We start from the raw sequence: 115343 nt of genomic DNA on the forward strand, positions 1-115343 counted from the left end.
TGCCGGCTTGCTAGCTAATTGTTTTTTTAAATTGTCATTCTCAGTTTTAAGCTGCTCTAATGCTTTTTGTAATTCTGCTAATGCTTGGTCATCAGCTGCATAAGCAGGTAGTGACGACAAGTTAGTGAGGCTGGCAATCGCAATGGCTATGGCAGTACGGCGAAATGTTATTTGCTGTTTTTTCCCTTTATTAAGTATCTTTTCCCTGAAGTGTTTGCTCATTTATTTGCTTTCTAAATAATGTGAATGGTTGGTCTTGTTCACATCACTAAGTGCAATATGTATGCCACTGAAAAACTTAAAATATAAATGGGGTATTAATATTTAATTTGTTTGTAACTACATGTTTATAAATAACTATTGGTGTTTTTTTGATGATAATTCGTTAGATAAATCTATCTAATAAAAATGGTGATTGTTTTAATATAAACAACTTAACAGCAAGCTGTTGTAGTTAATACAGAGGGTGATAGGGGGGTATCCTATCAAGATGTAGATGATTAAACCGCAAATCTAAACAGTTAAAACTTACCCCCCAGTGCTGTCATTAAACCTACGCTGGCATTGAGTCTTCTGCCGATAATCGATAATGCATTACGTTCTGCATTCAACGCGGTCGATTGTACGATCACTACGCTTTGATATTCGCTGATACCAGCGCGATAACGATTTTCCGTTTGCTCTACAGCTTCGCGCGCAAATCGTACAGCAGTTTCTTGTTCTTTGGATTCTGCCTCTAAAATTCTTAGTAACGCTAAATTATCTTCAACTTCCTGAAAGCCGCTTAAAACAGTTTGCTTGTAATTTGCAACGTTTGCATCGTAATTAGCGATGGCAGCCTCTGTCTGTGATTGACGTAGCTGGTTATCAAAAATAGGGCCAGCCAGTGCCGGACCTAGCGACCAAATCCTATTTGGCAAGGATAATAAGTGAGCAATACTTGAGCTCTCAAACGCTAAGCTTGCGCCTAGGTTTAATGTGGGGAATAGGGCGGCTCTGGCAATACCAATCTGCGCATTGGCTTCTGCGATACGGCGTTCTGAAGCAGAAATATCCGGGCGTCTTTCCAGTAAGCTAGAAGGCAAGCTTGCTGGAATGGCCGGAAGCTTGATGCTCGTCATGTTGTCAAATGGGCTGGATGGTAATACGAAATCGGCAGGCGGGCGGCCAAGGAACACAGCGATAGCATGTTCTAACTGGCTTCTGGCTGCAGATATATCAATGGATTGCGCACGTGTTGTCCTCAGTTGCGCTTCTGCCTGTGCGATTTCTGTACGCGATGCCAAGCCGACGTTGTAACGATTAATGGTTAATTTTAGCGACCTATCAAAGCTTTCTGCGGTGTTATCCAGTAATTTTTTCTGTGAATCTAAAATGCGTAATTGAAAGTAGTTTTGCGCAACATTGGCTTGTACCAATAAACGCACTGCTTCTAAGTCTGCGGCGCTGGCATTAGCATTGGCCTCACCCGCTTCAATGCTTCTTTTAATGCGTCCCCACAGGTCTATTTCCCAATTGGCACTGATACCGATATTGTTGTCCGTGCGTGCACTTGCGCGACCATTTTGACTACGCGTGATGGCACCACCACCGTCCACCGCTGGCAAAAGTGGCGCACGCGCACCTTTTGCCAACGCTTGTGCTTGCCGGTAATTGGCCTCTGCAATCTGGATTGAATTGTTGGCTTGATTGGCTTCTGCAATTAAATTGTTCAGCGTGGTATCGCCATATAGCTGCCACCAATCTTGGGTGATATTGGGTTGGCCCGGTTCGGCCGTTTTCCAGCCTTCGTATTCTGCAGACTCTTTATAAGTGGCGGGTATGGCAACGCTAGGGCGCGTGTAATCTTGCCAAACACTGCAACCACTTAAAAAAATGGTAGCGATAATACAACTGATTTTTCGATGGTGCATAGTGGTTAACTACTTGATAAAAGATTGGATGCTAATGTTGGTTTTGATGAAGCAGGTTGTAGCCTTAAGCGTAAATGTTCTAAATAAATGTATACAACCGGCGTGGTAAAAAGCGTGAGAATCTGGCCAAGAATAAGCCCCCCAACGATAGATATGCCTAATGGTTGCCGAATTTCGGCACCATCGCCCACACCAAGCAACAATGGCAGCGCACCCAGTACAGCAGCAAAGGTGGTCATTAAGATAGGCCTGAATCGTTGACTGCAAGCCAGCTGAATCGCTTTCTCTGGAGTAAAACCATGTTCTTTTTCGATTAATTGAGCGGCATCAATCATCATAATGGCGTTTTTCATCACAATACCAATCAGCAGAATGATGCCAATCATGGCAATAATGGTTAACTCGCTTTTGAATAATAGTAAGGCCAGCAATGCCCCGATGCCTGCTGAAGGTAGTGTGGAAATAATGGTAATGGGATGAATCGTGCTTTCATACAATATGCCCAGCACAATGTAGATAGTAATCAGGGCTGTGAGAATCAACCACGGTTGACTATCTAATGAAGCTTTAAATGCTTTTGCTTTTCCTGCAAAAGCACCGTGAATGCTATCTGGCGGGTTTAGCTTGGTAAACGTTTCCTCAATCGCTTGTGTTGCAGTGTCCAGCGCGTAGCCAGGCGCGATATTGAATGAGATGGTTGCTGCGGCAAATTGCCCTTCATGATTGATAGAAAGCGGCGTATTTTGAAGTTCCCATCGGCTAATGGTAGACAGCGGAATTCGTGCATTATTGCTGGTTGTCAGGTAAATCTGGTCTAATGATTTTGGCCCTTGCGCAAACTCAGAGGCGAATGTCAGTACCACATAATACTGGTTGAGCGGCTCATAGATCGTAGAGGCTAGCCGCTGGCCAAACGCATTATTTAATGCTGTATCGATTTGCACCTGCGTGATGCCAAAACGAGAAGCGGCATCTCGATCGACAATGAGATTGGTTTGCAGGCCTTTGTCTTGTGCATCGCTTGTGACATCCACCAGCTGAGGTAATTTAGATAGTGCATCCGTTAACCGCGGGATGTAAATGCTTAAATCACTCACTTCATTAGAGAGCAAAGTGTATTGATATTCTGCAGAGCCCGGCCTTACACCAATACTAAATTCTTGTTGCGGGTTAAGGCGTAGTGTCGCGCCCGGGACTTTTTCAAGTTTTGGTCTAAGTCTGGCCACAATTTCTTGCGCGGAAGCATCGCGTTCCGAGCGCGGTTTTAAGCGAATGTTCATGCCTCCGGTATTTGATTGGCCGCCACCAAATCCACCCGTATTTTCAAAATAGGCATCCACATCAGGGTCTTCTGCAATGATGCGCATGAATTGATTCACTTTTTCACGCATGGCCCAGAATGAGATATTTTGATCGCCTTGAAAGTAGCCCTGAATGCGCCCTGTATCTTGCATAGGGAAAAATCCTTTAGGCACAATCGTGTAGAGGTATACATTGATCAGTACCACGACGGCCAACATGCAAACGGTGAATAAACGAAATCGGATAACCCAAACCAAGGCGCGTTGATAGGCTTTAAGTGGGATATCGAATAGATTTTTTAACCAAGTCGCCAGCCAGTTTTCTTGTGTGTGAGGCTTAAGTAGTTGTGAGCAAAGCATTGGCGTTAAAGTGAGGGATACCATCAGCGAAATCACGACAGCGCTGGCTAGTGTAATTGAGAACTCCCGGAACATACGCCCGACAACGCCACCCATAAACAGCAGAGGTATAAATACAGCGACCAAGGATGCACTCATGGCGATAACGGTGAACGATACCTCTCTCACTCCCTTAAACGCTGCCTGCAATGGCTGCATACCATTTTCAATATGCCTGATAGTGTTTTCTACCACTACAATGGCATCATCCACTACAAACCCAGTTGAGATGATCAAGGCCATTAGGGATAAGTTATTTAAGCTAAAGCCACAAAGATAAATGACGGCTAATGTGCCTAATAATGAAATAGGGATGGCAATGCTAGGGATCAGTGCGGCGCGTGCGTTGCGCAGAAAAATAAAGGTAATCAATATGACCAGTGCAATAGAAATCATCAGGGTGATTTCTACTTCATGCAATGAGCTACGCACGATCTGACTTCGGTCAATAATCACATCCATTTCAACGCCTGCTGGCAGCAGCGGCTTTAATCTTGGAATCAGTGCTTTAATCGCATCGGTTGTCTCAACTAGGTTAGCACCGGGTATGCCGTTAATCATCAATACCACACCAGGCCTGCCATTGACGCTACCTGAGCTTCTCAACTCTTGAACGGAATCTTTTATTTCGGCGACATCTTTCAGCCGAATCGGTGCCGCGTTTCGCCAAGCGATGATGAGATCTGAATAATCCGATGCACGTCTTGCTTGGTCATTGACGTCAATCTGCCAACGACGCTGTGCATTTTCTACAAACCCCTTAGGTAAGTTTGCATTGGCCGCTGCAATTGCAGTTCGTACTTGTTCTAACGTGACATTGTATTGATTGAGCACAGTAGGATTGATTTCGACACGTACAGAACGCAGTGCACTGCCATTCACATTGACCATACCCACGCCATCTACTTGAGAGATGCGCTGGCCAAGCAGGGTAAATGCAATGTCATATAGTTGCGGCTGACTGTAAATATCGGAAGTGAGCGCAATATACATAATCGACATTGGGCCGCTTTTGCGATAGCTCGGATTGCTCTGCAGGCCAGCGGGTAACAATGTTCTAGAGGCATTGATGGCTGCTTGTACATCACGTGCTGCGCCGTCTGCATCACGCTCTAAATCAAACTGTAAGCTAATACGCGTTTGGCCTTTGTTGCTGCTGGATGTCATCTCGTTAACGCCAGCAATATTGCCAAGTGCACGTTCTAATGGCGCAGCTACCGATGAGGCAACGGTCTCAGCGCTTGCGCCCGGTAAACGCGCATTCACGTCGATACTCAGCATTTCTACTTGCGGCAGTGATGCGATAGGTAAAGCAAAAAAGGCTGCTATCCCAGGCAATGCCAAAGCGGCAGCCAGTAGTGATGTGGCGACTGGCCGGCGAATAAAGACAGCAGACCAACTCATGCAACTGCCTTTGTTAAATCAATATCACTACTTTTTTTGGTAAAGCGTTTAGCAATACGGTCAAACGTGAGATAGATGACTGGCGTGGTGAATAGTGTCAGTAGCTGGCTCAACAATAGGCCACCGATCATGGCAATGCCAAGTGGCTGACGCAGCTCAGAGCCTGGGCCATCACCCAATACCAACGGCACAGCACTTAACAGTGCTGCCAGAGTCGTCATTAAAATAGGCCTAAAGCGCAGTAAACACGCCTGGTAGATGGCATCCAGTGGCGATAGCTTTTGCTCGCGTTCTGCCTCTAACGCAAAGTCAATAATCATGATGGCATTTTTTTGCACGATACCAATCAATAACACAATGCCGATGATGGCAATCACACTGAGCTCTTTGCCCATCACCATTAATCCCAATAGCGCACCCACACCTGCCGATGGCAGCGTGGATAAGATAGTCAGCGGGTGGATATAGCTTTCATACAATATGCCCAGCACGATATACATGGTGATGACCGCAGCAATGATTAAGAATAACTCATTGGATAATGCTGCTTTAAAGGCAGATGCTGCACCCTGAAAACGTGTGATCACCGTTGGCGGAATGCTGATTGTTTTCGTCGCGCGCTCAATCGCTTGTACGGCGTCACCCAAGGCATAGCCGGGCGCTAAGTTGAACGCGATTTCGGCAGAGGGTAATTGGTCCTCACGGTATTCAACCAAAGTGGCAGATTTTTGCGTAATTGTGGCAAAGCTGCTTAAGGGTACTTGGTTACCATTGCTTGAGCTGACATACACATGTTGCAATGCTTCTAACCCTGACAGCTCGGTTTTTTGTACTTCTAAAATCACACGATATTGGCTGGCGTGGGTAAATATAGTCGACACAATGCGCTGGCCAAAAGCGCTATACAGGGCATTGTCCACGTCAGCCATGCTAATGCCTAAGCGTCCTGCACTATCCCTGTCGACTTCAATTGCTGCACGCAAACCGTCGTTTTGTTGATTGCTGGCAACGTCGACCAGCTCTGACAATTGGCTTAGATTCTCCACTAACTTAGGCACTGTATCTGCCAGTGCGGCTGGGTCTGTGCTTGTGACTAGGTATTGATATTGCGTTCGGCTGATGCGGTCGCTTAAGGTCAGATCTTGCACTGGTTGCATGTGCAATTTGATATCAGAAATATCACTGACGGCTGCATTCAGTCTTTGAATGATCTCCGTCGCCGTTTCGGTGCGCAGTGGATAAGACTTTAAGTTAATCAGCAAGCGGCCGCTATTCAAAGTGGTATTCACGCCGTCAATGCCCACTACGGAAGAAATACTTTCTACTGCAGAGTCACTGAGTAATGTATCTACCAATACTTCTTGGCGTTTGCTCACAACAGTAAACGATGCCGAAGCTGGCGCTTCTGTCATCGCTTGAATCACGCCAGTATCTTGCACAGGGAAAAATCCTTTGGGGATTACCAACGTGAGTATGACGGTTAATACAAAAGTTGAAATCGCCAACAACAAGACCAGACTTTGGTGACCTAATCCCCATTGTAGCCACTTGGCATAATGCTTAATGACGCGCGCAAGCAGGCCGTTTTCTTGTTTATGCTCTTTAGCGGGAGAGGTTGATTTAAGTAGTCTGGCGCATAACATGGGCGTGAGTGTTAACGACACAACCGCAGAAATCAAAATGGCGACAGCAAGTGTGATTGCGAATTCACGGAATAAGCGGCCAACCACATCGCCCATAAACAGTAGGGGGATCAATACAGCAATTAGAGAAAAGGTAAGCGAAATAATGGTAAAGCCAATTTGCTTAGAGCCTTTTAACGCAGCATCAAAGGGTGTTTCGCCTTCTTCAATATGCCGCGCAATGTTTTCAATCATCACAATGGCGTCATCCACCACAAAGCCAGTGGCAATGGTCAGCGCCATCAGTGTAAGGTTGTTAATGCTAAAGCCAGCCAGATACATCACACCAAAAGTGCCGACCAGTGATAACGGCACGGCAAGACTGGGAATCAATGTGCCAGATGCCGTGCGTAAAAACAGAAAAATCACCATGACCACCAGCGCGATTGCCAGAAACAACTCAAACTGAACGTCTGCCACAGAGCTGCGAATAGTATTGGTGCGGTCCGTGAGTTGTATCACGTTAACATCTGCTGGCAAGCCCGCTTTAAGCGATGGCAGTAGGTTGCCAATACGGTCTACTACCTCAATCACATTGGCGCCCGGCTGGCGCTTGATGTTGATCAGTATGGCTTGCGATTGATTCGCCCATGCTGCGATATAAGCATCTTCCTGCGCCTCTTTAACTTCTGCGACATCGCTCAAGCGAATAGGGCGGTCAGCGATGTTCGCAACAATCAGCTGGCGGTATTCATCTGCGGTTTTAAGCTGGCTATTGGCTTCTAATTCATATGCCAATTTAGGGCCATCAATATTGCCTTTGGCTTGGTTGGAGTTGGCACCACCAATCACGGTTCGAATATCATCAAAACCAAGCCCATAAGCAGCTAATGCAGTTGGATTCACTTGAATACGAATAGCCGGGCGCTGGCCGCCATCAATACTCACTTGCCCTACGCCTGACACTTGCGCGATTTTCTGCGACATGCGTGTATCGATTAAGTCGCGTAATTTGGGCAAACTTAACGTTTTGGAGCTGACTGCCAGTGTCAAAATCGGTGCATCCGATGGGTTTACTTTATTGTAAATCGGCGGGGTTGGTAAATCGGTAGGTAAAAAACTAGTGGCGGCATTAATGGCTGCTTGTACAGATTGCACCGCGACATCCAGCGTATTTTTAAGAGTAAATTGCAAAGTAATCACGGATGCGCCGCCAGAGCTGGCGGATGACATATGTGCAAGGCCCGACATGGAGCCGAATTGTCGCTCCAGAGGCGCTGTCACTGTCATGGCCATGACTTCTGCACTGGCGCCTGGATATAAGGTCACTACCTGAATAACGGGATAATCCACTTGCGGTAAAGCTGCTTTGGGCAGCAAGTTGTAAGCCAACACGCCAGATAGAAAAATGGCAATCATCAGCAAAGCAGTAGCGACAGGCCGCAGGATAAAAATTCTGGAAGGATTCATTGCAGCGGGTTTGCTCTAAAGGGTAGTGATTGGACAGTGTTAATTATTTAAATGGCCGAAAGAGGCAGCCGATGGTGCCTTTCGGTTATTAAAAGTATTGGCTTGCGGGGATTGCGTCGCTTGTGAATGCAGGCGCTTCTTATATTTATTGCCATCGCCTTTGTTGCCACTATGTTCACGCGCTGCTGCGTTTCGCTCTCCGCTGGCAGAATAAATCACCACTTTGGCGTTGTCTTTTAGTTTGTCGATGCCACTGACAACCACTTGGTCGCCGACATTCAACCCCTCGAGAACAGCGACTTGATCGCCATCCACTTGACCTAATTTAACCGCTTGTACGGCGACGGTTTCCACACCATCCTGATCACCTTTGCCTAGTCGTCGAATACGGTAGACATAAGCGCCAGCGCTGCCTTGCTGGATTGCTGCACTAGGCAACACATTCACATTGCGTAAGGTGTTGCTTAGCAGTTTTACATTTACAAATTGGTTAGGGAATAAGGCATTATCCGTATTGGTAAATTGCGCTTTGATTTTCACGGTGCCCGATGTGGTGTCAATTTGGTTATCTAGACTTTCCAAATGGCCAGTCGTCAATAATTTGCTATTGGCTTTATCCCACACTTCTACAGGCAGTGTTTTGCCTGCCTGTTTGCCCGCTTGTATTTGTGTAATCAAATCAGCCACTCTGTCTTCTGGCAAAGTGAACACCACATGAATTGGGTGCACAGCGTTGATGACTGCAATCGGGTTAGTTGTAGTGATGTTGTTGCCACCATCTACTTGCCTTAAACCAATGCGGCCGCTGATGGGGGAGGTGATGCGCGTAAAGCTTAATTGCAGTTTTGCATTTTCTACCAAGCCTTGGTCTGCTTGCACAGTACCTTGGTATTGTTGTACTAAAGAAGCTTGTGCATCAACTTGCTGGGAAGCGATGGAGTCTTGCGATTGCAGGGTCTTAAATCGCTCTAAATCGATTTGGCTATTTTTCAGAAGCGCCTGATTACGCGTGGCTTGACCTTGTACTTGTGTCAGCGCAGTTAAAAAAGGTCTTGGGTCAATCTCAGCGAGAAATTCCCCTTTTTCTACTAATTGGCCTTCTTTAAATAACACGCGTGTCAGTTGACCATTGACTCTGCTAGACACGGTCACCACAGCAGATGGTGTTGCAGTACCAAGCGCGGTCTGGATGACCCGAATGTCACCTTTCATCACTTCCGCAACAACAACCGGGATAGGTTTTTCACCACGTTTACCACCAAACTCAGCACTTTTACCGCCACGTTTGTTCTGTGAGCTATCGGAACTGTTGTTTGCATACGAGTTTGCTTGCGCAGAAGCCTCTTGCTTCTGCCAATACCACCAGCCAATAGCACTTGAGATCGCTAGTGCAATGATGACTTTCGGTATAATTTTTTGTTTCTGCATACAAACTTCTCAATCGTAAACTTACTGACGTGGTGGTTAAACGTTATTTAAATCTAATTACTTAGGATCTTTTTCTCTGAAACTATCGTGGCACGCTTTGCATGACTGGGTCAGCTTTCCAAATTTCACTTTGATCTGTACAGGGTCACCTGTCTCTGCAACCTTGGCGAACTCATTGGCCTCCAAGTTGAATGTCGTGGCCAGTTTTTTAGCTTCGTCAGGTTTTTGAAAGAACTCAGATTTCAAACGTGTTTTTCTCCAGCCTTCACCTTGGTCTGTACCAGAGCCATACAGCGCACCTAATCCAGAGTTTGCAGCAGCAGCAATCGCGTTAGCGGCAGCAATCACTTCTTCTTTAGAGAATGTTTCTGGTTTATCTAGCTGTGCTTTAATTTTATTGGTATTCCAGCCAATGAATGAATAAGCCGATTGGCGATATTTAATCTGGTCTTCAATCGGCCCTGCATGAGATAGCCCTGCATTCAGTAGTACAACCGATGTTAATAAAAGGCTCAGTTTCGTCATTTAATATCCTTGATAATAGTGGGGGAAAGTTGTTTTAAAAAGAGTGTTAAGACAATGCCTTACCATTGACTTTGTGAACTCGGTGCTTGGGGAACAGGTTTTGTTGCAAGTAAATCGGTCAGCACATTTCCAAATGTCAGCCAGACAACCAATAAAGTCAGTGCAATGCTGATAAAGAAATAGACTGGTTTGGCTTCGGCTTTGGTTTGGTCAGTATGGTGATGTATCTCTAAATATTTTTTTCCCGTTAGCATTGGTTTTATTAGGTTGTTCTTTTTCACTAACCAGTAAAAAAATATAGCCAGTAAATGTAATCCAATGACCGTTAATAGGGCATTAAATGCAATGGCATGAACCCCTGTCATCCAGTCACTCAGCGATTGGTCAATTAACGGATAAAGCGGCCCGAATAAGGTAATGTCGTCGTTAGCGAATAACCCTGTAATCACAACGACGCCTGTTAATCCCAATAAGGCAAATACAGCAAGTGCGCCTAATGGGGAGTGCCCCAAGCCTTGCCACTGGCCTTTAAAGTATTGAATCAAGCGCGATGGTGTTGGAAAGAACTGACTGAATCTTGCCTGTTTATTACCAAAAAATCCCCACAACACACGAAAGACGATTAACCCAAGTGCCAGCGCGCCAAGACGCGCATGCCAATCAGCCCAGATACCGCCAATTTCGATGGTCAGATAACTTAATGCAATGGTGATAACCAATAACCAATGAAATAGTCGAATGGGTAAATCCCAAATTTGAATCTTTTGTTTCTGCATGTACTGACTAGTCCTTGAAGTTATTTCTGCTTGGAGTTTTTTAAGAATCTAGATTTTTGTTGAAACGTTTTTAACGTTATATCCAGTAATGCATTAGCAGAATGTGTGCCACTGATATCGGTTGTACTTTTGCAAGGTGATTTTTGGGAGTGTATTTTTAACCTATTGTTTTATTTGAATTTATATAAAAACACAAATAAACGTCAAATCATTTTATTGTTTTAACGAGGTGGATTCTGTTTGCCAAACAACACATTTAAAACAGCTTGTTTCTGACGCAACAGATAGTTATTTTGTGGTGAACATGTTTGTTTAAGAAATTTCAGTTTTGATTGTTGCTGTTGAAACACTTTGTTTATCTGGATGCTTCGTCTTAAGCAGATTTAAGTATGAAGGTAATGGAAACATGCTTTAGATTAACTAGGTGCCTAAGATGGTTAATTAATTTTATCAGTATGATTTTATTGGGATTTTTAATATTAACGAGCGGATTTATTCGTATGGAAGTTAAGTTGGCATGGCTTTTGCCAATCATGTGGCTGGATTGCATTTTGCATTTATTACCATCCACAAGGGGAAAATATTCATGCGTAGTTATTTTAAGAATGGTTCAAGTGCATTAGAGAAGGAACAAAATTCCGCCACTAATGGATTAAGGCCACAATTTAAACGTAAGTTATTGGCATCTGCTGTCAGTTTCGCAATTGGTGCAAGTATTTTGGCGCCGAATCTTGCTTTTGCTGAAACCAGCATAGCGGATTTGCAAGCAGAAAATGCGCGTTTGAAGCAGGAGTTAGAGGAGATTAAAAAAGGATTGCAGTCTAAAGCTGAACAACCTGCTGCAGAAACTGAAGAGGTTGCAGAAGAAGCGCCACCAGAAAGTAAAAAAGCTGAGTTTGCTGCATCAGACACCTTAGATGCTGTCATTGTAACGTCACGTAATCGTGCTGAATTAGCGCAAGAGATTCCATTGCCAGTGCGTGTGCTAGGTGGTGAGCGCTTGGATCGTGATGATATTAAATCGATTTGGGATCTTCAATCTGTCGCACCTAACTTGCAACTTAATAACCCTGGTGAGAATGCACGTAAAGTGAGTCCTGGTATTCGTGGTTTGGGCCGTGGTGGTGCTAATGACTCTATGGAGCAAAGTGTTGGTATTATTGTTGACGGTGTCACTCTGTATTATTCAGGGCAAGCATGGTCCGATTACGTCGATCTAGATCGTATTGAGGTGATGTATGGCCCACAAGGAACATTACAAGGTAAGAACTCTTCATTAGGGGCAATCAATATTGTCACTAAGGCACCAAGTTTTACGCCCAGTTCAAAATTTGAAATTACTACTGGCGAGTTGAATACCTTGCAGGGTAAATTCTCCGCCACTGGGCCATTGGTTGACGACAAATTGGCTTATCGCGGTACTTTTTTAGTGGACCGCCAAGATGGCTTGTATGAGAATACCTACCAATCACTTGGTCGCTCAAAAGAAACATGGCGTGAAGCAAATAAAATTGCCGGTCGTGTGCAATTGCTATGGACACCAACGGAGAATCTAACAGGTCGTTTTATTGCGGATAAATTACGTTCAGATGAACGTGTAAATACAGGTAATGTGCTGGATTCTAATGGGCCTGCCACCTATGCTAATGGCGTAGCTAGGCCGATTACAAATCCGCTGGGAGGATACACGCCAACTGGTAGCTATGTGAATTATGGATATTTAGGTAAATTTGCGCAGCGTTCAGCCTGGTTTCATAATGCGGATGGTTCTGTGTATCAGCCAGAAGTGGGGACTACTGATATTGCCAACTCTGAAGCACGCCCGCAGGTGAGTAACCAGTGGGGTGTTTCTGGACGGTTTGACTGGCAGGTAGCGGATCATACTCTAACCTCCATTTCTGCTTATCGTTATCAAGATTTTGATATTAAAAACGGTGGGCAGTTTGGCCAGTTCTACGTCAGTAATAGTGGTCAGCAATTATGGAATGACCAATTCTCACAAGAGCTACGTATCGCCTCAGATACTGGTAAAGGTAAGTTGATAGATTATCAGGCTGGTTTGTATTATCTCAATGCTGAGGTACTCAGTGATGACCCAACTTACTTTGGTCCTGATGCAGGCGCATGGAATGCTACAAATGGTCAATTCACGACTTTGATCGCTGATGCACCAGGGCGAGAGCTATTGCGTAAGTCGCTAGATGGGATGTATCAGTCATCAGTCACTGACGCTAGGGTGACCAGTAAGGCAGTCTATGGTTCAGCAGATTGGCATGTTACTGATAAAGCAACACTGAATGGCGGTATTAGGTTCACCAAAGAAACTAAGACGAATAAGCTTAGTCAAGAATTAGATCGTGCAGGCGAAGATTTAGCTGCAATAGGTGCGGCATCAGGGGCTTCCGCTGCACAAATAGCCGCGGCTGAAGCCATTCGCGCTAATCAGATTAACGATCCATTTGGTTGGGTGCAGGGGAATACAATCAACAAAAACTTAGTGGCCTGGAATTTAAGCCCTAGTTTCAAAATCAGTGACGATGCGATGGTCTACGGCTCAGTAGGTAAAGGGGTTAAGTCTGGGTTTATTTATTTCACTCAAGATTTGCAGCCAGGAGATGTTGGGCTTGAGACAACGATTAAACCAGAAAAGGTACTGGATTACGAGTTAGGTTTTAAGAGCTTGCTACTTGGCAAGAAATTACAACTGAATGCTAACTTGTTTCGCACAGAGGTGACTGATTATCAGGCTAGCTGGCGTAGAGATGATCCATCAGATCCCACCAAAACGATCACTGGCTGGGGTAATGCGCCTAAGGTACTAGCTCGTGGTATAGAGCTGGAGGCTAACTACCGAGCTACTAATCGCTTAGATATTAACTTAGCTGCTGGTTATAGCAAATCAACGTATGAAGACCAATGGTTGGTACAGGTGCCTGAAATAAACAATACCACAACATACTTTGATGCCAAAGGCCAGCAGATTGCGAATATTCCTAAATTCACAATCAACTATGGTGCTAATTATCAGTTCCCGGTGAGTAACTATTTAGGTCGAATTACTTTGCAAAATACCTACCGTTCCAGCTCATACTTTAACGATAACCACGCTGATTTTACCTATCAAAAAGGTTACAACGTGACCACGCTAGGCTTGGGTTTGGGTGCGTTAAATAAGAAATGGGAATTGTCTGTTATCGCACGCAATGTATTTGATACGGAGTATGCAATTTCTAAAAGCACTTACTCTAATACTGCTGGGCAAACATCTAATATTGGTATGCCAAGAAACTTGACCGCAACATTTAAGTACAACCTCTAGTTAGCTTGAGAATACTGAATGCTAGCGCTTAGCAAGTAATAAACGGCGGGGTCGTATTCTGGCTCCGCCATTTTAGTTTTTTACGAACTGATTTTACGCTACACCAATGGTCATCATCGTGATGGCTATTGGTGTTTTTAAGAAATAATTTAAGAAAGATGCCTGATGAACAATTTTAATATTTTATTAACAGTTGGATTGTGTGCTGTTGCGTTTAATACAACTGCGGCAGAAGGTGATGCGCCAGCAAGTTCTGTAGCCGCCTCAACTGCAAACACCACTAGAGTGCCTGTACCAGCAGCCAAAGGGCCATCACTTGAGCTGGCAATAGAAGCAGCACGTATTGCAATTGAAACTTGCACGGCAGATGGAAATCAAAAAATAGGAGCAAGCGTGGTGGACTCGGCTGGCGTGCTTAAAGTGCTTTTGTCGGCAGATGGTACTTCACCGCGTGGTGTATCTTCTAGCACCAATAAAGCGGTGACTGCATTGCACTTTAAAAAAAGCACCAGCACTTTAACTGAGGAAATTAAAACAGATAAAGCACTGGCTGACAGTATTGCTGCCACCCCTACTTTTAATGCCCGCCCTGGTGGTATTTTGATTCAAGTTGGTGGCGAAATTATCGGTGCTATTGGTGTGGGTGGCGGTAAAACGGATGAGCCTTGTGCTCTAGCTGGTTTAAATAAAATTCAAGCTAGACTTCAATAAACATGCAGAAAACGGCTTATCGAAATTTGCTGAGTACGCTATTTTTGGCGGTACTGTGCTACGTCCCAGTGGCTTGGTCGGCATCGCACCAAGCCAGCACGCCACAAGTGCAAGCGGAACTGGTTTCATCGACGAAACAAGTGGTAGCTGGTGAAATTGTTAACTTAGGCATTAGCCTGAAAATCATCCCACATTGGCACACCTATTGGCAGAATCCTGGTGACTCGGGTACTGTGACGACGATTGATTGGCAGTTCTCTCAACCGTCACAAGTCAGTGAGATTTTCTGGCCGATACCCAGTCGCTTCAGACTTGGGCCTATCGTCAATTACGGCTACGAAAATGTAGTCACTTTGCCAGTTAAGGTAAAAGTTTCACCCGATGCAAAAGTAGGTGAAAGTTTTAAAGCCACAGCAATTGTTGATTGGCTGGTATGCAAGGAAGAGTGCATACCACAGCAGGTCACTTTAACACTCGATTTGCCAGTGGTTTCCGCTGCAAATATTACTAAAGACGTGCATGGTAATACCTTAATAGAAGAGTCATTAGCAAAACAACCGCAAGAAATACCGTTTGAAGATAATCTTAAGCAAGTTAATCTTGAGAAGACAAATGATGGAATGGTTTTACATATTCCTGATTCAAGCCTGACTAGTGAACAGATTCAAGATGTTTGGTTTTATCCGTATGAGTGGGGAAAAATCGCACAGAGTATTGAGCAGACAAAAACGGTTAATGCCGATGGTATCACGCTCGCATTAAAACATGGTGATGCACCTTTAAGTCCTCATGAGTCGTTAGAGGGTGTGTTGGTTGTGAAGGAAAAACGCGGAGATGAGGTTACCGAACGTGGTTATTTAATTCATCCAAAATTAGTCATACCACAATCACTGAGTGGCAACGCAACATCTGATACTAAATCTGTTAATCAAGGCTCAGATTTAGGCTTTGCAACAGCTTTGCTGCTAGCATTAATTGGCGGTGTTATTCTTAATTTGATGCCATGTGTGTTCCCAGTGCTGTCAATTAAAGCCTTGTCATTGGTAAGTCATGCTCAGCATTCACAACGCGAAATATTATGGCAGGGCATCGTTTATACATTGGGTGTGTTGGCCAGTTTTGCCTTTTTGGCAGGCTTGCTCATCGCACTTAAAGCAGGCGGTGCACAAATTGGCTGGGGCTTTCAATTTCAATCGCCGTTATTTGTAGTTGCAGTCGCTTATTTGATGTTTGCCGTTGGTTTAAGTTTATCCGGTGTATTTACGATAGGCGGTTCGGTGACAGGGTTGGGTAGTAATTTAGCGGACAAACCTGGGTATGCAGGTAGCTTTTTTACTGGTGTATTAGCCACCATTGTTGCCACGCCATGCACCGCACCTTTTATGGCAGCCGCACTGGGTTACGCTCTCACTCAGCCAGCCTTAAAACTGATCTTTATTTTCCTTAGTTTAGGTTTTGGCTTGGCACTGCCGTATTTATTATTAACCGCATGGCCTGCCTTGCATCGCAAGTTACCGCGTCCCGGACTTTGGATGGAGCGCACTAAACAAGTATTCGCTTTCCCTATGTATTTAGCGGCAGTGTGGTTGGTTTGGGTACTTGCGCAGCAAAGCGGGGTAAATGGTGTAGCAATCGCACTGGGCGGCATGGTGCTGATTGCATTTGCTGCATGGATATATGACAGCACGCGCTATGTGAGTTTTAAAGCACAAATAGCCGCAAATGCAGGTGTAACGATATTGCTGCTTAGCACATTGTTGATCAGTTATACCTATCTGGATGATGTCGCAGTTGTAGATACAAAATCCACGGTTAAGTCTGATGTTAATAATCACTGGGAAGCATATTCATCACAACGACTAGAGCAATTACTGGCCGAAGGTAAGCCGGTTTTCCTTAACTTTACTGCAGCTTGGTGCATCAGTTGCTTGGTGAATGAGCGTGTGGCACTGAGTCAACCCGAGGTGGTTGCGGAATTTGAAAAAAATAACGTGACCTACTTAAAAGGAGACTGGACTAATAAGGATACGCAGATTACCAATGTACTCACAACATTTGGGCGAAGTGGTGTGCCGCTCTATGTGTTTTACCCGACGGGCAAAGGCGCTAAGCCCGTTGAATTACCGCAGATTCTTACACCGTCTATTGTGCTGGATGCTATTCAATCTTCACTTTAATTTTTTAAAACCAATTTTTTCAACCAAAGGAGTTTTTTATGCAATTTAAACAATTAATCGCGACTGGTTTAATCACTGCTACATTTGCATTTGTGAGCACTAGCGTGTTTGCAGACCCTGTTGTAGATCAACCGGCACCAGCTTTTACCGGTACGACAGCGGATGGCGGCAAGTTAAGTCTTGATTCATTACGTGGCAAAACAGTGGTGTTGGAATGGACTAACAACGAGTGTCCGTTTGTTAAAAAGCATTATGAGAGCGGTAATATTCCGCAATTACAAAAAGATGCTGCAGACAAGGACATCAGTTGGATACAAATCATTTCATCAGCACCAGGAAAACAAGGTCATGTGGATGGTGCAACAGCATTGAAACTAAACGATACGCGTGGCGCTAAACCAGCTTATGTTGTGTTGGACGAAGATGGAAAAATCGGCAAGTTATATGGCGCACAAACTACACCGCATATTTATGTGATCGATGCAAAAGGTGTTTTAGTTTACAAAGGTGGGATTGACAATATTCCTACTGCTAAAAAAGAAGACCTTGCAAAAGCGACTAATTATGTAAGAGAAACATGGATTGCCTTGGCAGATGGTAAAAAAGTACCGCACCCGAGCACCAAGCCATATGGTTGCTCAATCAAGTATCCTACTTAATTCAAATTGATGACAACCAGCCGTTAAGTATCCCGCACGTGGGGCTTACTGCCTCATTGTGCGGCTTGGCAAATTTACAGGTATTACATATGTCACACATCACAGCAAATAAGAAGAAGTTGTCCGCACGCATTAGTCGCATAAAAGGACAAGTGGAAGCAATTGAAAAATCATTACACGTGGGTGTTGAATGCACACATTTTTTACACCAGGTTGCATCAGTACGTGGCGCAATTGATGGCTTAATGTCAGAGGCGCTAGAGGGGCATATCCGTGAGCATTTAGGCCACCACCATTCATCACATCATGAGCATAATGAATTAACTCATCAGCATGACTTGGAAGAAGTCATCAATGTGTTAAAAACGTATCTCAAATAACGTCTATTAGTCCTTAGCGTTGTTGCCAATGCAACAGTTGTTGTTCATTTAGATGCATACGCAACATTTTTCCTGTTATTTATCTTTGTTTAAAAATTTAACTGACTGATTAATATCACTATTTTTGTTGGTATGGTTTCTGCTATGTATTAGCCGCATAGGGTACCCACCTATTCTTTTGCTCAAAAAGTCATATGGGTAGTCAATAACCAAATTTAGAGGAAACCACATGTTGTTTAAACAGTATCGGTGGCCAGTTCTGGCCGCCGCTTTTGGCATATTCATCCATCATTCAGTACAGGCTCAAGCTGAGGAGCAAAACGAACTCCCTGCGATTGAAGTGCGCTCAGAAGTACATGCTTTGATTGGGGTGGCTGATTCTGCGTCTGACGGAAAGGTCACGGCAAAACAAATCGAACATAGGCCTTTTTTGCGCCCAAGCGAAGTCATGGAAACTGTGCCAGGCTTAATCGTAACGCAACACTCAGGTGATGGGAAAGCCAATCAGTATTTTCTACGCGGATTTAACCTGGATCACGGCAGCGATTTTGCAACCTATGTTAATGGTATGCCAATCAATATGGTGAGCCATGCGCATGGTCAGGGTTATATGGATCTGAATTTTCTGATACCGGAATTGATTGGTGGTTTACGCTACCAAAAGGGTACTTATGCGGCTGAGGATGGCGACTTTAGTACGACTGGTTCAGCACATATTGATTATAAACGCTCTATTAGTGCCCCATTTGTGGATGTATCTGTTGGTGAATATCAATTTAAGCGCGCGTTAGTTGCAGGCAGTGAAGAGTGGAATGGATTGCAATGGTTGGGTGCATTAGAGTTGGCGGGTTATGACGGGCCGTGGGATCAGCCAGAGAATCTGAATAAAATTAACGGTTTGGTTAATGTGTCGTCTGGCACACCAAGCAACGGATTTTCAATTTCTGCGATGGCTTATCGCAGTCGTTGGGTAGCCAGCGAACATGTGCCTGAGCGTGCTATAGATGAAGGTGAGATTGGGCGTTACGGCACGTTGTTACCTAATGATGGCGGCGAAACGCATCGTGTCAGTTTATCTGGTGAGTGGACTCAAACCGATGATTTGTCCGCATGGCGGGCAAATGCATGGGTGATTGATTATGGCCTGAATTTATTTAGTAGCCCTTCAGGATTTATTAATGGGGCGGAAGGTGATCAGCATGAACAAGCAGACCATCGGACGACTTTAGGTGGCCAATTAGAAAAGCGTTGGTTTTTAGGTGAAAATTGGCTGAACAGTGAGATTAGCCTTGGTACACAACTTAGACATGATCGTATCAGCACGCTAGGTTTATATGACACGGTGGACAGAGACAGAACCAACACTGTGCGCCAAGACCATGTTGACCAAACTGCCAGTGCTTTATATACAGAAGTTAAGACACCTTGGTTGCCTTGGTTAAGAAGCACTATTGGCTTACGTTATGATTATATGGATGTAGATGTAAACGCAGAGAAAGGTGTATTCAATCAAAATAATGGTGGCAAAACTTCTGCTCAGCAGCTTAGCCCTAAACTTGGCTTAGCAATCGCCCCTTGGAAATCTTTAGAGTTTTATGCTAACTGGGGGCGTGGATTTCATAGTAATGATAGCCGAGGTGCAGTCATTTCTCAGAATGTGGTCGATGGCAGCCCAGCAGATCGCGTACCGTTGATTGCTAAATCAACAGGGAGCGAGCTTGGTCTGCGTGCTGCGCCGTTAACAGGCTGGCATACCAGTGTGGCTTTATGGAAAGTGGAGTCTTCTTCTGAACTGGTGTTCGTCGGTGATGAGGGGGTGACTGAGCCGCGCGGTAGTTCGCAACGCTACGGTATAGAATGGACCAATCACTTAACAGTTTCAGACTGGGTATTTTTAGATGCAGATATAGCGTTATCCAAAGCACGTTTTGATAAAACAGAAAATGGCGGAAAACGTGTGCCCAATGCAGTGCCGCTCACGGCATCCTTGGCTGCTAATTATGATGACGGTAATCAATGGTCGGGTGGCGTGCGTGTACGCTATATTGGTTCTTATGCATTAGAAGAAACAGGACAGGAAAAATCTTCTTCATTCACCACTGCAAATGCCAAAGTGGAATATAAAATCAACCCACAGTGGCAAGCTTCTTTAAGCGTACTCAATCTATTTAATCGTAAAGCGAATGATATTGAATATTACGGTGGTGCGTGTACAAAACTAGATGGGCCTGGTTGCGGTGGCGGTGAAGGCATTGACGGACGTTTGATCCATCCGCTTGAGCCACGCTCTCTCAGGGTCGGGCTACGTTATACCTTTAAGTAACTTCACATAAAGCCAACCTAGTTTAGATTGGCTTTCTACAAACAGAGGTGTTTTGAATCTGCTGGATTACCAGCAATTTAAAACACCTCTTTTTTTATGCCTTAATGATTATTTTAAGTGTAAAAAAATATTAACTTAAAAATCAATTGCTTATGACTAATTTTTCGCCGCAATAAAACAATTGTTCTATTGAAAATTGTTGGCATGCGCTTTGCGATGCTTTTAGCGAGTTCGATAGCTCCAGCTATCGACAAAACAACTTTAAAACGCATCATTAGGACATAAAATGAAAAAAATTAACGTATTAGTCGCCTTATTATTTATTGCTGCATCGCCGCTATCAATGGCAGGTGGCGCCGTGGCAACACCTGCTGGCGATGCCAAGCCTGCAGCACAAGAAGCTAAAAAACCGCCTATCTCTAAGAAATTAAGCCGTGCAGAAGTGGATGCATTATTGGCTAAACCAAATGAAGTGGTTTTGATTGATTTACGTCGTCCAGATGAATTGATTAAAATTGGCGGCTTCCCCGTATATTTGAATATTCAGGCTAAAGAGCTTGAAAAGTATGCGGATTTTATTCCTAAAGATAAAGCGGTTGCGACTATCTCTAACCATGCAGGTCGTGCACATGCTGGTGCTGATTTGTTGATCAACAAAGGCTTTAAAGTAGCTGGCGCAATCGGTGCGCAAGATTATGAAGCTGAAGGTGGTGTGTTGACTAAAATTGCTCCGCCAACACCAAAATACGAGGTAAATAAAGAGATTCCTGGCGTTATCGCCAAAGGCACAAAGTATGAGTTTTTATACGAAGGCTTTGAAGGCACAGAAGGCCCGATTGCCTTGCCAGACGGCACGGCGATTTTCACTGAAACGCGCGCCAATCGTATTACACAGCTAAAAGATGATCGTGGCATTAATATTTTCTTGCAAAATACTAATGGTTCAAATGGCTTGGCTTTTAATCCAAAAGGTGAGTTGATTTCTGTACAGAACTTGAAACCGCAAGTTGGCATTATTTATCCAGCGGGTAAAGAAAAAGTATTATCGAATGAATTTGAAGGTAAACCTTTCCAGCGCCCTAACGATTTAGTGTTGGATAAAAAAAGCGGTATTTACTTTACTGATATTGGCATAACACCAAAACCAGAAGATAAAGCGGCAGAGGCCGCAAGACCGGCTGTTTATTACATTACGCCAGATGGTAAAACCACTCGTGTGATTAATGATCTTAAACGTCCAAATGGTGTGCAATTGAGCACGGATGAAAAAACACTATATGTAGCCGATACGGCAAATGAATTCATCATTGCTTACGATATCAAAGGCGATGGCTCATTAGGCACAAAACGTAATTTTGCCAAGTTAGATGGTTATGCAAAGAACGCAGCAGGCGAATATTCTAGCGGTGCAGATGGTCTTGCAGTTGATTCAGAGAACAGGTTATATGTAGCTTCTAATGCCGGTGTTGAGGTATTTAGCGGAAAAGGTGAAACCTTAGGTGTGATTGCATTGCCAAACAAACCACAGAACTTAGCATTTGCCGGTAAAGACAAGAAAACCTTGTTTGTTGTTGGTAGAGGCGCAGCATATCGCATCCCTTTATTGGCGCAAGGTTATTTAGGCCGTGTTAAATAAGCCTGTTAAATAAACAGTAAGTTTAATCAAGAAATTGTTGGAGGTAACATGACACGCAAAACAGCAGAGGATTTTTCCCCAGAAGTGCTGGGCTTATTTGACCAGTTTGTCCATGGTCAGATTTCAAGAAGAGACTTTTTGAATCGCGCCGGAAAGCTTGCTGTTGCCGGTGCTTCTGCGGCTGTATTACTGCAATCTTTGAGCCCGAATTTTGCAGAGGCTAAACAGATCGATGAGAACGATGTGCGTATTAAAGCCAAATATGTAGAGTATCCATCGCCTAACGGTAACGGTAAGTTGCGCGGATATCTGGTATATCCAGCCAATGTAACGACAAAACTGGCCACTGTACTCGTAGTGCATGAAAACCGTGGCCTTAATCCGCATATTGAGGACATCGCAAGACGTTTCGCGATTGATGGCTTTATTGCCTTTGCACCCGATGCTTTATTTCCATTAGGTAGTTACCCTGGCGATGAGGATAAAGCGCGCGAGTTGTTCCAAAAGCTGGATCAAACTAAAACGCGCGAAGATTTTATCGCTGCCGCAGAAGTACTTAAAAATCTACCCGATGGCAATGGAAAAGTCGGTGTTGTTGGCTTTTGTTACGGTGGCGGCATTGCAAACTTTTTGGCAACGCGCTTGCCAGATTTGGGTGCGGCAGTGCCTTTTTATGGCGGACAGCCTAGTGAAGAAGATGCTGCGAAAATCAAAGCGCCATTACTGCTTCAATATGCAGGCAAGGATGAGCGTATTAATGCTGGTTGGCCTAAATACGAAGCGGCTTTAAAAGCGGCTAAAGTAGATTACCAAGTGTTTATTTATCCAGAAGTGCAGCATGGTTTTAATAACGACACGACCCCGCGCTATGACGCCGCGGCAGCTAAATTAGCATGGGATCGTACCGTCGGTTTTTTCCGTCAACATCTGGTTTGATTACATACAGTAATTTAATTTTTGTTTGACATGTCCAACCTGCAAGAGCCGGCAACGGCATTGCTTTAGTGCGCATGTAATTTAGATGTATAGAAAACCTCTGCATCTAAATTACATGCGCCATTTTTTTATGGTTTGCTTAGGCCATAACGATATAGGGTTTAAATTTAATATCGACAAATTCCTTTCAAAATAATAGTTGTTTAAACAACAACACTCATCCCAAAGATTGCTTCTGCAGCAACAACTCTCATCACAACCTTTAACTTATATCGAATATGATTAGACAGTATTTTTTTAATTTATTGATAAAAATCAATTGGTTAATATTTTTTTTTCTAACCAATTAAATGATTGATAAAGGTTGGCACAGCGGATGCTATAGCAATAGGGGTAGGGCCTATATCAAAGGTCAAATAACAGTTAAAAGTTTTAAGAATTCAAAAAGGGGAGTTGGATGTCAGTCGTTTCATTATTACAACAAATGCATGATTCAGAGTTTGGAACCGCGCTTAGAGAATCACTTTATATGTTTCCTCTGATTGAGGGCATACACCTGATTGGTCTGGCGCTATCGGTTGGCCTAATTATCGTGACCGATTTGCGCCTTATTGGTGGTTTTCTGAAAGAAGTGCCTGTGGCCGATGTGCTTAAGCAATTAAGGCCGTGGCTATTAGCGGGGTTCGTGATTACCTTTGTAACAGGCATTTTATTGCTTTGGGCAGAAGGCCCAAGAATGTGGGCGATTCCAGTGTTTCCAATCAAGTTGGTCTTAATTGTATTGGCTGGGTTAAACGCCATTTGGTTTGAATATAAATATGGCAGAACGGTACATGATTGGGGCGCGCATGTGCATTTTCCTAAAGGCGCTAAATTGGCGGGTTGGGTATCGCTGGTTTCCTGGTCGGCTGTGGTTGTTTGCGGACGTCTAATCCCTTACTTAGAAGCTACACAACATTAATTTTACTGACGAAAGCATTGATATGAGTACAGAGTCATTATTTAAAGAATTACAAAATAGCAGCTTAAGCCAATCTATCGGCCAGCTGGATTCAATTACCGGCGCTTTTGCACAATTATTTCATATTGCCGGTTTTTTACTGATTTTAACCGCTGTTTTACTGGTTAATTTAAGACTGATTGGTTTAGGCTTAAATAAACAAACCATTCCTAATCTGGCAAAGGCAACCAAGCCATTGGTGATTTACGGCTTAGTGTTATTGCTATTTTCCGGATTATTTACTTTCCTGCCTAGCGCCACGCTCTATTATCCCAACCCGGCTTTTTGGTTAAAGATTTACTTATTCGTTTTTGCATTGATTATTCAATTTACCTTGTACAGAAAGGTCACTAGCGTTGAAGCGCCCAATCGAATTCTGGCAGGTTTAACGGCAGTATTATCAATTACATTATGGTTTGGCGTAGCGTTTGCAGGGCGTGCCATTGGATTCTTGAATTAATGATTAAAAGGTTTGGTGTGATGAATAACAATAAAATAATGTTAGGTTTTATAGGGTTAAGTTTGGTCTTTCAGACGGCTTGCAGCAATTCCGTGGAACAAGATAAAACCGCTGCAACGATAAAACCTGTGGCTACGCTACAGGAAATTATGCTGTCAGTGATAGACCCCAATGTGGACCCCATTTGGAATTCGGTATCCACCGTGGCGACAAAAGATGGCGTGGTGGAGAAGGTGCCGTCGACTGATGAGGAATGGAATGTGTTAAAGAATCACGCAATCGTGTTGATTGAAGCTGCAAATCTTTTGCAAATCCCTGATCGCGCAGTCGCGCATGCTGGATCCAGCACATCGATCCATCCTGTAGAGTTGCAGCCTGAAGAAGTTGAAAAGTTGATACAAGCAAATCGGAAAGACTTTAATAATAAAGCCATTAACTTGCAGAATGCAGCAAAGTCAGCATTAGTGGCGATTAAAGAAAAAAATCCAGATGCGCTGTTGCAAGTTGGCTCTCAAATTGAACATGCTTGCGAGCAGTGCCATTCAACTTATTGGTATCCAAACGACAAGATACCAGCTGCAGCCAATGTTTTGGGATTCAAATCCATTAGTCCGACCTATGCGTTGTTACGTAATGGCCCTCAAGGTTAGTACGCTACTATTAAAAAAACTTTAAAGGACAATACTTATGGCAATAGGTTGATATGTATCAACTTGGTTGCCTGGCAATCCTCATATCATTCCATTGCTAATTTAGCTTTTAAATTTAAAAATGGAGTGTGAAAGTATGAAGTATTCGCTATTTGTTTTGGCATTAACTACGGCTTTTTCGCCTTTATTGGCCCAAGCGGAAGCTGGTGATTGGGTAGTTCGTGCACGCGTAGTAGATGTTAACCCTAATGAAGATAGTAAACTCGGCAAAACAGTGAATAAAAATGTAGCGCCTGTGATGTCAGCGGGCGCTGAATTATCAGTGGATAACAACGTGATTCCTGAATTGGATATCTCTTACTACATCACCAAGAATATTGCGGCTGAATTGATTCTTGCGCTAGGTACTCGACATGACGTTAGCGTCAAAGGGGATTCACTTGCTACTGTTGGCAATCAAAATTTAGGCAGTGTGAATGCATTGCCGCCAACCTTGACCGTGCAATGGCACTTTAATCCAGACCAGACTTTTGACCCTTATATTGGTGCAGGCATAAATTACACCAATATGCTGGATAGAAACTTAAAGTTCAGTAGCGGCGCGTTAACCGGTACTAAAATTAAAGTTGATAGTGACAGCTGGGGTTATGCGCTGCAAGCTGGCTTAGATGTTAATTTAAAAGATGGCTGGTTGATTAATGCGGATGTTAAATATGTCACTATCGACACTGATGTTAAAGCAAATATTGGCGGTAGCTGGACAAAGATTGATTCTCTTGATATCAACCCATGGGTGATTGGCGTTGGTATTGGTAAGAAGTTTTAGTCGCGATATTTTAAATAGCCATAGCAAGCCTCTGTCATTTTTGCCAGAGGCTTTTTTGTATCCAAGTCGTTAGTTATGAAAAATCAAGCCAATATTTCAAATGGTTGATTTTTATATGATTTTAGAGAACTGTGCACGGTTACGGTCTGTTTGCAGGTAACGGTCAAACAGCATGGCAATGGCGCGTACAAAAAACCAGCCACGCCCGGTCACTTGCAAGCCGTTATCATCCATGTCTAACAGGCCTAAGTCTTCAAGCTCTTTTAGAGAGTCCTGAATACTTGAGAAATACTCTTTAAAGTTAATGATGTAAGCGAGTTCAATCGATTCATAATCAACCTCACCCTGGCACATGATTGCCATAATGACTGCACGGCGTACCAAATCATCTCTAGACAATGCTAAACCACGCACTACTGGGAAGCGTCCTTGATCAAGATAACCATAATATTCTTCCAAGGTTTTAGCATTTTGGCTATAAGTGGCGCCAACTCGTCCGATGGCCGAAACGCCCAGACTGATTAAATCACATTCAGGTTGTGTGCTGTAACCTTGAAAATTTCGATGTAATCTACCCTGTCTTTTAGCGATGGCCAGATCGTCTTCTGGCAATGCAAAATGATCCATACCCACATACACATAACCGGCGCTAAGAAAAATAGTGATGGCATCAGATAGCATTTCGTGTTTTGTCTGTGCGTTGGGGAGTTCATATTCACTGATACGTCGCTGCGGTTTAAAACGTTCTGGCAAATGTGCGTATGCATACAGCGCGATTCTGTCTGGCTTTAATTCTACGATCTGATTCAGTGTATGAGTAAATGATTCAGATGTTTGCTTGGGTAAGCCGTAAATTAAATCAACATTTACCGAATCAAATTTCAAGCGTCGAGCAGTCTTAACCAAAGAAAATACTTGCTCGGCAGGCTGAATGCGATGTACTGCAATTTGCACATCCTCATCAAAATCCTGCACGCCGAAACTTAAACGATTAAAACCTAGCGCAGCGAGATGCTCAAGGCGAGCGTCATTCACGGTGCGTGGATCAACTTCAATTGAATATTCACCATCAGAAGCTAACGTAAAGTTTTTTCTCAGCAATTGCATCAGCTGCGTAAGTTCTGCATCACTAAAAAAGGTAGGTGACCCTCCGCCCAAATGCAATTGAGAAATAGTTTGACGATTCCCAAAATACTTCATATGCAAATCAATTTCTTTACTAAGATACTCTAAATACTCAGCACTGCGCTCATGATGTTTAGTCACGATTTTATTACAGGCGCAGAAAAAACATAGCGACTCGCAAAACGGAATATGTACGTAAACCGAGAGGGGAAGGGCATTGCCACCTATGTGCCGTTGCTCCAAAGCCAGTGTGTAAGCACCTTCTGTGAAGGCTTCCACAAAACGGTCTGCGGTAGGATACGATGTATAGCGTGGACCTGAAATATCAAAGCTACGTAGTATATCTGCTGTCACGATAGGCGTTTGTACAATGTTTTTAGTGCTCATCTTTCTACTCCTTAATATCTCAGGACTTTGCCAGTTTTAGTTTCAAAATTCTTTGATATAGGTCAAAGGATCCAGCAGTAAACTCAAGCATAATTGACCCAATAGAATATTTTCGGTCAGTAAAAATGTTAGAGGGAACACCTATCAACATAAATGTGAAAACGGTATGCTTAGAACATGAAGATGTCTCTGAGCAGAATATGAATATACAAACAATCAAAGTCGCTTGCTCTAATTGCAACCTTCGAGAGCTTTGCATGCCGATTGGTTTAGATACGGATGAAATGCAGAAATTAGATGCAGTTGTTGCAAAACGGCGCAGAGTCAAGCAAGGCGAGAATTTGTTCAGTAGTGGTGACCACTTTACGTCACTCTATGCGATTCGTACTGGATTTTTTAAAACCTGCGTATCGACTGAAGATGGTCGTGAGCAAGTGACAGGGTTTCAGATGGCTGGTGAAATTATCGGGCTGGATGGAATTGTGAGTGACTTTCATAGCTGTAATGCCGTTGCTCTGGAAGATGCTGATGTATGCGTGATGCCATTTGCCAGTGTGGAAGAGCTATCTCGTGAGTTCCCCGTATTACAACGCCATGTTCATAAAATCATGAGTCGTGAGATTGTGCGCGAAAATGGTGTGATGATGCTTTTGGGCAATATGCGTGCAGAAGAGCGACTGGCCGCTTTTCTGTTGAATTTAGTGCAACGCTTACATGCACGTGGATTTTCACAATCAGAACTGGTACTTAGAATGTCGCGTGAGGAGATTGGTAGTTACCTCGGCATGAAGCTGGAAACTGTCAGCCGAACATTCTCAAAATTCAGTGATGAAGGCATTATGGAGGTTAAACAACGCTATGTGCGTATTCTAGAGCCTGATGCACTAAAGAGAATATTTAATCCGCAAACCTGTTAAAAAGTCTTTTTTAAGCCTCCTGTGCTGAGTGGGAATAGTCCCAGTAACAACCATTGTATGACTTTACAAAGTTACCTCACTGCTTTTGACCATAACCGCGATGTAAGTGGCATGAAATACATTTATCCTGTTGTCTCACGCCGTGCTCGTGGTGTTTCAATCGGGGTTAATCTCAATATCAATAATGCTTGTAATTGGCGCTGTATTTATTGCCAAGTACCCAATTTGACCCGCGGCACACCGCCACCAATTGAATTGGAAATTTTGGAGCAGGAATTAAGCGTATTTTTGGGCAATGTTCTGCATGGTGATTTTATGGAACGTTATGTCGCTGAAGGCAATAGGCAGCTTAAAGATATTGCCTTCTCAGGGAATGGTGAACCCACCAGTGCCAAAGAGTTTCCTCAAGTTGTGTTACTGGTTGAAAAAGTATTGCGTAATTTCAACCTGCTGGATTCTAGTTTACACAGCCCTATTAAAATCCGTTTAATCACAAATGGCAGCTTGCTGGATAAGCCAGCAATACTAGAAAGCGTGCGCCATCTGGCAGGTTGCAACGGCGAAGTTTGGTTTAAACTGGATGCCGGAACCAGAGATGGCATCGCTCGTACTAATGATGTGAATCTCAACCCGCAAAGCCATATTCAACGGCTCAAAAAATGTGCTGAAGCCTGCCCAACTTTTATACAAACCTGTATGTTTGCGTTGGATGGGCAGCCACCTCAAGAGATTGAGATTTTAAGTTATTTAGCGCTTATCAATCAGGTTAAGCAGGTGATTCAAGGAGTGCATCTATATGGATTAGCACGACCATCCTTACAGACTGAAGCGGATAGATTAAGCCGCCTTCCAGCCGAGTGGCTAGAAGGCATCGCACAGCGCATACGCCATATGGGTTTGATTGTGCACGTCAGCGTCTGATTGATTTTGAGAAAATTAAGCGATTAATCCGGCAATTGCATGCCTAAACGGTGTGATGCGACTAGCCAACTGTATTGCACCGATGCGAAGTAAGCGAGCTGGCATACCATAGTTGTTGTAAAGCTTGGCAATAGCATGCGTGGCAAGAAATAACGGTTTTGTATGGCGTCGATGTGCTTTTTCATAGCGCAAAAGCAGGCTGTAATCAGCAATATCTTTACCTGCAACCTGGGCAGCTTTAATTTCAGCAGATAAAGTTGTTATACCTTTTAAACCAAAGTTAAAACCATGTGCCGTCACTGGATGCATGCCAACAGCAGCGTCACCTACCAATGCAAAGCGTTGGTTTATTAAGCGTTTTGCAAATACCGTTACTAATGGGTAGGCGTGGCGCGTAGAGGCTAGACGCATGGCGCCAAGACGATGTTTGAAACGTTCTGAAATCTCGTGGTTAAAGTCAGCCTCAGGCATGCAAATCAAGCTGGAAATTTCCCTTGGGGGCAGTGTAATGACTACAGAAGACTTCAAACCATTCATTGGCAGCAGAGCTAAAGTTTGCCCGTAATCAAACCATTCCCACGCGGTATGCTGGTGCGCTAAATCATGCTCTATCTCGCACACCATCATCGTTTTACCAAAATCGTGCATATCTGCGGCAATACCCATGGCGCGTCGCGTTTCTGAGAAACGGCTATCCGCACCGACCAGAAGTTTGGTTTGAATGACTTCACCACTGGTAAGTGTCACTTTTACGTCGTGTGTACCAGTAATAATGCTGGCTATTTGCGCTTCTGTTTTGAGCTGAATAGACTTTGATGCAGTAGCAACATCATAAGCTGCCTTGCGAATGAGATGATTTGCTACCAGATAACCCAATTCATTTTGGTTTATGAAACGATGATCAATATCTAAAGAGAGTAGGGATGATCCATTGAATACGCGTGCATTACGTAACTGAGATATGTCGTGCGGATTTATATGCTCCCACAGACTTAATTCTTGCATCAATCGTGCTGAATCATGACTTAATGCAATCTGGCGGCCATCAAAAGCGGGGTTGCTTAAACTTGCTTCCGATGCGCGCTCAATCAGCAAGATAGATAGACCAGAATCCGCCAAGGATTTTGCCAAACACAGGCCTGTTGGCCCAGCCCCAACGATAGCTATATCGACATTCAGAGACATAGGCTACGGTGTTGTCTTATCTTGAGTTGGCTTGATTCCGGTAGCCGCATTATTCCTTGCTTGCAATGCTGGCGCCATTGAGTCGCGCTGTGCATCCAGCGTTTTGTTGATCTCCATGCCTTTTCGATAGTAATCATTGATTACAGGGTCTGGAGTGCCAATTGCCAGGTAAACGGTAATGATTGATGCAATAACCACCACTAATGGCCCGGATATGACGAGCCATACATATCCGAAATTCCACCAAGATTTACTATCATTTATTTCCATTGGACACTCCTTTGGTTGCAGCTAATTGTTAATATTCAGGCTCTGGTTATCTTGGGACAAGAAATATAGATTTTTCTGTCACAGTTTCTTTGCTTTGCAGTGATTTGATCTCAAACTCAACAGGGTAAGAACCAGGTTCGACCGAACCATCCGGAATCTCCAAACGTAACGAAAGCCAACGAGACTCAGCAGGTTTTACAATGACGTCTTGATTGATTTCTGTACCGTCCACTTCAATGAGTAAACCCTTAATTCCCGTAGCGTTAAGTTGATAATGTTGAATAGACTCTGTCCCATTCATGATTTGCAGGCGATATACATTTTCCAGCATGCCTCCATCGGCCAGGCGTGCCATTACACCTCGATCTCGTATTACATCAACGCGGAAAGGCGTTCTTAACCATAAACTAGCCAGTAAGGCGGAAACTAAAAAAGCCAGTATTGATGTATAGATGATGACGCGTGGTCGCAAAATACGTTGCATCATTTGTTTGTGTGACCATTTATTGGTCATGGTATTTTGTGTGGAGTACTTGATCAGCCCTCGTGCATAGCCCATTTTATCCATGACTGTGTCGCATACATCTGCGCAAGCACCGCAGCCGATGCACTCATACTGCAAACCTTTGCGAATGTCGATGCCAGTAGGGCAAACCTGCACACACAAGCTGCAATCGATGCACGAACCTAGCGTTTTACTTGTTTCAAGTTTGCGCGACCGGCCTCCCCGTGGTTCTCCCCGCGCTTCATCGTATGTCACAACCAATGTGTCATCATCAAACATGGCACTTTGAAAACGTGCGTAAGGACACATATATTTGCACACTTGCTCACGCAAAAAACCAGCATTACCGTAGGTAGCAAAGCCATAAAAACATACCCAAAATGTTTCCCATGGGCTGATATTCAAATGGATAAGTTCGTTTGCTAACGCTCTGATCGGTGTGAAATAGCCAACAAAAGTAAATCCAGTCCACAATGCAAATGCAATCCAAGCAAAATGCTTACAACTTTTTTTGACCAATTTTTTTGTGGTCATTGCAGCTGTATCCAGTTTCATGCGGGCGGCTCGGTCGCCTTCAATCTTGCGTTCAATCCATAGAAAGATTTCAGTATAGACCGTTTGAGGGCAAGTATAGCCACACCATAACCGTCCGGCTATGGCAGTAAAAAGGAAAAGCGATAGGGCGGAAATGACGAGAATTGCTGTTAAATAAATCAAATCCTGTGGATACAGCACTAAGTTGAAAATATAGAAGCGTTTAGTTTCAAGATCAAACAGTAATGCTTGGCGGTGCCCCCAGTTTATCCAGGGTACACCATAAAAAAATAGCTGGGTCAGCCAAATCATGACCCAGCGCCATTTAGTAAAGAACCCCGAAGTGCTGCGCGGATAAATTTTTTCTTGTGCTTCGTAAAGAGAAATGACGACTTCAGTTAAGGGCGTCGTTTTCTCTAATGTTTTAGTCGCATTTTTACCCTGTATTTTAGGTGCAGCTTCTGTTGGGGAGACATCTTTCATTTCTCAGTTTTGCCAGCCTTATTAGACAAGCCCCAAACATAGGCAGTTAACACGTGTATTTGTGCCGGGGTAAACTTTTCCCCTTGTGCTGGCATCTGGTTGGTTTTACCTTCATTGATCATGCGAATAATTGCCGCTTCACCTGCGCCATGCAACCAAGCATTATCCGTTAAGTTTGGCGCGCCAATCTCCGGATTGCCTTTACCATCCGGGCCATGGCAAGCTGCACATATCGCAAACTTTGCTTTACCTAGCCCTGCACGTCCTGAGTGATACATGCTGCCTGATAGACTCAACACATAATTAGCTACATTTTTTACATCATCGGCATTGCCGACTGCAGCAGCCATAGGCGGCATCATTCCCGTACGGCCATTGGTAATCGTTTCCTGTATTTTTTCCGGACTTCCACCATGCAACCAATCATGATCAGTCAAATTTGGAAAACCGCGACTTCCACGCGCATCTGAGCCATGACATTGTGAGCAGTTATTCATAAATAAGCGTTCACCAATAGCTTTGGCCTCTTTATCAGTGGATAAAGCTTCCACTGGCATGGCAGCATATTTTGCATACAGTGGCGCCAATGCTTTGTTTGCCTCTGTCATTTCCTGTTGATATTGCTTTTCCTGAGTCCAGTCTAATCTACCTTTGTAAGTGCCCAGTCCTGGGTATGCAATTAGATAGATTATGCTGGCGACAATCGTCAGGATAAATAACCATACCCACCAACGAGGAAGTGGGTTGTTCATCTCTCGTAAGTCTTCATCCCATACGTGACCGCTGGTTCCATCATTAGAACTGGTTACTTTTACTTTGCTTGTCAGCCATAGCAATAGTGCACAGCCAAAAATACCAAGCAAGGTAATGGCTGTGATGAGAATAGGCCAAAAATTACTCGTAAAATCACTCATGTTATTTTTCCTTATGTTTTCTTTACATCAAGTTTTCTTAACCATTAAGTTTGCTTAATTTTGGTCGTCAGTAAACGGTAGATTTGCTGCATCTTTAAAGCCTGAGTTTTTTTGATTACGCCAAACCCAAATCATGATTCCAACAAATACGACAAAGCTGGCAACGGTAGTTAATATACGAAGTGTATTCATATCCATTTTTCGTCTCCCTATGTATCTCTACTTAAGATGAGTGCCTAATATTTGTAGATAAGCAATCATTGCATCCATCTCGGTTTTGTCTTTAACATCCTCGGCTGCACTGGCGATTTCCGCATCTGTGTATGGCACACCCACTCGACGAAGTGCGCGCATGGATGCAGGCATTGATTCAGCTTCAACCATGGTTTTCTCTAGCCAGGGATATGCTGGCATAAGTGACTCTGGCACGAGATCACGGGGATTTGCCAAGTGGATGCGTTGCCATTCATCGCTATATTTACCACCAACGCGATGCAGGTCTGGGCCTGTACGCTTACTACCCCATTGAAATGGGTGGTCGTAGACGAACTCACCTGCGACTGAATAATGTCCGTAGCGCAAAGTTTCTGCGCGGAAAGGGCGAATCATTTGCGAATGGCAGTTATAACAACCTTCTCGAACGTATATATTGCGCCCAGCCAATTGCAGTGAGGTATATGGCTTCAAACCTTTAATTGGCTCTGTAGTGGATTTTTGGAAGAATAGTGGCACTATTTCTACAATGCCACCGAATGCGACGACTACAAGAATCAGCACAATCATTAAAAAATTGTTGGTTTCAATCTTTTCGTGACTAAATCCGGTATTGCTGTTTTTATTAGACATAACTCCCCCTTAAGAATGAGCAGCAACTGGTGGTATGTAAGCCAGGGCAGGTTTGCCACTAGTTGCTGTCTTAAGCACATTCCACAACATAATAATCATGCCGCTTAGATATAACGCTCCTCCCAAAAGACGCGTCAAATAATATGGGTGCTTGGCTTTCACACTTTCAACAAAGGTATAAGTGAGTGTGCCGTCAGTATTGATAGCACGCCACATTAAGCCTTCCATCACACCTGATATCCAAAGGGCAGAGATGTAAAGCACAATGCCTATCGTTGCGAGCCAGAAATGCCACTCAATCGCTGCGATGCTGTGCATTTGTTTTTGTCCGAATAGGCGAGGCACCATGTAATAAAGAGCGCCCATAGAAACCAAACCTACCCATCCCAATGCGCCTGAGTGTACATGGCCAACGGTCCAGTCGGTGTAATGTGAAAGAGAGTTAACCGTTTTAATTGCCATCAATGGACCTTCAAAAGTACTCATGCCATAGAAAGACAATGAAACAATTAGAAAACGTAATATCGGATCTGTGCGCAGTTTGTGCCAAGCACCCGAGAGCGTCATAATACCGTTGATCATTCCACCCCAGCTAGGCGCTAACAGTATCAGTGAGAACGCCATACCTAGAGACTGCGTCCAGTCAGGTAAAGCGGTGTAGTGCAGATGGTGAGGTCCGGCCCACATATAGGTGAAAATCAACGCCCAAAAATGCACGATTGATAAGCTATACGAATACACAGGGCGACCTGCCTGCTTAGGAACGAAGTAATACATGATGCCCAGGAAGCCAGCAGTCAGGAAAAAACCGACAGCATTATGGCCATACCACCATTGCACCATCGCATCCTGTACGCCTGCATAGGCAGAATAAGATCGCCAGAAACTGACTGGCGTAGCTGCACTGTTTACAATATGCAGTAAAGCAACTGCTAGAATGAATCCGCCAAAGAACCAATTCGCAACGTAGATATGATTTACTTTACGCTTGCTAATCGTGCCAAAGAATACAACGGCATAAGCTATCCAAACTGCTGCAATCAAAAGATCGATAGGCCATTCCAGTTCGGCATATTCTTTTCCTTGCGTATAACCTAAAGGAAGGGAAATTGCCGCTGCCACGATGACAAGCTGCCATCCCCAGAAAGTAAACGCGGCTAGTTTTTTACAGAATAACTCTACTTGGCAGGTACGTTGCACTACATAATAAGAGGTTGCAAATAAGGTACAGCCACCAAAAGCAAAAATTACAGCATTGGTATGCAGAGGGCGTAGACGGCCAAAACTTGTCCAAGGCAAGCCTAAATTAAGCTCTGGCCAGACAAGTTGGGCAGCAATAATTACGCCTACCAACATGCCTACCACACCCCAAATTACGGCCATGATAGAAAATTGCCTTACAACCGAATCATTATAGGCGGTTGTTTTTACATTCTGGTCTTGCATTTATTACCCCCGTATTGCTTATTGATTAACTACGTTTCGATAATTATTTGTGAGTTTTACAGGTGACATTTTGTCGTAAGGGGCTGTAGGGCAATTTGATATAAATCAATCTTACGCAGAATACGCTTGCCTTCTGCTTCAATATCCTAAGGTAGCGTTGTGAGTTGCGGCGTCAATTAAGAAATGACTGATACTTAATGAGCTGTCAATGACTCAGTCAAGAGGTGTATTTGCTACGAAACTTTCATTAAGTAGATTCGTTTGGCAAATGCGGGGGTTGGGTTTTGAAAGCCATTGTAAATGGATAGCTAAATAAAAAGCCCTGCAATGAGGGCTTGATAGAACTGGTGATGCTAGGGTTGATGCTACTTTTGATTGACGTCAACGCCACCGTCTTTGGGTTGTTCAGTCGTATTTTTGCCTTTTGGTCTGTTTTTATTATCTTTTTTATGATGCTTATCGCCAGTTTGTTTAGCATCACTATTCTCAACAGGCTGAGGTTCAAGGTAATTGCCATGGTCAGTGGCCTCTGGCACTTTATCCTTTTGTGTCTGTGCTGGCGGGCCTTCATCCACAGGTGCCGCGATAACCTGTGCAGAAGTGAATGAAATAAATGTAACCGCGATTAATGTCTGCAATCTGTTCATTATGTTCTCCGTAATCTCCAAAAAAATGAAATAACCTAAAAATTAATTTAGGATAAATAGACCTTAACTGAAGTTTCTGAGAGTGAATGTAAGGGATTGGCTGAAAGTTTTGTCAGAATTCTTTGACATTGAAAGACATAAAGCCTACCAGTTTATTGGCAGGCTTTAATGGGTGTTGTTTGGTTTAATTGGCTGTTGCCAGATATTTGCTGAATATCTGTTTAGCTATCTAAAAACGCACAATTATTTTAATACTGCCTTATTCACCGTTTGGATTAAATTATCGTTATTTGCTTTTTTTGAGCCAAGTTTAGTTGCGCTGGCATTGGTGGCAGTAGCTGCTGCTGGCTTAACTGCTTCCACTTTATTCACAATTTGTGATTTCATGTGGCTGGATGTGTCATGCGTTGGTTCTTGAGTGCAGCCGCCCATAACGGTGGTCTGGCAGGCATTTGCGATTGTAGATGTTGCACATGCAACAGTGAAAACAATGGCAATTAGACTAAATTTCATGATTATTCCTATTAAAATTAAAAAAATGAATATACAGACAAGTTTATATAACCATTATTATAAATTTTAATTATTTCAGTTGCATTAAAAAATTGTAATCCAAATGTAATTAGCCTTAATTTGCTTGTAATAAAAACAATGTCTAATCGGTTATTATTAAAGTGATATGGAAATGCCATTGAATGACCAGCAAATTAAAGCCGAGCTTAATGATGGCGATATGCCCAATATGCCGACTTTAAAACAAGCATTCTGGTATTGGTTAAAGTTGGGCTTAATCAGTTTTGGCGGACCTGCTGGGCAAATCAGCATCATGCACCAAGATTTAGTTGAAAATAAACGCTGGATTTCTGAAAAACGTTTTCTACATGCGCTTAATTATTGCATGCTGTTGCCGGGCCCGGAAGCGCAACAGCTAGCCACATATATTGGCTGGTTAATGCATCGTATATGGGGTGGCTTAATTGCTGGTGGCCTATTTGTACTGCCATCGCTGTTTATCTTAATTGCCTTAAGTTACATTTACATGCGCTTTGGTAATCTGCCTGCTATCGCTAGTATTTTGTACGGAATTAAACCGGCAGTGGTTGCAATCGTGTTATTTGCAGCTCACAAAATGGGTTCGCGAGTACTTAAAAATAAAGCACTTTGGACAATTGCAGGGTCTTCATTTATTGCCATTACTTTCTTTCAGGTACCTTTCCCATTCATTGTAGGGGTCGCCATATTGCTGGGGTTAATCATTAATCATTTTCAGCCAGCATTACTGACTGCATCTGCAGACCATTTGGCGGCGCAAAAAAGTAATGGTAGTGCACTAATTGATGACAATACGCCCACGCCTGCCCACGCTCGATTCAGGCTCAAAAAATTTGTCAGAGTGTTAGCGGTTGGCATCGGTATTTGGCTATTGAGTATGTTGGTATTGGTGCTGCAATATGGTTGGGATGCCACATTGACGCAAATGGGATGGTTTTTTACTAAAGCCGCTTTATTTACTTTTGGTGGCGCTTATGCAGTTTTGCCTTATGTATTTCAAAATGCAGTTGAGCATTATCAATGGCTGACCGTCACACAAATGATGGATGGCTTAGCTTTAGGTGAAACCACGCCGGGACCGCTGATTATGGTGGTCACTTTTATTGGTTTTGTTGGCGCTTGGACACAACCTTTTTTTTGCGCTGATAATGCATTGTTTTCAGCGATTTTAGCGGCATGTGTAGTCACTTTCTTTACATTTTTACCTTCGTTTGTTTTTATATTTTTGGGCGCACCATTGATTGAATCGACGCAAGATAACGTAAAGCTGACTGCACCATTAATGGCCATTACGGCGGCAGTTGTTGGTGTCATTGTTAGTTTAGCCTTATTTTTTGCAGTACATATTTTCTGGCCAAAAGGTGATTTGTCATTCAATCATGTCTTGATTAACTTAGACTGGTTAGCATGTGGGCTAACGTTGGCAGCAGTAATGGCATTGTTTAAGTTTAAATTGAGCGTGATAAAGTTAATTGGCATTTTTGCTGTCATAGGCTGGTTTCTTCATACTTTATTTTGAGTTGAGTTCTAGCAAAAGCAACGAACGATTAAGCCCGTTTTCAGTCTGTCAGACATGCCGTTAAATTATTTTAGAAGACACAATAATGAACATCAATATGAGAATAAATTTAGCAACCAGTTTAATTGGGCTGTTTGTTTTGGGGGCTAGTGTGGCAGCGAATGCAGCAGTTTGCCCAGAGTTGTACAATCATCAATACACGACATTGCAAGGCGACAAAATTAACCTGTGTGATTATCAGGATAAGCCGATATTAGTCGTGAATACGGCGAGTAAATGTGGGTTTACACCACAGTTTGAAGCGCTGGAAGGGTTGTATAAAAAACATAAAGCACAAGGCTTGTTAGTGGTTGGTTTTCCTTCTAACGACTTCAAGCAAGAACCGGGTGACAATAAAGCCATTGGCGATTTTTGTAAATTGACTTATGCCGTAAATTTTCCAATGACAACTAAAAGTTCGGTGTCAGGCGCAAACGCCAATTCTTTTTATAAGCAATTGGCACAGAAAACTGGCCAAGTGCCTAAGTGGAATTTTTATAAATATGTGATTCTGCCGGGCGGTAAAGAGGTGTATGCATTTGAAAGCACTGTATTACCGGACTCTGCTGAAATTATCGGTAAAATAAAACCATTTTTAAAATAAATGGTTTTTAATATAGGTAATATGAAATAAAAAAGAGGCTTAAGGCCTCTTTTTTATGATTTTAATGACGTTAATTCAATCATTTTTAAAGTTAATCGCTCAGTCGTCTATTTTGCGGGTTGGCGTGTTTTTTGCAAAATGATTGCAGATAACTCTTCAATTGAGCGGCTGGTTGAATCCGCCCACGTAATGTTGTTGTTGCGCATGAGGTTTTCAGCGGTGGCGATTTCTTTGCGACAGTTCTCCAGTGATGCATAAAAACTATCTGGTCTGCGCTCAGAGCGCACAGAATGTAGGCGTTCCGGTTTAATGGTTAACCCAAAAATCTTATCAATATGTTTGTACAATACTTCAGGCAGTGTGCCACGCTCAAAGTCTTCAGGAATCAGTGGGTAGTTTGCCGCTTTAATGCCAAATTGCATGGCTAAATAAATGCTGGTTGGGGTTTTTCCGCAGCGTGATACGCCGATCAAAATCACTTGTGCTTCATCAAGGCCAAAATTTGTCATGCCGTCATCATGCCCAAGCGTAAAACTAATGGCTTCCATACGCTCGTGATAATTAGTGCCCATCACGCTATGCGCAATGCCTGCACCAGTGAGCGGTTTTTGGTCTAATTCCAAACCCAATGGGTCAATAAACGTGGTAAATAAATCAATAAAGTAGGCGTTGGCTTGTTTTAAGCTGTTACGTAACTCCATGTTACCTAAAGACATAATGACAGTTGGTCTGGCATTATCTTCTTCGGTGGCGTGTGATATGGCATCTTTTGCCAGCTGAATTTTTTCTAAAGTGTCGGTAAATGGCATCCGTACTTGTTTAAAATTGGTGCGTGGAAAATGCTCCAGTAGCTTTCCCAAAGCACTAGCGGTAATGCCAGTGCCGTCAGAAATAAAAAACACAGTACGGTGATCCATTAACTATAACCTTTATTTTTCAGCTTTATTTTCTAGCTTTATTTCTTGGTAAGACGCTGCCAAGTCGCAACCACGGTATCTGGGTTAAGCGATACAGATTGAATGCCTTCAGCAACCAGCCATTCAGCAAAATCAGGATGGTCTGATGGGCCTTGGCCACAAATGCCAACGTATTTGCCCAAACGATTACAGGTGCTAATCGCCATTTTTAATAATGCTTTTACCGCATCGTTACGCTCGTCAAAGCCATCAGCCAAGATACCAGAGTCTCTATCCATGCCCAATGTTAGTTGCGTTAAATCGTTAGAGCCGATTGAGAAGCCATCGAAGTATTCTAAGAACTGTTCAGCTAACAGGGCGTTAGAAGGGATCTCGCACATCATGATTAAACGCAAGCCATTTTCGCCGCGCTTAAGGCCATTCTCAGCCATGATATCAGTCACGGCTTTAGCTTCAGCCAAAGTGCGCACAAAAGGAATCATTAGTTCAACGTTAACTAAGCCCATTTCATCGCGTACTTTTTTCATGGCAGTACATTCCATGGCAAAACACTCTTTAAAGTCTTCTGCCATATAACGTGCCGCACCACGGAAGCCAATCATTGGATTTTCTTCATCTGGTTCGTAAATATCGCCGCCAACCAATTTTTTGTATTCGTTTGATTTGAAATCAGACGTACGCACAATCACTGGTTTTGGGTAGAAAGCAGCAGCAATAGTTGCAACACCTTCCGCAACTTTATCAATATAAAATTGTTTAGGTGATGCATAACCGCGCGCGCGCGTTTTAATGATGGTTTGAATGGCTTTTGGCATTGCATCCACATTTAAAATCGCTTTCGGGTGAATACCAACCATGTTGTTAATCACAAATTCCAATCGCGCTAAACCAACGCCATCATTGGGGATTTGCGCAAAACTGAATGCCATATCAGGATTGCCGACGTTCATCATGATTTTGCAGGGCGGTTTTGGTAATGCGCTGTTTGCTTGTGATGATACTTCAAAATCTAACGCACCGTGATAGACAAAACCGGTTTCGCCCTCAGCACATGAAACGGTGACAATTTCGCCTTCGCGCAATAAATCAGTCGCATTAACAGAGCCAACAATCGCTGGAATACCCAATTCGCGCGCGATAATCGCTGCGTGACAAGTGCGGCCGCCACGATTGGTCACCAAAGCAGAAGCGCGTTTCATTACAGGCTCCCAGTTTGGGTCAGTCATATCGGCGACCAATACATCACCTGGTTGTACTTCATGCATTTGTGCAGGATCTAAAACAATTCTAACCGGGCCAACACCTACTTTTTGTGTCACTGCACGGCCTGCAACTAATGGTATAGAAGAGTGCTTCTGTAGCTTGTAAGATTCCGTTACGTTTTTCAGTGATTCTTGTGATTTCACTGTCTCTGGACGTGCTTGTAGAATATACAGTTTGTTATCTAAACCGTTTTTGCCCCACTCAATATCCATCGGACAGCCATAATGCGACTCAATAGTCATGGCGTAGGTGGCTAATTCTAAAATATCTGCATCCGATAATGAGTACACGTCTGCTTGCGCTGGATCCACATCTACCGTCAGTGTGCTTTTGCCTGCTTGCGTGGCATCGCTAAATACCATTTTAATTAATTTAGAGCCCATGGTGCGGCGCACAATCGCTGGTTTTCCAAGCGCTAATAATGGTTTGTGCACGTAAAACTCATCAGGATTTACCGCGCCTTGTACCACTGTTTCGCCCAAACCGTAAGATGACGTGATAAACGCCACATCTTTAAAGCCGGATTCCGTATCAATAGTAAACATCACGCCAGCACAGCCGATGTCTGAACGCACCATTTGTTGCACACCAGCTGACAACGCGACATCTGCATGGACAAAACCTTTATGTACACGGTAAGAAATCGCACGATCATTATATAAAGAAGCGAATACTTCTTTGATAGCATGGTTAATGTTATCCAAACCATGAATGTTCAAAAAGCTTTCTTGTTGGCCGGCAAATGAAGCATCAGGCAAGTCTTCTGCTGTGGCAGAAGAGCGCACTGCGAAAGTTGTACCAGCGGCAGAATTGTCAGTCAGGCGTGCATAGTTTTCAGCAATTGCAGCAGTTAATGCTGGTGGAAAAGGTGCATCCATCATCCATGTGCGAATTTGTGCACCGCAGATTGCTAGCGCTTGCGTGTCATCTGCATTTAAATTATCCAGCAAATCATTGATTTTTTTATCTAAGCCATCTTGTGCTAAAAACTCACGGAATGCATGAGCGGTTGTAGCAAAACCAGTCGGCACGCGTACGCCTTTGGCTTTTAGCTGTGAAATCATTTCGCCTAAAGAAGCATTTTTACCACCAACTGATCCTACATCTGTATTACGGAGCTGTTCAAATGGAACTACGTGAGCTGCTGACATGCTGAAATCCCTTAATTTTTTACAGAAAAACTAGATTAATAGTGCTTTATAAATATGCACACTATTGATTGTTAAATGTTTATGTTCGTTATTGTGCCAAAATAGCCCGTTAATGTCACGTTACATCAGTAGCTCAACTGGACTAAAAGCAGCTAAATTGTCATGGTTTTGTTCGTTTAAGCTAAAATAATGGAAATAGTTAAGCGCAGAATAGCCAAGCACGTCATGAATAATTTAAATCTTATACCTTGTGAAAAATTGCAGTTGCAACAAGTGACAGTAACGACTACAGCACGTTTACATATGGGGTTTGTCGATTTAAATGGCAGTAAAGGCCGAATGTTTGGTAGTTTGGGAGTGGCTTTAAATGCACCGGCAACTCGATTAACAGTTGCTAGAGGTAAAAAAACGTTAAATGTGGCTAACGGTGACGATTGTGTTGATAAAATCGTTGAAAATATCAAAAAAAAGCTAAATGTTGAATTGGATATTTCGGTTGAAATTCATGAAAAGATAACTGAGCATGCGGGGTTAGGTTCTGGCACGCAGATGGCTTTAGCGATTGGTACAGGCATTAATGCCTTGTTTGATTTAAATCTAACGACTGCGCAATTAGCTGCTATGACAAGCAGGGGCCGTCGTTCCGGTATTGGTATCGGTACGTTTGAGCAAGGCGGTTTAGTATTTGATGGTGGCAGGAATACATATCAAAATAATCCACAAGAAAATAACCGACAATCCCCACCGATAATTGCGCGCCATGATTTTCCACAAGAGTGGCCAATTTTGTTGATGATGGATAACGATGACCAAGGTATATTTGGCGATGCGGAATTGCAAGCTTTTGGGACCTTGCCTCATGCAGATTTAGCCACTGCGCAAGCGTTAAGTCACCGCGTGTTAATGCAAGCATTGCCCGCAATTGTTGAGCGTGATTACGCACAATTTTCTCAAGCGATTCATGCCTTGCAATTAGCGACAGGCGCCTATTTTTCTGCTGCGCAAGGTGGACATTATAAAAGTGCGAAAGTGTCGGAAGCGCTCGGTTATTTAAACACCCAAGGTGTGATATGTGCGGGGCAAAGCTCTTGGGGGCCAACCGGGTTTGCCATATTTGAGAATGACGATATTGCCAATAAAATGTTGAATCAATTACAGCAGAGGTTTTCTAAATTCGGCCAGCTGCGCTTTCAATTGATGCGCGCTAAAAATACCGGCGCTACTATTCAGTTAGGCTAAGCGCTTATTTAAGTAACGTTAATATTTAAACGTAGCTGTAAAGTAACTCATATTAAGTCCATCCTATAAAGATAAATTATCATGCAAAAAGTATCTATATTACATTTGATTACCGCTGCTAAAAACGCCAGTCCGTTTGACGTAAATATGGCGTATGACGCGGGTTTTGACAAAATTATGCCTTATACCAATGTGGTGTTAAATGAGGTTGCAGGGCTTACGCAGGATGCGATTTTTTCGCGCAGTCCTTCAGGCGTAAAACGTGAGGCGCTATTTATTGGTGGGCGCGATATTCATCTGGCATTGACCATGCAGCAAGCCACGAAAAATGCCATGTTCACACCGTTTGAAATGTCTACATTTGCAGATCCGTCTGGCGCATTTACAACAGCGGCAGCCATGCTGGCTAAAGTGGATACGGTACTAAAAAACAATCAACAAGAATTAGCTGCACAAACCATTGCTATCTTGGGTGCAGGTGGAGCAGTTGGCAGCACAGTTGCCTTAATCGCCGCTTCATTGGGCGCCACAGTGCAATTGGTGGCACACAAAGAATTAGCGCAAATGCAGGCCTACGCAGCAGAGTTGGAATCAAAGTATGGATTAGCTCTGCAAGTGGTTGATGGTACTGATGATGTAAAGAAAACACAGATTGTGCAAACTGCAACGGTCGCTATTTGTGCGGCAGCAGCAGGTATTAGGGTATTGGAACTGGCGCATTTTATTACCTCTAAAACGCTTAAGATTGTGGCGGATGTGAATGCGGTTGCACCTTCTGGCGCAGCTGGCGTCGATGTGATGAGTGATGGACAGTTAATTGCAGATACACAGATTTTTGGACTGGGTGCATTGGCGATTGGCCAGTTAAAATATAAAACACAGCAAGCGATGCTGCAACAAATGCTGGAAACGGAGCATCCAGTGCATCTGGCTTATAACCACGCATTTGATATCGCCAGAGCTTTCTAAGTCATCTTTTAGTTGTGGTAAATACAATCATTATTGCGGCAATTTCCAGTCGCAGTTATGTGCAGGTGGCGGTTGATGCTGGTTTTGACGTGATTGCAATCGATGCATTTGCAGATGTGGACACGCAAAATCTAGCGGAAAAAGTGATTCAAATTGAGGTGAATTACGGTCAATTTGATGCACATCAATTATTAGACGCTTTAAATCGAATAGACTTAGATCATTGTATAGGGTTGAGCTACGGTGCAGGTTTTGAGGCGCAGCCTGAGTTACTAGATCAAATCGCTTTATTGTTACCTGTCATTGGCAACAGTGCGGAAGTGCTGGAGCAATGCAAACAGCCGAAATCATTTTTTGCGCTGTGTGATGCATGCAACATGTTCTATCCGGAAACGGTGTTCAAAAAACCAATCAATACGCTGGGTTGGCTGCAGAAAACGATTGGTGCAAGTGGTGGCGAGCATGTTAAATCCGCTTTACCTTTAGAATTAGAGTCTGCAAACCAAGTGTATTACCAGAAAAAACAGTCAGGTACACCCGTTTCTTGCCTGTTTTTGGCGGATGGTAAAAATGCCCTTGTGCTAGGTTTTAATGAGCAATGGTGTAGCCCGACACTATTGTCGCCTTATCGCTTCGGTGGTTTGGTTAGCCACACACTGTTGAGTGAAGCTGCTCAAAATAAACTAACGGCATTTGTGCAGATAATGACCCAGAAGCTGGTATTAAAAGGCTTGAACAGTTGCGATTGCCTTGTGCAAAATGACGATGTATTGATGCTGGAAATCAACCCGCGCTTAAGTGCCAGTGTGGGCTTATATCAAACCAAGCGTGGCAATTTATTTACAGCACATGTGGATGCTTGCTTGGGGCGATTAGATAGCTGGCCGGTTGTAAACAAACAGTCGCGCGCATTGCAGATTGTCTACGCCGGTAAAACTGCAAAAGTGTCAGCAAAAATGGATTGGCCAGCATGGGTGTGTGATATTCCACAACCCAATAGTGAGATACCGGCGGGTGCGCCGATTTGTAGTGTGATTGCGGAAGCGCGTACGGCAAGGTTAGCCAAGCACAGAGTATTAGAAAGAGTAGCTAGCCTGTGATACGCTTCAGGCTTTACGATTTCAGTTTTCATTACTTAATTTATCACTAGTTTAATTCATTAATTAAACTTAATAATCCAACAGTATGATTCAAAGCGAGCATATGTCACTTAGCAAAAATATCAGTATTAACCAATTATCTCAGCCCTTGGTTACGGCCTTAATTAACGATGCGAATGCACTTAATTTAAACGTTTACCCGCATGCGACAGGCGCAACAATTGTTGATGCTGGTATTGAAGCTACGGGCGGTTTAGAGGTTGGGCGACGCATTGCAGAAATCTGCATGGGTGGTTTGGGGCAAGTCAGTTTTGTGCAGAATAGCCATTTTGAAAATTGGCCAGCAGGCATACAAGTCACAGCAAAAAATCCTGTCTTAGCCTGTCTTGGTAGCCAATATGCGGGCTGGGCTTTAAGTTTCGAAAAGTTTTTTTCGCTTGGTTCTGGTCCGGCACGGTGTATCGCGCAGCGTGAAGATATTTTTAGTGATATTCAGTACAAAGATTCTGCTAATAAAACTGTATTAATATTAGAAACAGACAAAATCCCGCCTGCCGAAATCATTGCAAAAGTAGTGCGAGATACTAATGTATCCGCTGAGAATCTAACTTTCATCTTAACACCAACCCGCAGCCTCGCTGGTACAGTGCAGATTGTGGCGCGTGTATTAGAGGTGGCCTTACATAAGTTGCACACATTGCATTTCCCCTTAGAACAGCTTGTTGATGGCATCGCCTCTGCGCCGTTGCCGCCACCCAGTCCGGATTTTTTAACTGGAATGGGGCGTACGAATGATGCGATTTTATTTGGTGGTTTTGTGCAATTGTTTGTGCAGTCCACGGATGAGGCCGCAAAGCAATTAGCAGCAGATTTACCAAGTAACGCTTCAAAAGATTATGGCAAGCCGTTTGCGCAAGTATTTAAAGCGGTGAATATGGATTTTTATCAAATTGACCCGCTATTATTTTCACCAGCAAAAGTGACTATCACCAATTTAACCACAGGCAATAGTTTCTTTGGAGGCGCATTTAACGAGGCTTTATTAAATCAATCGTTCGGTGCTTAATGAGTCTTAAATGCGCATTCCGATTTTTACCGATGAAGTGGAAACTAAAGGTGGCTGGCATGGCACGCAATTAGCTAAAGCTTTTGCTGTGCGCGGGGTTGAAGCGGTTTTTGTTTCGTTAAGAGATTGCGTGATTGATTTATCGCAAGACCTTGCCAAAAATTCTCAATTGCCCATTCAAATCCCCCATTTTAATGCCTTACCCAAAACCGTTTTTGTGCGCGGTATTGCGGGAGGAACTTTGCAGCAAATTACCACGCGCTTGAATATATTGCATATGCTGAGAATGAAGGGGACTGTTGTTTACAACGACGGTAAAGCGATTGAGCGTACCGTTGACAAAGCCATGACCAGTTTTTTACTGCACCAAGCTAGCATAAAAACGCCACAAACCTGGGTGTGTGAGTCCAGAAAAGTTGCACATGAAATCATCGCGCATAAAACAGTTAACACCAGTAAACAGTTAATTATTAAGCCTTTATTTGGATCGCAAGGGCAGGGCGTAAGACTTGTCAGTCAGCCATATCCTTTGCCGATGGATAAGTATGTGGATGGTGTTTTTTACTTACAAACATTGATTAAAGCTTCTCACGATTACCGTGTATTTGTAATCAACAATAAAGCAATTGCCGCTATACGCCGCAGTGGTGAAGGCTGGTTGCATAACGTAGCACTGGGTGCAGAGTGCGAGGCAATTGATGATGCAGATATTTTAAATTTGGCAGAACAAGCTGCCAAAGCCCTAGATATTGCTTATTGCGGCGTGGATATTATCTGCGATGCGGATGGCGCGCTTTACGTATTGGAAGTGAATAGTATTCCCGCATGGCGCGGTTTACAAAGTGTGACGCAAATCAATATTGCCCAAGCTTTGGTGGATGATTGTTTAAGTCATCTAAACTGATGAGATATAAATCTTATGTCTAGTATTAATCAACAGCCATTAAATCAACAATTGGCCCAACTTTTCAAGATGGCTTGTATCGCCGAGCTTGAGGCATTAAAACCTGGCAATGTGCATATTTTTGCAGATGGCCACGGCATGACTATCCATGACTTTATCAAAAGTGCCGAAGCGGTTTCTAGCGTAATCGCACAGGCGGATTTAAGTTTAGGCCAGCGTATTTTAGTTAGCGTGGAAGCGACGCAAAAATCAGTTTCCTGCAATACCAATTTAGGCATTATTTTATTGTGCGCGCCTTTAATTCATGCGGTTTTAACGCCATTGCAAGGTAATTTACAGCAACGTTTAAAACAAGTATTGCAGCAGACGACCACCAGCGATGCGCAATGCACTTTTGATGCCATTGCACTGGCTAATCCTGCGGGCTTGGGTGATGTAGCGCAACACGATGTGCGTCAGCAGGCTGGTTGCACTTTACTGCAAGCCATGCAAGCTGCGGCGGACCGCGATTTAATCGCCATGCAATATGCCAATGGATTTGAAGTGATTTTCAAGCTTGGCTTGCCAATATTGACTGAGGCTGATATTGAAAATAATACCGGTATGAATAGTGCGTGGTTAACGACAAAACTGTACCTGACATTGCTATCCGCCTTTGCCGATTCGCATATTGTGCGTAAGCACGGCGTAAGGGTCGCCGCAGATATTCAGCATCAAGCCAGCCAACATTTAACAATGTTTAACATTTCAGATAGCCCTAAGCTGTATCAAAGCAAGTTGCTTGCATGGGATAATCGGCTTAAGCAACAACAGGTGAACCCAGGTACAAGTGCCGATTTAACGGTAGCGTGCTTGTTCGTGCGTGCGTTAAATAATAAGTTGATTCAATACGATGGTTAGCTAACGATTTGGCATGAGTTGCAATAAGAATAGTAAGAATAGGAAATATCATAGGGATGAAAATAGCATTTTTAGAAGACAATGAAAGTTTTGCTGAAGATATAGTACGTTCACTCACAGCGGCAGGGCATGAAGTACAACATTTTTTAATGGGGCGAGAGTATTTAAAAGCAGTTGTCAGCGATAAGTTTGATTTATGTCTGCTGGATTGGGAAGTGCCAGACATGAGTGGTGCAGAAGTACTTGCTAGCCTGCGGTTAAAAGGCAATACGCCACCTGTGGTTTTTTTAACCGGCAGAGATGCTGAAGAAGATATTGTGCAAGTGATGGAAGCAGGTGCTGATGATTATATTGTGAAGCCGCCAAATATCAATGTATTATTGGCACGAATTAGCGCGCTTCATCGCAGGGTTAATCCTAATAAAAATCAGGCAGAATCCATTAATCATGGTCAGTTGAAGATAGATCTGAACAAAAGAAAATTCGAGATTAACGCTCAAATTATCAAGCTGACAGAAAAAGAAACCGAGTTGGCGCTGTATTTTTTTGCAAATTTAGATGTTTTATTATCGCGTGCGCATTTAACCAAAGTGGTTTGGGGAACGACCCCGGATATTGATACGCGGACGATTGATGTGCATGTGAGCCATTTGCGTAGCAAATTAAAGTTATTGCCGCAATTTGGCTGGCGTCTGATTTCCGTTTATCATCAAGGCTACCGCTTAGAGCGTTTGGTATAGATTCTTTTGGATTTAGGTTGAAATTCCTGTTAGTTAAAAATAAATTTCAAGCCGATATGAATACTAAAATGCACATAAAAATCCCCTTTTTAAATGTAGTAAAGCAAACGCATTTCACACGTTCAATTTTGCTGTTAACCTTATTGGCGCCACAACTGAACGGCGGCGTCTTCGCCGCAGAGACTTCACCTGAATGGGTTTACAGTGTGCGTCCGCACGATACCTTGATTCATTTTGGTGAACAGCATTTAATCAATCCAAATGATTGGCATATTTTACAAAAATTAAATCGCATAAAAGACCCTTATCGCATGCCTATCGGCAGCAAAATTCGTGTGCCTCTGCATTTGGTTAAGCAAGGCCCTGCCAATGCAGAAATCGTATCAAGTGTAGGTACGGCTTTTATCCTGAAAGCCAATCAAACTAAACAGCTAGTTGTTGTAGGACAGCAGTTAAGTCCAGGTAGTGAACTGCAAACGGCAGATAAAAGTAAGCTCAACATTCGTTTTGCCGATGGTTCCATAGTGACGATGCAGTCCAATTCGACTTTGAAATTGGATAGTTTGAGCATGTATAGCGGTGGCGGTATGGTTGATACCAAGCTGCGCTTGCAACAGGGTAAAGTTGAAGTAGAAGCAAACCCTCAAAAAATGCAGGGCAATAACATGCAGATATTTACGCCGACTGCAGTAGCAGCCGTGCGCGGCACTGAATTTAGAGTGTCGACAGATGAGCAGCATATTTGGCAAGAAACCTTAGATGGACAGGTCGCGTTGTCCGCTGCAGGTGAAGAGGTAGCGGTTGAAAAAGGCTACGGTAGTTTGTCTGAAAATGGCCATGCGCCGCAGCCACCTGTTATGTTGTTGCCCGCACCCGATGTAAGTTCACTACCTGTCAAGCTAGCGACGTTGCCGGTTACTTTTACGATGCCTGCGCAGAAAGATGCTGTCGCTTGGGTTGGCAAGGTCTACAAGGAAGCACAATTGAATACCGTGCTAGCCGAGGCGGAAAGTCAGACTAGTCGTTTAGATTTTGGTGATATTGATGACGGGCAATATTATTTAGAAGTGCGTGCAAAAGATAGCAACGGTTTAGAAGGCTATGATGCAACGCATCCATTTACGATACGTACGCGTCTTTTGGCGCCCGAAGCTGTTTCGCCGCGTCAGGCAGAGGTTGTGAGGGAGCTTAAACCGGTATTAAGCTGGTCAGCGGCAGATATGGCTAAAACCTATTTGATCGAATTTGCTAAAGATGCGGAATTTAAAGATATATTGCAAACGGAGCAAGTAACCGTTAACCAGTTCATACCAAAAGATCCATTACAAATAGGTCAGTATTTTTGGCGTTTAGCCAGTGTGGACGGTGACGATGTTAGCCCTTATTCCGGTGTGAATCAGTTTAGCTATAAACCAGTCCCCCCCATGCCAGACATTAGCCAATTAGTTGCTAAAGTTGAAGAGAATCGGGTGTTTATTACAACGGTTGATCCGCCAGAAGGTTTAGCTTATGAGGCGATGTTAGACAATGAAATGAATAATCAAATCAATGTTTGGCAAGCCGTTGGTTTAGATGGTCATTTTGATTTCTTGCTACGTGAATACGGCAAACAAACTTTGAGGCTGCGCTTGGTTGATACCGATGGCTTTGCCGGGCCAGAAGCAAAAACAGCGTTCGATGCTTGGCCGCAATGGCGATTCCCTTAATTAAGGTGAGTACTTTTAGAAGAAACATCATTTGACCCGCATTCGTTTTAACGATTATGTATCGACAGCATTGATTTTGCTGTCACTGGTGGTGTTAATCCATGTAACCGGATTATTTTCGCGCGTCGATAACCTGATTTTTGATATAGGGCAGAAGCTTCATACAACACCTGCACCTAATGACATTGTTATTGTGGCGATTGATGAAAATAGCTTGTCCCGGTTAGGTCGCTGGCCTTGGTCAAGGCAAATCCATGCTGATTTGATTCAGCGCCTTAAACAAGAAAACACGCTCGCAATTGGCTTGGATATTGTTTTTTCTGAACCAGATCAATTAAATCCTTCGTCTGATATTGCACTGGCAGAAGCTATACGGCAGGCTGGTAATGTCGTGCTGCCAGTATTGCTAGAAACTGCGCGGGTGAACGGTCAATTGATTGAAACATTACCATTGCCTGATTTAGCAGAAAATGCGGCCGATTTAGGCCGTGTGCATGCGGTGCTGGATGAAGACGGTATTGCTCGTAGTGTTTATTTGTTTGAAGGTATTGGCACACCAGTTTGGCAACATTTTTCACAGGCGGTATTAAATGTTGCACTTAAGCAGCCTTCAAAAAATCAGTTTCAAGCCTCAATCTTTCAGCAAGATTCAGTTGCGAACAGTATGTTTTCTTTACAACAGCAACAACAAAAGAGAGTGAATTTCAGCGGGCCGCCAGATCACTTTTCTACTATTTCATATGCACAGGTTTTAAATGGTGAGTTTGCAGAAGATACCTTTAAAGACAAAATCGTGCTTATCGGTGCCACTGCATCTGGTATGAATGATTTATTGTCCACGCCCGTATCAGGGCTAGGGCAGCCAATGGCTGGAGTCGAGTTTCATGCCAACGTATTGGATTCGATGCGTACCGCAGGGCTGATTGATGTGGTGCCCATATGGTTGAGTCTATTGGTTTTAATTGCCCTGGCGTTGCTACCTTTGGTGTGGATGCCCAAATTATCCGCGTTAAGAGGACTGGTTTCAACATTACTATATTTTGTGTTGATTGGTTTGTTAGCAACCATTTTACCTAGGATGTTGAGTATTTGGATTCCGCCATCTGCCGCGCTATTGCCAGTATTAATTTCTTATCCGGTATGGAGTTGGCGCAAGCTGGAGGCAGCTCAACGTTATTTAGATCAGGAGTTGGCCTATTTAAAAAGTTTAATCCTTAAACCAGACGCAAAAGACCATGCTACACATAGCTATGACAGTTTTGATGCTCGCATTGAGCAAGTGCGTGTGGCGGGGCAGCAATTACGATTTTTACAGAATGACCGCAAAGAAGTATTGGCCTTTATCTCACATGACTTACGCGCGCCATTGGCGAGTGCCATGATGGTGCTGGAGGAGCATCAGCAGCTTAAATCAAGATTGTATGCGCCGCTATCTCAGGCGTTAAATTTGGCTGAAGACTTTTTACAGGCTTCGCGCGCTGAGATGAGCAGTCGTGCCGACTTTAAAGAGCTGGATTTTGCCGGTATTACGCATCAGGCGGTAGATGATGCCTATGAAAGCGCACTTAAGAAAAACATCACATTGGAAAGGGAGATTGTAGACGGCTTGGTGTGGGTGAATGGTAATTTTGGATTATTACATAGGGCTATTCTGAACTTGGTATTGAATGCTATCAAGTTTGCACCTGAATACTCTACAGTGTTAATTCAGCTCACTTATGCGAATCAACAAGCGGTGATGAGCGTGGTTGATTATGGGGCAGGTATTTCACCAGATGAGCAGAAGCAATTGTTTAAACGATTTAGCCGATTAAAAGGCGGCAATGCCGCACCGGACGGCGCTGGTTTAGGTTTGTATTTTGTGCATACGGTGGCAGAGAAACATCTTGGTAGCGTTGATGTGGACAGTGAGCTTGGACACAAAACCAGTTTTAATCTGCGACTGCCTGTGCTGAGCTATCAGCAGCATTAAACAGTGGCATATTAATCAGTTTTTTCGCAACATATAAATTATTGTCTGCGGCTGCAATCCAGTCATCTATATTGTCATATGGGCTACATTCTGCAAGACCGTAATGAAACGAGCTATGAAATTTGATCTGGCTATTTGTCGTGTGTTGAAAGCTTTCTGAAAGTTTTTGAATCCTTTCCAGCATTAGTTTGGCCTCTTTTTGATTGGTATTAGGCATTAAGATTAGCCATTCATCTCCGCCATAACGAAATAATTTATCACCAAAACGCAGATTATTCTGAATCATTAATGCGGTATTCATCAGCACTTTATCGCCAACATTATGACCCCACTCATCATTGATTTCTTTAAATTTATCTTGATCGACTAGTGCAATAGTGCAGGCCTGTTGATGGCGTTGGTTGCGGTTGAACTCTAACAGTAGATTGGATTTAAGTGTCAATCGTGTCAATGCGCCAGTTAGTGGGTCGCGCATTGTAAATTCACGCCATAATTCTTGATTCAGTTCTTTTGATTCCTGCATAAACAAATGCGCTTGTAGTTGGAACAGATTAAGTTGGTCAAAAATAGACAAACCAGAAAGCGGGTGATGGGCTTTGACGGTATCATCCCATGAGCTTTCTAAGCGTTGTTTTATATTTGTAAAGCTAGCGTTTAGATTTTCTGGCAGATTTAAATCATGTGAGGTCAATGCATCAAATTGATATAAATCGGACAGTGGAGGTGCGTTTTCGCCGGTTAAGATGCTACGCATCTTGGTGATTAACCACTGATGACGCATTAGTATCCACGTGTTAGTCGCCGACAATAAATTCATCGAATTGCTAGCAATGTCTTCTTCTGAATAATTCATTCTGCGTTAAGTTGTGATGTAGTCCCGTATGCTAGTGAATTTTAGTCACAGCGCTTATCAATACAAGATGTTTAACATTAATTAACATTCTAACAAAGGCTTGGCTGTGGGCAAAATTTAGCGCGGTGTTCAGTCATTCTGAATTTATTTTGCGCTATAATGGTAAGTTAAGTTTTTAGTTGAATTTTACAAACCATGCGTGACTCAAAGAATTGGGTGCAGGCAAATTAGGAGGAAATAATGGCAAATCTATTAGATCAATTAAAAAGCATGACCACAATCGTAGCCGATACAGGTGATGTAGAAGCGATTAAAAGTGTAAAACCAGTGGATGCAACGACTAACCCTTCATTACTGCTTAAAGCCAGTACATTGCCGCAATATGCACATTTGATTGATGAGTCAATTGCTTATGCCAAAGCCCAAGGCGGTAGCAAAGAAGTGCAAGTTGAAAACGCAGCTGACAAATTGGCTGTTTTAATCGGCATCGAAATTTCTAAAGTAGTACCAGGCCGCATCTCTACAGAAGTGGATGCACGTCTATCTTTCAACGTTGAGAAGATGGTTGCTAAAGGCCGTAAACTCATCAAGTTCTACCAAGAAGCTGGTGTAGGTAAAGACCGTGTGTTGATTAAACTAGCATCAACATGGGAAGGCATTAAAGCAGGTGAGATCCTTGAAAAAGAAGGCATCCAATGTAACCTTACATTGCTATTCGGTTTCGGCCAAGCGCGTGCATGTGCTGAAGCTGGTGTATTCTTGATTTCTCCATTCGTTGGCCGTATCCTGGATTGGTACAAAGCGAAAAACCCAGGTACTGAGTACACACAAGAAACAGACCCAGGCGTGGTTTCTGTACGTGCGATTTATGCATATTACAAAGAACACGGCTACAAAACTGTCGTAATGGGTGCTTCATTCCGTAACGTTGGCGAATTAATCGCGCTTGCAGGTTGCGATCGTCTAACTGTTTCACCAAACTTATTGCAAGACTTGGCTGCAACAGAAGGTACATTGACACGCGTGTTAACTGACGGCGGCGCTAAAAAATCACCAGGCGCTAAGTTAACTGAAGAGGAATTCCGTTTCCAATTAAACGAAGATGCAATGGCAACAGAAAAATTGGCTGAAGGCATTCGCGGTTTCGTTGTTGACCAAAATAAATTAGAAGCGGCGCTTAGCGCTAAGTTATAGGGCGCAAAACTATAATTTTTTAAATGTTAAGTCATGCAGATAATGACATGAAACTGTAACTTAGTTGTAATATCGATGGTTTAACATTGACAATAATGGGCTGGACGCATAATATAATGCGTCCAGCTTAAAATTCACTAGATGCTAGACAGTAATTAGTCTGCAAGCACTTAAAATAAACATTTTGTGCAAAAATTTAGTGGTAAGAAAGCAGTAATCTTTTTGTAACATCATCTTTACGGTAATTAATTTTTTAAATTAATAATTGTGAAAATTTAGTTACTAAATAATAATTTTCAATCGGAGAGTACACCATGGCTTTAACCCAAATGGCATTAGATTCATTAGATTTTGACGCAACTGTTGCATTAGCAACTCAAGTTGCTCCACACGTAGATATCTTAGAAATCGGTACACCTTGCATTAAGCATAACGGTATCAAATTGCTTGAAGTTTTACGCGCTAAATTCCCAAACAACAAAATTTTAGTTGACTTGAAAACAGCTGATGCTGGTTTCTACGAAGCTGAGCCATTCTTCAAAGCTGGTGCAGATATCGTTACTGTATTAGGTATCTCTGATATCGGTACAATCAAAGGCGTAATCGATGTTGCTAACAAATACGGCAAAAAAGCACAAGTTGACTTGATCAACGTTGCTGACAAAGCTGCTGTTACTAAAGCAGTTGCTGCTGCTGGCGCACACATCATTGGTGTTCACACTGGTTTAGACCAACAAGCTGCTGGCCAAACTCCTTTTGCTGACTTAGCATTAGTTGCTGGTTTAAAATTAGGTGTTGAAATCTCAGTTGCTGGTGGCGTTAAAGCTGCAACAGCTGCTCAAGTACGTGACGCTGGCGCAACAATCATTGTTGCTGGTGCTGCTATCTACGGCGCTGCTGATCCTGCTGCTTCTGCTGCTGAAATCACAGCTATTGCTCACGCTGCTTAAGTTAAGCATTGGTTTTAATAACCAATAGCAATTAACTAAGCCCAATAAGCAATTATTGAGATGAGTAAATAAAAATCCTGACTCAGTAATGGGTCAGGATTTTTTTTAAACTTACTGACATGCATGTCAAAACCAATCGTTAACATTTAACTGTTTGAAAATTAACCGTTAAACACTTAACTATTAAACATTGAAGGAAAAATTATGGATAATCAAAAACTCATTTTAGATCGCTTAACAACCATTTTGTCTGAAACTGACAAAAGTAATGCAGCGAAACTGATGCAATTGGTTGATGGTGCAGGTCGTATTTTTATTGGCGGTGCAGGTCGCTCACTATTGGTTTCACGTTTCTTTGCAATGCGTTTAGTACATAGCGGCTACAATGTTAGCATGGTTGGTGAAGTGGTTACTCCAGCCATTAAAGCGGGTGATTTATTGATTTTAGTATCTGGTTCTGGCGGTACTGAAACGTTATTACCATTCGTTAAAAAAGCAAAATCAGTAGGTGCTAAATTAGCCGTGGTTTCAATGAAAGCGAAATCTGCTATGGCAGATGTGGCTGATTTAACCATTCAAATTGGCAATGATAATAGCTTCCCGTTAACACAAGGTATGCCAATGGGTTCACAATTTGAGCTTTCAACTTTAGTGTATTTAGAAGCGATCATTGCGGACAATATTTTTGCTAAAGGTTTAACTGAAGAAGGTATGCGCGCTATTCACGCTAACTTAGAATAATTCTTTAGCTTATAAAGTTGTATAAAAACCCGAGCATGCTCGGGTTTTTAATTGTCTTAAGATTGAGTTTGATGAACGTGCTGTAAATCTTGCGCGCTAATCTTTTGATTATGTAGCGCGCTTGCAACAAGCACGCCAGTGATACCCATTGTGGTGAGTAGCGCCAAATCTGATGGATTACGTACACCACCTGCAGCATAGATTTTTGATGGAGTTTTCCGCATTTTATTCAACTGAATTAATATATTTAATTTATTGATATCAACACCTTGTCCGCTGCCAACGGCATTTAATGTCATGCATATTGTGTTGTCTGGCCAATAACTTGCCGATTCATGTAAATCGTTAATACCTAGCTGGCTGCTCTCGGTGTAATCCAAAGATAAGATTTGCTGATTTTCACAAACATCGCTAATTGCACGATAGTCTTGCAAGCTGACAATATTTTCACTTCCTACCACCGGTTTAATCTGCTTGGTTTTGTATCGCACACAAGCGTTTGCCTGGCGAATACCAGAGTCAAGCCAGATAGTGAGTTGTGGATAAGTATTACTGATAAGCTCGATTAATTCAGTATGGTCGCCAACACCTAAAATGGCATCTAAATCTGCAATATACAGCGTTTGAAATGGGTATAATTCGAGCAGTGTCGCAACAATGGCTAAAGGTGAGCTGTCATTGCACAAACTGGATTGAATTGGCTGATATTGGCTACGTAATCCCAATTTAGCATGCACAACCTGACCCTGCATTAAATCAATCACGGGAATAACTTGCAAAGCTCGCCTTTTAAATTTTTAGGTCATTCATTTTAGAACATTTGCCCGTTGACCTATGCTTATTAAAAAAATATTTGTGTGTGAATTTGTCACAGCCGGTGGCTTTAATCACGCCGATTTACCAGCTGGATTGATCGCAGAAGCGACATTGATGCGAAATGCATTGTTGTATGATTTATCAAGCTTGCCTTATACGATTAGTACAGCGGTAGACGCGCGTTTAGAGCCACCAGAGCATTGTCATACCTGTGTGGCGATAGATGTCAATGAAGACGCGTGGGACATATGGAAAAGTCAAATACAGCTGGCAGATGCGGTTTGGATAATTGCGCCGGAAACAGATGGGCTATTGAGAAAACTGACCGAATTGGCAGTGCAGGAAGGTAAGTTGGTATTGGGTTGTGGTGTTGATGCTATTCATATTACCAGTGAAAAACTAGCGACTTATTTTATGCTGCAACAGACTGGTATTAGAACGATTCCTACTTATACGATTAAAAACTGGCCCAAAACAGCAGGGCAATGGCTGGCAAAGCCGAATAACGGCGCAGGTTGCGATGAAACCGTACTGTTTGATGATCCAGATGATTTACTGCATTGGATGAAACAAAATAATAAAACTGAAAGTCATGTGATACAACCTTACCAACAAGGCGTTCCGGCTAGTATTTCATGTGTCATGCAGCAGGGGCGTGCGCAAGTGTTAAGCTGCAATACTCAGATGATTTCTATTGAAAGTAATCAGTTAAGTTACGCGGGCAGCGAAGTGAATGGCATGCGCGATTTTTGGCATGAGTTTGAATTGTTTGCACAGAAAATCGCTGCAATATGCACGGATTTAAATGGTTATGTAGGGATTGATGTGATTGTAGATACGCAAAACGACAATCAAATAACGGTCGTGGAAATCAACCCGCGCTTAACAACTAGTTATGCCGGTTTGGCAGAAGCGACGGGTGAAAACCCGGCGGAGTTGATTATGAATACCTTAACGCAGCCAGATTTTATCTGGCCGGAATTGCAGCGTAATATTGTGAGCATTCATGTCTAAAGCTACGATGATTGGCTGGGATATCGGTGGTGCGCATCTTAAAGCCGTTGTGCTGGATGCAAATGGGGTACAGTTGAGTTGTATACAACTGCCTTGTGCATTGTGGCGCGGATTAACCGAGCTTGAGCTTGGCATTAAAGCGGTTTTTAGCCAAACTGGCTTGCAGGCACACAATGTATTGCACGTAGTCACGATGACTGGCGAACTGGTGGATTTGTTTCCCAATCGCTATACAGGCGTATGCGAAATCGCAAGATATGCTGCTGGCCTGTTAGGAAAAGATACGTGCTTTTATGCCGCAAATAATGGCTTTGTTCAATTGGATGACGTTGCTGAATATGTGCCACACATTGCCTCAACCAACTGGCATGCAAGTGCCAGTTTGCTGGCTAAGCATGTTGATCATGTATTATTGATTGATATTGGCAGCACCACTACCGACATTATTCCAATAGCGCATGGCAAAGTTGCCATGCAAGGGTTATCGGATGCTAGTCGCATGCAGCATGATGCCTTGGTTTATACCGGCGTTGTGCGCACGCCTATTATGGCATTGGCGCAAAAGCTAAGTTTAAACGATGGTATAGAAGAGATTGAAATGAATGTCGCGGCAGAGTTTTTTGCGACCATGGCCGATGTCTATCGATTAACCGATGAATTGCCGCTAGCAAAAGATATGGCAGAAACTGCCGATGGACAAGGCAAGACGCAACAGGAGTCGGCGCGTAGACTTGCGCGAATGGTGGGATTCGACTTGGAAGATAAGCCGATTGAAACATGGATGAAACTGGCCTTTTCATGCAGGGCTTTACAATTAAAGCAATTGAAAGCAGCCACTTTAAAACACCTTAAACCCAATACACCTATTATTGGCGCAGGTGCAGGCAGTTTTTTAGTGAAAGTGTTGGCGGCGGAGTTGGATTGTGAATATCGTTTACTTACAGATATTTTAAAGACTGATATTTCGTTGTCAGATCAGCTTGTTAATGAATCGCAATTGGCAGATTTGGAATTGTGTTTCCCTGCTTATGCAGTGGCGCGTTTGGCTTTAGCAAGCCAATTGCCGCACAAGGTAGGCTGACTATGAGCTTGTTGCAGCATGAATTAGCCTATCACCATGATAGTGCGGCGTTATTTGAACAGATTGCGCATCAGAAATGGGCGATGCTATTAGATAGCGGGCAGGCGATTAATCCGGTAACGGGATTAGTTGGCAGCCAGTATGGCCGTTACGACGTGATGGTGGCCGAGCCATTTATCACTCTGGTTACCAAAGGTAAATGTACGCAAATAACCCAAAATGGTCAGACAAGTGTTTCTGAAGGTGATCCATTTGTGTTGCTGAATGACTTACTTAACCAATATAAAGTCAGTAAAAATCAGGCCGATTACCCATTTGCAGGTGGCGCATTGGGCTATTTTGCCTATGATCTAGCGCGTAGTATTGAAAAGCTGCCTACTGTTGCAGCGACAGCTACAGACTCGCCAGAAATGATGATTGGGTTTTATGATTGGGCAGTGGTGGTGGATCATCGTGAAAAACGCTGTTTATTGGTTTCGCACGGATTAACCGATGCGGTGAAGGCGAATTGGCAGGCATTATGTGCAAAGTTTGACGCTGCTATTTCGAATAATTCAAATCTACTCTCTAAAAGCGAATTTAAAGTCAACTCTCAAATTCAGTCCAATTTAAGCCAATCACAATATTTCCAGGCATTTGCAAAGGTTAAGTCCTATATCGCTGAAGGTGATTGTTACCAAGTTAATTTAGCACAACGTTTTTCAGCCGAAGTGTCTGGTGATAGCTGGCAGGCGTACAAAAAGCTACGCGAAATTAGCCCTGCACCTTTTATGGCTTATATGAATTTGCCATTGAATGAATCGGAAAACTTTCAAGTATTGTCCAATTCACCCGAGCGTTTTTTGCAGACTGATGGTGATCATGTTGAAACGCGCCCCATTAAAGGCACACGGCCAAGGTCGCTAGATGCTGTGCAAGATTTAGCGTATGCGCAAGAGCTGCAGAATAGCCTTAAAGACAAAGCTGAAAACGTGATGATTGTGGATTTGTTACGTAATGATATCGGTAAAAACTGTACAACTGGCAGTGTAAAAGCCGATCAATTATTTCAGTTACAAAGCTTTGCCAACGTGCATCATTTGGTGAGTATTGTAACGGGGAAATTAAAACAAACGGCTACGGCGGTAGATTTGCTAAAAGGGTGTTTCCCAGGCGGCTCTATTACCGGCGCGCCAAAACTACGTGCCATGCAAATTATTGAGGAGCTAGAGCCACATCAACGCGGACTTTACTGTGGTGCTATTGGCTATATTGGCTTCGATGGAAAAATGGACACCAATATTGCTATTCGCACTGCTGTTATCTGTCGAAATCAGTTTAGTTTTTATGCTGGCGGCGGTATTGTGGCTGATTCTGTTATGCATAAAGAATACAACGAAACTTTAGATAAAGCCTCTAATCTTAAAGCTATACTGGCGCATTTTTCAGTGGCTATTGAGGGTTAAGTTGGCGATTACAACTGATTGATTTTATTAATAACTTAACTAAACAAATCTCGTCAATATTGTTATAGAATAAAAGCTACTTATATTAAATGAACGAATAATAACAATAAGGAATAAATATGGAACCATTTGTAAACGTACGCGACAGGCCTATCTGGATTGTAAAGATAGGTGGCAGCCTGTTAGGTTCTCCTGAATTAGAGCGTTGGTTAGCCATATTTGCAAAGTTCAGTGACGGTAATATCATTATCGTGCCAGGTGGCGGCGTGTTTGCCGATGCCGTGCGCGATGCACAAAAACTATCTAAAATCAGCGATGCCTGTGCGCATCGTTTAGCTGTGCTGGCGATGGATCAATATGGATTATTGCTGGCAAATATGAATCCGCTGCTCGCCACTGCAAGAACGCAACTGGAAATTGATGAGCGCACATGGCAGCATCGCGGCATTGTCTGGTTGCCAAGCCATATGGTGCTATCAGACGATAGTATTCCGCAAAGCTGGGATGTGACGTCTGACAGTATTGCGGCATGGTTGGCGCAAAAACTTAATGCGCAGCATTTAATTTTAGTGAAATCGGATAAGCCGAATACGCCGGAATTAAGCCTTAAAGTGATGACGCAAAGTGGTGTGCTAGATGAAGCTTTCAGTGATTTTGTGCTGAATAAGACTTTTGGCAAATGGATGTTAAACAAGACCGATTACACCCATTTTTTAGATGGCTTGAGTGAATTAACCTTGGATAAAGTAGGCTCATCTATTCATTAAAAAATTCTGTTATTAAAACCATGTCATTAACAACTGCATCAGTAAAAGTAAGTAATTGTTTACAAGGAAATAAGCCATGACAGCAACCGTTTATTCCGAGTCAGAAGTAAAAGCAAAGCTTGAAAGCGAGCTGCCGCAGTGGTTTTTAGAAAATGGCTGGATACGCCGTAAGTACAAAACCAGCGGCTGGAAAGCCACTTTGATGGTGGTCAATACGATAGGGCATTTGGCAGAAGCTGCGTGGCACCATCCCGATTTAACCGTTTCTTATGCTTTTGTGATCGTTAAGTTATGCACGCATGATGCCAAAGGCATCACTGATAAAGATTTTGAATTGGCGTTAAAAATTGAGCAAGTGATTGGCTGGCAGCCAGCGAAACAGGTGAATGCAGACGGTTCAAAAAGTGCGTTGGAAGGCACGCCAAACGATGATGCAAGGTTTAAATATATTAAATATGATTGAATGGTAAATTTCGGCAGCGGATTCAACATTTAAGCTGCAAGCACTAATGCGCAGCCAAAATGTCAATTTTCCTCAGATTAAGTCGGCAATTAACACTTTCATCTATGGCACGCAATGTGCCCAGCTTTAACGGAAATCATCAAACATAATATATAAAGCATTGGTTGTATATGGCCAACAATTCGGTTGTATACAACCAATATTTTGATATCTAAAAATATCTCGTCAATAAATTGTATATAAAACAGTAGTTTATTGATATCTTGAAATTGGAACAGATATTGCGTCTATACATTACTTATCAAGGATGTAGATGATGCAAATTGACCAAAGTTTGAATAATGCGTTGATTAATAGCTTTTATATTAACCATAATGTCTGGCTGCATAAATGGTTATTAAAAAAACTAGGCTCTAGTTTTGATGCTGCTGATCTGACGCAAGATACTTTTATCAGCTTATTAACTAAAAACCGTCATGAACCTATTCATGAGCCGCGTGCCTATTTAACTCGAATTGCGCATGATTTAATGGTGAATCATTTGCGTCGCCGTGATTTAGAGCGTGCGTATAACGCCACTTTGTGTGACCCTTATCTGATCGAATACCCATCGCCGGAGATTCGTGCGATAGCGCTTGAGTCGCTTATTGCCATTGACAAAATGTTGAGTGCATTGCCGCCTAAGGTGCGTTCCGCTTATTTATTAATGCAATTGGATGGCTTAAAACATAAAGAAATCGCTGAACAATTGAATATTTCAGTTAAAACAGTCGGTGTATATATCGCAAAAGCGGTATTACACTGCCTCTCGTATGAATTGTCTATAGAAGCGTAATCGCTGCATGTCTGCCAAACCAAATGAATCTTTAATTGCCGCAAGCCGCTGGTTTTCACTGCTTTCCTCAGAAGAAGCAAAACCGGAAGACTTTGCAGCATGGCAACGCTGGAAAGACAATAGTGATGAGAATCGTCTTGCATGGCAACGCGTTGAAGATTTAGGCATGCGCTTAGCCAGCTTACCCCCCAATATTCATGCAGAAACTTTTGCACAAGTTACTTCACCCAACAGACGCCATATTTTAAAGCAAATGGCTGTTTTATTAGGCGTGGGTACCTGCACATTACTGATGGTCGAACGCAAACCCTGGCAAGAGATACTTGCCGACCAAACAACTGCGACTGGTGATATGCGTGCACTGAAACTGCCAGATGGCAGCCAAATTTTCATTAATACTGCATCGGCAATCAATATTGATTTCACCTCTAAACAACGTTCAATCAAACTTATTAAAGGTGAAATACTTATTCATACTGCGCAAGAGCTTACTAATGGTTACCGCCCGTTTAGCGTCACTACCAAGCATGGTACGGCCACAGCACTTGGCACCAAGTTTAACGTGCGCATGTTTGATTATCACAGTAAAGCCAGCGTATACGAAGGCGCTGTAAGGATTAACCCAGCAGATAAAAATCAAGACTCTATTACTATTCAGGCTGGGCAATCTGCCATATTTGATGAAAATACCTACACGCCAGTTGAACAAGAAACCAGCAGCGCTTGGGCTAAAGGTTTGCTGGTTGTTTACAGCATGCCATTAAATGAATTTGTTGCGGAATTGTCGCGCTATCGAAATGGATTAATCCGTTGCGAACCATCGGTAAGCCAATTATTAGTATCTGGTTCTTTTTACACAAATGATACCGATGCAGTATTGGCAAGGTTGCCTGATATTTTGCCCGTTAAAATTCAAAGCCGCACGCGCTACTGGGTAACGATTAGCCCAGCATAACTTCTCACGCACTTTTTAAAAAATCGCTACAAAAATTATATTTAAGCCATATTGCAAAGTGGTATTTCAAAACGATATTTCCAGGCAATATTTCAAAGAGATATTGATAGACACTTAAAATTATTTAAATTATTTTTCATAAAAAACTCCTTTTTTCTACCTCTCATACGGCGTAGTGAGTAAGAGACACAAAATCGTAATAGCGATGATTAAGGGAGCATAAGAAAAATGGGGCAATATCAGGTATCTAAGCAGTTGAATAAAACCCAATTCAACAAAAGCAAGCGCAATACAACGGCTAAGCATAAGGGTTATCACAAGCAACTAATCACCACCATCGGTTTATTGGGCTTGGTTTTAGAACCCACCGTATTAGTGGCCGCAGGCGATTTAATAAAAACCATCCCCAAACAAGCTTACTCAATACCCGCTGGCCCACTTAATAGCGCATTACCAAAATATACTGAGCAAGCTGGCGTCATGTTGGGATACGACCCTGCATTAACGGAAGGTTTAACTTCTTCGGGATTAAAAGGTGAATATGGATTTGCCGATGGTTTTAAAGAGCTTCTGAAAGGCTCTGGGCTGGAAGTCATCAGTAACCCAAAAGGCGAACTGGAGCTGAGAAAAGCCCCTGTTATTAAAGTCAGTGAAAGTGAAAATCTACCCCTAAATGCAGAACTGAGTACAGTACAAGTCCGCGCCAAACGTTTCTACGAAATAGGCCCATTACCAGGCTTAGGTTTAACCAAAGAAGAAATTCCTGGAAACGTGCAAAGCATCACTGCTAAAGAGATTAAAGAGTCCCACTCATTAAGTCTCACAGACTTAATGAACAAAAAACTGCAATCCGTCACTGTCAACGACTACCAAGGCAACCCTTTTCAAATGGATGTGCAGTATAGAGGCTTTACCGCAGGTCCACAGATCGGTACACCACAGGGCTTAAGCGTTTTCTTTGATGGTATTCGCGTAAACGAGCCTTTCGGTGATGTGGTGAACTGGGACATGATCCCCATGAATGCTATCGCAAATTTTGATGTTTTCCCTGGGTCAAATCCATTATTTGGCCTAGGAACATTGGGGGGGGCAATTTCTGTTAAAACAAAAGATGGTTTTAACAACGAAGGTGTCGATGCAGAAGTTCTGACTGGATCATTTGGCAGAAAACAACTACAAGTTGAAGGTGGCTGGAATAACGGTACGGTTGCTTTATTTGGTGCAGGCAACTTTTTTATGGAAGATGGCTGGCGTGACAACTCTCCAAGTAAGGTGAATCAGTTCTTTGGTAAAGCTAGCTACCGTGGTGATAAGTTAGATTTAAGTTTTAGCAGTCTGATTGTTGGCAATGATCTGGTGGGAAACGGCGTTGTGCCAACTAACTTTTATGAACAAGATCGTAATAGTGTATTTACCAGCCCAGATACGACTAAAAATCGTCTTGCGCAGTTTCAGCTAGCTGGAAATTATTTTGTAAATGACAACTTTACAGTAACGGGGCAAGTGTATAGACGCAACAGCAAACGTAAACAAAAAAATGCAGACGTATACAGTCAATATGGTACACAGGCTTTAAGTCAAAATTTTGCAGAAGGTGAAGATTACACTTGTAAGTTTAGAAGTACTAACGGATTGGGCATTCCAGATTATGTGGTATTCGATATTCCTGATCCGAATGACTATTCATCCAGCCCGTTCTTAATGGAGCTATTTAATGGTAACTATGATCCTAATTTATTAAGTTCCCAAGACTTGCCAGACTATTTCTTGGCAGGTGTGAAATCTGAAATTGCATTTTTTCAAAATCCAACAGTAGCAGTAATTGCCAATCAATATACAACTGTTCCTAATTCAGGTGCAGAAACTACTTATTCAAATGGGGAGGTTTCTTATATATTTGAAGGTATAAATTTAAGTCCAAATTTTGCTGCACCTGACCCATCATTTCCTGTTGATTTTAATGTGTTTGCTGCAATAGGGGCCTCTTTTTTCTATACTACAGACGGTGTTAAGCACGTGGTGGCCTTCAAACAGGCTGTAAATGGCGATAACTGCATAAATACTCAAGCTACTAGCGAAGCGGGTATTGTCTATAATCCACTTTATGATGCGAACGGTAGACCAAGGCTTGTAGATGGTGCAGGTGCGGGTGATACAGGAGTAGTAGAAGGTATACCTACCGCGGTGATTACAAATAACCAGATAAATCAGATTGTTGATGGTGCTTCCGTTCAACTAAACTGGAACTTAGACAAGCATAAATTTATGGTGGGTGTATCAATAGATAATGCCTATGCTGAATACAAAAATAGTCAACGGTTAGGTTTTTTTGATGCCAAGCGCGATGGGTCATTAGATCCTGATCGTGCATTAGATATTTACAGGGCCGCAGATCAGGACATTGAAAACAATAATTTTGATGGTAATTCGCTGACTAAAAGTATCTATGCAAGTGAAACCTGGAGTCCAGTTGAGACAGTGCATGTCACAGGAGCTGTGCGCTACAACCAAACAAGGGTAAAAAGTACATTGGCAGCCAGAGATGCGGGCCAAGCTGAAATTTCACTGTCGGATTTATTAAATTATCCAAACCTTTTCGATCTGTGCACAGACGCCGCTTGTAATATTGAAACAGGATATAGAGTTTCAGACGGTTTAATTTCAAAACTACCCCCCGAGTCTGAGAAATTCAGTTATTACTCCCTCAACCCTTCACTAGGTTCAACCTGGCAAATTAAAGAAAATTTAAATCTATATGCCAACTGGTCGCAGGGAACACGTACACCCAGTGTGATCGAACTAGGCTGCGCCATTGATAAAACGCCTGTAAGTTTTGCAGGTGGATATACAGTACCAAGGAGTGTTGCGTTGGGTCGTTCGTGTCAACTTCCGAATGGATTGTCGGGAGACCCTTTTTTACCGCAAGTCAAAGCGGAAACATTTGATTTAGGTATGCGCGGGCGATGGGCAAATGCTGTTGATTGGAATTTTGGTTACTACCGCACAGAACTTAAAGATGATATTTACATGGTGACTTATTCTGGTAACCAAAATTTCTTTGACAGTATTGGTAAAACACGCCGCCAAGGTCTTGAAATGGGTATGAATGGTGAGTTAGGAAAGTTAAGGTTTGGGCTTAATTATGCGTTAACAGATGCTAAATTTCGCAGTACGTTTATTACTGCATCGAATGACAATAGCAGTACACAAAATGCACAATTGACTACTGATGGTGAACTCGCTGGCGTGATAACGGTTAAGCCTGGCAGCACCATTCCAGGTGTGTCCTTACACAATCTCAATGCCAGCTTGAGTTACGATGTCACGGAAAAATGGACAGTAGGTATGAGTGCCGTAATGCATTCATGGTCATATTTAAGAGGTAATGAAAATAACGAACACAGAAAAGGTGTTGCCATACCTGTTTCAGTTCTAACATTTGATACAGTCACAAACCAATTTGTTCGTTCCACTGTTTCTCGTCAGCCAACGACAAATCCTGGGAAAATTCCCGGATATACAGTTTTCAACTTCCAAACTAGTTTTAAATTTTCACCCGAATGGACTGCAACACTACTAGTTAATAATATTTTTGATAAAGAATATTTCAGTGCGGGGCGATTAGGTAGAAACGCATTTTCGCCAAGTATTAATGGTGCCATTGGACCAGATGGCTATAACCATAACTCAAGTGATTGGTTAAGTACCAATTTCATTGGCCCAGGCGCACCAAGAGCTGCATGGTTCGCGCTAAGGTACTCGTTTGTTCCAGACAAGAAATGATGAAAATTGAGGATTGAAATTATAGATAGTAAAAATAATAGGGGACAGACCACTATTATTTGATAGAAGCGTAGTCTCGATGAAATGAAATTGAGGGAAATCGAATCACCACTACCCCTTGATCGCTTTGCTTTATCAAGGCTACGCTATATGGAGTTTTCGCTTAAAGGCTCTGAATGACGAGAAATAGGAGTAAATGGTTAAGCAATAAACAACTTCAATTAAGACTGAATAAATGAATCACTTAAATATGTTAATAAAAAATATAAAAACATCAAAAGATTTAAACCCATCAGAGCCTGCTGACCTTGCCACTATTGTGCGTGAGGTAAAGCAGCATGGGTTTTATTCGGCTTATTGTGCTAATTTAATTCAGGGTATTGATGACCATAAGGTGCTAATGGCTGAAATTAGAAAAATGGCTACTCGTGCCAATTTGCAGGTGACGTTTAATGCAGAGGAAAGTATCTGTATTTTTGAGGCTTATTGATATTAGCCAGATGTATTGAATATCTGTATTAACCAGTTGAATACATTAACGATTGCCAATATATTGTGTGCAGATATTCAATATTTATAACCTAAATTTATAATCTAGGCACTATTTCTAGCTTAAGCTTGGCTATTCAAATCTCTTGTTTTCAAGCCGTCTTTCAAAGCGCCCGAAATGCAGCATAATCGCTGGCAGAATCAGTAAATTCAATATTGTAGAGGTTATTAAGCCGCCGACAATAATGGTTGCCATTGGGCCTTCAATTTCACGTCCTGGTTGACCGCTGCCTATAGCCAAAGGCAATAAACCCAGCGCGGTCACTAATGCTGTCATGAGTACAGATGGCAAACGTTCGGATGCGCCGCGGATGCAGGTTTCTAAGTTCCATATGCAATTTTCTTCGTCTACCAAATGTTGGAAATGCGAAACCATCATAATGCTGTTGCGCAGGGTAATGCCGAACAAGGTGACAAATCCTACTAGTGAGCCTAGTGATATCCAACCGCCGGTAAACAGGGCGGCCAGTATGCCACCGATTAAAGCGAAAGGCAGGTTAACAAAGGTGAGTAGTAAATTCCGTAGGCGACCAAACGCGATATACAGCATTAGAAATATCGCCATGCCTGCAAGTAGTGAGTGCACAATTAAATCTTCACGGGATTTGGCGTTGGCTTCTGCTTCACCTGTAAATTCTAAATAATTGCCCGTGTTCAAGTTAATATCATTTTTAATGTGTTTTTTTAACTCATCGGTAAAGCTTTCAACATCGCGTCCTTCTACATTAGCCGTAACCGTTTGAATACGTTTTGCGCCTGCATGTAAAATTTTGGAGCGCCCGTTTTCCTGACTGATAAAGGCAATATCTTTTAAGTGTAATAATTTGCCATCTGGATTAAATAATGGAATATTACTAATATCGCCGATATCATCGCGCGCCTCTTCTTCCAGCACTACGCTTAAACCGACCACGCGACTGCCAAGATAAATCTGCCCGATTGGCACGCTTTCGTAGGCGGTGCGAATCATTTCCAGCACTTCTACAGGCTGTAAGCCCCAACGTGATAGCGCATCCGGGCGCAGCCTGATAACGGCTTGTGGCGTGCCAGGTGGCGATTGCACCATCACACCTTCGGCTCCTTTGATGCTGGAAACGGCACTGGCTATTTTTTGTGCATCGCGGTCTAGCGCGTCTAAATCGTTACCATAAATATTGATGACAACGGATGCGGCATAACCTGAAATGGTTTCTTCGATGCGTTCGGTTAAAAAGGTGTTAATGGCAAAGTTAACGCCTACAAAGCCAATTTCGGCTTTGCCATCGTTGTCTTCATCAGTCGCGTCGCCTGCCAGTTCTTCACGAATATCCGCCAGAATGCGGTCTTGTTCTTCACCGGATAAGGTGCCGATTTCAATTTCAAATTCGCTGTAATGTGTGCCAAAAGTGTCAGCACCATTTTGCGCACGGCCAACCCATTGCGTCACAGATTTAACGCCTGGAATCTCACCGATCACCTTGGCAACCTGTTTGCCTAATCTTAATGATTCCGTTTCTGAGGTGCCGGGCACAGCCGTCATGTGCATAATAAAATGGCCTTCATGCAATGCCGGGATAAATTGATTTTTAAACAGAGGCAAAATGCCTAAACCTAATGCAATCAATATAAAACTAAGCGCGAGGATGATTTTGTATTGCTTTTCTATTTTGAGCAGCAGTTTGACGTAACTGCGCTTGATGGTTTTAATCAGGGGAGGGTCTTCAGCAGACAATTCGGCATTGCCGAGCATGAGGTAGCATAGGGCGGGTGTTAATGTTAATGCGACTACTAGCGACGCCATAATGGCGGCGATATATGCATAGCCGAGTGGTGCAAATAGCTTGCCAGCCACGCCACCTAAAGTGAGCAGAGGTACAAACACCAGCGCTACAATCACAGTGGCATAAACGACAGAACTGCGTACTTCCATCGATGCGTGATAAACGACTTTTGCTATCGGTTGCGGGTTTGGTAATAGGCGGTTTTCACGTAAGCGCCTGAAAATATTTTCAGTATCAATAATCGCATCATCTACAACCTCACCCAGCGCAATTGCCAAGCCGCCCAATACCATAATATTTAAACCAATATTAAAATAATGCAATACCACAATGGCGCTGAGTAATGATAACGGGATGGCGGTGGCTGATATAAAAGCCGTACGTACATTAAACAAAAACAAAAACAAAACCGTGATGACTAAAACTGAGCCAATTAAAATATCGGTACGCACCCCTTGAATGGCAGTTTCAATAAAGTTGGCAGGGCGAAACAGACCTTCATGCAAGATTACTTTTTCTGCTGCTAATGTTGGTTTGAGCTCTTGCAACGCGGCTTCAATGGCTAAAGTTACCGCGTGCGTATTGGCGCCTAGTTGACCTTGCACCGATAGATAAACGCCTGTTTCCTGATTAATCGCTGCTGCGCTGATAGAAGGCGCAGCACCTTCCACTACACGGCCAATATCGCCTATATGAATGGTGTGGCCATTTTTGTGTAGCAAGGTTGCTTTTGCTAAGGTGGCGGCTGTGGTCGCTTGGCCTTCCGTATTCACAATCAGGCGTTGATTGCTGTTTTGGATGTAACCAGCACCGCTGACACCTGTCGCTTTTTGTGTGGCTAGCAATACATCATTGATATTGATTCGATATTGCACCAGTTTTGCCGGATCAATCTGTACCTGAAATTGCCGTACTTCACCACCAAAAACGTTGACATCAGCCACGCCTGGAATTGCCAGTAGATGCGGTGTAATGGTCCAATCGACAATGGTACGTAATTCCATCAAGCTGCGTTTTTCAGAAGTAACGCCAAAGCCTAAAACCGTGCTGGCCGATGAAGTGAGCGGGGTGATATTCGGTGTGATGCCCTTGGGGAGCTGGTTGGTCAGTGTGCTTAAGCGTTCCGCAACAACTTGCCGATGTTGATAAATCATACCAGCACCTGTGCCGGCATCTTCATCAAAGATAACCGTGACAATAGATAAACCTGGAATGGACTGCGAACGCATCTCCTTCACACCGACTGTGCCAGCAATGCTGGTTTCTATCGGCTGGGTGACTAAGCTTTCTACTAATTCTGCCGATAAGCCGGGAGACTCAGTTTGAATGATGATTTGTGTAGGCGAAAACTCAGGGAAAACATCCAGATTAGCCCGGTTTAAGCTGTATAAGCCATAAAAAACCATCAGGCTGGCAAGCCCGATAATGACGCCATAAAAGCGGATGGAAAAACGGACTAAAGCCGACATCATGGCAAGCTAATCTTTATTTTAGTGAGAAAATAACACGGATTCTTCGTATCGGTTTTCACTTGAATTTGGTTTGATATTGGCATATCAATCCTCATTTTCATTTTTGATTAGATATTTGAATTCTTCAGATAGCAGCAACTGTGCGCCGCTCACCACGATTTCAGTGCCTGGCTTTATACCTTGATTAAACCAGCCGGCATCAATTTCAGTGTCAGTCGAAATCGGTTTGCGTACAAATAAGCTGGATTTATCCAGATTATTATTTTGCGTGAGTGGCGCTTGTTTAAAATAAGCCCAAGACTTGCCTGCATACCAAACAACGGCATTACTGGGTATGACTACGCCATTACTGATATTGTCAGCATCAGGTTCCACTTCCACATTGACACGCATGCCTATGCGCAATGAATCAGCCGGTGCGCTGTAATAAAAAGTATTACCAAAACCGATGCTGTCGCTAGTTGACGCGGGTGATATATAGCTTGCTTTAATTGGAGCAGATGATTCAGTTAATGGCGTGATGTTAACCATTGCGCCTTGTACTGGCGGGAGTGTATTGAGTGGCAAGCTAACTTGTATTAATACATTGTTTTTATTAATTAAATTGGCCAGTTGCGGTGATAGTTTCTCGCTAGAGGCTATTTGTGCCAGCGTGTTTCCCCAACGTAATTTCAAATTGGTTTGTAAGTTTTTAAGCTGTAATTCAATTGCGGCTATATTTGCTTTATCGGCATCCACTGCTGCTGCCGCTTCTTGCAGCGCTAGGTCAGATACATTTTTATCATCTGCATTTAGTATCTTAAGGCGTTGATACTGCTGATCTTTTTGCAGCATTTCAACATGCGCTAATTTGAGATTGGATTGTAAGTTTAAATAGCTTGCTTTGCCTTCAAGTAATTGGTCGATAGCAACCACGTTGCCAAAACTTTTAATTTCACCATGAAACGATGTGCTGGCTATTTTGGCTGTTTTAATGCCGCTATTCAGTTGTGTGGCTAATGGCAGCGTAACGGTATTAATACCTTCTTCCGTTGAAACGCGGCTTGGGCCTTCAATTTCCTCTTCTTGTTCCTGAAATGTTGCAAACTCATCTTTGGCGTAGTAAATAACCGTCCAAAATAATAAAACAATTAATAAGGCTTGCAGGCCAATAATAATGGTGAGTTGTTTCTTATTCATTTTTTCGCCCTAATTTGAGTGTTAAGTATGGCGTTGGTTGGTACATCGTAAATCGGCCGTTGCATTAAATCTTCGATTACAACCAATGTTCTTAAGCAACTAAACTTTAGGCTTAATAATTGCTGTTCGGCCGATAAATAAGATAATGATTGCTGCGTTACCGTCAAACGATCCGTTAATCCGACATCTAATTGTTTTTGTACCTGACGCTGTTGCTGCGCCTGATTGTCAACCTGCGACTGTGTTTGCTGGATATTCTGCAATGCTGTGGTCAATTGCGCATATGCCAAATTTAAATCGCTAATAATTTTGGTTTGCAGTACTTCAAATTGCGCACCTTCCACTTCACGCAATTGTGTCGCTTCCGCGATTAGCGTTTGATTTTTATTCAGTAAATTGAGCAAGCTGGAAAATCCCAGCGACCAAATTCTATCGCCAAATTCAAACATATAACCTGGTGTTAAAGTAATATCGGGTGTTTGTTTAGCAACTTCTAATTTAATTTTTGCTTCTGCTGCGGCATATTTAGCTAAGCTACGGCGAATATCCAGGCGATTTAACAGGGCATTTTGTTGCAATGTTTTAAATTGGTTTTGCTCATTTGAATTTGGCTGGTTTAAATTTTCTTGATTTAATAACTCGGATTGTTGCGTTAATACTCCGTCAACATCCATCGGTTTGATCGGCATCGCATTCAGTTTCTCAATACTTAAGCCAGTATCCGCAGCTAAAGCAGCGCGAATCTCGATAAGTTGCATTGGCAATGTATTTGCCATAATTTGTGTTTTTTGCTGCATTAACTTGGCATTATTGAGTGTTGAGCTATCAATCAAACCCAAAGTGAAACGTTTTTCAAGCATATTAACAATGCCATTATGCGCAGTTAACTCACGACTTAACTGCTGCTGTAGGGCAATATTTTCATGATAAGCGATTAAGTCTTTGGCAATTTGGCTACGCAATTGCCAGGCGATTTCTGCCACATCCAACTCCGCCGCGTCACGAAGATGCTGTGCATTTTCTACACGTATTGTACGTTTATTGGCAGTTTCAACAGAGATATCGACAGTTAAGCCATATGCCCAAGGGCTGATATCTTCATTGGCTTGATTGCTGCGATCCAGACTACCGCCTAAAGTGGGATTTTGACGTTGATTTGCCGTATCAATGGCTGTATCTGCAAGTGCTAATTGCGCTTTAGCGACATCCAGCTTGGGGTTGAAATACAATGCAGTAAGCGTTAGCTCATTTAAACCCCAAAACTGAAAAGGTAAGTCTGCAGCGGAATAACCTTGCTTGATTAAATAAGCGTTGAATGCTGTATTTGAAATATCTTTATTGGAAATTTTAGCGTTAACCACTTGTGGATCAAGTGGTTTTGCAACATATTTTTCTGTGGCACAACTGCTGATTAACCCACAAAAAATGCTCAAACTACAAATGGTTAATGCAATATTGGTGGCTTGTTTTTTTTGTGGGGATATCATCGCAATGTCAAAATTAAGCATTAGGCTAAGCGGCTAATCATGCGTTTATTGTTAATACTTATAACATCAATATTGTGGATTCAGCCTAAGCATCAATCGTTGCATGTACTGCGCCAAGCGCATCTTGCAGCGTTTCTTCAGAGAGTTTATTAATCGTTGTTGCCAATAAATCTGCTGCTTCAACGGTGCGGATAGGTAAATCATGCGTTTTTAATTCGGCAATTAAACCAGTGGCTGCCCCAGCAATAATTAATAGTGACTCACGTTCTTTCATGAGTAGTTCTAATTCCGAACGTAACATATTATTTTCGGCAGATTGTTGTGTGTTTTGCATAAATCATTCTCTCTTTTAAATTCACTTCTATCTTGCAATTTGTCATACTTACTTGTCAACCGACTTAAAATTCAGCACAAAAATTATTTGTGCTGCGATAGTGACTTTCTCTTATCAAATCGGTTGATATTCATATATAATACGCATCTTCGTTGTTTAGGGATACTTAAACAACGAATCGGAATCACCTGCGAGAGTGGCGGAATTGGTAGACGCACTGGATTTAGGTTCCAGCGCCGTGAGGCGTGAGAGTTCGAGTCTCTCCTTTCGCACCATTAGTTTAAAGCGATATGGTTTTAAACCATAAGCTTCAGTCAGTAATACTTCAATTTTTATTTGAATAGTTGTTAATGTCGTTGTATGCCGTGTTAAAAATACAATACTATTCAGTAAATCTTCATTTAAAAATCTTTAAATTCACTTTATGTCTCGCCCAGCTATTGCACATATTCGCTTAGATGCATTTAGGCACAATTATCGTGTCGCTAAACAAATGCATACTGGCTCTGCCTTGGCCGTTATCAAGGCTAATGCTTATGGTCACGGTGCCTTGCAGTGCGCTAAAGCGGTTGCGAATGAAGCTGACGGTTTTGCGGTAGCGTGCTTGGAAGAGGCCTTGCAACTGCGCCAAGCGGGTATAAAAAATCCAATTTTGTTGCTTGAAGGTTTTTTTGAGGCGATAGAATTACCAGAAATTGTGGCCAACGATTTGTGGATTGTGGTGCATGCCGAATGGCAACTGAATATATTGCTGGAATCTAAGCTCGCAAAGCCGCTTCATGTCTGGCTTAAATTAGATACTGGCATGCATAGAGTTGGTTTTTCGCCAAGTGATTATGTAAGTGCTTTTGCACGACTAAATCAGCATAAAAATGTTGCAAAAATCGTCCATATGAGCCATTTCGCCAATGCCGATTACTTAAGTTCCGGACACACAAAACAGCAAGTCGCCGTTTTTCAGCAGACTATTAATCAATTGCCCCGTAGTCAATTAACTGATGCAGATAATCATTCGCTTGAGGCTAGTTTGGCAAACTCTGCTGCTATTCTGGGTTGGCCGCAAGCGCAGGCTAATTGGTCGCGTCCAGGTATCATGCTATACGGCGCGCATCCATTAGATGCACATTTGCAAAATCAAGCGGAGCCAAAATTATATTTTAAAGAGCAACAAATGTTACTGCCAGTCATGCAGTTAACATCTAAAATCATCTCAATACGCACAATCAACAAGGGCGAATCGATTGGCTATGGCAGTATTTTTACGGCTGAACGTGATACCAGAGTTGGTGTTGTGGCTTGCGGTTATGCGGATGGTTATCCACGACTGGCGACGGGTGAAAACAAAATATCCGCACCAGTGGCTGTAGATGGCAAGCTTACACAGTTGATTGGTCGCGTATCGATGGATATGTTATTTGTCGATTTGACGGACTTGCCAACAGCCGCGATTGGAAGCCAGGTAGAGTTATGGGGCGATCAAATATCGGCTAATGCAGTCGCCAAAGCGGCTGGGACAATTGCTTACGAGTTGTTCTGTAATGTTAAACGAGTACAATTTTGTTACTCAGGTGGTTAATTAAGATTATTAAACAATTTTTACTCAATAATTAATCGTAAAGTAGCTATTTATAAATGCTTATTTATTTAAGTGGCATTATTCAGCAATATTATTTATTAAAAGGTTTTATATGCACATTATTCAAACACAGAATGCTCCAGCCGCAATCGGCCCTTATTCGCAAGCCATGGTAATTGGCGACTTGTTATTTACATCAGGTCAAATTCCGCTACGTGCTGATGGCACGTTAAATAATGGCGACATTGCCGTGCAAACAACACAAGTGTTAGCCAATTTAAAAGCAGTGATTGAAGCAGCAGGCGCAAATCTATCCAAAGTTGTTAAAACAACAGTTTTTCTAAAGAATCTGGATGATTTTGTCCCAATGAATAATGTTTATGCTGAAGTATTTGCTGACCACAAACCTGCAAGGTCAACGGTACAAGTGGCCAAATTGCCGCGCGATGTATTGATAGAAATTGAGGCAATTGTTTCACTGGTTTAATCTATCTATGCAGACCAATATTTAGTTGCTCAGAACAGTTGCCTTCAATATAGGTCGCCTTTTGGTGGCCTTTCAATTTTCTATATCAAAGGGTTTGGCGGACGTCAGTTACGTTGTGCCCATGGTTATCGATATATTCAAACAGCACAATGGTTTTTAAGTTGTGCTAACAGCGCTCAGTCAGCCAAGTTGTCAGATAAATTTATGTTACAGGGTTTTGATGCATTCCCCATCAATTTAGTGTGGTGAATAAGACTGTAATAACGCTTCTTAATCGTGTTAAAATCGAAAAGTTAAAAATTAAAAAGCAGCCATAAAACGGCAACCATAAAAGCTTATTTCACGGAAAATCTAATGGATCAATTCGCTAAAGAAACCCTACCAATCAGCCTAGAAGATGAGATGCGCCGTTCATACCTGGATTACGCAATGAGCGTAATTGTAGGACGTGCATTACCTGATGTACGTGATGGTTTAAAACCGGTGCATCGCCGCGTTTTATTTGCGATGCATGAACTTAGCAACGACTATAACAAGCCGTATAAAAAATCAGCCCGTATCGTGGGCGATGTGATTGGTAAGTACCATCCACACGGCGATACTGCGGTATACGACACGATTGTTCGTATGGCGCAGGATTTTAGTTTGCGTTATATGCTGGTTGATGGTCAGGGTAACTTCGGTTCTGTGGATGGCGATAATGCGGCGGCGATGCGCTATACGGAAATCCGTATGGCGAAAATCGCGCACGAGCTGTTAGCGGATATTGACAAAGAAACCGTGGACTTTGGTCCTAACTATGATGGTAGCGAGCACGAGCCACTGATTATGCCGGCGCGCATTCCTAATCTGCTGATTAACGGCAGCTCTGGTATTGCTGTGGGTATGGCGACCAACATTCCGCCACATAACATCAATGAAGTGTTGGATGCCTGTTTTGCGTTACTTAAAGATCCTGAGACTGGTGTTGAAGAGTTGATTGAACTGGTTCCGGCGCCAGATTTTCCAACCGCAGGTATTATTTACGGTACGGTGGGTGTTAAAGAAGGCTATCGCACAGGCCGTGGCCGTGTGGTGATGCGTGGTCGCACCCACGTAGAAGATATGGATAAAAGTGGTGGTCGTCAGATGTTGATCGTCGACGAATTGCCGTACCAGGTAAACAAGAAAACCTTTGTTGAGAAAATCGCTGAATTAGTTAACGAGAAAAAAATCGAAGGTATTTCTGACTTGCGCGATGAGTCCGATAAATCGGGTATGCGCGTGGTGATTGAGCTGAAACGTGGTGAGATTGCAGAAGTCGTACTGAATAATCTGTATAAACAAACGCAATTGCAAGATACGTTCGGCATGAACATGGTGGCTTTGTTGGATGGTCAGCCGCGTTTACTTAACTTGAAACAAATGCTGGAGGCGTTTTTACGCCATCGTCGCGAAGTAGTGACGCGTCGTACCGTGTTTGAGCTGAAAAAAGCGCGCGCACGTGGTCATGTGTTAGAAGGTTTGGCTGTTGCATTGGCAAATGTGGATGAGATGATTGCGCTAATTAAAGCTGCACCAACGCCACCGGAAGCTAAAGTAGGTTTAATGGCGCGTGTATGGCAATCGCCAGTAGTTGAAGAAATGTTGAAACGCGCCGCGATGGAAGCATCGCGCCCAGAAGGTTTAAGTGTCGATTTTGGCTTAACGCCGAATGGCTATCGATTAAGTGACGTGCAAGCGCAAGAGATATTGCAAATGCGCCTGCAACGCTTAACTGGTTTAGAGCAAGACAAAATCGTCATTGAATACAAAGAGGTGATGGAAATTATTGCCGACTTATTAGATATTCTGGCGAACGCCTCACGCGTGACGGCGATTATTACCGATGAGTTAACCGAAATTCGCAAGCAGTTTGGTGATAAACGTCGTAGTGAAATCGTGGCAAATGCACAAGATTTATCGTTAGAAGATTTGATTACACCGCAAGATGTAGTGGTCACGCTATCACATACCGGTTATGTGAAATCGCAGCCGCTGGATGAATATCGCGCGCAACGTCGTGGTGGCCGTGGTAAACAGGCTGCGCCGACTAAAGAAGATGACTTCATCGACAAGATGTTTGTGGCGAATACGCATGATTACATTCTGTGCTTCTCAAGCCGTGGTCGCGTATATTGGTTGAAAGTATACGAAGTGCCGCAAGGCAGCCGCATTGGCCGTGGCAAACCAATTGTGAACCTATTCCCACTTGAAGAGGGTGAGAAAATCAACGCGATTTTGGCGGTAAAAGAGTTTGATGAAAATCACTTTATTTTCATGACAACCGCACGTGGTACCGTAAAGAAAACAGCATTAAGCGAATTCGCGAATCCACGTAAATCCGGCATTATCGCCATTAACCTGGATGATGATGACTACTTGATCGGTGCAGAAGTCACCAACGGCAAAAACGATATCGTGCTGGTATCTAACGGCGGTAAAGCGGTGTGGTTCAGTGAGGATGATGTACGTCCAATGGGCCGTGCAACACGCGGTGTACGCGGCATGAAGTTGGCGGCTAAACAACAGGTACTGTCATTGTTAATTGCTGATAACGATCAGCAAACAGTGTTGGTTGCCACTGAAAATGGTTATGGAAAACGCACAGTGCTGGCTGATTTCCGTCATTCTGGACGTGGCACACAAGGCGTTAAGGCGATTGCAGTGAGTGAGCGTAACGGTTTAGTTGTCGCCGCAAAACTGGTGAATGAAGATGATGAAATCATGCTGATTACCACAGGTGGCGTGCTGATCCGTACCCGTGTGAAAGAAATTCGCGAACTAGGCCGTGCAACACAAGGTGTGACGCTGATTAACTTGGGTGAAGGTGAGAAATTATCTGGACTTGAGAAAATTGTTGAAACAGATGAAGAGTTGCCAGCTGCAGAATAATAATTTTATTTAAGAATAATATGAAGCAAATTTATAACTTTTCTGCAGGCCCTGCAGTACTGCCAAAACCTGTGTTGGAACGTGCTCAAGCCGAAATGCTGGATTGGCATGGTAGTGGCATGAGTGTGATGGAAATGTCACATCGAGGCAAAGAGTTCACCAGCATTTTAGAAAAAACAGAAGCAGATTTACGCACGTTATTAAGTATTCCAAATAATTATAAAGTGCTATTTTTGCAGGGCGGCGCGATTGCTGAAAATGCCATCATACCGCTGAATTTGCTGGCTGGTAAAAGTGCGGATTATGTCGTTACCGGCGCATGGAGCAAGCGCAGTGTGGAAGATGCGCGCGCATTCGGCACCATTAATATTGCTGCGAGCAGCGAAGCGGATGGTTTCACGCGTGTGCCTGATTTTTCAAGCTGGCAATTGAATAAAGACGCAGCTTACGTGCATATCTGCACCAATGAAACCATTCACGGCGTTGAGTTCGATGGCATTCCAAATACAAGTGGTGTGCCGATTGTGGCAGATATGTCTTCACACATTTTGTCACGACCGATTGATGTGAGTCAGTACGGTGTGATATACGGTGGTGCGCAAAAGAACATTGGCCCAGCCGGTTTATGTATTGTGATTGTAAGAGAAGATTTATTGGATAAAGCGAACCCATTAACACCAGCGGTATTTAATTGGAAAACGCAGGCTGAAAATCACAGCATGATTAATACGCCGCCTACTTACGGCATCTATATTGCAGGTTTGGTATTTGAGTGGTTATTGGCGCAGGGCGGAGTGGCTGCGATTGAGCAGAAAAATATTGCTAAAGCCAAACTTTTTTATGATTATGTAGATAATAGTGATTTTTATAGCAACAACATCGCACTGAATAATCGCTCACGCATGAATATTCCGTTCCGATTGCAGGATGAAAAACGCAATGATGCTTTTTTAAAAGGGGCTGAAGCGCAAGGTTTGCTGCAATTAAAAGGTCACCGGATTGTTGGTGGCATGCGTGCCAGCATGTATAACGCTATGCCAATTGAAGGTGTGCGGGCATTGATTGAGTATATGAAGCAGTTTGAACGTGCATAAAAAAGTACATTAAACATGAGCGAGCAGTTAAAACAACACAGAGACCAGATTGATGCCATTGATGAGCAAATTTTAAAGCTTGTTAATGAACGGGCATCATTAGCGCACGCTATCGGCGGCTTAAAAGATGACGGTGTCATTTACCGACCAGAGCGTGAAGCGCAGATTTTACGCCGTTTGCAAGCTAACAATAAAGGCCCATTATCCAGTGAAGCAGTCAGCCATATTTTTCGCGGTGTGATGTCGAATTGTCGTGCCTTAGAAAAGGAGCTTTCAATCGCGTTTTTGGGGCCGCTTGGTACGTATAGTGAAGAGGCTGCATTAAAGCAGTTTGGTTTAGGGCGCAGTGCGGTAGTATGTGCGAGCATTGACGAGGTATTTCGTACGCTAGAGGCAGAACAGGCCGACTACGGTGTAGTACCTGTGGAGAATTCAACCGAAGGTGCAATTGGCTTAACGCTGGACTTACTATTAGCCAGCCCACTTAAAATCTGTGGCGAAATCACCTTGCCAATACACCATTGCTTACTCTCAAAACAGACCGATATTAGCCAGATCTCACATGTATTTTCGCATAGCCAATCATTGTCACAATGTCATGAATGGCTGAACAAGACATTGCCACGCGCGCAACGCGAGCCTGTTACCAGCAATGCATTTGCTGCGCAGATGATTCATAACCTGGTTTCAAGTGATAATACTTTTGCCGCTGCAATTGCCAGCAAGCGTGCTGCAGAGCTATTCAATTTAAATATTTTAGCCGAAAATATTGAAGATGACCCTAAAAATACTACGCGCTTTTTAGTGTTGGGCCGGCATGAAGTTGCGCCTTCAGGAAGCGATAAAACCTCTGTTGTCATGACCACACAAAATAAACCAGGTGCGATGCTGGAGTTGCTGGAGCCACTTTCCCGGCATGGCGTCAGCATGACAAAATTCGAGTCACGCCCATCCAAACAGGGTTTATGGGATTATGTCTTTTACGTGGATGTTGAAGGTCATCAAACAGACGCGAAAGTGAAAGCTGCTTTGCAGGATTGCAAAACACGTGCGTCTTTCCTCAAGGTGCTGGGCTCTTATCCAACAGCCGTCGTTTAAGTCAAATTTAGAAATTGTAAGGTTTTCTGTATGCAATCATCCGATGTCAATTTAGCTGAATTAGCACCCGAATATGTACGCGCTATTGCGCCGTATCAAGGCGGAAAACCGATTAGCGAGCTTGCACGCGAGATGGGTTTGAATGAAGTGGATATCGTTAAGCTTGCTTCAAATGAAAATCCTTTAGGCATTAGTCCAAAAGCGCAAATGGCGATTGAAGACGCTATCGGGGATATTGCGCGTTATCCGGATGGTAATAGTTTTGCTTTGCGCGATGTCGTGAGCAAAAAATTCAATGTCGCGCCTAACCAGATTGTGTTTGGCAACGGCTCAAACGATATTTTAGAGTTATCGGCGCGTGCTTTTTTGCGTGCAGGCGATGAGGCCATCTATTCGCAGCATGCTTTTGCTGTTTATCCATTGGTAACGCTGGCGGTTGGCGCTACTGGAGTGGTGATCCCCGCTAAAAATTATGCACATGATTTAGATGCGTTTGTTAAAGCGATTACGCCAAAAACACGCTTGATTTTTATTGCGAATCCGAATAATCCAACCGGTACTTTAATTGCTAAAAATGCGCTAAAAGCATTTTTAAAACAAGTGCCTAATCATGTTCTGGTCGTGTTGGATGAAGCGTATGATGAGTATTTATCTGCTGACAATAAATCTGAAGCAATTGAATGGTTAAGTGAGTTTAACAATTTGGTTATTTCACGCACTTTTTCAAAAGCTTATGGTCTGGCTGGCTTGCGTATCGGCTTTGGTTTGATGCATGCCAGCGTTGCCGATATGCTGAACCGTGTGCGCCAGCCATTTAATGTGAATAGTATTGCACAGGTGGCGGCTATTGCTTCACTTGAGGATGAGGATTTTGTCGCACGCAGTTATGCATTAAATCAGGCGGGAATGCTGCAATTGACACAAGGTTTTCATCAACTAGGTTTAGAATATATTCCATCGCATGCCAATTTTATTAGTTTTAAAATTAAAAATGCTGCAGCAGTTAACCAACAATTGCTTAAAAATGGTGTCATCGTGCGACCAGTCGCCAATTACGAAATGCCCGATTACTTACGTGTGAGCATTGGATTGTTCAGCGAAAACGCAAGATTTTTAGAAGTATTAAAACAGATTGTCAAAAATGACTGAGCAAGAAAAACTAGCATACGAAAAACTGGCAACAGATGATGTTCGTATTAAAGAAATCAATACGCTGATTACACCATCAGCCTTACTGGCGCGTTTTAAAGAAAACGCCGAATCTACACACAAAATACTGCAAACGCGTACAGCTATTCATCGCATACTGCATGAAGCCGATGACCGCTTGCTGGTTGTCGTAGGACCATGCTCTATCCATGATGTGAAAGCTGGTATGGAGTATGCGCACCGTTTGTTAGAAATACGTAAAACTCTGGCTGCAGACTTGTTGATTGTGATGCGCGTGTATTTTGAGAAGCCACGCACTACAGTGGGCTGGAAAGGTTTGATTAACGATCCGCATTTAGATGGCAGTTATCAGATTAATGAAGGTTTGGAAATTGCGCGTAAATTTTTGCTGGATGTGAATGAAATCGGCATGCCTGCTGGCGCAGAATTTTTGGACACGATTACGCCGCAATACACGGCTGATTTAGTGAGCTGGGGCGCAATTGGCGCACGTACCACCGAATCGCAAGTGCATCGTGAATTGGCATCAGGCTTATCTTGCCCAATCGGTTTTAAAAACGGCACAGATGGCAGTGTACGCGTGGCGACTGATGCCATTAAAACGGCATCCAGCCCACATCATTTTTTATCCGTCACCAAAGAAGGCCAGTCCGCTATTATTTCGACAACGGGCAATGAAGATTGCCATGTGATTTTGCGTGGTGGAAAAACGCCAAATTATGATGCAAAAAGTGTTGATGCGGCGTGCAAGCAACTGGTTGAAGCCGGACTTGAGCCAAGACTGATGATTGATTGCAGTCATGCCAATAGCAGTAAGCAATACAGCAAACAAACAGAAGTAGCGCAGGATGTGGCGAATCAAGTCGGTGCAGGAGATGCACGCATTATCGGTTTGATGATTGAGTCGCACTTGGTAGAAGGCCGCCAGGATCACACACCGGGTTGTGATTTAGTATATGGGCAATCGATTACCGATGGTTGCATTAGCTGGGAAGATACGATCGATGTTTTAGAGGTTTTAGCGGCAGCCGTGCGTAAACGCCGCCATCAAAGGTTAAGTGAGGAAATTTAGCGCTGTTTTGAAGTGGTGATATTAGTCATATAGGCATCATGAATTTACTTAGTGTTTATTCGGTATCTTTGCGGTGTTGATAGAACTAAATAGCGCGCAGAATTCGTTTCACGTTGTAGCAATAATGAAATGACAACGAACTTAATAACTACTTAAAGGAAAATTATCATGTGGACAACACCAGCAGCTACAGAAATGCGTTTTGGCTTTGAAGTAACAATGTACGTAATGAATAAATAATTAGTGTTTTTTGCTAATTAGTGAAAAAAGGCTGCCGCAAGACAGCCTTTTTTTATAGAAACGCTTGTTCTATAAAAAAGTAAAAGTAAATGTAACAAGAGTAAAATTTATAGCTTATTCATTCGGTAAAGAATCTCATGCATATTCACGTTTTAGGTGCCGCAGCGGGCGGTGGTTTTCCACAATGGAACTGTAATTGTTTCAATTGTGATGGCTTAAGAAAAAAAACAATCAAAGCAACCAAGCGTACGCAGTCTTCCATCTGCGTGAGTGGTGATGGTGTTAATTGGGTTTTATTCAATGCATCACCCGATGTATTACAACAAATTCAGGATTTCGCACCGTTACAACCGGGCCGCAATATCAGGGATTCAGGCATTCAGGCAATCATCTTGATTGATGCGCAAATTGATCATACGACAGGTTTATTCATGCTGCGCGAAGGGCAGGTTAAACGTGAAATATACTGTACTGATATGGTGTATGAAGATTTAACCAGCGGTAATCAAGTGCTGAATATTCTAGGCCACTACTGTGGCATTAACCGTCACGATGTGCCGATTGACGGGAAACAAAGCTTCACTATTCCAAATGTACCCAATTTAAAATTTACAGCCGTTGCATTGAAAAGCGCTGCACCGCCATATTCGCCACATCGTAATGACCCGCACCCTGGCGATACCATCGGCGTATTGATAGAAGAAATCAGCACCGGTAAAAAATGCTGGTATTCACCTGGATTAGGTGAGATTGAGCCACATTTACCAGAATTGATGAGTCAGGCCGATTGCATCATGGTGGATGGTACGTTTTGGACCAATACGGAAATGATTGATATGGGTTTGATGACCAAAACGGCGCGTAGTATTGGTCATAACCCTCAATCGGGTGAAGGAGGCATGATTGAAAAACTAGATGAGTTTGGCCTAAAAGATGGTAAGGAAGTACGTAAGGTATTGATTCATATTAACAATACTAATCCTATTCTGCGTGAAGACTCTGCGGAACGCGCGATACTGAATCAACATAAAATTGAAGTGGCGTATGACGGCATGGATATTATTCTTTAAGTGAGACGAGAATGACTGAACAATTAAAACCTTGGACTAGAGCAGAATTCGAAGAAAAGCTACGTGAAAAAGGTCGTGGCTATCATATCTATCATCCTTTTCACGTAATGATGTATGAAGGTAAATTAAGCAAAGAGCAATTGCAATGTTGGGTGGCAAACCGTTTTTATTATCAAATCGCCATTCCAATGAAAGACGCAGCGATTCTTTCTAACTGCCCAGACAAAGAAGTTCGTAAAGAGTGGATTGTGCGCATTACAGACCATGATGGAGTCGGTGACCAAGTTGGCGGTATTGAAGCGTGGATTCAATTGGGTGAAGCAGTTGGCTTAACGCGCGAGCAAGTCACTTCACTTGAAATGGTGAGTCCAGGTGTGCGATTTTCCGTAGATGCTTATATCAATTTTGCTAAACAACGTAGTTGGCAAGAGTCAGTCTGTTCAAGCTTAACCGAGTTATTTGCACCACATATCCATCAGCAACGCATTAGTTCATGGCCGACGATGTATCCGTGGATTAAAGAAGAAGGTTTGAGCTACTTTAAAAAACGCCTGACTGAAGCGCGTCGTGATGTAGAGCAGGGTTTGAGTGTCACTTTAGATTATTTTAGCGAAACGCGTGAAAAGCAATTGCAAGCGCTGGATATTTTGCAATTTAAACTCAATGTACTGTGGGTGATTGCTGATTCTATTATGTTGGCGTCAACCGATATTAAGGTAGAGGGGCGTGATTATTTGCGTCAACCAGTGATTAACTTTGAGTAGATAAATGGAAAATAATATACAAAATTCAGACGTTTTCGCAATTGCGTTGCACCATCGTTTCCAGTGGGAAGAGGCACAGCAAAGCTATGTGATACTTTTTCCGGAAGGCATGGTCAAACTAAATGGTGGTGCAGGTGAGGTCATTAAGCGAGTGGATGGTAAAGCGAGCGTCAGTGAGATTGTGGCAGATTTGAAACGTACTTTTCCCGATGTGGAAAATATTGAAAAAGACATTATTGGCATGTTTGAGATGGCATATGGCAAAGCTTGGATTCGTAAACTGTAGGAGATAAGTGGTACGAAATTGGAAATTTCAGGTGTTTAAAACGGTTAAGTTGTGCTGGTAACGCAATAAGCCCAACAGCAAGGAGTAGCAAAATGACACAGACATCGTTAGGTGAGTCAGTAGTTCAGAAGGAGATACACTCTCAAGCGCAAAACAATGGCGTTGCGGCGAATATCACGCATACTCAGCCGCTGTGGTTACTGGCTGAGGTGACCTATCGCTGTCCATTACATTGTGCCTTTTGCTATAACCCGACAGATTACGACAAACACACGCAAAATGAGCTGACGACTGAGCAGTGGATTCAGGCCTTACGCGATGCGCGCAAAATGGGCGCGATTCAGCTGGGTATTTCGGGCGGCGAGCCGTTATTGCGTGACGATATTGAAGATATTGTCATTGAAGCCAAAAAGCTGGGCTATTACAGCAATCTCATTACTTCAGGCGTCGGCTTAACTGAAAAACGTATTCAAGCGTTTAAAGATGGTGGTCTGGATCACATCCAGCTTTCCATGCACGATATTACCGAAGAGATTAATAATTTCATCACCAACACACGTACATTTGAGTTGAAGAAAAAAGTCGCTGCCATGATTAAAAATCACGGCTATCCAATGGTGTTAAACGTGGTGATTCACCGCTATAACATTGGGCATATCAAAGAAATTCTTGAAATGGCCGAGGCACTAGGTGCCGATTATGTTGAGTTGGCCAATACACAATATTATGGTTGGTCGTTGGTTAACCGTAGCCAGTTAATGCCGCTTAAAGAGCAAATTGACGAAGCGGAAAGAATCACCAACGAATTCCGCGAAAAAGTCGGCAATAAAATGAAAATATTTTTTGTGGTGCCCGATTATTTTGGCAATCGCCCAAAAAAATGTATGAACGGCTGGGGCGAAGTGTTTATGATTGTGACAGCTAATGGCGATGTTTTGCCTTGCCATTCTGCACGCGTGTTGCCCAATATGCAGTTCCCGAATGTGCGGGAGAATGGGCTTGAGTACGCTTGGAAAGAAAGTCCTGCATTTAACAAATACCGTGGCACGGCCTGGATGAAAGGGCCTTGTGTCACTTGTCCCGAAAAAATGAATGATTTAGGCGGCTGTCGCTGTCAAGCATTTTTGCTTACCGGCGATGCAGAAAGCGCCGACCCGGTTTGTTCATTGTCGCCCAATCATCATTTAATTGAAAAAGCGATTGAGGATTCTAAAAATCCTGTATTGGCATCACAACCGATTATTTTTAGAACGGACAAAAATTCTAAAAAATACGTTGCTGGTGATAAAGAGCGGGTAGAGGAGTTTCACGCACTGCCTTAACAATTAGCTGATAAAATTCAGTTTCTATTGTTTTTAAGGCATTCAGTATGGCTAACTGCTGACCTATTACTTTCGTTTTGGCTTCCACCAATCGCGCCGCGTTAATCGTAATAATTAACGCATGATAGATACCATTTATCAGGCCGATGCTGGAATTGCACGTATTATCACCAATCAATAACTTAACGATTTAACTTCTATTGAAACCACATTCAATTTTTTTAGTGTATGTACTGGCAAGCCTTGCCGCGCTTGCGCCTTTTGCTATTGACACCTATTTGCCCGCGTTTCATACGATGGGTGCATATCTACAAACGTCTGACTTACATATCCAGCAAAGCTTAACGGTTTATTTGTTGCCATATGCCTTAATGACGCTGTGGCATGGGGCGATTTCTGATGCGATTGGGCGCATTACCACCATAAAATGGGGTTTGAGCATTTTTGTACTGGCTTCGATCGGCTGTGCATTTGCACCAAACGTAGAAACATTATGGTTTTTTAGAGCATTGCAAGGTGCAAGTGGCGGGGCGGGTAATACAGTCGCACGCGCCATGGTGCGCGATTTGTTTGAAGGCGCCGCAGCGCAAAGAGTCATGGCGACTGTGCAAATGTTATTTGGCATTGCACCTGCTGTTGCGCCGATTATTGGCGGCTTGTTATTAGGTTTAAGTTGGCAAAGTATTTTTATATTTTTAGCAATTTATGCCGCATTAACTTTATGGGCAGCGGTTACTTTTTTGCCAGAAACCATGCCGCCAGAAAAGCGCATTCATTTATCGGCAAGGAATGTGTTGGCAAGTTATAAAACCATTTTTAGCGATGCTGAGTTTGCTAAATTAGGCATTGCTATAGGTGCCTGCTTTTCAGCTTTTTTTGTCTACGTGCTCGCTAGCCCTGTATTTTTGGGCAAACATTTAGGCTTAACGCCGCAACAATACGCTTATTTATTTATTCCGACTGTTTGCGGCATGATGGTTGGCTCTTATCTTGCCAAATATGTGGCGGGGAAATACAGCGCTAAGAAAGTACTTAATGTCGCTTTTTCTTGGATGCTGCTGGTTGTGAGTGCCAATATCCTTGTTTGTGTTTTTCTGCCATTAAATCCAGTGAACAATATCTTACCCGTGGCATTGTTTAACGTAGGAATGGCCCTGGTGATGCCGATATTGTCGCTGGCTGCGCTGGATCGCCACCCCAGGATTCGCGGCACTGCTGCATCTGGGCAGGCATTTATTCAAATGTTGCTATCCACTGTATCGGCTGGCTTGATTGTGCCTTTGGTATGGGGAAGCGCGCTGGGTTTGGCGCTAGCGATGATGGCTTATTTGATTATTGCGCTTTTGGTGATTCGCCAGACACAATCATGGAAAAGCCTTAAGGTTTAATTGACTGCCGTTAAGTCAATTATCAAACCACATTTTTGGTTTATCAAGCAGGATTAAATCCTAGACGCACGACAACTGAATCAGTTAGTATGTTGTTAGCTCATCTGATTAACAACACAAAGGAAAACTCAAATGTTAAATTCACAATCTTGCGCAAAATGGACACCTTATGTTTTAGGTTTATTACGCATCATCACTGGCTTTCTGTTTCTGCAGCACGGCACTTCTAAGCTGCTAGGCGTGCCGTATAACGCCATGTTTGATGGTTTGCAGTTGATGTCACTGATGGGTTTGGCGGGTATTCTTGAACTAGTAGGCGGTACATTGATATTGGTTGGCCTGTTTACGCGTCCAGTCGCTTTTATTCTTTCTGGTCAAATGGCAGTTGCCTATTTCATGGCACATGCGCCTGGTGGTTTTTTACCGATTACTAATCATGGCGAATTGGCAGTGATGTTTAGCTTTGTATTTTTATATTTTGTTTTTGCCGGCGCAGGAAAATTCAGTTTAGATAGCGTTTGGTGTAAAAAATCTGCTTAAAGCAAATCACTCACACAAATAATCACACCTTGTTTTACCTTATGGCGCCAGCGGTTTAGGCGCCACTGTTTTAATTATTAGCTCATTTTTCCAAAGCAAGTAAACCCGGCAGTCGAACTCCAGTTGATGGTAATCAGGTTCCATATGCTGGCATAGCTGGTAAAAGGCTTTGTCATGATTACGTTCTTTAAGATGTGCCAGTTCATGCACAACAATCATACGTAGGAAATCGGCAGGCGCTGCTTTAAAAAATGAAGAGATTTTAATTTCTTTCTTCGCTTTTAATTTTCCGCCTTGCACCCGTGAAATCGCAGTATTCAGTCCTAGCGCATGATGCTCTATACCCAGTCTGTTGTCGTAATGCACTTTGTCCAACAAGGGAGCTGTGCGTAAGAATGCTTGTTTAATCTCGTTCGCGTATTGATAAAGCGCTTTGTCTGTTTGTATTGTGTGTGATTGGGGATAACGTGTCGAGATGTACTCTTCAAGCAAGCCCTGTGTTTGTAATTGCCGAATTTTATCTTGCAGTGCAAGCGGGTAGTGTTGTAAATATTTAAGTACTGGTGTCATCAGGTGTAATTTAAAATCACTTTTATTCCATTGTAATTACTGCAGGATAATTATCTCGCGGTCAAAACAAAAGGAGGCATCTGCCTCCTTTGAGTTGTCACATGGCTTTTAAATTCAGCATTTAAAAATCAAAGAGTTAAGCCTCTTCAATTAAAAGTTTACGCTTGCCTGTCACACCATTCATAGCTTCCGCATCTGGAAGCGCTTCTTTCCGGCTGGTAATCGTTGGCCATAATTCAGCCAAACGCGCATTCAAGGCAATATACTCTTGCTGATCTGCGGGCACGTCATCTTCTGCAAAAATAGCTTCGGCAGGGCACTCAGCCACACATAAGGTGCAATCAATACATTCATCAGGATTAATCGCTAAAAAGTTAGGACCTTCTACAAAACAATCCACTGGGCATACATCAACACAATCGGTGAATTTGCACTGGATACAATTTTCGGTGACTACGTAAGTCATTTCTATTCCTTCAACTAAATCTTATTAAAATAATCTTATAAATTCTAATCGTTTTTATTTTTTATACAATCATGCCTGCGCCAACAGTGTTGTTGGTGCTTTCATCAATCACAATAAACGCGCCTGTTGCGCGATTGTTATTGTAGCTATCAACCATTAACGGTTGAGCGAGCTTAAATTGAATACGTGCAATATCGTTCATTTTGAGATCGCTTGTAGGCTGCTGTTCAAGTGTATTCACATCTACTTTATAGGAAATTGTCCCAACTTTTGCCTTAGATTCGCGCGTGGTGTGACGAATAATATAGGTTCTAGCTGGCGACAATGGTGTTTCAGATAGCCAGCAAACAGTCGCCTCTATTTGTTTGACAGGTTGTATTGCGCTACTTGATTTAACAATCATATCACCACGGGATGTGTCGATTTCGTCGGCTAATAATAACGTCACAGATTGCTCAGTTTGTGCCTCTTGTAATTGTACATCGCCCAATTGAATGGCTTTTATGGTTGATTGATAGCCATTTGGCAATACGGTGACAGCATCGCCCACTGCAATATTGCCACTTTCAATGCGACCCATAAAGCCTCTGAAATCGTGCAAGTCAGCATCGGCACTTGCATGCGGGCGACACACGAATTGCACAGGAAAGCGGAATTCTTCATCAGCATCTATGTGTGCTGCAGGTGCAGATTCTAATATTTCTAACAGTGTTTCATTGGTATACCAAGGCATATTATCCAAACGATCCACCAACATATCGCCATTCAATGCAGACATCGGAATAAAGCGAATCTCTCTGGATTGCGCGAAACCGATTTCTTTTGCAAATGCCAAGTAATCTGCACAAATTTTGTCATAAACCGCTTGGTCATAATTCACCAAATCCATTTTATTCACAGCAACCACGATGTGTTGGATGCCAACCAAATGCGCTAAATAACTATGTCGGCGTGTTTGTGTCAGCACGCCACGACGGGCATCAATCAGGATAATCGCCAAATTGGCAGTAGAGGCTGCGGTCACCATGTTGCGCGTGTATTGTTCATGGCCAGGTGCGTCGGCAATAATATATTTGCGTGTGCCTGTGCTGAAATAGCGGTAGGCTACGTCAATGGTAATGCCTTGCTCGCGTTCGGCTTGCAGGCCATCCGTTAGCAATGACAAATCAACTGCTTCCATGCCTCGTTTTTTAGATGTGTTGGAAATTTGCGTTAGCGTATCGGCCAAAATCGTTTTGGTATCAAATAGCAAGCGGCCGATAAGCGTGCTTTTGCCGTCATCCACGCTACCGCAAGTCATAAAGCGCAAAAGGCTATCGTTATGATTATTGGCGTTAAGTGTTGTATTGGTGCTGCTCATTAAAAATAACCTTCTTTTTTGCGTTGTTCCATACTTGCATCGGATGTCTGGTCGTCCAAGCGCGTTGCGCCACGTTCTGTAATTGTTGTTGTTGCTGTTTCCACAACGATTTTGCTTACCGAGTCAGCATCACTAATGACTGGTGCGGTACAGGTAATATCGCCCACTGTTCTAAAACGCACTTGCATGTTGATGATTTCTTCACCATTCTTGGGTTGATTGATTACCTCACCGTTTGCTAATGGCACGTTGGCGGGGAATATAGCACCGCCACGCATAAATACGTCTCGTTGATGCGCAAAGTAGATGCTCGGTAACGCTAAGTTTTCACGTTCGATATATTGCCAAACATCCATTTCTGTCCAATTTGAGATGGGAAAAGCGCGGATATTTTCACCTTTGTGTGAACGGGCGTTATACAGATTCCATAATTCTGGGCGTTGATTTTTGGGATCCCACTGACCAAACTCATCGCGGAAACTCATGATGCGCTCTTTTGCACGGGCTTTTTCTTCATCACGCCGCGCACCGCCAATGCAACAATCAAAACCAAACTCTTCAATCGCTTCAAGCAGTGTGACAGATTGATGTTTATTGCGTGGTTCATCAGGATTTTTTAATACGATTGTGCCGCGTTTCATCGAGTCTTCCAGTGAGCGAACAATTAGACGCTCGCCCAATTCCGCCGCACGTTGGTCTCTAAAATCAATGACTTCTTGATAGTTATGTCCAGTATCAATATGCAAAAGTGGAAATGGAAAACGACCTGGGCGAAATGCTTTTTCGGCTAAACGTAAAATGCATAGTGAGTCTTTGCCGCCTGAAAATAGTAATACAGGATTGCTGCATTGGCCTGCCACTTCACGCAAAATATGAATGGCTTCAGCTTCAAGCCAATCCAGATGTGATAATGGTTTATGTGTATTATTTAACATATTCAATCATTTAAAGTTAGTATTTAAAGTGGAGTATCAATTACATTTAAGTGCTTATTTAACGTGCAGGCCACATTCTTTACTGGTCGGATCTTCCCACCACCAGCGGCCAGCACGAATATCTTCGCCCATTGCAATTGCACGCGTACAAGGTGCGCAGCCAATACTTGGGTAGAATTGGTCGTGCAATTTGTTGTATGGCACATTATGCATGCGGATATAAGTCCATACTTCTTGTTCGGACCAATCACTTAACGGGTTAAATTTCTCTAATCCATTGCTTTCATCAAATTCGCGCACAGGTAGACTTGACCTAGTCGTTGCTTGCGCTGCGCGCATACCTGTTACCCAGGCATTTTTACCTTTAAGTGCGCGTTGCAACGGTTCTACTTTACGCATGTGGCAGCAGCTTTTACGTAGTTCAATTGATTCATAAAAGGCATTGATGCCGTTTGTTTTTACATAAAATTCAACAGCCTGAGCTTGTGGAAAAAGTACATTCAATTTGGTGTGGTAACGTTGTTCTGTTTCCGCGATTAAGTCATAGGTTTCTACTGGTAATCGACCTGTATCCAGTGAAAAAATCTCGATAGCTAATTGATTTTTTAAGATAATGTCAGTGAGCACCATGTCTTCTGCACCAAAGCTATTCGCAAAAGTGATATTCGTTAACTCGCCTGATGCATTTTTTAACAATGCCAATACTTGATCAGTTTTTGCGTTTACGCTGGCTTGCAGGGTGTCGGTTAATACCGGCTGTGTGGCCGGATTAATTGCGTTAGGCTTTAAGAATGAAACTTCGCCTGACACTATGCTGTCCTGTTATAGCGCGAAAATACTGGGCGTGGCTCATCTACAGCACCTTGGTATGGTGCTGTGAAATCTTTCAGACTGGCTAAAGCATCATTGGCCGAGCGATCGGCGCGAATTAAATAGCTATTAAAGCCGCTGCGTTTTAAGAAAAATAATTGGTCACGCAATACATCACCAATGGCCCGCAATTCGTTTTTAAAGCCATAGCGTTTACGTAACAGGGTTCCCAGCGAGAAAATACGACCATCAGCAAAACGCTCTACATGCACCGCGATAATGGGTAGCACATTTAAGTCAGCTTGATCGTTAACTAAGTCTGCCAACACTTCATGCGTGTCTATCCATACGCCAACTTCACCGTTTGAAATACGTGTTAACAATTCGTCTTTACGCGCAATGAATACGCTTAAAGGCACAATGATTTTGCCTGTCGCTGGAATAACCGTATCAGCAATTTGCGTTTCACTAACGGTAGCTTCACCTGTTAATTTAAACTGAACAACCTTACCCGCTTGTTTGCGCGCTTCTACATTGCTGGGCGGGAGTTGTACCGTAACCCAAAGATTTTCTGCAATGCTTGCAATGTCATCATTAAGTTGAATTAAGTTACTCATACAGATACAATCTCTTCATTTTTGGCATAAACATGCGCTTTAAACGGTGCAATGCCAAGACGACGCACAGTGTCGATGAATAGCTCTTCTGGCGTGCGTTCCTTAATATAAATATCAATTAGTTTTTGCACAACGCCAGGCATTTCATCTGCAGAGAACGCAGGGCCAATCACTGTACCAAGGCTGGCATCATTGCCTTGTTTGCCGCCGATAGATACTTGATACCATTCCGAGCCATCTTTATCTACGCCTAGAATGCCGATATGACCAACGTGATGGTGACCGCAAGCATTCATACAACCTGAAATGTTGAGCTCAATATCGCCAATATCATGCAAATAATCTAAATTATCGAATTGCATTTGAATCGCTTCTGCAATTGGAATACTCTTAGCGTTTGCCAAGCTACAAAAATCACCGCCTGGGCAGCAGATAATATCGGTAAGCAAACCAATGTTCGGCGTTGCTAAGCCAGCAGCGCGCGCTTTTTCCCAAACACTATACAAATCACTTAATTTAACATCAGCCAGGATTAAATTTTGTTCATGCGAAACGCGCAGTTCACCAAAACTATATTGTGCGGCTAGATCCGCAACCACATGCATTTGATCACTGGTCGCATCACCAGGTGCTTTGCCATGCGGTTTAAGCGATAGCGTAACCGCGCGATAACCAGCTTGCTTGTGTACATGTACACAACGCTTTGCCCAAGCTGCAAAAGCAGGGTTGCTTGCAATTGCAGCATCAAAGCTCGCGTCGTGCGCACTCAAGTTTTCGTAAGGCATAGCCTCGAAATACTTGCTTACGCGTGCTAATTCAGCTTCTGTAATAGTATTCGGTGCGTCTTTTAAGTGCGCCCATTCAGCTTCTACCTGGTTTTTGAATTCTTCAATACCTAGAGCTTTCACCAAAATCTTAATACGCGCTTTATAGGAGTTATCGCGGCGACCATGTAAGTTATACACACGAATAATGGCTTCGCAATAGGTGAGTGCATGTTGCCACTCTAAATGTTCGCGGATAACTGAGCCTAATATTGGTGTACGGCCTAATCCGCCGCCCACCCAAACTTTAATCGCTAATTTATCTGCATCATCGGTATAAAACTCCATGCCAATATCGTGTGCCTGCACAATCGCACGATCTTGTTTGGTGCCCGAAACCGCAATCTTAAATTTACGCGGTAATAAAGCGAACTCTGGATGGAATGTACTCCATTGGCGCATGATCTCAGCCATTGCGCGTGGATCAATCACTTCATCCGGCGCAATGCCTGCAAACTGATCGGTCGTAATGTTACGGATACAATTGCCTGAAGTTTGAATGGCATGCATTTCAACCGTGGCGAGTTCTGCCAGCATTTCTGGCACATCTTCTAATTTGGGCCAGTTGAGTTGCAGGTTTTGGCGTGTACTAAAGTGGCCATAATCTCTATCGTATTTTTTTGCGATGTCGCCAAGCTTGTGTAATTGTCTGCTAGACAACATGCCATAAGGCACAGCAATGCGGAACATCGGCGCATGGCGCTGAATATACAGGCCATTTTGCAAGCGCAGTGGGCGAAACTCTTCTTCAGTGAGTTCACCTGCTAAAAAGCGGCGAGTTTGGTCGCGATATTGTGCAACGCGTTCGTCGACAATTTGTTGATCTAGCTTATCGTACTTATACATAAATTTTATCTGACACGTAATGTGGCGCTGAATTGCTTCCGCACCTTAGTTTCTATGGCTAATATTTGTTTGGCTAAAAAGCTAACCTGATATTTTAATCTAAAAACAGGTTTAAGCCAAAAGCAGCTTGTCTAAATTGATGGTTTTATTCAATAAACTTGGATTTAAAGTGAATAAACTCAAATCTATATTTAAAAGCGCACTTAATTTTAAGATTTTTTAAATCCTAATTGTTTTAATGCCGCCAAAAATAACAAGACTGTAATGCCAATCAGTTGATTGAATTCTGGAAAAGCCAATTTTTGACCGACATAAACTAAAATTAAAGCAAGTAACGCGCGCACCCAATGCTCTGCTACTTTTGAGCTCAAATGACTGCCAATCCAAATACCGGGAATTGAGCCAATTAATAATGAACCAAGCAAGCTGTAATCAACGGTGCCCAGGCTGGCATGGCCTAGGCCTGCAACCAGGGTGAGTGGTACAGCGTGTGCGACATCGGATCCTATAATCTTAGTAATGGGGGTTTTGGGATATAAAATCAATAGTGCCGTTACGCCTAGCGCGCCAGCGCCAACGGAAGTTAATGTAACCAAAAAACCTAAAATGGTACCCAAAATGACCGTTAAGCTGGATGTGTAATTAGGGTTAATCCAATGGCCTGTCTTGGATAGCTGGGCTAACTGGTTGCGAAATAATACCGATAATGATGTGAGCAATAAGGCGATACCTAGCCAGAACTTGATGCTAATTACTGCGCCATCGGAAGCGATATTTAAATCTTTTAAATAAAGTAAGGTGAGGATTGAGGCGGGAATGCTACCAGCGGCCAGTAAGCGTACGATTTTCCAATCAATATTGCCTAACTTTCCATGTGCAAAGATGCCCACACTTTTGGTGATAGATGCGTAGAGTAAATCAGTGCCAACAGCGACTGCTGCCTTTACGTTGAAAAATATCAATAATATTGGGGTCATTAAAGAGCCGCCGCCTACACCTGTTAATCCGACTAACATTCCAACGACAAATCCAGCCAATATATAAAAGATAAAATCCACGCGATTTATACACCCATTTGGTAGTGAGGGAGCGTACTATATCAGTAATCAATATAATTGTTTAATAACAATTTGTTATTTTAGTATATGATTTGCTTATAAAGATTATTTTACTAGCAGAGGTGCATATATGAAGCTACACCAATTGAAATATATACACGAAGTGGCGCGGCAAGGTCTCAATATTTCAGCCGCTGCTGAGGCGTTGCATACATCACAGCCTGGTGTCAGTAAGCAAATCCAAATGCTTGAAGATGAGCTTAAGTTACAGATTTTTCAGCGGAATGGCAAGCGTTTGACAGGTATTACTGAGCCCGGTAAGCATATCGTTAAACTGGCTGCGACGGTGATGCTTGAAATGCAGAACATTAAGCGCGTAGGTGACGAATTTAGTAAAGTAGAAACGGGTACGCTGACTATTGCGACGACGCACATGCAGGCACGTTATAAATTACCCGCCGCAGTGAAACAGTTTATTGAGGCTTACCCGCATGTGAAGCTTAATATCCACCAGGGAGATCCATCTAATGTGGCCGAGCAAGTGGCAAATGGTGAAGCGGATATTGGTATTGCAACAGAAAAAATCAGTTTAGATGATCGTATTCTTTGCCTGCCTTGTTATGAATGGAACCGTTCTCTTGTGGTGCCAAAAGGGCATCGTTTAATCGATGCATTGCCACTTACATTATCTAAAATAGCCAGCTTCCCGCTCATTACTTATGATTTTGCATTTACAGGCAGTAACGCCGTAACAAAGGTGTTCCACGATGCAGGTGTAATGCCAAATATTGTACTAAGCGCGATTGATGCTGACGTCATTAAAACCTATGTAGGTTTGGGTTTGGGCGTTGGGTTGATTGCTAATATCGCGTATGATGAAGAGCGTGATAAGGATTTAGTCAGCTTGGATTGCAGCCATTTGTTTCCTGCCAGCACGACCTATTTGGGGGTACGTAAAGATGCTTTTTTACGTAATTATATTTATGGTTTTATCCAGTTTCTGGCACCGCGATTTGATCGCAGGGCAGTGGACGAGGCATTAAAAGCTTATCGTACATAATTAACGTACTGTTAATATATTGCGCGAGCTAATGTCGATTAGTTAATTTAGCGAATTGGTTTTATGGGCTGATTGAGTTAATTAGCTCAATTGGAGTTGAGCATGCAATTAAGGTACTTATTTGGCATTTTAATCATCGTATTGTTAAGTGCATGCGCTACCTCTAAAATAACTTCTACACAGTCTGCAGCACAAACTCCAAGCTTTAAAATCATGCCCAATGGCTTGCCTGCTGTTGACCTAAATAGCGCACTTTATGAGCTGCCTGTTAAGCCAGGTGTTAGTTACCAAGACGTAGTGGATAGCTTGAAGTCGTTATCGGAAGGCATGAATTTTGTGAATCCGGCCAATTTCCCGATTGGCGAGCACATGAAATTGCGCGGCATCGATCCTAAAGGCATTAAAGAAGTACATTCATTTTGTAATTTAAGTATGGGCACTGAGATCATGCTGGATCATCCGGAATTTCTGGTATTTGCGCCATGCAGAATTGCCCTATACGAAAAGCCTGATGCCAATAATAAGTTAACCTTGTTTTTGGGTTTGGATCGTCCTACCTATGACTTGAAAAGCATTAAAAATCCTACTTTGCGTGCGCAAAAATCAGCACAAGAGCTTGAAGATGCTTTAATTCAGCTAATGGAAAAAGCCAGTCGCGGTGATATTTAAATGTGTAAAATAAACTATCCCACTTAAGAAACTTAAACATTAAAGACAAAAAGATTGAAGACAAGATGAACCCGATTCGTATCGCAAAAGCAGAAAACTTCCTCTCTATTTTACCCAAAATGGCCAACCGCCATGGTCTGATTGCCGGGGCTACGGGTACTGGTAAAACAGTCACGTTGCAAACGCTGGCAGAAGGTTTTTCTACGATTGGTGTGCCGGTTTTTATGGCAGACGTGAAGGGTGATTTGGCTGGTATGAGCCAGGTAGGTGGCGGAAACAAAAAGGTGGACGAACGCGTAGCGCAACTGGGCATGGATGATTTTAAACCGCAGGCATCAACTGTTGTGCTTTGGGATGTGTTTGGCGAAAAAGGCCACCCTGTGCGTACCACAGTCGCTGAAATGGGCCCGCTTTTGTTGGCGCGTTTACTCAATTTGAATGATGTGCAGGCCGGCGTGATTAATGCGATTTTTAAAATTGCGGATGATAAAGGCTGGTTGCTGCTGGATTTAAAAGATTTACGTGCTATGTCGCAGCATGCGGCTGAAAATGCTGCGCAATATCAAACAACCTATGGCAATATTTCAGCTGCCAGTGTTGGTGCATTGCAGCGCTCGCTGTTGCAGCTTGAGACGGAGGGCGGGGACTTGCTGTTTGGCGAACCTGCGTTGAATTTAGATGATTTAATGCAAACGGATAGCCAGGGTCGTGGCGTTGTTAATATCCTGGCCGCCGACAAACTGTTTAATTCGCCGCGCGTTTATGCCACTTTGTTGCTTTGGCTATTATCCGAATTATTTGAAAAACTGCCTGAAGTCGGCGATTTAGAAAAACCTAAACTGGTATTTTTCTTTGATGAAGCGCATTTGCTGTTTAGTGATGCGCCGCCCGCTTTATTGCAAAAAATTGAGCAGGTTGTGCGTTTAATTCGCTCCAAAGGTGTGGGGGTGTATTTTGTCAGCCAAAACCCTTTGGATATTCCTGATATCGTATTAGGCCAGCTGGGTAACCGCGTACAACATGCGTTACGGGCATTTACACCACGCGATCAAAAAGCGGTTAAATCGGCTGCGGAAACGTTTAGAAGTAATCCTAAAGTGGATGTGGCGACTGCGATTACAGAGCTTGGGGTAGGCGAAGCTTTGGTTTCTTTCTTGGATGAAAAAGGTGTGCCGGCTCCTGTGGAGCGTGCTTTTGTGTGCCCGCCGCAAAGTAGAGTTGGTGCGCTGACTGATGCTGAACGTGCCGCGGTGATTGCTAATTCGAACATTAAAGGTTTTTATGAAAAGCTGGTAGATCGCGAATCCGCTTACGAAGTACTGAAAGCACGTGCAACGGAATCAGCAGAAGTCGTAGAAAACGAGGATAAAGGTTTTGATTGGGGTGGCATGTTAGGAAGCGTTTTAGGCGGAAAAAAAACAAGCCGTTCAGACAGTGTTTTAGAAAGCGCGGCTAAATCGACCGCACGTGCGATTGGCTCGCAATTGGGGCGTAGCATTGTTCGTGGCGTGCTCGGCTCGATTTTAGGTGGCAAAAAATAATGAGCAGTCAAAAATAGTGATCTTTCGTTAATCATGAGCGCTATCTTTCATGCATGTGCTGATTGGGAAATTGTTTAATCATGTTGTCTGATCTCGCTATTGCGCAAGCGGCAAAATTGAAGCCGATTGTTGATGTTGCCCAAACGCTGAATATCGCAGCAGAAGATTTGATTCCTTATGGACATTCCATTGCCAAATTAGGCACAGGCTTTTTAAGCGAATTACATCATCCTGCCAATACTCACAATGGCAAACTTATTTTAGTCACCGCTATCAGTCCAACGCCTGCTGGCGAAGGTAAAACGACTACTACGATTGGTCTGACTGATGCACTTAATCACCTGTTTAAGCAAGAAAAAACCGACAAGCAAGCAATGGTTTGTATTCGCGAGCCGTCGTTAGGACCTGTGTTTGGCCTTAAAGGTGGTGCGACTGGCGGCGGCTATGCGCAAGTGGTGCCGATGGAAAATATTAACTTGCATTTTACGGGTGATTTTCACGCCATTACTTCAGCCAATAATTTGCTTGCGGCATTAGTTGATAACCATATTCACCACGGCAATATATTAGGCATGAAAGAGGTCACCTGGCGTCGTTGTCTGGATACGAATGACCGCGCTTTACGACGCATTACAACGCACACCGAGCAAGATGCTGAAACGGGTTTTAACATTACTGTCGCCAGCGAAATCATGGCGATTTTTTGTCTGGCTGAAGATTTAAACGATTTAAAAGCCCGTCTAGGCAATATTCAAGTGGCAATTGATGTGAATGGCAAGCCAGTATTGGCGAGTGATTTAGAAGCGCAGGGCGCGCTGACTGCATTGTTGAAAGATGCTTTTCAACCCAACTTAGTGCAAACCTTAGAGCAAACGCCTGCGCTGATTCATGGCGGGCCGTTTGCTAATATCGCGCATGGTTGTAATTCGGTGATGGCTACAAAAACGGCCTTGAAACTGGCTGATTATGTGGTGACCGAAGCGGGTTTTGGTGCAGATCTAGGTGCAGAAAAGTTCTTTGACATCAAGTGCCGAAAAGCTAACTTGCAGCCAGACTTGGTGGTGATTGTCGCGACGATTCGCGCACTTAAATACCATGGCGGTGCGACACTGGCTGAGCTTAATCAGGAAAATATTACTTATTTGCAAAATGGAATGGCAAACCTGATTAAGCATCTGACCAATTTGCGCCAACATTTTGGCATGCAGGTGCTGGTGGCGATTAACCACTTTACCCACGATACGCAGCTAGAAATCGATACCTTAAAATCCGCACTTGCACAATTAGGTTTTAAAGCCACTGTCTGTAAACATTGGGCAGAAGGCGGAGCAGGGGCGATTGACTTGGCACGGGCGGTTGTAGATGCAATTGCCAATACGAAATCTAATTTCAAGTTGCTATACCCGGATTCACTGCCATTATTGGGCAAACTAGAAACCATCGCGTCGAAAATCTATGGCGCAACAGCCGTGATGTTGAGTGAGAAAGCGGCTAAAAAGCTAGCACTGCTTGAGCAACAGTACGCACATTTCCCTATTTGTATCGCTAAAACACAGTATTCATTTTCATCTGACGCTTCGCTTAGAGGCGCGCCTAATGAGCATACTTTGCAGGTGGAAGATTTATATTTATCGCGTGGCGCAGGTTTTGTTGTGGCCATCTGTGGCAAAATCATGACCATGCCTGGCCTGCCAAAGCAGCCGGCTAGCCAGCATATTGATCTGGATGCATCTGGCAATATTGTTGGTTTATCCTAATTAATCCTGCATGTCTTAATCTGTATGTTAACCATTGAAAAAACAGGTACGGCCGAACAAACGATCCAAAAGTCGCGCTTTTACGCGTTGGCAGGGCATTGCCAGACTGAACGTGAAGTCGGTCTTTTTTTAAGACAATTAGCAGCGCAGCATCAAAATGCGCATCATCTGGCTTACGCATTTAGAATCAAGACAGCGGATGGCATCATCCCCAGGTTTTCAGATGCGGGCGAGCCAAGCGGCACTGCGGGGAAACCTGTTTTGCAAATGCTGGAAGGCCGCGATTTGATTAATGTCGCCGTTGGCGTGATACGTTATTATGGCGGCATTAATCTAGGTACCGGCGGTTTGGCGCGTGCCTACGGCGGCACGGCAAAAATGGCGCTGGATACTGCACAGATTACCAATTTCGTTGAAATGCAAGAATTCAGTTTAAGTGTGCAATACAACCGTATAGATGAGTTAACAAGGTTGGTTTCGCAATTAAAAGGTAAGGTGTTAGATAAACATTTTGACCAGGCGGTACATGTTAGAATCAGTTTGCCAGTTGCTGAAGTGAATGCGTTTGTGGGCAGATTTAATTAACTAACAGTGAAGAATTCAATCACACAATTTCTTACTTAATTCAGGATTATTTAATTAAAAGTTATGCGAGATCATTATACTGAAACCTTATCCATGAAGTTTGATATTGCCTCATGGATATTGATTGGCATGGCGATGTTACTGGTATTGGTTTTCCACTTACTGCCCGCATTATTGGCTGGCCTACTGGTGTACCAATTGATACATATTTTAACGCCGCATATCGAACGCAAGTTTCCTGGCCCGCGTGCCAAATTGATTGCAATCGCACTATTAACCATCATTACCGTCAGTTTATTGAGTCTTGCAGGCGCAGGTCTGGTTGCATTTTTTAGATCAGAATCGGGCAGCATCACTGTGTTGCTTGCCAAGATGGCACAGATCATTGAAGACTCACGTAAGATTTTACCCGTGTGGATATTAGAGCGCCTGCCATCGGATGCAATTGCCTTTAAAGAAGAAGCGACTATTTGGTTGCGTACACATGCAAATCAATTACAGGTAGTTGGTAAAGAAGCAGGGCGTATTACCGCCCATATTATTATCGGCATGATTGTAGGCGGCATGATTGCGTTGCGCGACGCGCTTAACGACGATCAGTATCAGCCATTTGCACGTGCCTTGGTGCAACGTGCCTGGTTGTTTGGCGATGCATTTAAACGAGTTGTGTTTGCGCAAGTGCGCATTGCTTCTATTAATGCATTATTTACAGGCGTTTATTTAGCAATTATTTTGCCGATGTTTGGTATTGAGTTGCCTTTAGTTAAAACCTTGATAGCCATTACATTTGTGGCTGGTTTGATTCCTGTAGTGGGAAATCTCATTTCCAACACGGTGATTGTGGTGGTGAGTTTAAGCCAGTCACTGGGTGTCGCAATTGGCTCGTTACTATATTTAATCGTGATTCACAAATTAGAATACTTTTTAAATGCGCGCATCGTTGGTGGGCAAATTCGTGCAAATGCGTGGGAGCTGTTGATTACCATGCTGGTGATGGAAGCAATTTTTGGTTTGGCAGGGATAGTGGCCGCACCTATTTATTATGCTTATATTAAAAGTGAGCTAAGGATTAGAAATTTGATATAAGAGGTTGCAATCCAATAGTCACAGGTGAGTTAATTATTAACTCACCTGTGACTTATCTTAAAGATTGTACGTGTAGCTTATTTAGTCAGTTTGTAAAACCTGTTTTCCAGTGTCTTGCCCGCTTTCAAGTTGTCCAATTTATTGCCTGCGCTATCGCCAAGTTTGGTTAAGCGTTCATCTGGATGCGGATGGGTTTTAAATAGCAATGCAACGCTGTTATCGGTTTTGTTGGTTTGACCAATCTCCTGTAACACTTCGGGCAAGCCAAATGCGTCATAACCCGCACGTACGGCTAGCACAACACCCATGCGATCCGCTTCATATTCAGCCTCTTTATCCAAGCTACGCGCACTGATTTCGGCGCCACTGCCAATAGCTTTTTGCGCGAGCTTATTACCTTTACTCAACTTATCAGTAATCAAACCTGCGCCAATATTGACTAACTGCTGTTTCTGCAGCACTTTAAGCTGATGTTTTTGCACAATATGGGCGATCTCATGTCCTAAAATGCCTGCTAATTGCGCCTCATTGTTCAATTGTTGGTATAAGCCTTTAGTGATTAATACGTAACCACCGGGCGCAGCGAAAGCGTTTAAATCGCTACTTTCGATAACGCCAAATTTCCATGGCAAATCAGCGCGCTCTGATTGGCTGGCGACCCAGCGGCCAACTTTATTCACATATTGTTGTAATTTGTCATCTTTAACCAAAGGCGCAGCGCCTAAAATACTGCCGGTAATTTCACGCCCAAGGGCAATTTCTTCTGCCGTGCTTGGGTTTTTCCAGTTGAACGCTTTTTCATCTGGTACAACGGTTGCGCCAGATTCAGTCGCACTTTTCGTTGCTTCAGTCTCGGCTGGCGTTTTTGCTTGTTCCGTATTGGCAGCACCGCTGCCACTTTTAACTTCTTCTATTTTTTGTTTAGCGGCGTCTTCAAGCGCTTTGCCAAAGTCGAACGCAACAGATTGCGTTGAAAATAAACTGGCAGAAACCATTAACCCAATCAGTAACTTATGCATTATTGCGCTCCTTTAAAGTAAGCGAGTGGTGTGGTGGTTAAGCCGCCTGCTGTTGCAAATTTTTGCCCGTCTTTGGGCGTTAATGTGTAGCTTTCCAGTTTTTTCATTTCAGTTTCGTTAAATTGGGCGGTTTTCAGTTCTTCTGCACTTAAACCGCGAATGCCTGTGGTCGAAACCACTTTGCCAGTGCCTGCGCGTCCGCTGGCAACATCTGCAAGACCTTTCACCTGATTGCTACTGGATACGCCGCCACGTTTAACTGACAGTAAACGCACCCAGCCAGTGCTCTTTTTGGTTTTTACCTGTAGCCAAGCACCTTTTTTCGCCAAAATATCTACTGCATCATTTTTGTTTAAGCTACCGACTGTTTTTGCATCGGCAAAAGGCGTTAATCGTAAAGTATCCGCTTTTAATGCTGTACCAACTTCGCCGCAAAGCCCTAGAGCAGGGCTGGCAAGACTGATAAGCAGTAAAGCTTTTAAGTAATTTTTTTTGTGTAAGTCGATTTTCATATCAAATCCTTTGTTAACTCTAATGTATGCTGTTTTTTAATTTTTTAGGCCTGATTCACTGGTTTCCAGTTTAATGACAGCTTGCGCAAACAATGTGCGCCATTGTGCTGCCAAAGTCATATTGGATTCAGATGTTTGCAGATGGGAAAGCTTGCCTTCATGCAGTGTGTAACGCGTTACAGTTGTAACGGGTAGACCGCAGTGACTGATTAAGTTCGGCAACTTTTCTGCCAACTGTAGCGCATCTTGCTTGGCAGTTTCTGCATATTCAGGTTTGTTATTGGCAAACATCCAGCTTACCGCCACCATATCGCCAAACAAGCCCCAAATGCCGCTTTGCGTGCCATGTAATATCTCAATATTATTGGGTGATTGACTACTTAACTCGATTTCTCGTTTCAATTTTTTAAGCATAGCAGGGCTTAATGCCTCATTGCTTTCTACTAAAATTGGCATGATTAATACGCTGGATTCTGCCGCATCGGCTTTTAAGCCGAATGCCAGCCAGCGTTGTAAGGCACGGTCTGTGGCTAACGCGTAAATTTTAGCGATACCGAATAAGGCCACGGCCCACAGAATGGGGGCGGTTAAATCGAGGTAGGTGTTGGTGAGATTAATCGCCACGTACGATAGCACCAGTAAGCCAATCTGTGCGCTGGTGAAAATAGAGTTAAATCGGTCACGATCGACTTTAAAGTAGAACGCTAAAGTGGTTGCCCAAATTAACAGTAAGCTTAATAAGATATAAGGTATTTTGCCGCGCCACACTTTTAAGTAATCGCCATGTTTTGCGTTATCGATAGCGGTTGCCAGAATTTCTACACCGGGAAACTGCTTGTCCATCGCAGTTGGTTTAATATCAAATAGACCAGGAGCGGTAGAGCCGATGATGACGATTTTGTTGGTGAATTCATTGGCTGGGCGCTTTTTATGTTCACTGGCTAAATCGGTGTATACATCGCTAAACGTGGCGTAAGTGTAAGTAAATGGCTTGCCACGCCAGTTAATCAACATGTCCTGAGGTAAGTTACTAAGCGGTAAATTTGCAATGGTTTGATTATTGGTAGGTTTATTATTTGCAAACTGGGCAACCACCAATGGTAATGAAGGTAATTGCCAGCCGGCATCATCGTGATACATACGGTATTGGCGCACGATGCCATCATTATCCGGATACACATTATGCGTGCCTAAACGATTGGCTTTCAGCGCCGCTTCAAAATACGGCAATATGGCGGCTACAGTGGCATTTTTATCGGCTTCAGTATTGGAAGTTAACCCTGGAATCTGCGCGTATTTCAATTGGCTGGACGCATCCTGGCTGGGGTCCAAGCGCAAAACCGGGAAGAAAGTATTATCAGATGCCGCAATCACTTCATTAAAATAAGCGTCGCTATCTGCGTTATAAATATCTGCATCGCTAAATACAATATCGAACACAATCGCTTTGGGATTTTGTACCTGAATATTTTCTACAAACTCGCCTAATACTTGGCGGGGCCAAGGCCAGCGGCCGTATTCCTTGGCAAACGCGGCCAAGCTGGCTTCGTTAATATCCACAATGACAATATCTTTATCTGCACTAGGCTGAAACACACGATGCTTCACCATAAAGTCGAATGCTTTATCGCGCATGTTCAAACCGACATGAAACACGCTGGCATCTAGCAACACCAGCAAAGTGAACATAGTGGCGAGGTAGATATAGAAATTGTTTTTAAGCTTGCGTGTTAGGTTGGCAAGCCATTGGCCAAGCAGCAGTTTGAGTTTATTCATATGATTTTATTTATAAAGGTGAAAGCTACACTGGTTTATAATGTTGGGATGAACGAAATTATAGTCTTACTTTTAGTGTTAACGGTTATTTTGCTGGCTTGGCTGGCATGGCGTGAGTTTTCAAACAGCAAAAATACGGTTCTATTCAACCAGTTGGAAGACAAGCATCGGGCAATGTTATTAGATTTAAATGACGGCTTGAATAAACTGGCAGACCGCTTGAATATTGCTTCGCAAGATAATAGCGACAGATTAAAAGCTTTAGTTTCGTTAGAGTTACAAAGTACACGCGATGCGATGCAAAATTTGCAATTAGCGCAAAATGCCAGCTTGGCGCAGACGCGCGAAACGGTATTGGAAACATTGCATAAAACCTTGAGTGAGCAAGGTAAAGCGCAACAAAGTTTGATTAACGACACCATGTTAAAAGCCACGACGACTTTGACACAAAGTGTCGAAAGCTTGGGCAAGATTGTGGACAGCCGCTTAGAACAAATAGGCGGCAAAGTATCGGAACGATTAGACGAAGGTTTTAAAAAGACCAACGAAACGTTTATTAGCGTGATGGAGCGCTTGGCCACGATTGATGAAGCGCAGAAGAAAATCGATGGTTTAACGGTAAATATGGTGAGCCTGCAAGAGTTGTTGGGTGATAAACGCAGCCGTGGCGCTTATGGCGAAGTGCAGTTGGAAGGCTTGGTGCGCAACGTATTACCAAATGATAGCTTCAAAATGCAGCATACATTTGATAACGGCGTGCGTGTGGATTGCGCACTTTTTCTGCCGCAACCAACGGGCACTGTTGCGGTAGACAGCAAATTCCCGTTGGAAAACTATCACAAAATGTTTGATAGTCGTTTGCCGGAAGCAATGCAAAACGCAGCAGAAAAGCAGTTTAAGGCTGACGTTAAGAAGCATGTGGATGATATTGCTAATAAATATATTATTTCTAATGTCACCAGCGATGGCGCGGTCATGTTTATTCCTGCCGAAGCTGTGTTTGCAGAGATTCATGCTTATCACCCCGAAATTATTGATTACGCCATGAATAAGCGTGTTTGGCTGGTTTCGCCGACCACACTGATGGCCGTGCTTAACACTGCGCGAGCAGTGTTAAAAGATGTGGAAATGCGCAAGCAAGTGCATATTATTAAAGAAGAGCTTGGCAAATTAAGCAAAGATTTTGAGCGCTTTGATGTACGTATGAAAAAACTAGCCGATAACATTCGTCAGGCGCACGATAATGCACAAGAAGTACATATCAGTAGCCAGAAAATTAGCCGTCGTTTTGCGCAGATTGAGCGTGTGGAGCTGAGCAACCAGCCGCTGGATTTGCTGGATGCCGTAGATGAAAACGACAATTAAGTCATCACATTATATGTGTGATAGTTTAAATTAATTTAGTGTTTTAACTTATTGAATATAAATATGAAAATAACAGTATTATATTTTGCAAGAATCAAAGAAGCGGTTAATTACTCAACTGAAGAGCTTGATTTGCCAAACGATATTTTGACCATTACAGCACTTAAAAATTGGTTAGCATTACGTGGTGAGGTTTGGGCTAATTTGTTTAATGGCAAGCAAGTAGTACGTGCAGCGATTAATCATAATCTGGTTGATGATTTGGCGAAGATTCAAGCCAATGATGAGGTGGCGTTTTTTCCACCAGTAACTGGTGGTTAAAAACTCCAAATGAGTTTTAGGGTGATTAGGTGACTGTTCGGATACAAACAGAAGACTTTGACGTTGGTTTGTTATTAAATCAATTGCGACTTGCGAATCCCGGTGCCGGCGCGCTGGTCAGTTTTGTCGGCCAAGTGCGAGACATCAATGATGGCGATTCAATCAGTACGCTGACTTTGGAGCATTATCCGGGCATGACAGAAAGCGCGCTGGCCGCGATTAAAGCCGAGGCAAGTACGCGTTGGGATTTGATGGATAGTTTGATTATTCACCGTGTAGGTACGCTTAAACCGCTGGATCAGATTGTGTTGGTGGCCGTGTTGAGTGCGCATCGTGGAGAAGCCTTTAAGGCCTGTGAATTTATGATGGATTATTTAAAAACTCAGGCGCCGTTCTGGAAAAAAGAAATTACACCGGAAGGCGCCCGCTGGATTGATGCCAAATTGAGCGATGATGCAGCACTTAAGCGTTGGAATAAGTAAGTATTTTAAATAGATACTGACGAAATATGTGGCCGAATTAATCATCTGAAATAGTTAGTCGGCTGTAAATTAAGTAGTTTATAAAAGAGAAAACACCTGAAAGTAATGCAAAAGTTAACCGAAAATGATTTAAATGCCACCATTTCATTAAATGACTTAACGTTTAATAATACGGCAGAATTACTCGAAAATACTACTGGTTATCAGCCCGACAAGCATGGTTGGGTTGCGCAGAGTGAAGCAAAAAAATCTGCCTTGTTTGGCCTGAACATGCAGCAAACAGGTTTTAATGTATTGGTGCTAGGTGCACATGGCAGTGGCCGAACTTCATTGATGCATAGTGCGATGCTGGATATTGCAAAACTAGATGATGCCGACTTAAGTGATTTAAAGTTAAACGATTTAGTTTCCATCTATAACTTTGAGCAAATCAATCTACCTACTTTAATCAAGCTGCCAGTCGGCGCAGCCAATAAGTTACGCGTGGAAATGGATGGTTTTGCGCGTGCTTTAATGGTGGAGCTACCTAATTTTGTAGCGCTGGATAATCTGCAAGCGATGCTGGCAACTGCTGAACAATGGCTGAATGTTGCGATACAGCAACTTGAGCAGGCTTTTCATGATGAACCTACTTTGAAAGCCTATTTCAAGCTGGTTAATCATGAAACCTTGGCCTATTTAAAAGCATGGCAGCCAGCACCCAATTCTGATGCCGAAAGTAATTTAGAGGGCTTAATCAGTGAGCCATTTTTTGCACGATTCCGTGTCAATGTATTGGTGGATAATCGCGCGACACAGGCCCAGTCGCTTAACCAACCTATCATTTATGATAACGACCCCAGCATACAATCGTTATTTGGTGGCGTAGAAAGTGCGTCAGACAGCACAATTTCACCAGATTTTATGCGATTGCGCGCCGGTAATTTACACAAAGCAGATGGCGGCATGCTGTTACTACATTTGCGCGATTTGTTGAATGACGAACAAAACGGCACACAAATCATTGAAAAATTGCACCGATTTTTACGTAATGGCACCTTGCAGATTGAAGATGCGAGCAGTAGTGCGCAAAGCACCAGCTATGTAACCAACAACACGCTTTTGCCGCTGAAAGTGAAGCTGGTATTGATTGCTACGCGTGAGGATTTTTATGATTGCTTAGATGAGCAGCCGGATTTTTTCAATTATTTTCCAATCAAAGTGGAATTTGCTGAGCGCATTTCGGCCACGCCTGAAAATTATGCAGCGATTGCTGGTTACATTGCACAAAAATGCGCACAACACCACACGCCACATTTTACAAAAGAAGCGGTTGCTGCCTTAATTGGCGCTTTACAGCGTCTGGAAGAGGATCAAACACGCATCAGTACTAATTTTGCCTTTTTAGAGCGCTTAATGCTGGAAAGCGCAGCATTTTCAGGCAATACAGACTTAGTGACAGCAGAGCACGTGCAAGCAGCAATTCAAGCCAAATCCACGCGTAATCAGTATTTTGAATCGCAAATTCGTGATTCGATTATTGATAATGAACTGCTGATTCAAGTGCAAGGAGACGTGGTTGGGCAAGTCAACGGCTTAACGCATATCGAGTTAGGCGATGCGAGTTTTGGTTCGCCCATCCGCATTACTGCACGCTGTTACCCTGGTGGTAAAGGGCTGATTAATATTGACCGTGAAGTCAATATGAGTGGGCCGAACCATGACAAAGGTATTTTTATTCTACAAAACTGGCTCAGTGCGAGTTTCAGTCATTTGGCGCCATTAAGTTTGAACGCGTCACTAGTATTTGAGCAAGAGTATAATGGCGTAGAGGGTGACTCTGCTTCTTGTGCGGAATTATTTGCATTGCTTTCTGCTTTGGCTGGATTGCCGATTCGCCAAGGTATGGCCGTGACTGGGGCATTGAATCAATTTGGCGAAGTGATGCCAATTGGTGGCGTGAATGAAAAAATTGAAGGTTATTTTAGAGTTTGCCAAGCGCTTGGGCTTAACGGCAAGCAGGGTGTGATTATTCCTAAACGTAATCAACGCCATTTGCTGCTGGATGCTGCTGTAGTTGAGGCGGTTAAACAAGGTCAATTTCACATCATTACCATTGACCATGTGTTGGAAGGCATAGAGTTTCTAACGGGAGTGGCAGCCGGACAGCAAGACAAAGCAGGTATTTACGCACCCAATACGGTGATGGGGCATGTGCAAGATGTGCTGGCAAACTACCGTAGAACATTGGAAAGCAATCAGCCTTATCAACAACAAAAGCAGCTTAACTTAATTTAGATTTGATTGCTGAGTAGGTTTAATTGAAAGTAAAAGCTGAAAAAACACCGAGTGCTGATGAAAAATGCCGTTTAGATAAATGGCTGTGGGCGGCACGTTTTTTTAAAACGCGCAGCATTGCGATAGATGCCGTTGATAGTGGAAAAGTGCGGGTGGATGGTGACCGCGTAAAGCCAGCTAAAGAAATCAAAATTGGCATGTTGATTAGTATTCGCAATAAAGAGTTCGAAATTGAGGTCGCCGTAACTGGCTTGTCTAATATTCGCCGTGGCGCGCCAGAGGCTGCGCTTTTGTATGCTGAAACCGAGCAAAGTAAAGCCAAGCGTGAAAATGCCAAAATAACGCGCGAGGCAGATCATGCGATTAGGGAGCGAGGCGCAGGGCGGCCAACCAAGCGCCAACAGCGCGATATCAAGAAATTTACTGGTATAAAAATATAAACAAGTCGATTGCTTAGAAACTCCATCCAACGTTCTACTTGCATTGTTCGATTAAACATTGCTAAACTGACGTTCAATTAATGAACGGTTGATTTAATCGCGTGTTAACAGACGAATATCGCTACAAAATCCTAAAAATATTAGAAGCTAATCCAGAAATTAGCCAACGCGATTTGGCGCGTGAGTTAGGTATCAGTTTAGGTCGCGTGAATTTTTGTCTTAAAGCTTTGATTGAAGTGGGCTTGTTAAAAGCCACCAACTTTCGCAACAATCAAAATAAACTCGGCTATATGTATTTCTTAACCCCCAAAGGATTGGAAGAAAAATCAGTGATTACCGCACGATTTTTGAAAGCTAAGTTGCAAGAGTACGCAAACCTACAAACTGAAATAGAAGAGCTTCGTAAAGATGTTAATCAAACAATGAGTATCAAATATCACCAAATGGAGATTAAACAGCCATGAGTGCAGCATTAAACAGATACGCGATTATTTTATGTGGTGGTTCTGGCACACGCTTGTGGCCGTTATCACGCACATTACGCCCTAAGCAATTATTAGCGTTGAATGGTGATTTAACTTTGTTGCAGCAAACGACACAACGTTTGTTAGCGCATGTTTCTGCTGCCAATTTGTTTACTGTTACGCACGAAGATCATAAGTTTGAAGTAAAAGGTCAATTGGCAGAAGTGGCGCTTGAGGCAGTAAACAACGTGTTGGCTGAGCCCTGTGCAAGAAATACTTTGCCCGCAATTGCCTGGGCGGTTAATCAAATAAACCAGCAAGATCCTAACGCAATGATTGGTGTGTTTGCTTCTGATCACGCCATTGATAAAACCGATGCATTTTTACAGGCATGGCAAACCGCCGAATTAGCCGCAAATGATGATTATTTAGTTTTGCTGGGCATTAAACCGCATGAGCCTGCAACAGGCTATGGCTATATTAAACCCAGTCAGCAATTATCATACAACGGTGCATTGCCAGTACTTAAGGTAGACCAGTTCGTAGAAAAGCCAGATGTAGAAAAAGCCAAGCAATTTGTCAGCGATGGCTATTTGTGGAATAGCGGCATGTTTGTGTTTAAAGCGCAGACATTTATGCAGATGCTGCAAAAATATCAACCAGAAATGGCACAACAAGTGGCGGGCATGAGCGAAGAGAATTTTGCTGAAACTTATGCTAATTTTGCTAACGTATCCATGGATTATGGCTTGGCAGAGCTGGCAGAAAAAGTGGCAGTAGTGCCTGTGGATATGGCTTGGAGCGATTTAGGTAGTTGGGATTCGATTTATCAACGCCACGAAAAAGATGCACAAAATAATGTCACGCACGGCCAAGTGCTATCGCAAGAAACAACTAATAGTTTGTTATGGACAGAAACAGGTTTGCTGGCAATTTTGGGCGTAGATAATATAGCTGTGATTCAAACCGCAGATGCGACTTTAATTTGCGATAAAAACCGTAGTGAAGATATTAAAGCGCTGGTAGCGCAAGTTAAAATACATAATCCAACTCTTACCGAAATCCATCAAACCGTTTATCGCCCATGGGGTAGTTACACCGTATTGGAAGAAAGCACCAACTTTAAAATTAAACGGATTGTAGTAAATGCCGGCGCGAAATTATCCATGCAAATGCACAAGCACCGAGCTGAGCATTGGGTTGTCGTTTCTGGCGTAGCCACGATTACTAACAACGAAATTGAATTTACGCTGAATGAAAATCAATCGACCTACATCTCAAAAACGCATCGCCATCGTTTAGAAAATAAAGGTAGTGAGCCGTTAAGCATTATTGAAGTGCAATGTGGCGATTATGTGGGCGAAGATGACATTATTCGGTTTGATGATAGTTATGGAAGATTAGTAGAAAAGTGAGTATTGAAACAATGAATAAAGTCGCATTAATTACTGGTGTAACAGGGCAGGATGGCGCGTATTTAGCAGAGTTTTTGTTAAAAAAAGGCTATATCGTACATGGTGTAAAACGTCGCGCATCCTTGTTTAATACGGATCGTATCGATCATTTATATCAAGACCCTCATGTAGATAACAAAAACTTTGTGCTGCATTATGGTGACTTAACCGACTCAACCAATTTAATTCGTATCATTCAGCAAGTCCAACCAGACGAAATTTATAACCTAGCTGCTATGAGCCACGTAGCCGTGAGTTTTGAAACGCCAGAATATACGGCGAATGCAGATGGTATTGGCACTTTGCGTATTTTAGAAGCCATTAGAATTTTAGGCTTAGAGAAAAAAACTAAATTTTATCAAGCCTCTACATCAGAGCTTTATGGGCTAGTGCAAGAAACGCCGCAAAAAGAAACCACCCCATTTTACCCACGCAGCCCTTATGCAGTTGCCAAACTTTATGCCTACTGGATTACAGTAAACTATCGTGAGGCTTATGGTATTTATGCGTGCAACGGTATTCTGTTTAATCATGAGTCGCCATTACGCGGTGAAACCTTTGTTACGCGCAAGATTACCCGTGCTTTAGCGCGTATTAAACTTAATCTGCAAGACTGTTTATATCTGGGCAATTTAGATGCATTGCGCGATTGGGGGCATGCTAAAGATTATGTTGAAATGCAATGGTTAATGCTGCAGCAAGAGGTTGCTGAAGATTTTGTTATTGCCACAGGCGTGCAATATAGCGTGCGCGATTTTGTGAATGCAGCAGCCAAAGAGCTTGATATGCAAATTACTTGGCAAGGCACAGGAATAGAAGAAAAAGGTTATTGGCAAGATAAATGCGTTGTACAAGTGGATGCGCGCTACTTTAGGCCGACTGAAGTAGAGACTTTATTAGGTGACCCGACTAAAGCTAAACAAAAGTTAGGATGGACACCCAAAATTACGTTTGATGAACTTGTCGCAGAAATGGTGCGAGAAGACTTTAAATCAGCGCAGCGTGATGAGTTGGTTAAAAAACATGGTTACCAAGCCATGGATTATCACGAGTAAATATATAGCATGAATAAAAACGCAAAAATTTATGTGGCAGGGCATCGCGGTTTGGTTGGTTCTGCGCTTATGCGGCAATTAAATTTGCAAGGCTATAGCAATATTGTGACGCGCACACATGCAGAACTTGATTTAACCCATCAACAATCTGTGGCTGATTTTTTTGCAACGGAAAAGCCAGAGTATGTATTTCTAGCTGCCGCCAAAGTGGGTGGCATACATGCAAACAACACCTATCCAGCGGAGTTTATTCAAGAGAATTTAGCTATACAAGCCAATGTTATTCATCAGTCTTATTTAGCCGGTGTTAAGCGATTACTATTTTTAGGTTCTAGTTGTATTTACCCGCGCGACTGCCAGCAGCCAATTAAAGAAGAATATTTATTAACAGGTCCTTTAGAGCGAACAAATCGGCCTTATGCCTTGGCAAAAATTGCGGGTATTGAAATGTGCTGGAGCTATAACAGGCAATATGGCACGCAGTATTTAGCAGTGATGCCAACAAACTTATATGGCGCAGGTGATAACTATCATCTAGAAAACAGTCATGTTATCCCTGC

At 43.0% G+C, this 115343-nt stretch carries 102 protein-coding genes and 1 tRNA gene (2 of these 103 running past the window's edge); 67 read left to right on the forward strand and 36 right to left on the reverse strand.

Annotated features, from left to right (window positions below; genetic code table 11):
* The 7 genes from K370_RS00950 to K370_RS00980 all read right to left on the reverse strand — a co-directional run.
* Positions 1 to 222, reverse strand: the start of a protein-coding gene (locus K370_RS00950) for a TonB-dependent receptor domain-containing protein (RefSeq protein WP_047537114.1). 2610 nt of this gene lie to the left of the window's left edge; 222 of the gene's 2832 nt are visible here — the first part of the coding sequence; the start codon lies at positions 220 to 222; its stop codon lies off the left edge, out of view.
* 299 nt (positions 223 to 521) lie between these two features.
* Positions 522 to 1913, reverse strand: coding sequence for an efflux transporter outer membrane subunit (locus tag K370_RS00955; protein WP_052185119.1), 1392 nt, complete (start codon positions 1911 to 1913; stop codon positions 522 to 524).
* Positions 1914 to 1918: 5 nt separating this feature from the next.
* A complete protein-coding gene (locus tag K370_RS00960; protein WP_047537117.1) occupies positions 1919 to 5017 on the reverse strand; it encodes an efflux RND transporter permease subunit in 3099 nt (1032 codons plus the stop codon).
* Entirely contained in the window at positions 5014 to 8109 is a 3096-nt protein-coding gene (locus K370_RS00965) for a multidrug efflux RND transporter permease subunit (protein WP_047537120.1), read from the reverse strand. Before K370_RS00965 ends, K370_RS00960 begins: the two co-directional genes overlap by 4 nt.
* Positions 8110 to 8148: 39 nt before the next feature.
* Positions 8149 to 9537 carry an efflux RND transporter periplasmic adaptor subunit gene (locus tag K370_RS00970; RefSeq protein ID WP_052185120.1) on the reverse strand — a complete coding sequence of 463 codons (1389 nt, stop codon included), beginning with the start codon at positions 9535 to 9537 and terminating at the stop codon, positions 8149 to 8151.
* A 57-nt stretch (positions 9538 to 9594) separates the two neighbouring features.
* Positions 9595 to 10062, reverse strand: a complete 468-nt coding sequence (locus K370_RS00975; RefSeq protein ID WP_047537122.1) for a c-type cytochrome — start codon at positions 10060 to 10062, stop codon at positions 9595 to 9597.
* 59 nt (positions 10063 to 10121) lie between these two features.
* Positions 10122 to 10838, reverse strand: coding sequence for a cytochrome b/b6 domain-containing protein (locus K370_RS00980; RefSeq protein ID WP_047537124.1), 717 nt, complete (start codon positions 10836 to 10838; stop codon positions 10122 to 10124).
* Between the two features lie 517 nt (positions 10839 to 11355).
* On the opposite strand from K370_RS00980, the gene K370_RS00985 reads away from it, so the two are divergent.
* The 12 genes from K370_RS00985 (at position 11356) to K370_RS01040 (ending at position 25915) form a co-directional block, all read left to right on the forward strand.
* A complete protein-coding gene (locus K370_RS00985; RefSeq protein WP_047537132.1) occupies positions 11356 to 14157 on the forward strand; it encodes a TonB-dependent receptor in 2802 nt (933 codons plus the stop codon).
* 165 nt (positions 14158 to 14322) lie between these two features.
* Entirely contained in the window at positions 14323 to 14868 is a 546-nt protein-coding gene (locus tag K370_RS00990; protein ID WP_047537135.1) for a heme-binding protein, read from the forward strand.
* 2 nt (positions 14869 to 14870) lie between these two features.
* Positions 14871 to 17045 (forward strand): protein-disulfide reductase DsbD family protein, encoded by a 2175-nt coding sequence (locus tag K370_RS00995; RefSeq protein ID WP_047537138.1) that lies wholly within the window; start codon positions 14871 to 14873, stop codon positions 17043 to 17045.
* 38 nt (positions 17046 to 17083) lie between these two features.
* Complete coding sequence (locus tag K370_RS01000) at positions 17084 to 17704, forward strand: redoxin family protein (RefSeq protein ID WP_047537141.1); 621 nt, start codon at positions 17084 to 17086, stop codon at positions 17702 to 17704.
* An 89-nt stretch (positions 17705 to 17793) separates the two neighbouring features.
* Positions 17794 to 18084: a metal/formaldehyde-sensitive transcriptional repressor gene (locus K370_RS01005; RefSeq protein ID WP_047537144.1), complete on the forward strand. Its 291-nt coding sequence runs from the start codon at positions 17794 to 17796 to the stop codon at positions 18082 to 18084.
* A 229-nt stretch (positions 18085 to 18313) separates the two neighbouring features.
* A complete protein-coding gene (locus K370_RS01010) occupies positions 18314 to 20407 on the forward strand; it encodes a TonB-dependent receptor (RefSeq protein WP_052185121.1) in 2094 nt (697 codons plus the stop codon).
* Between the two features lie 286 nt (positions 20408 to 20693).
* Positions 20694 to 22043, forward strand: a complete 1350-nt coding sequence (locus K370_RS01015) for an SMP-30/gluconolactonase/LRE family protein (protein ID WP_047537147.1) — start codon at positions 20694 to 20696, stop codon at positions 22041 to 22043.
* A 48-nt stretch (positions 22044 to 22091) separates the two neighbouring features.
* A complete protein-coding gene (locus K370_RS01020) occupies positions 22092 to 22979 on the forward strand; it encodes a dienelactone hydrolase family protein (RefSeq protein ID WP_047537150.1) in 888 nt (295 codons plus the stop codon).
* Between the two features lie 457 nt (positions 22980 to 23436).
* Positions 23437 to 23940: a DUF6644 family protein gene (locus K370_RS01025; protein ID WP_047537153.1), complete on the forward strand. Its 504-nt coding sequence runs from the start codon at positions 23437 to 23439 to the stop codon at positions 23938 to 23940.
* A gap of 22 nt (positions 23941 to 23962) precedes the next feature.
* Entirely contained in the window at positions 23963 to 24439 is a 477-nt protein-coding gene (locus tag K370_RS01030; RefSeq protein ID WP_047537156.1) for a DUF6644 family protein, read from the forward strand.
* A 20-nt stretch (positions 24440 to 24459) separates the two neighbouring features.
* Entirely contained in the window at positions 24460 to 25089 is a 630-nt protein-coding gene (locus K370_RS01035) for a cytochrome c (RefSeq protein ID WP_047538688.1), read from the forward strand.
* A gap of 136 nt (positions 25090 to 25225) precedes the next feature.
* A complete protein-coding gene (locus K370_RS01040; RefSeq protein WP_047537160.1) occupies positions 25226 to 25915 on the forward strand; it encodes an OmpW/AlkL family protein in 690 nt (229 codons plus the stop codon).
* Between the two features lie 111 nt (positions 25916 to 26026).
* Here K370_RS01040 and hemN read toward each other — a convergent pair whose 3' ends face one another.
* Positions 26027 to 27427 carry an oxygen-independent coproporphyrinogen III oxidase gene (gene hemN / locus K370_RS01045; protein WP_047537163.1) on the reverse strand — a complete coding sequence of 467 codons (1401 nt, stop codon included), beginning with the start codon at positions 27425 to 27427 and terminating at the stop codon, positions 26027 to 26029.
* A gap of 200 nt (positions 27428 to 27627) precedes the next feature.
* Between hemN and fnr the strand changes: the two genes are divergently transcribed.
* Together fnr and K370_RS01055 are read left to right on the forward strand one after the other, a co-directional pair.
* Positions 27628 to 28344 carry a fumarate/nitrate reduction transcriptional regulator Fnr gene (gene fnr, locus K370_RS01050; RefSeq protein WP_047538691.1) on the forward strand — a complete coding sequence of 239 codons (717 nt, stop codon included), beginning with the start codon at positions 27628 to 27630 and terminating at the stop codon, positions 28342 to 28344.
* A gap of 57 nt (positions 28345 to 28401) precedes the next feature.
* Positions 28402 to 29265 carry a radical SAM protein gene (locus K370_RS01055; protein ID WP_047537166.1) on the forward strand — a complete coding sequence of 288 codons (864 nt, stop codon included), beginning with the start codon at positions 28402 to 28404 and terminating at the stop codon, positions 29263 to 29265.
* Positions 29266 to 29280: 15 nt separating this feature from the next.
* Here K370_RS01055 and ubiM read toward each other — a convergent pair whose 3' ends face one another.
* From ubiM to K370_RS01100, 9 genes are all read right to left on the reverse strand, one after another.
* Complete coding sequence (gene ubiM, locus K370_RS01060) at positions 29281 to 30450, reverse strand: 5-demethoxyubiquinol-8 5-hydroxylase UbiM (protein ID WP_081977129.1); 1170 nt, start codon at positions 30448 to 30450, stop codon at positions 29281 to 29283.
* Positions 30451 to 30453: 3 nt separating this feature from the next.
* Positions 30454 to 30720, reverse strand: coding sequence for a FixH family protein (locus tag K370_RS01065; RefSeq protein ID WP_200883410.1), 267 nt, complete (start codon positions 30718 to 30720; stop codon positions 30454 to 30456).
* A gap of 46 nt (positions 30721 to 30766) precedes the next feature.
* Positions 30767 to 32242: a cytochrome c oxidase accessory protein CcoG gene (ccoG, locus tag K370_RS01070; protein WP_081977130.1), complete on the reverse strand. Its 1476-nt coding sequence runs from the start codon at positions 32240 to 32242 to the stop codon at positions 30767 to 30769.
* Positions 32239 to 33156 carry a cytochrome-c oxidase, cbb3-type subunit III gene (ccoP, locus tag K370_RS01075; RefSeq protein ID WP_047537169.1) on the reverse strand — a complete coding sequence of 306 codons (918 nt, stop codon included), beginning with the start codon at positions 33154 to 33156 and terminating at the stop codon, positions 32239 to 32241. The genes ccoG and ccoP overlap by 4 nt, the downstream gene beginning before the upstream one ends.
* A 54-nt stretch (positions 33157 to 33210) precedes the next feature.
* Positions 33211 to 33354 carry a cbb3-type cytochrome oxidase subunit 3 gene (locus K370_RS01080; RefSeq protein ID WP_047537172.1) on the reverse strand — a complete coding sequence of 48 codons (144 nt, stop codon included), beginning with the start codon at positions 33352 to 33354 and terminating at the stop codon, positions 33211 to 33213.
* Positions 33355 to 33375: 21 nt separating this feature from the next.
* Complete coding sequence (ccoO, locus tag K370_RS01085) at positions 33376 to 34002, reverse strand: cytochrome-c oxidase, cbb3-type subunit II (RefSeq protein WP_047537175.1); 627 nt, start codon at positions 34000 to 34002, stop codon at positions 33376 to 33378.
* Positions 34003 to 34011: 9 nt separating this feature from the next.
* Positions 34012 to 35448, reverse strand: coding sequence for a cytochrome-c oxidase, cbb3-type subunit I (gene ccoN, locus K370_RS01090; protein ID WP_047537178.1), 1437 nt, complete (start codon positions 35446 to 35448; stop codon positions 34012 to 34014).
* Between the two features lie 365 nt (positions 35449 to 35813).
* Positions 35814 to 36095, reverse strand: a complete 282-nt coding sequence (locus K370_RS01095) for a hypothetical protein (RefSeq protein ID WP_047537181.1) — start codon at positions 36093 to 36095, stop codon at positions 35814 to 35816.
* A 243-nt stretch (positions 36096 to 36338) separates the two neighbouring features.
* Positions 36339 to 36608 (reverse strand): hypothetical protein, encoded by a 270-nt coding sequence (locus K370_RS01100; protein WP_047537183.1) that lies wholly within the window; start codon positions 36606 to 36608, stop codon positions 36339 to 36341.
* A gap of 172 nt (positions 36609 to 36780) precedes the next feature.
* On the opposite strand from K370_RS01100, the gene chrA reads away from it, so the two are divergent.
* The gene (gene chrA, locus K370_RS01105; RefSeq protein WP_088177646.1) at positions 36781 to 38166 is read left to right on the forward strand and encodes a chromate efflux transporter; all 1386 of its coding nucleotides are present in this window, start codon (positions 36781 to 36783) and stop codon (positions 38164 to 38166) included.
* Between the two features lie 97 nt (positions 38167 to 38263).
* Positions 38264 to 38809 carry a glutathione peroxidase gene (locus tag K370_RS01110; RefSeq protein WP_047538703.1) on the forward strand — a complete coding sequence of 182 codons (546 nt, stop codon included), beginning with the start codon at positions 38264 to 38266 and terminating at the stop codon, positions 38807 to 38809.
* Between the two features lie 107 nt (positions 38810 to 38916).
* On the opposite strand, the gene K370_RS01115 is transcribed toward K370_RS01110, so the two are convergent.
* Together K370_RS01115 and ppsA are read right to left on the reverse strand one after the other, a co-directional pair.
* The gene (locus K370_RS01115) at positions 38917 to 39726 is read right to left on the reverse strand and encodes a pyruvate, water dikinase regulatory protein (RefSeq protein WP_047537189.1); all 810 of its coding nucleotides are present in this window, start codon (positions 39724 to 39726) and stop codon (positions 38917 to 38919) included.
* Between the two features lie 38 nt (positions 39727 to 39764).
* Entirely contained in the window at positions 39765 to 42140 is a 2376-nt protein-coding gene (gene ppsA / locus K370_RS01120) for a phosphoenolpyruvate synthase (RefSeq protein ID WP_081977131.1), read from the reverse strand.
* A gap of 225 nt (positions 42141 to 42365) precedes the next feature.
* Between ppsA and K370_RS01125 the strand changes: the two genes are divergently transcribed.
* From K370_RS01125 to K370_RS01165, 9 genes are all read left to right on the forward strand, one after another.
* Positions 42366 to 43379 (forward strand): beta-ribofuranosylaminobenzene 5'-phosphate synthase family protein, encoded by a 1014-nt coding sequence (locus K370_RS01125; protein WP_047538709.1) that lies wholly within the window; start codon positions 42366 to 42368, stop codon positions 43377 to 43379.
* Positions 43380 to 43460: 81 nt separating this feature from the next.
* Positions 43461 to 44348, forward strand: coding sequence for an NAD(P)-dependent methylenetetrahydromethanopterin dehydrogenase (locus tag K370_RS01130; protein WP_047537192.1), 888 nt, complete (start codon positions 43461 to 43463; stop codon positions 44346 to 44348).
* Positions 44349 to 44362: 14 nt separating this feature from the next.
* On the forward strand, positions 44363 to 45448 hold the full coding sequence (locus K370_RS01135) for an ATP-grasp domain-containing protein (protein WP_047537195.1): 1086 nt from the start codon (positions 44363 to 44365) through the stop codon (positions 45446 to 45448).
* A 103-nt stretch (positions 45449 to 45551) separates the two neighbouring features.
* Positions 45552 to 46514, forward strand: a complete 963-nt coding sequence (gene mch / locus K370_RS01140; RefSeq protein WP_047538711.1) for a methenyltetrahydromethanopterin cyclohydrolase — start codon at positions 45552 to 45554, stop codon at positions 46512 to 46514.
* 10 nt (positions 46515 to 46524) lie between these two features.
* Complete coding sequence (locus K370_RS01145) at positions 46525 to 47418, forward strand: ATP-grasp domain-containing protein (RefSeq protein WP_047537198.1); 894 nt, start codon at positions 46525 to 46527, stop codon at positions 47416 to 47418.
* A gap of 15 nt (positions 47419 to 47433) precedes the next feature.
* A complete protein-coding gene (locus tag K370_RS01150) occupies positions 47434 to 48318 on the forward strand; it encodes a triphosphoribosyl-dephospho-CoA synthase (protein ID WP_047537200.1) in 885 nt (294 codons plus the stop codon).
* 56 nt (positions 48319 to 48374) lie between these two features.
* Entirely contained in the window at positions 48375 to 49058 is a 684-nt protein-coding gene (locus K370_RS01155; protein ID WP_047537202.1) for a response regulator transcription factor, read from the forward strand.
* Positions 49059 to 49126: 68 nt separating this feature from the next.
* Positions 49127 to 50764, forward strand: coding sequence for a FecR domain-containing protein (locus K370_RS01160; protein WP_235272645.1), 1638 nt, complete (start codon positions 49127 to 49129; stop codon positions 50762 to 50764).
* A gap of 31 nt (positions 50765 to 50795) precedes the next feature.
* Positions 50796 to 52736 (forward strand): CHASE2 domain-containing protein, encoded by a 1941-nt coding sequence (locus K370_RS01165; protein ID WP_235272646.1) that lies wholly within the window; start codon positions 50796 to 50798, stop codon positions 52734 to 52736.
* Here the strand turns inward: K370_RS01165 and K370_RS01170 are convergent.
* Positions 52696 to 53553 (reverse strand): GGDEF domain-containing protein, encoded by an 858-nt coding sequence (locus K370_RS01170; RefSeq protein WP_235272647.1) that lies wholly within the window; start codon positions 53551 to 53553, stop codon positions 52696 to 52698. The two genes, K370_RS01165 and K370_RS01170, sit on opposite strands and share 41 nt — an antisense overlap.
* 276 nt (positions 53554 to 53829) lie before the next feature.
* Here K370_RS01170 and tal point away from each other — a divergent pair, with 276 nt between their 5' ends.
* The 3 genes from tal to hxlB all read left to right on the forward strand — a co-directional run bounded on the left by tal (position 53830) and on the right by hxlB (position 56474).
* Complete coding sequence (tal, locus tag K370_RS01175) at positions 53830 to 54783, forward strand: transaldolase (RefSeq protein WP_047537204.1); 954 nt, start codon at positions 53830 to 53832, stop codon at positions 54781 to 54783.
* A 314-nt stretch (positions 54784 to 55097) separates the two neighbouring features.
* Positions 55098 to 55733, forward strand: a complete 636-nt coding sequence (hxlA, locus tag K370_RS01180; protein WP_047537205.1) for a 3-hexulose-6-phosphate synthase — start codon at positions 55098 to 55100, stop codon at positions 55731 to 55733.
* A gap of 204 nt (positions 55734 to 55937) precedes the next feature.
* Positions 55938 to 56474: a 6-phospho-3-hexuloisomerase gene (hxlB, locus tag K370_RS01185; protein WP_047537207.1), complete on the forward strand. Its 537-nt coding sequence runs from the start codon at positions 55938 to 55940 to the stop codon at positions 56472 to 56474.
* A gap of 56 nt (positions 56475 to 56530) precedes the next feature.
* Here the strand turns inward: hxlB and K370_RS01190 are convergent, their stop codons facing one another.
* Positions 56531 to 57253 carry a HisA/HisF-related TIM barrel protein gene (locus K370_RS01190; protein ID WP_235272648.1) on the reverse strand — a complete coding sequence of 241 codons (723 nt, stop codon included), beginning with the start codon at positions 57251 to 57253 and terminating at the stop codon, positions 56531 to 56533.
* 55 nt (positions 57254 to 57308) lie between these two features.
* Here K370_RS01190 and K370_RS01195 point away from each other — a divergent pair, with 55 nt between their 5' ends.
* From K370_RS01195 to K370_RS01235, 9 genes are all read left to right on the forward strand, one after another.
* A complete protein-coding gene (locus tag K370_RS01195) occupies positions 57309 to 58304 on the forward strand; it encodes an ATP-grasp domain-containing protein (protein WP_047537210.1) in 996 nt (331 codons plus the stop codon).
* Positions 58297 to 59385, forward strand: coding sequence for a hydantoinase/oxoprolinase family protein (locus K370_RS01200; RefSeq protein WP_047537213.1), 1089 nt, complete (start codon positions 58297 to 58299; stop codon positions 59383 to 59385). Before K370_RS01195 ends, K370_RS01200 begins: the two co-directional genes overlap by 8 nt.
* Before the next feature lie 2 nt (positions 59386 to 59387).
* On the forward strand, positions 59388 to 60830 hold the full coding sequence (pabB, locus tag K370_RS01205) for an aminodeoxychorismate synthase component I (protein ID WP_047537216.1): 1443 nt from the start codon (positions 59388 to 59390) through the stop codon (positions 60828 to 60830).
* A 119-nt stretch (positions 60831 to 60949) separates the two neighbouring features.
* A complete protein-coding gene (locus K370_RS01210; RefSeq protein ID WP_047537219.1) occupies positions 60950 to 61597 on the forward strand; it encodes a uridylate kinase in 648 nt (215 codons plus the stop codon).
* 76 nt (positions 61598 to 61673) lie between these two features.
* On the forward strand, positions 61674 to 62060 hold the full coding sequence (locus K370_RS01215) for a 4a-hydroxytetrahydrobiopterin dehydratase (protein ID WP_047537222.1): 387 nt from the start codon (positions 61674 to 61676) through the stop codon (positions 62058 to 62060).
* Positions 62061 to 62373: 313 nt separating this feature from the next.
* A complete protein-coding gene (locus K370_RS01220) occupies positions 62374 to 62895 on the forward strand; it encodes a sigma-70 family RNA polymerase sigma factor (protein ID WP_047537225.1) in 522 nt (173 codons plus the stop codon).
* A 7-nt stretch (positions 62896 to 62902) separates the two neighbouring features.
* Positions 62903 to 63850 carry a FecR domain-containing protein gene (locus K370_RS01225; RefSeq protein WP_047537228.1) on the forward strand — a complete coding sequence of 316 codons (948 nt, stop codon included), beginning with the start codon at positions 62903 to 62905 and terminating at the stop codon, positions 63848 to 63850.
* 228 nt (positions 63851 to 64078) lie between these two features.
* Entirely contained in the window at positions 64079 to 67633 is a 3555-nt protein-coding gene (locus K370_RS01230; RefSeq protein ID WP_047537231.1) for a TonB-dependent receptor domain-containing protein, read from the forward strand.
* Between the two features lie 235 nt (positions 67634 to 67868).
* Entirely contained in the window at positions 67869 to 68123 is a 255-nt protein-coding gene (locus K370_RS01235) for a hypothetical protein (protein ID WP_052185123.1), read from the forward strand.
* Between the two features lie 132 nt (positions 68124 to 68255).
* On the opposite strand, the gene K370_RS01240 is transcribed toward K370_RS01235, so the two are convergent.
* From K370_RS01240 to K370_RS01255, 4 genes are all read right to left on the reverse strand, one after another.
* A complete protein-coding gene (locus K370_RS01240) occupies positions 68256 to 71414 on the reverse strand; it encodes an efflux RND transporter permease subunit (protein ID WP_047537233.1) in 3159 nt (1052 codons plus the stop codon).
* An 84-nt stretch (positions 71415 to 71498) separates the two neighbouring features.
* Positions 71499 to 72593, reverse strand: coding sequence for an efflux RND transporter periplasmic adaptor subunit (locus tag K370_RS01245; RefSeq protein ID WP_047537236.1), 1095 nt, complete (start codon positions 72591 to 72593; stop codon positions 71499 to 71501).
* Positions 72590 to 74101: a TolC family protein gene (locus tag K370_RS01250; RefSeq protein ID WP_047537239.1), complete on the reverse strand. Its 1512-nt coding sequence runs from the start codon at positions 74099 to 74101 to the stop codon at positions 72590 to 72592. The genes K370_RS01245 and K370_RS01250 overlap by 4 nt, the downstream gene beginning before the upstream one ends.
* 64 nt (positions 74102 to 74165) lie before the next feature.
* On the reverse strand, positions 74166 to 74414 hold the full coding sequence (locus K370_RS01255) for a hypothetical protein (protein WP_047537242.1): 249 nt from the start codon (positions 74412 to 74414) through the stop codon (positions 74166 to 74168).
* A gap of 190 nt (positions 74415 to 74604) precedes the next feature.
* Between K370_RS01255 and K370_RS01260 the strand changes: the two genes are divergently transcribed.
* The 15 genes from K370_RS01260 to K370_RS01325 all read left to right on the forward strand — a co-directional run bounded on the left by K370_RS01260 (position 74605) and on the right by K370_RS01325 (position 89434).
* Positions 74605 to 74689: transfer RNA gene (locus K370_RS01260), tRNA-Leu, on the forward strand.
* A 149-nt stretch (positions 74690 to 74838) separates the two neighbouring features.
* On the forward strand, positions 74839 to 75990 hold the full coding sequence (gene alr / locus K370_RS01265; protein ID WP_047537245.1) for an alanine racemase: 1152 nt from the start codon (positions 74839 to 74841) through the stop codon (positions 75988 to 75990).
* Positions 75991 to 76102: 112 nt separating this feature from the next.
* Positions 76103 to 76477: a RidA family protein gene (locus K370_RS01270; RefSeq protein WP_047537249.1), complete on the forward strand. Its 375-nt coding sequence runs from the start codon at positions 76103 to 76105 to the stop codon at positions 76475 to 76477.
* Positions 76478 to 76831: 354 nt separating this feature from the next.
* Complete coding sequence (gyrA, locus tag K370_RS01275; RefSeq protein ID WP_047537252.1) at positions 76832 to 79390, forward strand: DNA gyrase subunit A; 2559 nt, start codon at positions 76832 to 76834, stop codon at positions 79388 to 79390.
* Between the two features lie 20 nt (positions 79391 to 79410).
* The gene (serC, locus tag K370_RS01280; protein WP_047537254.1) at positions 79411 to 80484 is read left to right on the forward strand and encodes a 3-phosphoserine/phosphohydroxythreonine transaminase; all 1074 of its coding nucleotides are present in this window, start codon (positions 79411 to 79413) and stop codon (positions 80482 to 80484) included.
* 15 nt (positions 80485 to 80499) lie between these two features.
* Positions 80500 to 81582 (forward strand): prephenate dehydratase, encoded by a 1083-nt coding sequence (gene pheA / locus K370_RS01285; RefSeq protein WP_047537257.1) that lies wholly within the window; start codon positions 80500 to 80502, stop codon positions 81580 to 81582.
* A gap of 30 nt (positions 81583 to 81612) precedes the next feature.
* Complete coding sequence (hisC, locus tag K370_RS01290) at positions 81613 to 82731, forward strand: histidinol-phosphate transaminase (protein ID WP_047537260.1); 1119 nt, start codon at positions 81613 to 81615, stop codon at positions 82729 to 82731.
* A complete protein-coding gene (gene aroG, locus K370_RS01295; protein ID WP_047537263.1) occupies positions 82724 to 83824 on the forward strand; it encodes a 3-deoxy-7-phosphoheptulonate synthase AroG in 1101 nt (366 codons plus the stop codon). The genes hisC and aroG overlap by 8 nt, the downstream gene beginning before the upstream one ends.
* 168 nt (positions 83825 to 83992) lie before the next feature.
* Positions 83993 to 84064 (forward strand): pyrroloquinoline quinone precursor peptide PqqA, encoded by a 72-nt coding sequence (gene pqqA / locus K370_RS11965; protein WP_012777389.1) that lies wholly within the window; start codon positions 83993 to 83995, stop codon positions 84062 to 84064.
* Between the two features lie 137 nt (positions 84065 to 84201).
* Positions 84202 to 85134 (forward strand): pyrroloquinoline quinone biosynthesis protein PqqB, encoded by a 933-nt coding sequence (gene pqqB, locus K370_RS01300; RefSeq protein ID WP_047537266.1) that lies wholly within the window; start codon positions 84202 to 84204, stop codon positions 85132 to 85134.
* A gap of 11 nt (positions 85135 to 85145) precedes the next feature.
* Entirely contained in the window at positions 85146 to 85898 is a 753-nt protein-coding gene (gene pqqC, locus K370_RS01305) for a pyrroloquinoline-quinone synthase PqqC (protein ID WP_047537269.1), read from the forward strand.
* Between the two features lie 4 nt (positions 85899 to 85902).
* The gene (gene pqqD / locus K370_RS01310) at positions 85903 to 86184 is read left to right on the forward strand and encodes a pyrroloquinoline quinone biosynthesis peptide chaperone PqqD (RefSeq protein ID WP_047537272.1); all 282 of its coding nucleotides are present in this window, start codon (positions 85903 to 85905) and stop codon (positions 86182 to 86184) included.
* Positions 86185 to 86276: 92 nt separating this feature from the next.
* Entirely contained in the window at positions 86277 to 87506 is a 1230-nt protein-coding gene (pqqE, locus tag K370_RS01315; RefSeq protein WP_047537275.1) for a pyrroloquinoline quinone biosynthesis protein PqqE, read from the forward strand.
* A 200-nt stretch (positions 87507 to 87706) separates the two neighbouring features.
* Positions 87707 to 88894, forward strand: coding sequence for a multidrug effflux MFS transporter (locus K370_RS01320; protein WP_047537278.1), 1188 nt, complete (start codon positions 87707 to 87709; stop codon positions 88892 to 88894).
* Positions 88895 to 89026: 132 nt separating this feature from the next.
* Positions 89027 to 89434 (forward strand): DoxX family protein, encoded by a 408-nt coding sequence (locus K370_RS01325; RefSeq protein WP_047537280.1) that lies wholly within the window; start codon positions 89027 to 89029, stop codon positions 89432 to 89434.
* A gap of 39 nt (positions 89435 to 89473) precedes the next feature.
* On the opposite strand, the gene K370_RS01330 is transcribed toward K370_RS01325, so the two are convergent.
* From K370_RS01330 to K370_RS01365, 8 genes are all read right to left on the reverse strand, one after another.
* Positions 89474 to 90004: a M48 family metallopeptidase gene (locus K370_RS01330; RefSeq protein WP_047537283.1), complete on the reverse strand. Its 531-nt coding sequence runs from the start codon at positions 90002 to 90004 to the stop codon at positions 89474 to 89476.
* Between the two features lie 136 nt (positions 90005 to 90140).
* Positions 90141 to 90470: a ferredoxin FdxA gene (gene fdxA, locus K370_RS01335; RefSeq protein ID WP_047537286.1), complete on the reverse strand. Its 330-nt coding sequence runs from the start codon at positions 90468 to 90470 to the stop codon at positions 90141 to 90143.
* A gap of 61 nt (positions 90471 to 90531) precedes the next feature.
* A complete protein-coding gene (cysN, locus tag K370_RS01340) occupies positions 90532 to 91830 on the reverse strand; it encodes a sulfate adenylyltransferase subunit CysN (protein ID WP_047537288.1) in 1299 nt (432 codons plus the stop codon).
* The gene (gene cysD, locus K370_RS01345; protein ID WP_047537292.1) at positions 91830 to 92765 is read right to left on the reverse strand and encodes a sulfate adenylyltransferase subunit CysD; all 936 of its coding nucleotides are present in this window, start codon (positions 92763 to 92765) and stop codon (positions 91830 to 91832) included. The genes cysN and cysD overlap by 1 nt, the downstream gene beginning before the upstream one ends.
* Positions 92766 to 92819: 54 nt before the next feature.
* Entirely contained in the window at positions 92820 to 93575 is a 756-nt protein-coding gene (locus K370_RS01350) for a phosphoadenylyl-sulfate reductase (RefSeq protein ID WP_047537295.1), read from the reverse strand.
* Positions 93575 to 94192: a DUF934 domain-containing protein gene (locus K370_RS01355; protein WP_047537298.1), complete on the reverse strand. Its 618-nt coding sequence runs from the start codon at positions 94190 to 94192 to the stop codon at positions 93575 to 93577. Before K370_RS01355 ends, K370_RS01350 begins: the two co-directional genes overlap by 1 nt.
* Entirely contained in the window at positions 94189 to 95862 is a 1674-nt protein-coding gene (locus K370_RS01360) for a nitrite/sulfite reductase (protein ID WP_047537302.1), read from the reverse strand. Before K370_RS01360 ends, K370_RS01355 begins: the two co-directional genes overlap by 4 nt.
* 209 nt (positions 95863 to 96071) lie before the next feature.
* Positions 96072 to 96920 (reverse strand): sulfite exporter TauE/SafE family protein, encoded by an 849-nt coding sequence (locus K370_RS01365; RefSeq protein WP_047537304.1) that lies wholly within the window; start codon positions 96918 to 96920, stop codon positions 96072 to 96074.
* Between the two features lie 130 nt (positions 96921 to 97050).
* On the opposite strand from K370_RS01365, the gene K370_RS01370 reads away from it, so the two are divergent.
* The 6 genes from K370_RS01370 to K370_RS01395 all read left to right on the forward strand — a co-directional run bounded on the left by K370_RS01370 (position 97051) and on the right by K370_RS01395 (position 103618).
* Positions 97051 to 97980, forward strand: a complete 930-nt coding sequence (locus K370_RS01370; protein WP_047537308.1) for a CysB family HTH-type transcriptional regulator — start codon at positions 97051 to 97053, stop codon at positions 97978 to 97980.
* 102 nt (positions 97981 to 98082) lie between these two features.
* Positions 98083 to 98649: a DUF302 domain-containing protein gene (locus K370_RS01375; RefSeq protein WP_047537311.1), complete on the forward strand. Its 567-nt coding sequence runs from the start codon at positions 98083 to 98085 to the stop codon at positions 98647 to 98649.
* Positions 98650 to 98714: 65 nt separating this feature from the next.
* Complete coding sequence (locus K370_RS01380) at positions 98715 to 100190, forward strand: helicase HerA-like domain-containing protein (protein WP_047537314.1); 1476 nt, start codon at positions 98715 to 98717, stop codon at positions 100188 to 100190.
* Positions 100191 to 100270: 80 nt separating this feature from the next.
* Positions 100271 to 101947 (forward strand): formate--tetrahydrofolate ligase, encoded by a 1677-nt coding sequence (locus K370_RS01385; protein WP_047537317.1) that lies wholly within the window; start codon positions 100271 to 100273, stop codon positions 101945 to 101947.
* Between the two features lie 24 nt (positions 101948 to 101971).
* Positions 101972 to 102532, forward strand: a complete 561-nt coding sequence (locus K370_RS01390) for an IMPACT family protein (protein ID WP_047537320.1) — start codon at positions 101972 to 101974, stop codon at positions 102530 to 102532.
* 63 nt (positions 102533 to 102595) lie between these two features.
* Positions 102596 to 103618: an AI-2E family transporter gene (locus tag K370_RS01395; RefSeq protein WP_047537322.1), complete on the forward strand. Its 1023-nt coding sequence runs from the start codon at positions 102596 to 102598 to the stop codon at positions 103616 to 103618.
* 77 nt (positions 103619 to 103695) lie between these two features.
* Here K370_RS01395 and K370_RS01400 read toward each other — a convergent pair whose 3' ends face one another.
* The 3 genes from K370_RS01400 to K370_RS01410 are packed head-to-tail and all read right to left on the reverse strand — an operon-like array spanning position 103696 to position 106925.
* Positions 103696 to 104637: a M48 family metalloprotease gene (locus K370_RS01400; RefSeq protein ID WP_047537324.1), complete on the reverse strand. Its 942-nt coding sequence runs from the start codon at positions 104635 to 104637 to the stop codon at positions 103696 to 103698.
* On the reverse strand, positions 104637 to 105149 hold the full coding sequence (locus K370_RS01405; RefSeq protein ID WP_047537328.1) for an SH3 domain-containing protein: 513 nt from the start codon (positions 105147 to 105149) through the stop codon (positions 104637 to 104639). Before K370_RS01405 ends, K370_RS01400 begins: the two co-directional genes overlap by 1 nt.
* A gap of 36 nt (positions 105150 to 105185) precedes the next feature.
* On the reverse strand, positions 105186 to 106925 hold the full coding sequence (locus K370_RS01410) for a CHASE2 domain-containing protein (protein ID WP_047537331.1): 1740 nt from the start codon (positions 106923 to 106925) through the stop codon (positions 105186 to 105188).
* A 48-nt stretch (positions 106926 to 106973) separates the two neighbouring features.
* Between K370_RS01410 and K370_RS01415 the strand changes: the two genes are divergently transcribed.
* From K370_RS01415 to K370_RS01455, 9 genes are all read left to right on the forward strand, one after another.
* Entirely contained in the window at positions 106974 to 108290 is a 1317-nt protein-coding gene (locus K370_RS01415) for a DNA recombination protein RmuC (RefSeq protein ID WP_047538736.1), read from the forward strand.
* Positions 108291 to 108353: 63 nt separating this feature from the next.
* Complete coding sequence (gene moaD / locus K370_RS01420) at positions 108354 to 108611, forward strand: molybdopterin converting factor subunit 1 (protein ID WP_047537334.1); 258 nt, start codon at positions 108354 to 108356, stop codon at positions 108609 to 108611.
* Positions 108612 to 108640: 29 nt separating this feature from the next.
* Positions 108641 to 109093: a molybdenum cofactor biosynthesis protein MoaE gene (locus K370_RS01425; RefSeq protein ID WP_047537337.1), complete on the forward strand. Its 453-nt coding sequence runs from the start codon at positions 108641 to 108643 to the stop codon at positions 109091 to 109093.
* A gap of 105 nt (positions 109094 to 109198) precedes the next feature.
* A complete protein-coding gene (locus K370_RS01430; protein WP_047537339.1) occupies positions 109199 to 111370 on the forward strand; it encodes a Lon protease family protein in 2172 nt (723 codons plus the stop codon).
* A 23-nt stretch (positions 111371 to 111393) separates the two neighbouring features.
* Positions 111394 to 111810 carry an RNA-binding S4 domain-containing protein gene (locus K370_RS01435; RefSeq protein WP_047537342.1) on the forward strand — a complete coding sequence of 139 codons (417 nt, stop codon included), beginning with the start codon at positions 111394 to 111396 and terminating at the stop codon, positions 111808 to 111810.
* A gap of 101 nt (positions 111811 to 111911) precedes the next feature.
* On the forward strand, positions 111912 to 112274 hold the full coding sequence (locus K370_RS01440) for a MarR family EPS-associated transcriptional regulator (protein ID WP_047537345.1): 363 nt from the start codon (positions 111912 to 111914) through the stop codon (positions 112272 to 112274).
* Positions 112271 to 113689 carry a mannose-1-phosphate guanylyltransferase/mannose-6-phosphate isomerase gene (locus K370_RS01445; RefSeq protein WP_047537348.1) on the forward strand — a complete coding sequence of 473 codons (1419 nt, stop codon included), beginning with the start codon at positions 112271 to 112273 and terminating at the stop codon, positions 113687 to 113689. The genes K370_RS01440 and K370_RS01445 overlap by 4 nt, the downstream gene beginning before the upstream one ends.
* 11 nt (positions 113690 to 113700) lie before the next feature.
* Positions 113701 to 114783, forward strand: coding sequence for a GDP-mannose 4,6-dehydratase (gene gmd, locus K370_RS01450; RefSeq protein ID WP_047537351.1), 1083 nt, complete (start codon positions 113701 to 113703; stop codon positions 114781 to 114783).
* Between the two features lie 9 nt (positions 114784 to 114792).
* A protein-coding gene (locus K370_RS01455; protein ID WP_047537355.1) for a GDP-L-fucose synthase family protein crosses the window boundary here: on the forward strand, positions 114793 to 115343 show its 5' portion. Its footprint extends 430 nt past the window's final position; only the first 551 of its 981 coding nucleotides appear in the window; the start codon lies at positions 114793 to 114795; its stop codon lies beyond the right edge, outside the window.

Origin of the sequence: Methylotenera versatilis 7, assembly GCF_000799165.1 — a bacterium.
Taxonomy (GTDB): Bacteria; Pseudomonadota; Gammaproteobacteria; order Burkholderiales; family Methylophilaceae; genus Methylotenera_A; species Methylotenera_A versatilis_A.

What these genes read in the sequence shown, in the direction of transcription:
- K370_RS01150 (WP_047537200.1), top strand. Translation starts at nt 47,434, where the DNA reads ATGTCTAGTATTAATCAACAGCCATTAAATCAACAATTGGCCCAACTT.
- K370_RS01125 (WP_047538709.1), top strand. Translation starts at nt 42,366, where the DNA reads ATGAATAATTTAAATCTTATACCTTGTGAAAAATTGCAGTTGCAACAA.
- K370_RS01325 (WP_047537280.1), top strand. Translation starts at nt 89,027, where the DNA reads ATGTTAAATTCACAATCTTGCGCAAAATGGACACCTTATGTTTTAGGT.
- hxlB (WP_047537207.1), top strand. Translation starts at nt 55,938, where the DNA reads ATGGATAATCAAAAACTCATTTTAGATCGCTTAACAACCATTTTGTCT.
- K370_RS00975 (WP_047537122.1), bottom strand. Translation starts at nt 10,062, where the DNA reads ATGACGAAACTGAGCCTTTTATTAACATCGGTTGTACTACTGAATGCA.
- K370_RS00980 (WP_047537124.1), bottom strand. Translation starts at nt 10,838, where the DNA reads ATGCAGAAACAAAAGATTCAAATTTGGGATTTACCCATTCGACTATTT.
- K370_RS01355 (WP_047537298.1), bottom strand. Translation starts at nt 94,192, where the DNA reads ATGAGTAACTTAATTCAACTTAATGATGACATTGCAAGCATTGCAGAA.
- K370_RS01220 (WP_047537225.1), top strand. Translation starts at nt 62,374, where the DNA reads ATGATGCAAATTGACCAAAGTTTGAATAATGCGTTGATTAATAGCTTT.
- K370_RS01225 (WP_047537228.1), top strand. Translation starts at nt 62,903, where the DNA reads ATGTCTGCCAAACCAAATGAATCTTTAATTGCCGCAAGCCGCTGGTTT.
- K370_RS01375 (WP_047537311.1), top strand. Translation starts at nt 98,083, where the DNA reads ATGCAATTAAGGTACTTATTTGGCATTTTAATCATCGTATTGTTAAGT.
- K370_RS01195 (WP_047537210.1), top strand. Translation starts at nt 57,309, where the DNA reads ATGCTTATTAAAAAAATATTTGTGTGTGAATTTGTCACAGCCGGTGGC.
- K370_RS01145 (WP_047537198.1), top strand. Translation starts at nt 46,525, where the DNA reads ATGCGCATTCCGATTTTTACCGATGAAGTGGAAACTAAAGGTGGCTGG.
- K370_RS01130 (WP_047537192.1), top strand. Translation starts at nt 43,461, where the DNA reads ATGCAAAAAGTATCTATATTACATTTGATTACCGCTGCTAAAAACGCC.
- K370_RS01360 (WP_047537302.1), bottom strand. Translation starts at nt 95,862, where the DNA reads ATGTATAAGTACGATAAGCTAGATCAACAAATTGTCGACGAACGCGTT.
- K370_RS00955 (WP_052185119.1), bottom strand. Translation starts at nt 1,913, where the DNA reads ATGCACCATCGAAAAATCAGTTGTATTATCGCTACCATTTTTTTAAGT.
- hemN (WP_047537163.1), bottom strand. Translation starts at nt 27,427, where the DNA reads ATGAGCACTAAAAACATTGTACAAACGCCTATCGTGACAGCAGATATA.
- cysD (WP_047537292.1), bottom strand. Translation starts at nt 92,765, where the DNA reads ATGTTAAATAATACACATAAACCATTATCACATCTGGATTGGCTTGAA.
- K370_RS01100 (WP_047537183.1), bottom strand. Translation starts at nt 36,608, where the DNA reads ATGAAATTTAGTCTAATTGCCATTGTTTTCACTGTTGCATGTGCAACA.
- K370_RS01170 (WP_235272647.1), bottom strand. Translation starts at nt 53,553, where the DNA reads ATGAATTTATTGTCGGCGACTAACACGTGGATACTAATGCGTCATCAG.
- K370_RS01330 (WP_047537283.1), bottom strand. Translation starts at nt 90,004, where the DNA reads ATGACACCAGTACTTAAATATTTACAACACTACCCGCTTGCACTGCAA.
- K370_RS01385 (WP_047537317.1), top strand. Translation starts at nt 100,271, where the DNA reads ATGTTGTCTGATCTCGCTATTGCGCAAGCGGCAAAATTGAAGCCGATT.
- K370_RS01445 (WP_047537348.1), top strand. Translation starts at nt 112,271, where the DNA reads ATGAGTGCAGCATTAAACAGATACGCGATTATTTTATGTGGTGGTTCT.
- ccoO (WP_047537175.1), bottom strand. Translation starts at nt 34,002, where the DNA reads ATGTCTAATAAAAACAGCAATACCGGATTTAGTCACGAAAAGATTGAA.
- K370_RS01230 (WP_047537231.1), top strand. Translation starts at nt 64,079, where the DNA reads ATGGGGCAATATCAGGTATCTAAGCAGTTGAATAAAACCCAATTCAAC.
- K370_RS01020 (WP_047537150.1), top strand. Translation starts at nt 22,092, where the DNA reads ATGACACGCAAAACAGCAGAGGATTTTTCCCCAGAAGTGCTGGGCTTA.
- ccoG (WP_081977130.1), bottom strand. Translation starts at nt 32,242, where the DNA reads ATGAAAGATGTCTCCCCAACAGAAGCTGCACCTAAAATACAGGGTAAA.
- pheA (WP_047537257.1), top strand. Translation starts at nt 80,500, where the DNA reads ATGAGCGAGCAGTTAAAACAACACAGAGACCAGATTGATGCCATTGAT.
- mch (WP_047538711.1), top strand. Translation starts at nt 45,552, where the DNA reads ATGTCACTTAGCAAAAATATCAGTATTAACCAATTATCTCAGCCCTTG.
- K370_RS01415 (WP_047538736.1), top strand. Translation starts at nt 106,974, where the DNA reads ATGAACGAAATTATAGTCTTACTTTTAGTGTTAACGGTTATTTTGCTG.
- pabB (WP_047537216.1), top strand. Translation starts at nt 59,388, where the DNA reads ATGAGCTTGTTGCAGCATGAATTAGCCTATCACCATGATAGTGCGGCG.
- ppsA (WP_081977131.1), bottom strand. Translation starts at nt 42,140, where the DNA reads ATGTCAGCAGCTCACGTAGTTCCATTTGAACAGCTCCGTAATACAGAT.
- fnr (WP_047538691.1), top strand. Translation starts at nt 27,628, where the DNA reads ATGAATATACAAACAATCAAAGTCGCTTGCTCTAATTGCAACCTTCGA.
- pqqD (WP_047537272.1), top strand. Translation starts at nt 85,903, where the DNA reads ATGGAAAATAATATACAAAATTCAGACGTTTTCGCAATTGCGTTGCAC.
- K370_RS01025 (WP_047537153.1), top strand. Translation starts at nt 23,437, where the DNA reads ATGTCAGTCGTTTCATTATTACAACAAATGCATGATTCAGAGTTTGGA.
- K370_RS01080 (WP_047537172.1), bottom strand. Translation starts at nt 33,354, where the DNA reads ATGGATATGAATACACTTCGTATATTAACTACCGTTGCCAGCTTTGTC.
- K370_RS00985 (WP_047537132.1), top strand. Translation starts at nt 11,356, where the DNA reads ATGGCTTTTGCCAATCATGTGGCTGGATTGCATTTTGCATTTATTACC.
- K370_RS00970 (WP_052185120.1), bottom strand. Translation starts at nt 9,537, where the DNA reads ATGCAGAAACAAAAAATTATACCGAAAGTCATCATTGCACTAGCGATC.
- pqqB (WP_047537266.1), top strand. Translation starts at nt 84,202, where the DNA reads ATGCATATTCACGTTTTAGGTGCCGCAGCGGGCGGTGGTTTTCCACAA.
- K370_RS01200 (WP_047537213.1), top strand. Translation starts at nt 58,297, where the DNA reads ATGTCTAAAGCTACGATGATTGGCTGGGATATCGGTGGTGCGCATCTT.
- ubiM (WP_081977129.1), bottom strand. Translation starts at nt 30,450, where the DNA reads ATGTCTCTGAATGTCGATATAGCTATCGTTGGGGCTGGGCCAACAGGC.
- hisC (WP_047537260.1), top strand. Translation starts at nt 81,613, where the DNA reads ATGCAATCATCCGATGTCAATTTAGCTGAATTAGCACCCGAATATGTA.
- K370_RS01055 (WP_047537166.1), top strand. Translation starts at nt 28,402, where the DNA reads ATGACTTTACAAAGTTACCTCACTGCTTTTGACCATAACCGCGATGTA.
- K370_RS01405 (WP_047537328.1), bottom strand. Translation starts at nt 105,149, where the DNA reads ATGAAAATCGACTTACACAAAAAAAATTACTTAAAAGCTTTACTGCTT.
- K370_RS01410 (WP_047537331.1), bottom strand. Translation starts at nt 106,925, where the DNA reads ATGAATAAACTCAAACTGCTGCTTGGCCAATGGCTTGCCAACCTAACA.
- alr (WP_047537245.1), top strand. Translation starts at nt 74,839, where the DNA reads ATGTCTCGCCCAGCTATTGCACATATTCGCTTAGATGCATTTAGGCAC.
- K370_RS01040 (WP_047537160.1), top strand. Translation starts at nt 25,226, where the DNA reads ATGAAGTATTCGCTATTTGTTTTGGCATTAACTACGGCTTTTTCGCCT.
- K370_RS00990 (WP_047537135.1), top strand. Translation starts at nt 14,323, where the DNA reads ATGAACAATTTTAATATTTTATTAACAGTTGGATTGTGTGCTGTTGCG.
- K370_RS01095 (WP_047537181.1), bottom strand. Translation starts at nt 36,095, where the DNA reads ATGAACAGATTGCAGACATTAATCGCGGTTACATTTATTTCATTCACT.
- K370_RS01000 (WP_047537141.1), top strand. Translation starts at nt 17,084, where the DNA reads ATGCAATTTAAACAATTAATCGCGACTGGTTTAATCACTGCTACATTT.
- K370_RS01160 (WP_235272645.1), top strand. Translation starts at nt 49,127, where the DNA reads ATGCACATAAAAATCCCCTTTTTAAATGTAGTAAAGCAAACGCATTTC.
- K370_RS01250 (WP_047537239.1), bottom strand. Translation starts at nt 74,101, where the DNA reads ATGCTTAATTTTGACATTGCGATGATATCCCCACAAAAAAAACAAGCC.
- K370_RS00960 (WP_047537117.1), bottom strand. Translation starts at nt 5,017, where the DNA reads ATGAGTTGGTCTGCTGTCTTTATTCGCCGGCCAGTCGCCACATCACTA.
- K370_RS01430 (WP_047537339.1), top strand. Translation starts at nt 109,199, where the DNA reads ATGCAAAAGTTAACCGAAAATGATTTAAATGCCACCATTTCATTAAAT.
- ccoP (WP_047537169.1), bottom strand. Translation starts at nt 33,156, where the DNA reads ATGAGTGATTTTACGAGTAATTTTTGGCCTATTCTCATCACAGCCATT.
- K370_RS01110 (WP_047538703.1), top strand. Translation starts at nt 38,264, where the DNA reads ATGAGAATAAATTTAGCAACCAGTTTAATTGGGCTGTTTGTTTTGGGG.
- K370_RS01270 (WP_047537249.1), top strand. Translation starts at nt 76,103, where the DNA reads ATGCACATTATTCAAACACAGAATGCTCCAGCCGCAATCGGCCCTTAT.
- K370_RS01255 (WP_047537242.1), bottom strand. Translation starts at nt 74,414, where the DNA reads ATGCAAAACACACAACAATCTGCCGAAAATAATATGTTACGTTCGGAA.
- K370_RS00995 (WP_047537138.1), top strand. Translation starts at nt 14,871, where the DNA reads ATGCAGAAAACGGCTTATCGAAATTTGCTGAGTACGCTATTTTTGGCG.
- fdxA (WP_047537286.1), bottom strand. Translation starts at nt 90,470, where the DNA reads ATGACTTACGTAGTCACCGAAAATTGTATCCAGTGCAAATTCACCGAT.
- K370_RS01240 (WP_047537233.1), bottom strand. Translation starts at nt 71,414, where the DNA reads ATGATGTCGGCTTTAGTCCGTTTTTCCATCCGCTTTTATGGCGTCATT.
- ccoN (WP_047537178.1), bottom strand. Translation starts at nt 35,448, where the DNA reads ATGCAAGACCAGAATGTAAAAACAACCGCCTATAATGATTCGGTTGTA.
- hxlA (WP_047537205.1), top strand. Translation starts at nt 55,098, where the DNA reads ATGGCTTTAACCCAAATGGCATTAGATTCATTAGATTTTGACGCAACT.
- K370_RS01210 (WP_047537219.1), top strand. Translation starts at nt 60,950, where the DNA reads ATGGAACCATTTGTAAACGTACGCGACAGGCCTATCTGGATTGTAAAG.
- K370_RS01005 (WP_047537144.1), top strand. Translation starts at nt 17,794, where the DNA reads ATGTCACACATCACAGCAAATAAGAAGAAGTTGTCCGCACGCATTAGT.
- K370_RS01065 (WP_200883410.1), bottom strand. Translation starts at nt 30,720, where the DNA reads ATGGAAATAAATGATAGTAAATCTTGGTGGAATTTCGGATATGTATGG.
- K370_RS01245 (WP_047537236.1), bottom strand. Translation starts at nt 72,593, where the DNA reads ATGAATAAGAAACAACTCACCATTATTATTGGCCTGCAAGCCTTATTA.
- moaD (WP_047537334.1), top strand. Translation starts at nt 108,354, where the DNA reads ATGAAAATAACAGTATTATATTTTGCAAGAATCAAAGAAGCGGTTAAT.
- K370_RS01400 (WP_047537324.1), bottom strand. Translation starts at nt 104,637, where the DNA reads ATGCATAAGTTACTGATTGGGTTAATGGTTTCTGCCAGTTTATTTTCA.
- K370_RS01380 (WP_047537314.1), top strand. Translation starts at nt 98,715, where the DNA reads ATGAACCCGATTCGTATCGCAAAAGCAGAAAACTTCCTCTCTATTTTA.
- gyrA (WP_047537252.1), top strand. Translation starts at nt 76,832, where the DNA reads ATGGATCAATTCGCTAAAGAAACCCTACCAATCAGCCTAGAAGATGAG.
- serC (WP_047537254.1), top strand. Translation starts at nt 79,411, where the DNA reads ATGAAGCAAATTTATAACTTTTCTGCAGGCCCTGCAGTACTGCCAAAA.
- K370_RS01155 (WP_047537202.1), top strand. Translation starts at nt 48,375, where the DNA reads ATGAAAATAGCATTTTTAGAAGACAATGAAAGTTTTGCTGAAGATATA.
- K370_RS01115 (WP_047537189.1), bottom strand. Translation starts at nt 39,726, where the DNA reads ATGGATCACCGTACTGTGTTTTTTATTTCTGACGGCACTGGCATTACC.
- pqqC (WP_047537269.1), top strand. Translation starts at nt 85,146, where the DNA reads ATGACTGAACAATTAAAACCTTGGACTAGAGCAGAATTCGAAGAAAAG.
- K370_RS01390 (WP_047537320.1), top strand. Translation starts at nt 101,972, where the DNA reads ATGTTAACCATTGAAAAAACAGGTACGGCCGAACAAACGATCCAAAAG.
- K370_RS01035 (WP_047538688.1), top strand. Translation starts at nt 24,460, where the DNA reads ATGAATAACAATAAAATAATGTTAGGTTTTATAGGGTTAAGTTTGGTC.
- cysN (WP_047537288.1), bottom strand. Translation starts at nt 91,830, where the DNA reads ATGAGCAGCACCAATACAACACTTAACGCCAATAATCATAACGATAGC.
- K370_RS01215 (WP_047537222.1), top strand. Translation starts at nt 61,674, where the DNA reads ATGACAGCAACCGTTTATTCCGAGTCAGAAGTAAAAGCAAAGCTTGAA.
- K370_RS01015 (WP_047537147.1), top strand. Translation starts at nt 20,694, where the DNA reads ATGAAAAAAATTAACGTATTAGTCGCCTTATTATTTATTGCTGCATCG.
- K370_RS01370 (WP_047537308.1), top strand. Translation starts at nt 97,051, where the DNA reads ATGAAGCTACACCAATTGAAATATATACACGAAGTGGCGCGGCAAGGT.
- tal (WP_047537204.1), top strand. Translation starts at nt 53,830, where the DNA reads ATGGCAAATCTATTAGATCAATTAAAAAGCATGACCACAATCGTAGCC.
- gmd (WP_047537351.1), top strand. Translation starts at nt 113,701, where the DNA reads ATGAATAAAGTCGCATTAATTACTGGTGTAACAGGGCAGGATGGCGCG.
- pqqE (WP_047537275.1), top strand. Translation starts at nt 86,277, where the DNA reads ATGACACAGACATCGTTAGGTGAGTCAGTAGTTCAGAAGGAGATACAC.
- K370_RS01395 (WP_047537322.1), top strand. Translation starts at nt 102,596, where the DNA reads ATGCGAGATCATTATACTGAAACCTTATCCATGAAGTTTGATATTGCC.
- K370_RS01010 (WP_052185121.1), top strand. Translation starts at nt 18,314, where the DNA reads ATGTTGTTTAAACAGTATCGGTGGCCAGTTCTGGCCGCCGCTTTTGGC.
- K370_RS01235 (WP_052185123.1), top strand. Translation starts at nt 67,869, where the DNA reads ATGAATCACTTAAATATGTTAATAAAAAATATAAAAACATCAAAAGAT.
- K370_RS00965 (WP_047537120.1), bottom strand. Translation starts at nt 8,109, where the DNA reads ATGAATCCTTCCAGAATTTTTATCCTGCGGCCTGTCGCTACTGCTTTG.
- chrA (WP_088177646.1), top strand. Translation starts at nt 36,781, where the DNA reads ATGCCATTGAATGACCAGCAAATTAAAGCCGAGCTTAATGATGGCGAT.
- K370_RS01030 (WP_047537156.1), top strand. Translation starts at nt 23,963, where the DNA reads ATGAGTACAGAGTCATTATTTAAAGAATTACAAAATAGCAGCTTAAGC.
- aroG (WP_047537263.1), top strand. Translation starts at nt 82,724, where the DNA reads ATGACTGAGCAAGAAAAACTAGCATACGAAAAACTGGCAACAGATGAT.